The organism is Jiulongibacter sediminis, assembly GCF_001306455.1.
Lineage (GTDB): Bacteria > Bacteroidota > Bacteroidia > Cytophagales > Spirosomataceae > Jiulongibacter > Jiulongibacter sediminis.
Map to the genome: position 1 here is coordinate 230271 of NZ_LGTQ01000012.1, position 115343 is coordinate 345613.

The following is a 115343-nucleotide window of genomic DNA, read 5'->3' on the forward strand; positions in this document are numbered from 1 at the left end:
TGAATGCGTCAATTGCCTTCCCGTATGCCGCATATAAAACCACCATTGATAATGCTACCTGGAATATTAAAGACCGTAAAATCTCCATGAAAGGTGATGTGGAGACCTCTCTTTTCTCGTCCACCGCTGAATCTCAATACGGACTGGAATTTAACGGAGAGGAGGCTCTCTATGATATTGCCGCTAATACCCTGAACATCTCCGGAGTACCCGGAATCAAAACGGTGGATGCCATTATTATCCCTGAAAATGGAGAAGTAGCCGTACGAAGCGAGAAGCTTTTACCATTTACGAATGCTACCGTAATTGCAGACACCGTCAATAAATACCACACTTTGGCAAACGCCAACATTACAATAAATTCAAAGCTCAGCTATTCGGGGGATGCTTCTTATCAATTTGTCAATGTGAGCTCCGATACCTTCAATATCAAAATGCAGAGTTTCGAATTCGCTGAGATTACCCCGGAGGGGCAAATTTTGGGTTCTAAACGCTCGGGGCAGCTATCAACTATAGCCCGGGCGAAAGTTACAGAAGCCGATAGCATTTTCTTATCGCCAAAAATGCTCTACATAGGTGAGCTAACCATGCTGGCTCCTTTCCGAAATCTTAGTCTCAAAGGGCAGGTCACTCCTGTTTTAGACCAGTATCCTGTACTCGGCAAAAACTGGATCAATTATTCGGGAAATAAGTCTGAAGAAATTCAGATCAATGTGGATGAAACACTAAAAGATGGTGGAAAAAGACTTTATGCAGGCTTACACCTGAACCCGGCGGCTTCGAGTGAGAGCCTCTACCCAACGTTCTTGTCGGCAAAACGTCAGAATGACGACCGGGATGTATTTCTGGCCAGGGGAGTTTTCAAAAGAGACGAACCGAATAAAAGATTTGTCATTCTCGGTACAGAAGAAAACCCGAGAAATTCACCCGGAAATAGCTACGAGCTTTATGATGAGCTGGGCTTGATTAAACTTGACGGTGAGTTTAATCTACTAAACAGCAATTTGAGCCAATATATGCAGACAGTGGGTCAAGCTGAGCTGGAGCTGGATTCATTGACCTATACTTTTAATACCCTTGTAAAATATAACTTCCCTGTTCCGCCACCGATACTGGCTAAAATGGGAGACAATATTGTCAAAACGAACCTTGACGTAGGAAATTCCGATCCTGCCATTGCTTTTGAAAACCCTGAGTTCTTAGCTAAGCTTGCACAGTTTACCGGTCCTAAAGGAGCGGAAGATTATAAAGAAGAGTATTACAAAGGGCATGTTCCACTTTTTAAACATTCGCCTAAATTCTTTGCAACAGCTGTCTTTAGCGACCTTCATTTGAAATGGAATCCTGTTTTCAACAGTTACCATAATGCCGGTAGAATCGGAATTTCGAACATCGGAGAAACCGACATTAATGCCATGGTACCCGGTTATTTTGAGATTATCAAAAACCCGCACAAAGGCGATGAGATTACTTTCTTCCTTGAGGTTTCTCCTAGCGTATGGTATTATTTTGCCTTTAAAGAAGGTCAACTGGGCATTGCTTCTTCAGATTTTGAGTTTAATAAAATGCTGACTGAAAAAGACAAGGCCTCTGCAAAGGGGGTTGAACTCATCAATGCCGATATGGCCGAAGCAATGAATTTCAGAAAGCGATTCATGATTTCGTATCTGGGTGTTGACGCCGAAATCTTTGAAAAACCAGCCAGAACACCCGTCAGTGCTCCAGGTCAGGTAGCTCCGGTTGCAATTCCTCAAACTGAGAACTCAAAAACTGCCCCTCAACAGAAAGAGGAAGTAGAACAGGACGGATTTTAACGTTTATTTTACCGACCTTTGCCCCTCGAATTGCAAAGCATCAGAAAATGAAGACCAAAGGAAACAGAAAAACCCATGTGAATATTGTTACGTTGGGTTGCTCCAAAAATGTGGTGGACTCCGAGATTTTATTTACTCAATTAAAGGGCAATGGTGTTTCAGTAGAGCATGAATCTGAGAACGATGACTCTAATGTGGTAGTTATCAATACTTGTGGTTTCATTGATAATGCTAAGCAGGAGTCGATTGATACCATTCTCCGGTATGTAGATGCCAAGGAGGCAGGTATTGTCGAAAAAGTTTATGTTTCCGGTTGTCTTTCTCATCGTTTTAAGGACGAACTGGCTCCAGAAATCCCTCAGGTAGATGCCTGGTTTGGCACCAACGAGTTACCAAGGCTTCTCAAAACACTCAAAGCTGATTATAAAAAAGAATTAGTAGGCGAGCGTCTGCTGACCACTCCGGCTCATTACGCTTATCTGAAAATTGCTGAAGGCTGTGATCGCCCATGTTCATTCTGTGCAATTCCGCTGATGCGTGGAAAACATGTGTCTACCCCGATGGATCAACTGGTGACTCAAGCGTCAAACCTGGCTGCAAAAGACACTAAAGAGTTAATCCTTATCGCTCAGGACTTAACCTATTATGGTCTTGACATTTATAAAAAGAGAAACCTTGCTGAGCTTCTTGACAAACTGGCTGATGTTGAAGGTATTGATTGGATCAGGTTACAATACGCTTACCCGGCCGGTTTCCCGATGGATATTCTGGAGGTGATTAAAAACCGCCCGAATGTCTGCAATTATTTGGACATGCCGCTTCAGCATGGATCTTCGGAGATTCTTAAACTAATGAGGCGAGGAATCAATCGGGAGAAAACTGAAGAACTGGTAGACAGCATTCGTCAAAAAGTACCGGACATCGCCCTGAGAACCACGCTTATTGCGGGTCACCCGGGTGAAACTGAAGATCATTTTGAGGAGATGTACCGCTTTGTCGAGAAAATGCGTTTTGATCGCCTTGGTATTTTCCAGTATTCTCATGAAGAAGATACGCATTCTTATAGTATGCCTGACGATATTCCTTCTGAAATCAAAGAAGAAAGAACCGACCTGATCATGGAACTCCAACAAGGTATTTCTTCTGAGCTTAATCAAAAGAAAGTGGGCAATACGTTTAAGGTACTATTTGACCGCAAAGAAGGTGATTATTTCATTGGCCGTACGGAATATGATTCCCCGGAAGTAGACAATGAAGTCTTAGTTCCCGCGAGCCAATATGTTCGCCTCGGCGACTTTGCCAATGTTAGAATTAATCGTGCTGAAGAGTTTGACCTTTTCGGAGATGTGATTTCTTAATTATCAGAACTCTTCAAATACTTAGGGAAACGCATAAATCGTAACCCAACCGAAAAATCAAGGCGATCCATAACGATTGGGCTATTGAGGATGTTTGGCCCCGAGCCATCGCCAAAATCAAGCTCATTTAGACGACCGTAGTTATAGCCAGCTTCAAGGCTGAGAATAATATCTCTACCAATGATATCATTGCCCAAAAGGAAATCCAAACCTAATGTGGCCGCCGCTCCCCACTGTTTACCCCGATAGTCAAACATGGCTCCGTTATAATCTCCCTGATCTGAATAAAGGTACATTCCCGGACCTCCGCCCAGCACCACAAAAGTCTTGTAGTCAATACTCTTTCTAAGAAACAAAGCAGGACCGATAAACTTTCGTGAGATATTATTAGAGATACTCCCCGAAGCTTCTGCACCCGTCATTTGATTAATATAGTTGATGTTGCTGGCCGAATTTGAGGATTTAAAGTCAGTATAAACTACTCCAAAACCAAAGCCCTCCATAGGAAAAAAGGCTAAATCAGCTCCGAAAGTCCAACCTTTCATTAGTTTCTCCTGATACAGGCCGAACGTATTATTGGCGACGAAATTATTGTCTCTGATATTACCAATCCCTCCCTTGGCTCCTACCCTCCATTTGAGATAGTTTTTAAATTCATTGGTAGCAGGTTCGATAACAGCCTTCTCTTCCACTTCCGATTTCTCGGTTAAAGTTGTCGTTTGAGGTATGATCTCCAGAGGCTTTTCCGTCTCAATTTTTGCATCTACTTCTTCTTCCCGGGTTTTGATTGGTGCGTCACTTTGAGTCGATCTCCCAACAGTTACTTCTTCCGTCTTTTCACTCTTCTGCTTAATCTCTTCTTCTGCCGTAGGAGTTTGCTCAGCAACTTTGGCTACAGTCTTATCCTTTGATTTCTTACTTGACTCAGGCAGTATCTGTGCTGATTCCGACATCGGTTTATTATTCTCAGAAATACTTTCTTTGGCAACGGCCTCCTTCTCTGCGGGAACTGGTTTCTCGGCCACTTTGGCTACAGCTTCATCCTCCGGTTTTTCAACTGACTCCGGCAGTTGTTCTTCCGGTTCCGACACCGACTTCTTATTCTCGACAAGCATTTCTTTGGCAATCGCCTCTTTCTCCGCAGGAGGTGTTTTCTCGACCACTCGTGCTACAGCCTCACTCGTGGTCTTCTTTTCAGATTCTTGTAGCTTTTCTACAGTATCTGCCGTCGGTTTCTTGTTTGAAGAAATGCTTTCTTTTGTAATGGTCTCTTTAACCTCAAGTGGTGGGTCAGTCATAACCTGCCCGGATTTGGGCAGATCAGACTTCTCCTCATTTGTAGATTGATTCACTACCTCAGCAAGACTGGCCGGTGTAGATTCTTTTCTTGATTTAGACCTACCACTTTTTCGATCTTCAATAACCGCCAAATCAGAATCGTATTTATTGTACTTAAAATCCTTTACGAGATTCTTAAAAATCTCGTTTCTTAAAACTTTTCCTTTTTTACCAACGTAGGCGTAAATGAATCGTGTGGGAGTTTCATCCAATATTCGGCATCGAATCTCTTCATCAGCCTGTGTGATGATGACGTCACGCTGTGCTTCAGCGGACAAAACAGCCAAAAACACAAAAGCGAGGGCCCAAACGGGCCTAACTCTGGTGACAAAATGAATAAAAAATCTATACATAGGAAGCTTGCACATCTGTTATCATTTCAAATAATTCAAAAACTATACCGTAATTCAATACACGACATCTACCAAATAATTTGAGCTGATCAAAAAGTGTAACTTGAAGAGTTTAGACAAAGCAACTTCAAGAGATAATTTTCTGAAAAAAAATCAAATAGCGGACCAAATGGAACGAATTTTGTACCGATTCGTTTGAAAAAGCACAAGGCATTAACCTGCCGTTAACTAATATTTACCGGCAATATTTTGACAATGTTAAGATCATTGTCTTATATTTCGCCTTTCTAAAAAAGATTTATCAATTAAACCAACGGATCGCAATATGGCATAAACCTCTACGTTAACTAAACGACATGTAAGAATGGAAAAAGTTCGAGTTAACGAGAGTGAGCTTGTATCAGCGTACATCCGTGGAGATGAATCAGCCTTCTCTACGCTAGTTGAGCGTTACAAATCAAAAATTTATACCACCATTTATTTGGTTGTCAAAGATCAGGAGATCGCAGAAGACTTGATGCAGGATACCTTCATCAAAGCTATAAAGACACTCAGAAATGGCAAGTATAACGAAGAAGGAAAGTTTCTTCCCTGGATACTGAGAATTGCTCATAATCTCGCCATCGACCATTTCCGTAGAGCAAAACGCTACCCAAAGGTGGTTTTTGAGGACGGAAGCAGTGTGTTTAACACTTTAAATTTCTCAGAGAACTCAATAGAGACTCGTCAAATTAAGAAAGAGTCTCATGAGCATTTAAGAGGTTTAATTAAGCAACTGCCGGAACAGCAACGTGAGGTACTCATCATGCGTCATTATGAAGAGATGAGTTTCCAGGAAATCGCGGATGCTACAGGGGTGAGTATTAATACCGCGTTGGGTCGTATGCGTTACGCTCTCATTAATTTAAGAAAAATGATGAGTAAATCTGTATATGCGTATGACACAAACCTTTACAACCAAGTTCAATGAGGTAATCCGTTATGTTTATAACGAGACCAGCAGTACCGAAAACCTGCTGATTGAAGAATCACTGACCCAAGACGAAGAGCTTCTTGATTTTTATCTGGACTGCCTGAATCTGAAGTCTGAAATGGACAAAATCCAACTGATTCCGTCAGAAAAGTCGATTAGTAACGTACTAGCGTTTTCTAGAAATTATGAGCCTGTGATTTAATCACAGGCTTTTTTCTTTTCAGACATTAAGAAAGACTTCATAACACTGCCAGCTATGGTCAAAAGTGTTATTCCTACACTTCCTAATCTCGTTTTAATCTCAACACTATTTTTTAATAGCCTTTTAATCTGGCTCTTAACGAGTTCTAATATGCTGTTCATAACTTACTATAAAAAAGAAGCTTATGAGACAGTCAAGGAAAATTCTCGTACCTAACGATTTTAGTGTTAGGCCTCTGATTCTTTTGAAGAAGATTATGGAGCAAGACCCTAATCATAATTTTGAAATTATGCTTCTTAATGGTGTCTATCCACCAGACAATGTCAGCAGCCTTCTTTTTTATAATAAAACGCGTGTCGTTAAAGAGAATGAATCCTCTGGATTCATCAACGCCAGAGATTTGTTCAGACAAAAATTTCGCCCAAGAATTAAGGCTTTTTATTCAGAAGTGATTACTTCGAAAAGCAGGTTTGCTCTTAATGCATTTCTAAAAACAAATAACATTCAGGAAATCTACCTTCCTGAAGGAATGAGCTTTCAGTTCAATCAACGTGAGAGCTTTGATCCAATTCCATTATTAAAAAAAGCATCTCTACCTGTAAAGACCATTTCTTTTGAGAATGAGCATGAGGAAAAAACTTCCAGACTGCGTGATCTGACTACCAATTTCATCAATGACCTTAAAGAGGCTCTGCTAAGTCCTCCATACGAAGGAAGGTTGGCGGTATCCTGATGAATATTGAAGATATTAGCTTACATAATATTCTCTAATTAGCACTTTTTTAAGCTCTCTCTTCAAAATTACATGAGAGAGAATCCGGGGATGATTGTAATCGGGTAGTTCAAGACCTGCCAAAGCTATCTCTTTTTCTGACACATCAACACGGTAAAGTAGCGAAAATAGTTTTGGGCTACTCTTTTCAAACAAAGGGGTAATTAGCCTTTCCAAGTGCTCAAGTAAATCTTGGTAAGAATCTTTTATCTGCTCAGAAAAATCAAAGCCAGACATTTCCATATCCTTTGAAATTTGGGCGATTAGTTTCTTTCGTAAATCTTCTTTCTGAATAAAAGAATCTATCTTACCCTTAGTAAGCTCCGGCAGGTTCATCTTGGATTAAACTGGTACAAATCGAAGATATCAAAAATATGTCTTCATCCGTATTTTGAGAGTCAATTCAACCCACCTCACTCATTCCTAAGTGATTTAACCGGGTTTACAGTAGCCGATTTGTACGAGAAAAAGCCCACTGCACCACCAGCGATCAGTAGAACCGTCAGCAGAATAAAAGTCATGTAACCGTAATTCAGGCCGCCATTGAACTTAAAAAGTTGAACATTCATAAAAAGGCCAAAAAACACCCCAAAAGGTACTGCAATAGCTGAAGCAACTAAAAGAAGCTTCAAAAAAGACCAGGCGAACATTACAATTATTTGCCTAATTTCTGCACCCATCACCTTTCTGATTCCTATTTCTTTAACTCTTTTCTCCGTGGTATAAATCAACATGCCCAACATACCCATCAGAGCTATTACAAAAATTATCACACTGGTAATACCCATAATTTTCATGTCTTCCACAGGGTAATACCTTTCATAGAGGTCATCTGCAAGCCAGCTGCCATGTGCTTCATCATAAGGGTATTCTTTGTTCCAAACAGCGTCCAGCTTATCTTCAAAATTGGCCTGATCAACCATCTCGTTGGTTCTTATTGCAGCGACCCGGAAAGCTTGTGGATTATATTGAAAAACCACTGGCAAAATCTGGTATTGATAGTTAAAATGACAGAAGTTTTTGATCACTCCTGAAATAATCAGCGGTTGATCAGTCTCCAGATAAACCTGTTGACCAATAGCCTCTTCAGGACTACCTAAAAGTAAGGCATCTACGGCCTTCTCATTAATAACTACAAAACCTCCGCTACTATCTCTTTGTGAGCTTGGCAGATTTTCACCAGCCAGAAAGTTCAACTCCATATTATCGATAAAGGCGGCATCAGCGGCGTAATAGAAACTTTGCTTTTTTTCGGCATCTGGTTCTCTCCCAAGACCAACTCTGGCAGGCATATTTCCAAATACCTGCGAGACATAACCCAGCCTTTGAACTTCATTCATTGATAAAATTTCGGAATGAAAAAAGTCGTTAGTACCCTCTTTTAAACTCAAATTATAAATACCCTTTCGATTAAAGTTTTCGTTTTCGGTCGCCATATACTCAAATTGATTAATGAGATGGCCGATGACAAAAACGAAACCGAGGGTTACGGTAAATTGAATGACCATCAGTACTCTTCTGAAACCAATTTTCCCAAAACTAGCCGGAGATAGCTCTCCCTTCAGCACCTTAGCCGGTTGAAAACGAGAGAGAATAGCAGCAGGAGAAATTCCGGCCAAAAGGCCAAGAAAAAGGGTAAACATGGCAAAAGAAAGTATAATAGCCCAGGGATGATCTACCTCCCAGGTAATCCAGCCCACATGAAGGTTATTCTTGGCTACCCAAAGCAGAAAAAGCCCAATAAGTAACGAGAAAAAAGAAATGATAACCGCCTCGCTCAAAAACTGACCAATCAGTTGAGAACGCACAGCTCCCATAACTTTACGAACCCCAACTTCTTTTGACCTGCTCAATGATCTTGCTAGGGTAAGATTGACATAGTTAAAAGCTGCCAGAAGTAAAATCATTAACGGGATGCTGAAATTGAATAGAATATCCCGAAAATCTTCAACGTATGGATTATTCTCAAGAATGGTTCGGGCAGGAGAAATACTATCAAAAGGCTGAGCAAAAAGCTCAATTTGCTTATCAACTTTAAGCAGAAAAGATTTTGAGGCCTGATTAGCAATTTGCTCCAAACCAATATTTAACTTTTTTAGGTCTGTTCCTTCTACAGTTTTTAAAAAAGTATGAGAATCCAAAACTGACCACTTTTCTTCTTCAGACTGCTCAGCTTTGAATTTATCAAAGGTGCTCATTGAGACCATGACGTCTGACTTGAATTGAGTTTTAGTTTTGTACTCTTTAAGTACACCCGTAATTCTGAAGCTTCCAAGATCCTGATGTTCGAGCGATTTACCAACTGGATTGGCATCACCAAAAAAACGGTCAGCCATTTCATTGCTGAGCACTAAGGTATTGGGTTCTGATGGATATGCTCCTTGCTCCAGCGGGAAGTTGAACATATCAAAGAATTGAGGCTCAGTGTAAATAGTATTTACATTTTGTGTTTTCAGCCTGTTGCTAAGTACCCAGCCAAAGTCACGAACCACTTTAGTGGCATTTTCTACTCCTGACAATTCACTTTTAAGTTTATCAGACAAAGCATAAGGAGATGAAGCACAAGATGTTACGATTCCCTCTTTTGAGATATCATCCGTAATCACCCGAACCAGGCGGTCTGTATCCTGATGGAAATTGTCAAATTCATAAGAACTTTGCAGCTGAATTAAAGCCAGCAAAACAAAAGGAATGGCTATTCCCAGACCAACAATATTGATAAAAGAGAATAGCTTATGTTTTGATAAGTTCCTCCAGGCGATTTTGATATAATTCTTCAGCATAGTTTCTTTATTTCTTGATGTTGGGTGTCAGATGTTTGGTGTAGTTGAAAGATGGCCCAGGCCTTTTTCCAATTCTCCTTTACAATTCAACCGTCCTCCACTTTTCTCCCTCCGAATCTACTCTCCTCTGACAAACTCCATCTGTTTCTTCAGTTCGTCTCTTTTGACGAAGGTTATCGGAACAAACTCATCGTTAGGGGAGCCGATGAAATAGAGGGTCCAATCCTGATCATAATCTTTGAGCATGTGGCGGATACATTCGGCCCTGTCAACCGTTGGAACCTCGCATTCCTGCCAGTAAAACAACTCAACCCGATAATGCAATTGCTGCTTTTGCCCATTAATGGTAACCTCAATTTCGACGTCCTGTTTCCCTTTACCTTCAGGGAGTGGTATTGCGATATGTGCCATAATATGTTTGGTTAAAAGTTACAGGTTAAACAGGTGATACACTCGTATCATTTTACTTTCAACCTGTAAACATGGTTCTCTTATTCGCTTCTCAAGCTTTTCACAGGATTCACAATTGCAGCTTTTATAGCCTGATAACTCACTGTTAGTAATGCGATCAGAACTGCCGCAATGGCTGCCACCGCAAAAATCCACCAGGCGATATCAATTCTGTAGGTAAAATCATTCAACCACTGGTTCATCGCATACCAGCTAAGTGGTAAGGCGACTAAAATGGCTCCACCCACCAGTTTAAGGAAATCGGCAGAGAGTTTCATGGCGATCTGATTAACCGATGCCCCCATAACTTTGCGAACTCCAATTTCCTTTGTTCTTTTTTGAGCGTTAAAGGCTGCGAGGCCAAACAGACCAAGGCAGGCAATCAATAGAGACAACACTGTAAACGTCATAAAAATATTTCCCAGACGCCGCTCGGTCTGGTAGGTATTATTGAAAGAATCGTCCAGAAAATAGTGATTGAAAGGTTGACCGGGAGCCACATTGTTCCACTCGGCTTTAATCTGGCTTATAGTTGAAGAAAAGTCTCCAGCCTTCAGTTTTACGGTCATTTTATTTCGGTGACCCGGAGTAATATTCAAAGCCAGAGGGCCGATTTTATCTTTGAAAGACTCAAAATGAAAGTTCCTGACAACCCCTATAATGGTAAAATAGTCTCTCTCTATACCGGTCGCCGCTACATTTGTAACTCTTTTACCAATTGCTTCATCCGGCTGAATCCCAAGAATAGAAAGTGCCGACTCGTTGACTAAAATAGCTGATGAGTCCGTACTGAATTGACGATCAAAATCACGCCCCGCCACAATTTCAAGATCCAAAGTTTTCAAATAGTCATGATCTACACGCCAGTTCTGCATCTGAATAGTCTTATCTTCAGGCCCCTCCAGGTCAAAGCCGCTGTCAGACCTGTTTGATGGTGTAGGCAAAAAGCTACTGATTGTGGCAGAAGCCACCATTGGCAAATCAGCTACCTGATTTTTAAACGTTTCCACATGATTGCCAGCAGCGTACACATCATCTATGATCAAAAGTTGATCTTTTGAGTAGCCCAAATCTTTGTTTTGAATGTAATTCAGTTGATAGTACACAACCAGAGTACTCACCATCAGAAATACAGAAACAGCAAATTGGAACACCACCAAAGCATTTCTGACTTTTCCACCACCTCCGGTAGTTTTGCCGTCGCCCTTAAGCACTTGTACCGGAATAAAACGGGAAAGGAAGAAGGCCGGATAACTGCCGGAAACCATACCAAGCAATAGGGTAACCGATAAAATAACGAGCCAAAACAATGGGTTCAAAAAAGGAATAGAAATGTCTTTCCCGGTAAGCTCGTTGAAAAGGGGCATAAAAACTACCGCCACCAAAAGAGCAAGGAGCAGAGAAAGAAATGAGACCAGACCAGACTCGGTAAGAAATTGACTAACCAAACCGGTTTTGTTTGAACCCAGAGTCTTTCGGATACCAACTTCTTTGGCCCGTTTTAATGATTGAGCTGTGGATAGGTTCATGAAATTCACAATGGCAAGAACAATCAGAAACAGAGCAACAAATGAAAGAATGTAAATGGTTTGCAGTGTGCTATTGGGGTTCATTTCTGCCACTCGATTTCCCGATAAATGAAGCTCAGTCAAAGGAATAGTTGCGTAACGTATATAATTGCCTTCGGCTTCAAAACTCTCCCGGTTTATTCCCGGCATAAAGCTTTCGGCATACGGCACCATATATTTCTCAAACAGAATCTGGAGCGGCTGCTGAAGGTCTTCGGCCCGGGTATTTGGAATCAGTTTAAGAAACGTATTGAAATTATTACTCCCCCAGTCAGGATCTCTAGATTCAGCATGGCTTTCCATGCTCATAAAAACGCTGTAGCCATTGAGGAAGGAATTGGAAGGCACCCCATCCATAACACCGGTTACCGTAAAATTTTCATCGTTATTGATGACCACATTTTGACCCAGAGCTGAGCTTTCACCAAAGTATTTTTTAGCCGCCTCTTGGGTAAGTACTACCGTATTCGGATCTTTCAGAGCGGTTTTAGAATCACCTTCCAGAAGTCTTAACCCGAAAAAGTCGATGAAGTTAACATCAGCAAAAGTACTCTTCTCTTCTTTTTGATTCTCAATGGTTTCAGGTCTTCTTACCAGCATACTTCCCCATTGTCGCAGCCGGGTGGCATCTTCTACCACATCAAAATCTCTTTTAACGGTCTCGGCAAAAGGAGCCACTAATACAGCAAACTCCTGAGCCTGCCCACCAAATTTTATATCCACCTGAGCCCTGTGAATACGATCAAAATCTTTGAAAGACCGGTTATAACTCAGCTCGTCTATAATATAGAGCGTAATGAGGAGCCCTCCCGCCATTCCAATAGCCAGGCCGAAGGTATTGAGAAAAGTAAAGAAAGGTTGCTTTCTCAGGTTTCTCCAGGCGATTTTTAAATAATTTCTAAGCATAGTTTCTTTGTTTTTCAGGAACATGGAGAAAGGAACAAGTAACAGGTGCCTATGGCTCCAATTTCCTTCACCCTTAAACTTTTAACCTTTAACTTTCCATCATTCACTCCTTAGCGATTTTACGGGATTAACCATGGCTGCTTTAATAGCCTGATAACTAACGGTAATGAGGGCAATTGCTACTGCAACCAAAGCCGCTAACGCATATACCCACCAAGGAATCTCTATCCGGTATTGAAAATCCTCAAGCCACTTATTCATCGCATACCAGCCTAAAGGCAGTGACATCAAAATGGCGATGAAAACGAGCTTCAGAAAATCAGAGGATAGTCGGTAAACGATCTGGCCAACACTGGCTCCCATTACTTTCCTGACCCCTATTTCCTTGATTCTTTTTTCAGCATTAAAAGCTGCCAGCCCAAACAGACCTAAACAGGCAATGAGGATTGATAAAAAGGTAAAAATCATGAAAATTTGACCCAGTCGCTGCTCAGCTTCATATGTACTGTTGAAAGAGTCATCCATAAAATAATAATTGAAAGGCTGTCCAGGGGCTACAGATGCCCAGGTTTCCTCTATTTGACTTATCGTTCTCTCAAAATCACCAGCCCGAACCTTTACAATCATTTTATCTGAATAATTGCTCAAACGCATGCTAAGAGCACTGATATTTTGGCGAAGCGACTCAAAATGAAAATTCTCAACCACACCAATGACCGTATACGTTTGAGAATCACCTGTTGTACCAAATGGATCTACAATTCTCATCCCGATGGCATCTTCAGGGCTTCTCCCGAAAAGGCGGGCTGTAGTCTCATTGATTATCATGGCCGAAGAGTCAGTGGCCATATTTCGATCAAAATCTCTACCAGCAGCCAGCTTCATTCCCATCGTGGAAATGTACTCCTGCGATACCGTCCACTCCTGCATATTTACATTTTCTTCCTGCTCGGGATGGCCTTCTTCGTAAAAGGTGTTATCAGAACGATTTGATGGTGTAGGCAGGTAGCTACTTAGGGCTATTTGTTCTATTTGGGGCAGTTGTTCCACCCTTTCTTTAAAGGGCTGTATTTTCTGATAAGAACTCCCTAAATCATCAATAATCAAAATCTGACTTTTCTGAAAACCGACGTCCTTATTTTGGATAAAACTAAGTTGTCGAAATACTACGACAGTACTAAGAATCAAAAACACTGAGATGGTAAACTGAAACACCACCAGGGAGTTTCTGATATTGCCACCACCTTTTGAACTACTAAAAGTGCCTTTCAAAACCTTCACCGGCGAAAATCTTGAGAGAAAAAATGATGGGTAGCTGCCTGAAAGCAACCCTAATAATAAAGATGAAAACAACAAAACCAACCAGAAAACGGGGTTTGCGTACGGTATGGAAATGGACTTTGAAGCCAGATTATTAAAGAGCGGCAAAACCGCAATAGCTAGTATTAATCCAAAAAACAATGAAATCATGGCCACCATCACGGACTCAGTAAGAAACTGTCTGATCAAGCCGGATTTCTCTGAACCTAACGTCTTTCTTATCCCCACCTCTTTGGCCCGTTTAAGAGAGTGAGCAGTAGAAAGGTTCATGAAATTTACCGAAGCCAGTATTATCAAAAACAATCCAATGAAGAAAAGGATATAAACGTTCTGGCTATTGCTGTTTGGACTCATTTCGGCCACCTTGCTAGACTTAAGGTGGATATCTCTGAGTGGCATGAGCACATAATTCAGGTAATTACCGGTAGCCAGAAATTGCTCGTGCGTTATACCCGGGAAAATGGCCTGAGCCCAGTCCATCACATACGTTCTTACAATCTTTTGAATTTCAGACTCAAAAACTTCGGGCTTTACCTGATCGTGTAATTTGATGAATGTGGCGTAATTATGACTTCCCCATTGAGTATTTAGAGCATCGTCATTTCCCGCCATGGCCATAAAAACAGTGTGGTCTCTCAAAAAAGAATTCTTGGGCAAATTGTCTATAACTCCAGTAACCGTATATACAACTTCATTATCAACAGTTAACGATTTCCCAACAGCGTTCTCCTTACCAAAGTGCTTCTCTGCCGCCGTTTTGGTGAGCACCAATGTGTTTGGTCTCTTCAGGGCCGTTTCAGCGTCACCTTCCAATAATTGAATATCAAACAAATCAAAGAAAGTGGAATCAGTAAATGCGGAATTATCCTCCTTGATATTGATTGTATTTTCAGGGCTTCTTAACAAACGGCTACCAATATTTCGCAAACGAGTTACCTTCTCGACCTGTGAGTATTCATTAATCAATGTTGCAGCTAATGGAGCCGGAGCAACCGCCATACTTGAGGCCTTACCTCCAAAGTTTATATCGGCATCTACACGATAGATATGCTCCGAATCAGTAAACATTCGGTCAAAACTTAACTCATCATAAATATAAAGGCCAATTAAGAGGCCACCCGCCATACCAATAGCAAGACCAAACGTATTGAGAAAAGTAAAGAAGGGCTGCTTCCTCAGGTTTCTCCAGGCGATTTTAAGATAATTTTTAAGCATAACTCTTTCATTTAATGCATCCCGAGCGTCCGCAGGACTCTGCGGGTAGTCGAAGGGAAACATAGTTTTCAATTTTGGAAGAAAGGAGGAAGGAACACAGAAAACGGATTTTTCCTTTCGCCACTCTCCATGTTCCCTTCTCCTTCTAAAGCTTTTTCATAATTTATAGATTACTATTTCAACTTCATGCCAAAAAACATAAATATCTCATTAACAATTATTTACAAGTAAAACAGTATTGATAAAGTGTTCATTTACGAACAGTTACCCATATAAACGAACAAGATGGTTTTAGCAAAATGGAAAGGGATGAGAAAAAGGGATTTACGGTTCAATCTGTCTTGTTGAGAAAACCATTATTTTCGTAAAAAACAATGCTCTTGCCATGTCTTCATATCTCCATAAAGTATTCCTCTTATTTTTTCTAGTATTGAGAATTGGCTTTGCTCAAGGTGAAAGTAACAGGACAATTCGGGTTTTGACCTTCAATATTTTCCACGGAGCTACTATGAAGGGCGACTTTGACCTTGACCATATTGCTTCGGTAATTAATAGTGTGAAGCCAGACTTGGTGGCTCTTCAGGAGGTTGACCACCTGACTAACCGGTCTAAGAAGTATAATCTCATGAATGAGTTGGCCATCAGAACAAACTTTTCTCCTCTCTTTGCCCGGGCCATGGAATTTGACGGAGGAGAATATGGGGAAGGAATCTTATCAAAATTCACCTTTATCTCAAGCCGGAATGTGGCCTTGCCATACCCAAGTGATAAAGAGCCAAGGGCGGCCGTTGAAGTTGTGGTCAGAATCAATAAATCGGACACCATCGCTTTTGTCGGTACTCACCTTGATCATACTTCAGAAGAAGTCAGACTGTCCCAAGTTGAAGAGATTAATAAAGCCTTTTTGCCAAATAAATACCCAACTATTCTAGCAGGAGATTTAAATGCTGTACCGGGTAGTGAATCAATAAATACTTTGGAAAAACAATGGCAGACCTTTTACAATCCGGTAAGCTATGAAATCACATTTCCGAACCAGTCAAATCCTGACGAGGCTTTGAAACTTGATTACATTATGGCTAAGCCTAAACAGCGATGGAAGGAGCTTGAGAGGCAGGTGATCAAAGATGATATCGCCTCCGATCATTATGCCTTGCTATCCGTGCTTGAGCTGATTGACCCCTAATTATCGGGTGTAATGAATATCACTGCCTCCACTACTATGACAATCGCAGCTTCCTTCTACCCAAATGAAAGCATCACTTCCTCCAGAGGCATTGATCTTAGCATTCTGAATTCTTAGATCTTTTGCTTTAATATCTGACCCACCAGAAACAGTCCCTTCAAAATTTCGGGTTTCACCTGAAAGAAAGAGGTCTGAACCACCGGAGGCATTGGCCCTGATATTGTCGGCTTCTAATTCCATTTTTACATCGCTCCCCCCACTCACCGAAATACGTAGATCCTCAAAAGAAAGGGGTTCCTCTCCAAAGACATCAGAACCACCGCTCGCTCCCAGTGCTTCGAGCTCCCTGAAAGTAACAAAAGCCTTTATTCTACGATCGAAATTCCAGCCTTTCCAACCCATATTTCTCTCAAATCCAATACGAAGTTGACCATCGTGAACCTCGGTAATCACATCAGACAAGTCGCCATTTTCAACGGTAAGACGAACCGATTCAGAAGAACCTTCAGACAGATAGAGATCAATTCCAGAAGAAACCTCAATGGCATTAAAGCTCTCCACATCCCGGTTCTCTTCATCATTTGATTTAGACTGAACCTGACAAGCCTGAACAGCCAGAAGAAATAGTATTGCTAAGTATCTCATAATCATAAATTTAGTTTTTTTATCGGAACAAGGAGAACTCAACATGGAACTCGTAGTATGACTTTATTTTTCGTTCTCCTTTCTCATTTTAACCTTTGTCCTTCAACTTTTAACTACCCCTACTCGCTTCGTAATGATTTAACCGGATTCATTAATGCCGCTTTTATACTCCTGAAACTAATAGTCAATAAAGCCACAACTATAGTCGCTAAGCCAGCCACGGCATAGACCCACCATTCAATGTTCACGCGGTATTCGAAATCCTGCAGCCAAAGATTCATAAGATAATAACCTAGCGGAAATGCTACTAAAAATGAAATAGCAATGAGCTTTAGGAAGTCTTTGGAGAGTAATGCGACAATCTGAGGAACCGAAGAACCCAGTGTTTTCCGTATCCCAATTTCCTTAAAACGCTGCTCGGCAGTAAAGGTGACAAGGCCAAAAAGACCCAGACAGGCTACAAAAATGGTGAGCAAGGCAAAAGCACGAAGCAAAGTATTCATGTGCGTTTCCTTGATATAAGTCTCATTATAAAGCTCATCCAGAAATGCATATTCAAAGGTTTCGCCGGAATCAAAAGAATCCCATTGAGTTTTCATGCTGCTTATCAAGCCGGCCACGTCTTCGCTTTGTGTTTTAATAATCAAACCATAATATGGACTGTAACGCATAATCAATGGCTCAATAGGTTCCCTTAATGAGAGAGCGTGAAAATCCTTCACCACACCAATAATTTCGAGGTTTTCCCGATTACCATCGCCATCGGTAGAGGCCCTGAGTGTCTGGCCCACAGGATTATTATCTAAAGCAAATGCCTTAATTGCCGTTTCATTGACAATCACACTTTTTTCTTCAGAGCCATATTCCTGAGAGAAGTTTCTTCCCTGAACCATGGTCATTCCCAAAGTTGGAATATAGTCTTCATCAATATTATAGACCTTGGTACGTATCACCTGAATCGGCTCATGTTTCGTATCCACGGTTGTCCCGTTTTGATCGGTGGAGCCCGCCGGAACAAACGCCGATGTAGTCACACTAGCGACCCTCGAGTCAGACTTCAATTCGGTTTTGAAAGCATCCAGATTATTCCCAAGTCGGCCGGCGTCACGTAAAACAATAATTTGCTCCCTCTCGTATCCCACGTCTTTGTTTTGAATAAAATGCATCTGATAACCCACCACCAGAGTACCCATGATAAGTATCACTGAAACTGCAAACTGGAAAGTAACCAGCCCTCCCCTAACACCCTTACTGGCGGAAGAAGTAAACCTGTTTTTCAGGGCCAGCAATGGCTTAAAAGAAGACATAAAGAAGGCCGGATAGAGCCCTGCCAAGAGCCCAACCAGAAGTGCAAGAAAGAGCAATCCGGCACCAAACTTAATATTGAGTACCTGACTCACAGTAAATGACTTATCGGCTAATTGATTGAAAAAAGGCAATGCAATAACAAAAACAGCCAAACCCAAGAGTACCGCAATTGCAGAAGCAATAAAGGCTTCAGACAAAAACTGAAAAACCAGCTGCCTTTTCTCCGACCCCAATACCTTTCGCATACCTATTTCTTTAACGCGTTTAGAGGCACTGGCCGTCGATAAATTCATGAAGTTAATGCAGGCAATTAACAGCATAAAAAGAGCGATAGCCCCAAACATATACACCGTACTACGGTTACCGGTGCCACCTCCGCCTATTGATGCCGCCTTTGCTTCGGAAAAGTGAACATCACTCAGGGGCTCGGTGAAAAGGTTGACATAATTGCCCATTGCTTCAAACTCCTCATAAGACTGTCTCAGGGCCGTGGCCAGCTGCTCACCCATATATTTTTTTACGAAGGGAGCCAGTTTCGCCTGAAAGGCCTCTGTATTTGTCCCCTCTTTAAGCAGCACATAAGTGTGGTAACTCCCTCCTATATAAGATTGATTTACAGCATCTTTATTGCTACCCATTGAACCCAAATGATCAAAGTTGAAATGTGAATTGTCGGGAAAGTCAGCAATGACTCCTGTGACCGTGTAAAGGCCATCATTTTCGGCATACCCACCATTCCCATAAAAATTAACTCCTTCAATTTCTAGCGTTTTACCGAGTGGGTCTTCACTTCCAAAATATCCTTTGGCCTGACTTTCGGTAAGCACCAACTGATTAGGGCTGGTTAAAGCAGTGGTTTCATCACCCTGAATAAACTCCACCGTAAAGACCTGAAAGAAATTGGGGTCAATGAAAGCAAAAGCACCATTTCTTCTAGCTTCATTTTGATACGTTATTTTCGGTTCTCCCAGGGAAGTATAAGTTCGTGTGGCCGCTTCTACTTCCGGAAAATCTCTTTCAAGAGCTGCTGCAAAGGGTGCGGGTATTCCTCCTTCATTGATGATCTCTTCACCAATCTGTGCCTTCAACACAATACGCTCAATACGGTCTCTTTTTTCATGCTGGCTATCATAGGTCAATTCATCCACCACAAATAACATGATAATCAAACAAGTAGCCACTCCAATAGCCAACCCAACAACATTAATGGCAAAGGTGCTTTTGTTTTTGAGAAGGCTTCTCCAGGCGATTTTGAGGTAGTTTTGTATCATGTCATTTTCATTTTGCCGAAACATGAGAAAGGAAAATGGTTGTGCCCATCCTCCTTTCTCTTTAAAAGCTTTTTCATAATTCAAAGACTACGAATTTCAACATCGTGCCAAAATTTATAAAAATTTGATATTCATATAGTTACAATATCTCTTTCATGAAAAATCTGTCCGATATCGAACATATTAATCCATCATTGAACAGCATCAAAAGAGCTTTGGAATTAAATGCGTAGACTTACGGTCTCAAATCTTACCGAATGAAACTTCTCAAAGCATTTTCACTATTCTTCATTGGCATTGCAGTCGGCTGTACTAAGCAGACTTCCCAACCAGAGGTTCAGGGCACCTGGCAGCTACAAACAGGCACTTTAATTGAAAATGGTGACACCACCCTTACTGACTACACCAAAGGTCAATCGTTCATCAAAATTCTGAATGAAACGCATTTCGCCTTTCTATTGCATGATCTTCAACAGGGAAAAGATAGCACTTCCGCCACATATTCAGCGGGTGGAGGCACCTATGACCTCGATGGCAATAAGTACTCCGAACATCTTGAATATTACTCGGCACGTGAGTGGGAAGGCCACGATTTTAACTTTGAAATAGAAATAAATGGAGATACGCTGATTCAACAGGGTGTGGAAGAACTCCCTGATCAAAACATCAAACGCTATAACATAGAGAAATACCTGAGGGTCAAATAGCCTGCCCGAAGGTCAGCAGAGTACCGGCAGGGTCAATCAGCGAAAACTCTTTTTGATTCCAGGGCTTGGCCTCCAACGGGCCATTGGGGTGAATTTTAACCCCTTTTTCCTGAACATTCTGATAGAATTCCTCGATGCCCTCAGACACCCGCAGGTAAATCATAAAGTCAGATTTGCGGGGTTTCAGTTTAGGGAAATGAAAGAAGTGCAGCTCAGCTCCTTCTTTTTTCATGATGAGGTAATCCCCCCAATCAGATAACAACTCAAACCCCAGACCTTCGCTGTAGTAATTCAGGGTTTCTTCTTTCTCAATAAACGGAATTTTTGGAACGACGGAGCTGATCATAAAGCGAGAGATGGTATATTCGGAACTCAATTTATTCAACCGCTCAAACATTTCAAACAGCTATGTCATTTCAAGCCTACATTGACAATATCAAAGCCAAAACCGGCAAATCACCCGAAGACTTCAAAAAACTGGCCGAAGCCAAAGGTTTTATGGAAAATGGTGCCTTAGTAAAAACCGTTAAAGCCACCGAAGTCACTAACTGGCTCAAAGAAGAGTTTGAGCTTGGGCACGGGCATGCGATGGCGATTTATGCTACGTTTAAGGGAAAGAAGTCATGAGCTAATAACAAATTGAAAACCGAACAACAAAACTTTTTAAACCCTATGAAATACCTTAACCTCACTCTTTTTTTCATCTCTCTGAGCTTTTCATCCTTTGCTCAAAAACGCAGCAATCTCTCTTCTTCACTGAATTATGGCAGAAGCGTGGCAGTTTTTGGGGGCTCGGTTTCGGTGATTCCGCCCAGTGATAGTGCCAAAGTGCTGTGGGAGAAACATTTGGGTATGAACATAACCAATTACGGCGTACCTGGAGCTGGTTTTTCGTCTTTACAGGGCAAATCACTGCAAAAACAAGTGGACGAGGCCGGCGTTTATGACATTTATGTACTTTGGGCTTCTACCAACGATTACACTAACAAAAGAGCCATTGGAGAATATACTGATTACACGTCATTTGACGATTTTGATACGGAAAAACTGGTAACGCAGGCTGGTGGTATCAATTATTGCATCAAAAAGATTTACGAAATCAATCCCAAAGCTCTGATCTACTTTTTCACTTCCAGCAAGGCTTTTCATGAGCGGGGCGGCTTTGACCCTTTTACTAAAAACGGCATGGTAGCTTACGTGGACATGCAGAAAAAGATTTGCGAGCTACACGGAATCCCTTATCTGGATCAGTTTACGCAAGCGGGTTTTAGTGAGTATAATAAAGACCTTTACTACCGCGATCCTATCCATAATAATGTGGAAGGCTACAAAAAACTGGGAGAGGTTCAGGTTTCGTTTCTGGCGTTTCCTTAATGCTGAAAAACAATCCTCAAACGTCTTCAAAAGCATTTCACCAAAATTTACAATCTGCTTTACACTGTTTTACAGTCGAGTTGAGGAGGCTTAATTCTCAGCATTTAGTTTTGAGACAGTAAATATCAAAACACATGAAACGCATACATCTGCTCTTCCTTTTTACCACCTTATTTATTGGTTTTCTTGTAAGCTTTAGGAATCAAAAGACTGAGGAGCCTGTGAAAGTAACTTACCCTGAGAGACCAATACGAATGTTGGATTACCACCGTATTTTTTACCCGGATTTAGTGCAAGAAGATGGTTGTTAACAAATAAGCAATAATCTCGGCCCTGTCAGCTCCCGGGGAGCCCGATGAACACAGGGAAGCACTGGGCTCTCTGGATTATCCGTTGCCAACCTCCAGAGGTGCCCAATTCCCAATTGAAAAGGCTTTACTCCCGGAGTCTTCTCATAATGAAGATCAAAAAAGTTTTCTGCAACAAAGTCATTGAAACCCTCCTCCGGCCCATCATATAGCCTCTCGAGTTGATTTCTAATCTCGGGAATCAGAATTTTTTGAATTGTACTTTCATTCGAAATAATCTCACTGGAATCCCCGAAATAGGTGCACAAAAACGTATCCGTCGCAATGGGCGAACGGTCTACATGCCAGGAGTACACATCTGTCGGGAAAAAGAAGTCGTCTTCTTCATAGTGATTGATCAGGTTTAGCACCGGATCAGCACCATAATCAGTTAGAAGTTGAAGATCTTTAAGAATGATTTCCCGGGCCATTTTCCCCTCAGGGCTTAGTGAAAGACTTCCCAATTCCCTAGCAGAGACAACGGTAATGTTATCCGTTTGATTAATTTTTTGAGCTATTTCCTCAAAATCTCCTCGAAGTTCCCTTCTCCAGCCTATAGCATTTACGTTCCCTGAGAAGGGTGTATCGATAAGCTTTTGAAAACTATTAACCTCAAGAAAATGACTTCCCGAAACCATCAAAAATCAACCTTGAAAACTTCTCAAATCCCAGACTTCATAACTCTTAACTTTCAAACTTCACAACTCCCAGACTATTTTGACATCGGGCTATCATCACAATCGAGGTCGCCAGTCACGTATTGAATTCCGTCAAGGAAAAACTCCATCAACTCAGGCTGGTCAAGACTTTGAATATTATGCGACATAGAGGAGTAAAATACACGGCCCTTACCGTGGCGTTTAATCCAGGCCAGATAGACAATATCGTCATGAGCCTGATCACGCTTACTTTCTATTTCCTTACTCTCCATATACAGTAAAGGCTTAAAGTTCAATTCACTGTAAGCATTTTTGAAGAAATACGGCTCATCAATATGTGTAAAACCATCTCCATGGAAAGCAGCCACCAAGGGGTGATTTTTATCAACTTCTTTCAAATGAATTTCCTGCTGCTTCGGATGATAATCAAAGCTTCCGCCTGTCATGCGGCTAAACTCCATCGAGTTATTTTGAACCGTAATGGCACCATGCATGATGAACAAACCTCCACCTTTAGCGATGTAATCCATGAAATTTTGCTGATAGACTTTGGCTTTAGCTTCGATCTCGGCTTCCGCAAGACTGGATCGTTGGTCCATTAAATCATAGAACAAATCCCTTTTGGGACCGGAGGGATTGCAATTATTGAAAATAACCGCATCGTATTGTTTAAGGTTTTTCTTTTCAAAACTATCCAGATCATGAGAGATGAAAACATCAAAGGCACCAGACTTTTTGGCCATGATCTTGAGCACTTCATCATTATTTGGTATACACCAGTGGTAAAATCCGGTATGCTGTGAGAAGACCAGAATTTTTCGTTTTGGGGCATCTACTTTGGCTTTTGCGGGAGCCAGCGACTCGATTTTTGAAAGCCAGTCTTTGGTTATTTTAACGGGTTCCAGGCTTTGGGCCTTCGCCCCAAATACAAAAAGAACCGACAGGAGGATCAGGGTATTTTTCTTCATTTCAATAGGTTTTCAGTAGGTCTGTTTACAGACAAACGCGGTTTAATCTTTCGCTAAGATAAACGGAATATAGAAATATCTTAAAACCTATTTTTGCAGGTTTTGATACTAAAAAGAAGATTTATGTGTTGCAGAATTGTTTGAGATAATATTAATTGTATTTTTGACACTTATTAATTAAATCTTTGACTAACAGTCACATAAAACTATTGAAATAATGGATATACAATTTAAAGAAACCATAAGCACCGAGGAGCAGCTTCGTGAGGTTTTGGGTTACCCTACTGAATTAGTTACCCGTAAAACCATTGACCATATTGACAGTATTTGTCAGAGCTTTATTGAGGAATCACCCTTCATAACCATTGCCACGTCTAATGCGGTTGGCCAAATGGACGTTTCGCCCAAAGGCGACCCACCGGGTTTTGTGAAAATATTGAATAACAAAATGTTGGCTATACCTGACCGGCCCGGAAACCGAAAAGCGGATACTTTCACCAACATTATTCAAAATCCCAATATTGGGCTAATTTTTCTGATCCCGGGTATCAAAGAAACCTTACGAATAAACGGTACAGCTCAAATTATCAGAGACGAGTCTATCTTAAAAAAGCTGGAGTGCGAGGGCAAGCCACCCACGTTTGCCATCATTGTACATGTAAAAGAGGCCTTTATGCACTGTGCCAAGTGTATGATCAGATCAAAACTATGGAGTACTGATAGCGAACCACAAGAGCGAACCATACCTACTCTGGCCCAAACTCTGGTAGATCATAGCCAAATGGAAATGGATATTCAGGAGCTGGATGAGGCCATCAAAAATGATGAAGAGACTAATTTGTATTAGGCTTTTTCCGTTGGAATAAAGGCTTTGAAAAGTTAAAAAATGTAATGCCCCCGAAAGGGGGATTACTTGTTCTATACTTTTGCTCCCTTTTTCCCTCTACTTGTTCCCTGTCAGCCGACAGGCAGGCTTTCTCCTCCGCAATCACTCGCTCCTCAAAGAATTCACCCACAGGGTCATTCACTTCTTAGAGATTTGACCGGATTCACCGTTGCAGCTTTGACCACTTTAAAAATGACCGAAACCACTGCCACCAGACCGGTAAGCAGTATAGCTGCCGTAAATATCCAGACATTAAGATCCACCCTGAATTGGAAGTCCTGAAGCCATTGATCACTAAACCACCAGGCCAGCGGCGAGGCCACCACAAAAGCAATCACAATGAGCGTAGTAAACTCTTTCCCGAAAATCCATAGAATTTGTGCCACACTGCTACCCAAAACTTTGCGAACTCCGATCTCCTTGGTCTTCCGCTCAACCATGAACGACACAAGCCCAAATAAGCCCATAGCTCCGATGAAAATAGCGATTCCGGTAAACACTTTGAGTAATGAAAGAAGACGCTCCTCACTTTCATAAAACTCCCGGATGGCGTCATCTACAAAGCCATAATCAAACACTTGGTCCGGATTTAACTCTGCCCATGTTTTTTCTATCTGACTTAAGCCCGCCTTGATATTTTGCGGGTTGACTTTTACCGCATAATTGAAAAACACATTATCAAATGACCCAATAACCACCGGTGATATCTCTTCATGCATTGAAGAATTATGAAAATCTTTCACAACGCCCACAACAGGTACCGCTTCATTACCGCTTACGGAAAGGTATTTACCAAGAATTTCATCGGGTGATGTGTAGTTTAGTTTGCTGAGCATGGTCTCATTGACAATGATTTCATTGAGCGTATCAGAATGCCGGATGTTTCTGCCGGCCAATAAAGTCACGCCAAATGTTTCCAGATAATTTTCATCCCCGGCTTTTACACTCACATGAAAGGCCTCCGGTTCATCCCTTTCTACCATTCGGATACCCGTACCCCAGCCAAAGCCCGATGCAGGTGGAGAGAAACAAACACTCACATTTTCAATGTCGGCTTGATTCAGCAATTGCTGCCTGAAACTACTACGGTCTGCCACATCATTATTGGTTCCGATGGGTACAATAAGGACTGCCTCACGGTCAAAACCTAAATCTGCGGTTTGATTAAAACGCATTTGCTTCAAAATCACCAACATCCCGATGATCAGAACCTGCGAAATAACAAACTGGACTATAATCAAGCCTTTCCGAAGGTTTAATCCTCCCACAGTAAGACCAGCCAGTTTTCCTTTTAAAGCTTTTACCGGGGCAAATCGTGCCAAGAGTAAACCAGGGTAAGAGCCCGAGAAGAGAGTAACGAGCCCAAATACAATGATGCAGAAAATCAGGAGATTTAAATTCAGCAAAGCATCTGTTTGTAATTCAATTTCGGCTAGTGTGTTTAGATATGGCAAAAAGAGCAGAGCTGTTAAAAAAGAAAGAATAACCGCCGTAAAAGAAATCAGTGAAGTCTCGGTCAAAAACTGCCAGAAAAGCTGAGCACGCCTACTCCCCAGCGACTTCCTCACTCCCACTTCTTTCAATCGGTTAAACACCTGAGCAGTAGCCAAATTGACGAAATTCAGACAAGCAGAAATGATCAAAAACAAACCGATGATTCCGAGCGTCCAAAGCGTCCGCTCGGGCATTGGCCCGTAGTATCGGGGGTCAAAATGCATTTCCTTCAAAGGCTGCAAAAAATAGGTATGCTTGTTGGTGCTCCCCGGACGATATTTATCAGGAAAAGGTAGCATCGCCTTCTCAACGTCTGCGGGATCAACCCCGGGTTTGAGCTTTACAAAACAAATCACTTCAGAGGTTATTCCACCCCAGGCATCAGGGTCAACGTACCACTCGTTATAATCTTTGACCGTAGGGTATGAAAGAAACACCTGAGATTCCTGAAAGGTATTGGAAGGCAGGTCTTTCAAGACAGCTGAAATGGTTGCCAAAAAAGAGTTATCTACCTTAAATGTGTTCCCTATTACGTCTGTAGTCCCAAATAGAAGATTAGCCATTTCCTCCGTAACAGCGGCCTTCCCAGGTTCCTCAAAGGTACTTGCTACGTCTCCGCTTAGAACCGGAAAATTGAAGATTTCAAAAAAAGAAGGATTGACATAACTAATTCCTTCCTCAAGCACGAGCTTTTGATTGTCCCCGTATGAAATCTGGGCATTTTGTTCATTGACCTGACGGGTGATTTGCTCCTCAAAATCAAACTGCTGACCCAGAACCAAACCCAAAGCCGGAGGTGCAGAAAATGAATACGAAACAGATTCTCTTTTTTGCTGGGTAACTACCCGATAGATCTGATCATCTTCTTCATGAAAATCATCAAAACTCAGATGAAAACTAATGAAAGCAAAAATCAGGATTGCCGAAGCCGTACTCAGCACCAAACCAAGCACATTAATTGCACCATAAGTCTTATTTCTCTTGAGACTTCTCCATGCGATTTTGATGTAGTTACGTATCATAGCTTTTTAATTTTATGAAGTTGAAGTTTAATGGTTAAAAGCCGAAGGAAGTTTACAGATATCTGACACTTTCAACTATTTACATTCAACCTTTAACCTTATTCACTCCTCAAACTTTCCACCGGGTTTCTTACAGCCACCCGGTATGATTGTGAGAAGACCATAGACAGGCTTAATAGAGCCATGGATAAAACTCCGGCTAATAATATTCCCGGCCCGAGGGTGATTCGCTCTGCAAAATCCTGAAGCCAGAGATTATTGATAAAATAGGCCAACGGAAGTGCGATGACCGCAGCCACAGCCAGCAGCTTCAAAAATCCTTTCGAGAGAATAAAAATGATTTGTTTCACTGAGGAACCAAGAACTAGTCTGATACCCATTTCTTTAACCCGACTTTCAGCATTATAGGCAGCCATTCCGAGCAACCCAAGGCATGAAATCAGGATAGCGAGGAGCGAAATAAAACCGATGACTGAGGTAATGTCTCTTAACATGCGATGCATGAAAAGCAATTGGTCATCCATCCATTTATATTCAAACTTAGAGTCTGGGTTTACGGATTTCCAGTCGGCCTCAAGGCTGGCAATAGCTTCTGAATTGTCAATTCCTGACGTTCGGATGGTGACATACTCAAAAGTCGACTTTCTGTTTCTCAGCATCAGATTTTCAGTATGCTGATTTGGAAGCAAATAGTGGAAGTCTTTCACAACACCGACAATCTGGACATTATCATCGTCAGCAAAGTTGATTCCCTGACCAATGGCCTGAGCCGGGCTGCCATAACCAGCATTTTTCACAAATTCCTCATTCACTAAAATCGAATGATCTGAAGGATTAAGAGGCAAACCTTCTCCTGCGAGAAGCGGAATTTTCCAAACTTCAAGAACAGCCTTATCAATATCAAAATAGCTGGTTTGTAAACTATCTCCCCGGGAATCCAGCATTTTGACCTGCCGGGCCATATGCCTGCCTTCTGCCGGAATCACTGAAGCTGCCGAGAATGAAGAAACATATTTATTCGAGGCAAGCTTTTGAGCAAAGCGGTCGTAATTATCCTCTTTAAGAATTTTGACATTCACCACATTGTCTTTATCAAAACCGTAATTGAAATTGAAGACGTGCTTGCTTTGTGCAAACAGCACATACACTGAAATAATGAAGACTAACGATACCACAAACTGTACCACCATTAGCCCCTTTCTTACACTCATTCTCTTCAAAAAACGAACCTGTCCGAATCCTTTGAAAATATGAATCGGGTTTAGAGCAGAAACATAAATGGCTGGTAGCAATCCCGCTACTAAACCAACCAAAAGGCTAAATATCAGGAATAGTCCGACTGTCCATACGTTCTGTGAAAGACTGATTTTGAGGAAGTTTTGATTTAGCCATAAATCAGTAAAGCTATTTTGGAGCAGGCACAAAAGGCCATAGGCCATCACCAATGAAACCAGAGCAAAACCAATCGCTTCAACAATAAACTGACCGAAAATCTGACGACGATTTGCACCTGAAACTTTACGAACACCTACCTCTTTTGCACGGCTTAAGGCCCGGGCCACCGAGAGGTTCGTATAATTCAAACAGGCGGAGAACATCACCACCAGACACAAAGCCGTCAAAACCCACAAAACCGGCATCGGCAGGGTGAGGCTGGTCATATTGCCAATAAAACCGGCTGATGGGGTAAGCTCACTTAATTCGGCAGCCTTAAATTGAAATTGATCCGAATTAGGGTCCGTATAGGTTGAACCCGAAATTTGATCTAAAGCCGATTGAAGATTTTCTTTCGACTGATTGGGCTTCATCAACACATAAGTGTAATTGGTCCAGACATTATTCCAGTCGCTTTCTGAATAGTTGAGTATGGAATCAGCGGCCAGAGATCTCATGGTGCTTTGAGAAGCCAGAAGCTCAAATGGTAGGTGCGTTTTTCCTTTAGGCGTCGCAAGTACCCCTTTAATTGTGAAAAGGCCGTAGGGTGTTTCACGGTTCCCCTCTTCTAGGCCGTTGGCCTGAAGCCCCCTTTCATTAAACTGAACGACCTTACCGATCGGATCCTCCCGAGGAAACAGATTATCGGCTATTTTCTGACTAATAATTATAGAATAGGGTTCCTTTAAAGCGGTGGCTTCATCACCTTCGGCTAAAGGAAAATCAAGTACTTTAAAGAAATCTTCGCCAGCGAAATAGCCTCCTCCTGAGGCATACTTTTCATTATACACTAAATCTCCACCAAAGTCTTTACTCAGGCCCACTGCAGCTTCAATACCATCAAACTCTCTTTTCAATTCGTCAGCCAGTGGTAAAGCCGAGCTTGCCGAGAGAAAGCCATGTCCATTGGTGGTGTGGACCCGGTAAATTCTGTCACGATTCTCATGGAAATCATCGTAGGCAAACTGGTCCTGAATCACGAGAATGATAAGCAAGCAAACCGACATACTCGCTGCCAGCCCGAACACATTGATAAAGGAGAAAGACCGGTTCCTAGTCATGTTTCTCCAGGCGATTTTGATGTAATTCTTGATCATAGCTTTTTCTTATTAATCGGAACACGGAGGATGGAACAAGGAACACGGACTATTTTTCCAATTTCCCGATTCTCCTTTCTCCTTTCTCCTTTTAAAAACTAAACATGAAAATTCTCCGTAACAATCTTACCATCAAACAGATTGATGATTCGATGGGCGAAGCCGGCGTCGTAAGGTGAGTGAGTCACCATGGCGATGGTAGTGCCCTCATTATTCAGTTCTTGCAACAGCTTCATCACGTCTTCGCCGTTCGCTGAATCCAGGTTACCTGTTGGCTCATCAGCTAGAATAAGTTTAGGCTTGGCCACCACAGCACGAGCTATGGCCACACGCTGCTGCTGCCCGCCTGAAAGCTGCTGCGGAAAGTGATTTCTACGGTGCATCATGTTCATCCGTTCCAAAGCCGCTTCCACTTTTTCTTTACGCTCGGCAGCCGGGGTTTTCAGATAAAGCAGAGGTAATTCCACATTCTCGAAAACCGTCAACTCATCGATCAGGTTAAAACTTTGAAAAACGAAACCAATGTTTCCTTTTCGGTGCTGAGCTCGCTGACGCTCCGACATATTGGCGACCTCGGTTCCATAAAAATCATAGCTCCCTTCAGACGGATTATCCAGCAAACCGAGGATATTCAATAAGGTCGATTTACCGCAACCTGAAGGCCCCATAATGGCCACAAATTCGCCATCTTTAATAGCTAGATCAATACCATTTAAGGCCGTGGTTTCTACTTCATCGGTGGTGAAGACTTTTTGTAAATTGCTTACTTTAATCATTACTTATTTTGTTAAAGGTTACAGGTTAAAAGTAAAACGTGATCTTTATCTTTATTTCTGCAACCAACTTTAATACAACTTTCTATGTCTAAAATTTCTTCTTTCGAGGACTTACACATCTGGCAAGAATCTATGTCCATCGCAACTGAACTTTATACTGAATTCAAAGACTGTAAAGACTTTGCCTATCGCGACCAAATCTTAAGAGCCAGTTTATCAGTACCTCTCAATATTGCTGAAGGCTTTGAGAGAAATAATAACAAAGACTTCTACAATTTTCTGCGTTATGCTAAAGGCTCGGCAGGTGAGGTTCGAACTCAAATCATCTTCGCCAAAGGTGTTAAACTTATGAAAGAGCAAAAGGCTGATGGATACATATCACTTCTGAAAACTCTTTCGAAACAAATTCAGACCTTAATGAGCAGTATCAACGGTAGACTTGGTCGATAAGCCCCCCACCTTTAACCTTTGACTTTTAACCTTTAACTTTTGAGCCTTAACCCTACTTCAACTCCAATACCTCCTTATCCCCGAAATTTGAATATGAACTGGTAACGACTTTGTCGCCTGGCTGAAGGCCATCCAAGACCTCATAATACTGCGGGTTTCTTCTTCCCAGCGTTATGTTTCTCTTGGCAGCACGGCTACCTCCTTCTTCGACCACATATACCCAGTTGCCACCGGTGTCTGAGAAAAAGCCACCTACCGGAAGCAGAATAGCTTTCTCAGATTCACCGAGCTCTAATCTAATAGGGGAAGACTGTCCACGTCTGATACCATCAGGTGTTTGAGCATTGAAAACTAAATCCACCGCAAAACGTCCGTTAATCACCTCGGGGTACACTTTAATAATTTCCATCTCATAGGTTGTCCCACTAAAATCGAAAGTGGCTTTCAGACCAGGGAAAACCCTAGAGATATAATGCTCGTCAATATCAGCTCTGAGCTTAAAACCATCCATATCGTCAATCTGACCAATGTTTTGACCCTGATTGATATTTGAACCGATCTCTACATCAATTGACGAAAGAAGACCTGAAACCGGGGCTTTCACCACAAGGTTTTGAATGGTCTGACGCCACAGTTCAACATTCTGCTCAGTTCTAGCAAGTGTACCTTCCAGTTGTTTGATCTGTATTTCGGCATTTTCCTGCTGGTATTTTTGAGACTCAATCTCAATTTCACGCTGACGCATCAATCGCTCATATTCGCGTTTGGTGTTTTGATATTCCATATCAGAAACCACATTATCTTTTCTGAGTTTCTCGTTACGGTCAAATGCATCTTTCGCCTGAGCAATTTGAAAATCTAGGTCGCTCAATGTCTTCTGGAGATTGAAACGCTCCACTTTCAGTCGCTGGCGAGTGTTTTGAAGCTCATTTACCAATCGACTTGCTTCGGTTTCAGACTGTAAAAAATTCAATTTGAGCTGCTGGTTTTCGAGGCGAAGAATTATTTCTCCTTCATCTACCATGTTTCCACCCTCTACCAGTTTTTGAGTTACATAACCACCTACAATGGCATCCAGTTGTATCGTTTTTAAGGGTTGAACAACCCCTTGAACAATGATAAATTCGTCATAAACGCCCTCTTTCACTTCAGAGATTGTGATCTTATCTGTTTCCACATTCAGCTTTGACCGTTTGTCTGCAAAAGCCAGCTGATATATGACAAAAGTGGCCAGCAAGACGCCCAGGGCTATATAAGCTATGCGTTTGGTGTTCCAGTATTTCTTCTCAATTTTTCTGTCCATTCCTATTTTAATCGTTACGTTGGCCGCTGTGCCAAACTTCAAATCTGATTTTGCCAAGTCTGTGCCAAAATATATAAGCACCTCATTATCTGTAACTTATTATTTTTTAAGGAAATTATTTGTGTTCAATAACGGACACTCAGAGTTGCTTCCGAACAGTGCAAAAAAAAGCGGAAGAAAACATTCATTCTCTTCCGCCTCAAACAATTAAAAAAACTGAGATTATCTTTTTTTCAACTCTTCTATCACCTTATTCAAAACTCCTTCAATTTCTTCAAGTAACCCTTCCAGCTGTTCTGATTTACCATAATTAACCGCATTCTTCTCAACATCCCTAATAATATTGGTCAAAGAGTGAATGGCCATATTATCCAGTGAAGGTTTGATTTTATGAGCAAGTTTACCTAACCGAACAAAATCACCAACTCTATACGCCTCCTTCATCTCTTTCATGTTTTGCTGAGAAAGGTTGACAAACATATCGGCCATCCTTTTGACAAAAGCCTCATCTCCTATGGATTGAAGGTTTTCAAGACTAAAGAGTTGATCGGAAGCAATAGAGCGTCCATGGCTTTCTTCTGTAATTTCTTTAGAAGGTGATTCAATAAGGTCGCAAATGACTTCCAGAAGGCTTTCTTCCTGAAAAGGCTTCAAGACATAATCATTCATTCCAGCTTCTCTAAACTTCACCTCTTCGCCTTTCAAAGCAAGAGCCGTAAGGGCAATTACCGGAAGCGTTTTACTTATTTCAGAACGGATGAGGCGGGTAGCTTCCAAGCCATCCATGTTTGGCATTTGAACATCCATGAGCACAAGATCTGGCTGATGGGTTCTTATCATTTCAATACATTCCAACCCATCGTTAGCCTCAAGTACGTTAACGTTATAGTTCTTCAAAATCGTAGAAGCCACCAGGCGGTTCATCTCGTTATCATCGGTGACCAGGATGGTCTTATTGTCCAGTAAAGAAGAGTCAAAATCTTTCTTCTCTTTTCGGGGAAGATCACTCTCAGATCCTTTGGTCATCGGAATTCTGAAATAAACCATTGTCCCTTTCCCCTTTTCACTTTCAACTCCAATTTCTCCCCCCATCAGTTCTACTAACTCTTTGCAGATACTCATCCCAAGACCCGTTCCTCCGAATTTACGGGTCACGCTGTCATCTTCCTGCTTGAACTTCTGGAAGATCCGGTCTTTGAACGCCGGATCCATTCCGATTCCTGTATCTATCACCCGCCCTTCAACTATTTGGGTTGAGTCATTATCTTCAGTGACATGACATTGTACGTCTATTCCACCTTTATGAGTGAATTTGATCGCATTAGAAATCAGATTTAAAAAGATTTGGTTTATTCGGTAAGGATCACCAATCAGAATCGGAGCAAGCCTGAGATCACAGTAAGAGTTAATAAAATAAAGTCCTTTCTCTTCAGCCCGATACATCATAGACTGCATGACGCTTCCAATCACTTTTGATGGCTCAAAACCGATTTGCTCAATCGTAAGCTCACCGGCTTCAATTTTAGACAAATCCAGAATATCGTTGATAATAACCAAAAGGTTATCGGCAGAGGAACCGATGGTATTGGTGTAAAACTCCTGATTTTCATTCAAAGCCGTTTTCTTCAACTGGTTTGCCATACCTACGATCGCATTCATAGGCGTACGCATCTCATGACTCATGTTAGCCAGGAATATCTCTTTCGCTTTGGTACTTGATTCTGCTATCTCTTTGGCTTCAATAAGTTCACGTTCCAGTTTTTTCTGTTCGCTGATGTCAATATGTGTCCCAATGATCCTCAACGGTCTGTCATTTTCATCAAACTCAATGACAACTCCTCTGTCAATCACCCATTGTATACTCCCATCTTTCTGGATAATTCGATATTCGCAATTATGTCTTTTCCTTTTCTTGTTTTTATATTCATTGTCCAGGTTGTCCAGAATGGCCAGATCATCAGGATGCACCCTACTCCACCAAAAACTTGCTTTATCATCTCCTATTTCACCCGGTTCAAACCCAAGAAACTTATCTCCCGGACTCAGAAATACGGTTTCATCACTTACGAAATCATGCTCCCAATAATTATCACCTACGTTATTCAGGGCAATTTTTAGTTTTTCATCGTACTCTTTAAGGCGGGTTTGTGTCTCTTTCTCCTGAGTAATGTCTTCCAGCATGAAGAAATAATTTTCAGCACCGGCAAGATTCTGGCCCTTGGCCCGAACCCAGAAACTGCTCCCATCTTTGCGGTATAAAATTATTTCAGTACTTATACTGGCACCTTCATGAAAATACTTCAGAAGACTTAATAATTCTTCCTGATTAGTCTTAGGACCAATGAACATTTCGAGAGGAATTCCTTCAAGAATTTCGGTCTCGGAGTATCCTGTCATTCTTTTGAATCCTTCGTTACACCAAACGATTCGTTCATTATTGTTTACAAAGACCACCCCATTTTCATTGGCACTGGCTACAAGGCTAAGCCTTTCCTTTTCTTCCAGGATATGTTTTCGCTCGGTAATATCCCGAATGAACGAACAAAAGAACATGTCTTCACCCTGACCAATAGGTAGGATGTAAAGCTCTATTGAGATTTCATGACCATCTTTATGTAATGCCGGAAGCTCAATTTGCTTGTTCAACACAGGGCCATGACCTGAAGAAATAAAGTTCTCCATTCCTTTCCTGTGGCCTTCATGATGTACTCTAGGTATAATAAGCTGATGCAAAGGTTTTCCTACTGCTTCTTCAACAGACCACCCGAATATTTTCTCCGCCTGCGGATTCCAGAAATTAACCAGACTCTTCTTGTCTATGGTAATGATGGCATCCAAAGCCGCATTCATAATGAGCCTGTTTTTTCGCTCATTTTCGGCTATGGCAAGCTCCTTTTTTCGATTCTCTGTAATCTCGGTATAACTCCAGAGATGGCCATCGTAAATATTCTCTAAATAGACAGGGATATAATCAAGGAGAAAAGATCGGCCATCCGCCAGTTCAAAATTTTCAGCAAGAATAAGCTCCTTGCTTTCTACACATTTTTCTACGTGAGCCGCAAAAGACTCCGGATCTTTGAAAAAATGTTTGACATCCTGAGCAGTATTGCTACAGTCCTGCCCTTGAATCAAATCCGGAGAGGGGATTTTAAAAATGTCGCAGAAATTCTGATTTGAAAAACGAATTATCCGGTTTCTGTCTTCAAGCAGAATCCCGTTTTTAAGATTAGTGATTAGGGATGTTAAGACACTTTCAGCACTCTTTCTGTTCTTAATTTCTTCGTTTATCAGATTAGCAAGACCTACAATGTCTTGATCAATGACGTCAACTTTTACCTCACTTATTTCATTTACCGCATCTACTAAAGACTTGATAGAAAGTTCTTTTTTATCAAGCTCCCGGCTTAACCTGACATTGACCTCCTGATATTCATTTTCGCTAATTTCAAAGGCTCTGTCAGCCATATTCCTCGCTTTCTCCAGGGAGTCATAGGTATTACTGACATCCTGAAGGAACTTCGTTATGTCTTCCTGTGTAAGACTTTCAGGGCCATTGGGCCATAGTTTCTGGATTTGCCTTTGAAGCAGGCTATTGTAACTCATAGAATGTGGTGATTGTCATGGTCTGATTGTGAAGCTGACAGTCTCCTCCTTCATTAAACGGAGAAATTTCACCATACGCGTAAAAACCTAAAACAGGAACATTCGTACCTAAGGTCTGTCTTACAGCTTCAATCTCATCTTCTACACGAGGGCCCAGAACGAGCTTTCTACCTACACAGCTCACCAGCAAAGCAAACGAATCATCTGGCAGACCATCCTTAGCGGAAAGTACGGCTGCGTTAGAGGCCGCTATTCTCAAGCGATCAAAATTAGCCCGCATGAGCCGGACACTGGATCCTTCAGGTACATCTCCGGCAAAAACCATGCTCTTTTCTTCTTCATTGACAGAGAGTATAGTTCTTACCACAGGCTTGTCCAGACCCGGTATAATCACTGAAAGTGGATACAAAAGAGCGGCTCCGGGCAGCTCTTTTGCCTCATCGCCTAAATACTTTTTATAAAGGTCTAAGGCATTTTCACCATCTATCTCATACAAAACATTGGCTTCAGCTTTTGTAATTTTTCGTTCAAGTCCGAAGTTATCCCAACCTCCCTGTGAACCATGAGCCACCTTGAGCTTGTCTCCGTAGAAGCCCAAAACCAGAATTTTCCCTTCCTCAGGTGACGCATTCAGACCTACCAAAGTAGATTCAAAATCATAGCCATCTCCTGCCAAGCCTCCGGTTACAAGAACCTCAGCCGTTGAAAGCCCTTTTACCAATTCGCTTCCATTGACCTGAGAGCCATCAGAAAAAACCATAATGTATTGAAGACCGTCTGAAGGCAGCTCATTGGCAAGAAACTGTCCTGCAGAAAAACTGCTGTCATGATCCGCAATTGAAGTACTTACACTTCTTATTTCTGTCGAATCAAACTGAATAGCCGCAGCAACAAGAGAATTATCATAGACTGCCGATTGTAAAATTTCTCCCGACGTGCTACAAATACTTATTTCGGCCTTTGGGAATTTCTCACGGAGGGAGTCATAGACCTTGTTTTGAGCAATTTGTTCTTTACCACCAAAACAAAGGACGAGATCAGCTTCCTGACCATCCATATCTTTAGAACCCCGGGTTTGCCAGCTTCCGCCTGAATATTTATATTGAGTTGACTTCATTTAAGAATGAATATATTTTCACAATTGGTGCTAAAACCAAAACTATTCCAACAAAACCAACCAACTTAAAACAAATGAGTTACGCCGGACCCCACGAATCTCAAATTCCACAAAACGGAAAAACATTCCAAAAAATGGAATCACGAAATTTCCCCGTCTTTCATCATTTTGTAAATGGTACTCTTTCCAATATCAAGGTCAGCAGCCGTTTTTAAGACATCGCCCTCATTCTTTTCAAGGTAGTATTGGATGATATCACAGGTATGTTCACGCAAGGTTTTATTCCCCCTTACGAACAGCTTCTCCTTTTGAGAAGAGAGATAAGTAATATCTGACTCTTGAATAAGATGATCAGAGCAAATGACTGCCGCCAAGTCTACCGTAGCTTTAAGTTCTCTCACATTTCCGGGAAAGCTGTAATTCATCAGCTTTTTAGCCGCACCGTCAGAAATGCGTATTTGTTTGGTTTTATTTTCTTTGACAAATCCCTCCAGGAAGTGATTAGTCAGAATCAACACATCGCCGCCCCTTTCTCTCAAAGGAGGCAGGTTGATTGGCATACCAATTAAACGGAAATACAGATCCTCCCTGAAATTACCTTGTCGTACTTCTTCTTTAAGGTCTTTATGGGTTGCCGTAATTATTCGAATATCTAAAGGGACTACCTCACTACCTCCCACTCGCACAACCTCGCGTTCCTGCAAAACCCGAAGAAGTTTACTTTGAAGATTAAGATCCAGTTCAGCGATTTCATCCAAAAATATAGTTCCACCATTGGCTTCTTCAAACTTTCCGATTTTACGACCGACCGCCCCGGTAAAAGCTCCTTTTTCATGTCCGAAAAGCTCACTTTCAATCAGCTCCTTGGGAATTGCCCCCATGTTCACCGGAATAAACTTCTTACGCCTACGGCTGCCATTAAAGTGAATTGCTTTGGCCACCAACTCCTTTCCGGTACCGGTTTCACCAGTAATAGAGACATTTATGTTGGTCTCAATGGCCTTATTCATCAAAGCAAAAACTTTCTTTAACGCCGGGCTTTGACCAATAAGCGATTTTTCAAACGAATACTTTTGACCCAACTCTTCTCTCAGGGTCTCTACTTCTTCTTTCAGACTTAGATTCTCCCTGATTCTCAGGATACTATTCCAGAGAAAATCTTTGGTATTTTCATCCTTAACAAGATAGTCTGCAACACCCATCTTCATCATCCCTACGGCCACCTTAATATCTTCCTGTGAACTAATCACAATCATTGGCACCTTGGCATCAACCTTTCGGATAGCTTTGTACAGGTCATCTCCTGTCATGTCAGGAAGAGAAAAGTCAATGGTAATCAAATCAGGTCGTTGGTGCAAAGAAGAAAGGCACTCCTTACCAGTCTCAAAGATGATCACCTCATAATCGGGATTGAGACTTAAATGGTATGAAAGCACCTCCCGGTACCAGGGGTCATCTTCTACGACAAAAATTTTGAATGAATTCATTGGGCAGACTTTAGAATAGTTCATCAAATATACGAATTTCCAGATAATACACACTATCTCAATTATGGAATTTGTCCATTTTTTGGAATATATTTTATTGCCAAAAAATCATCAACCCCTTATTATAAGATACTTAACCCTGTGGCACATACTTTGAAATCCAATTGGCACAAGATAAAACGTAATTATAAATGAATACTAATAACACCGCCCTTGGGGGAAGCCCTGCCTATCATTACGCCATGGTTGTTCCTTGTTATAACGAGGAAACGCGGTTTCCGGCAACTGATTTCGGGAGATTTCTCGATGCAAACTCAAACACTCTTTTATGCCTCGTCAACGATGGCAGTAAGGATAAGACTCTCGAAGCCTTAAAGCACTTCCAGTCGCTTTACCCATCAAAGGTTGAAGTTCTTAATCTGCAAAAAAATAGTGGCAAATCGGAAGCCGTAAGAAGTGGAATCAATCACATCTTCAACAATTTCAGAAATATTGGCCTGATTGGTTTTTTGGATGCCGACCTGGCCACCAAACCAGAGGAGTGGGTTCTGATGGCCAACTATCTTGACGAACATAGCCGCTATGGAGCCATAGTAGGCAGCAGAATCCCAAGACTTGGAGCTGATATTGAAAGAAAAGATAACCGCTCTGTTCTCAGCAATATAGTTAAGACTTTTATCCGACTGATTCTCAGAACGAATTTTCAGGACACCCAGTGCGGAGCGAAAATTTTCCATCGTAGCCTTGTTCCTTCTCTGTTCGGGTCAAACTTTAATACCCCATGGCTTTTTGATGTTGAGATTTTTATGCGGCTAAAGAAAAAATTTGGCGGCAACAGCCTTAGAAAAGGAGTCCTCGAATATCCACTCCTCTACTGGTCAGAAATTGGCGATTCCAAATTGAAGCTAAAAGACTCTGTCAGAATCCCTTTGCAATTACTGATGATGTATTTCCAGTACAACTGGTCAGACAAATTCAAAACGAAATCAGGCTACAGCATTTTTGACAAAAAGCATGGTCTCATGCTTAAAAACTACAATTAAGAATTAACGATACTATCAAGATGAACAAGAATCACTACGTCGCTATAATGGCTGGTGGAGTTGGAAGCAGATTCTGGCCTGTCAGCAAAAGCACCTACCCTAAGCAGTTTCTGGATATTTTAAATACCGGAAGATCATTTCTTCAGGCTACTTATGACCGTTTTGCCAAATTCACACCAGTAGAAAACATCTACATTGTTACCTCTGAAGAATATGTCTCATTGGTAGAAAGTCAGTTACCACAACTGGCAAAAGGCAATATCCTGGGCGAGCCGGAGCGAAAAAATACGGCACCTTGCATTGCTTACGTGTCGCATAAAGTTCATGCTGAAAATCCGGAGGCCAATATGATCATTGCTCCCAGTGATCACTTGATCAAAAACGAGGAAGCTTTTGAAAAAAATTGTCTTCAGGCTCTGAGTTATACTGACCAAGGCGACTCGTTCGTCACTTTCGGGATCAAACCTTCTTATGCCAATACCGGCTACGGTTACATCGAAACTCGGGAAGCCAACGGAGAAAATATTTCAAAGGTTAATCGATTTACCGAAAAGCCTGATCTGGAAACGGCTATCTCCTTTGTAAAGAAGAACAACTACTTCTGGAACTCCGGCATATTCGTTTGGAAAACAGAAAGCATCATTTCTGCTTTTGCCGAGCATAACCCTTCCATAAATTCTCTATTTGAGAGCATTCAAGAGACATATAATACAGATCAGGAAAATACTGCTCTGAAAGAAATCTATTGCCAATGCGAATCCATCTCAATTGACTACGCCATTCTGGAGAAGGCAAATAACGTCTTTATGATTGAGGCCGAATTTGACTGGAGCGATTTGGGAACGTGGAATAGTGCCTGGGAAAACTTCACAAAGAATGAGCAAAAGAATGCGGTTAGCGGTAAAGAGACGGTTGTTCTGGACAGCCATAACTGCATTGTCCACTCTAATGACAAGAAGCTGGTACTTGTTGGCGGAGTTGATAACCTCATTGTGGTCAATACTCCTGAGGCTCTGCTGATCTGCAGCAAAGACAAAGAGCAGGACATCAAAAGCTATATCAATCAGATTAAGGGAACTGTATCAGAAACGTATTTCTAATCAGATGAATAAAGGCAAATACAATATCTGGGAAGACTACTACGGCAAGAAGCTCTTGCTGGTAGCCATGATTTTATCATTGCTCACTCATGGGGTAATCATGTATTACACGCTTCCTGGCACGTATGATGCCTTTGTTCATATGTTTTTCGCTGATCATTATGCAAGGTTCTGGTTTGAACCATGGGACTACCGCTGGTATACCGGTTTTCTGACGGTAAGTTACCCTCCTTTGGTTCATCAGCTTATTGGGCTATTGAGCAAAGCATTTCCGTTAAAAGTAGCCTTTGCCATTTTTGCCAATGGAATTATGCTAATTCTGATCGTCGGAGTTTACCGTTTCTCAAAAATTTTCTTTGATAAGATGACGGCCGGAATCGCCGCTATTCTGACTGTCGTGCTTTCCTCTATAGTAGAAACGCTACATGTTTACGGTCAAATGCCCACACTCACGGGACTTGCCTTCCTATTGAATGCTCTCCCTTTTTTGTATCAATACATCGTAAAAAGATCTCCCGTTTATCTGGTCATGGCGATGAGCTTTCTGGCAGTTACCATAAGCTCACACCACGTCACAGCCATTTTCGGGATGGTGTTCTTTATTGCACCCACTCTTTTTATGGCAGCTGCTGATGGGCCTTCAAAGGGCGATACTAAAAAGAGAATCGGACTATTTTTGTTGTCAGTAGTTAAATCAGCATGGGATAGAAAAAAAGAACTGATTTTATTCGGCACTATAATGATTGTCATGGCCGTAGGTCTGATTTTCCCATACTGGTACTGGAGCAAAACTGACCCTATCACTCAGGTTTCTATTCCTCACGGATCGCGGGATAACTTTTTTGAGAAAACCTCCTCAGGTCTAATCTTCTACATTATACCTCTAATGCTGGTTTTTGCTTTGCTACCGGCTATCAGTTATAACATCACCAGGCAAAAGCGTTACATCGGGTGGGCTGTTTCCTTTTATCTGTGCCTGCTTTTAGGCAGTGGTGGAACCACCCCAATTCCAAAAATGATGCTTGGAGAGAACGCTTTCAATATTCTCACGCTTGACCGTTTCGGTTTCTGGGCATCTATAATGGCCATCCCATTCATGGCTAAATTCATTTATTCGTTTCTGGCCGGACCCGTTCGCGATTTTTGGGTTGAAAACTTCGGCAGTAAAGTTCACTTTATCATCACAGGAGTATCGGGTTTCACGTATTTCATTTTCATTATTTTCATCTTTCATCTTGGAAGTTTCAGACCTCTTCAGCCCAAAGAAGTTGATATTGACCCCATCATCAATTTCCTCAATAGAGACGAACATATGCGTTGGCGTTTTCTGACGCTGGGTTTTGGTGACCAAATGGCCTGGCTGAGTTCAAATTCTTTGGCCGCCACGGTTGATGGTAATTATCATTCGGCAAGAAGACTCCCTGAATTAACTACAAGACCCGTAGAACGTCTTGAAAATGCGAAGTTTAACGGTGAAGCAGGATTGGCCTCCTTAAACGATTTTCTAACAAAAGCCGAAAAATACAGTCTGAAGTATGTTTTCAGTAACGACCGCTATTATGATCCGCTGCTTTATTACAGCGGCTGGGACCGTACCATACGACTGGAGAACGGCATCATGGTTTGGGAAAAGGGTAACATTTCCACCATCAAGCCGGTAACCCCAAAAGAAATACATCCGGTACTGAAAATCACCTGGGGTACCTTCCCGGTGATGAGCCTGATAGTCGCTATAGGTCTGACGATTTTTTACTTAAAAAAGTATAAAGACAAAGACTATTTCAGTTCTGTTCCGGAAACGAGTCATTATTATCCGATTGCCGCCGTATACGGATCATCGTTACTACCAGCGATCATCTTTTCGGGCCTTCTTCTGTACCAAATTAAAGAGCTTTTGTTTCTTGATGAGCAGAAAGACCCGGAAACCACCGTTCTGAACTTTTATAATCATCTTGATTTTCAACGCTTTGAAACGGCCTTCGGATTTTATAAACCCACCCCAACGTATACACTTGATCAGTATCTGCTGGAGAAGTCAGTTAATGACGGCGGCCTTCTGCCTTCGTATGCTAAACTTGACAGTATCTCAACGGTTAACCTTAACCTGGAAAGCGATAAAGCAGCAGTGCAGGTAAATACCTACTGGCGAACTTCAATGGGTATTCTGGCTGAAACGGATACTCTGAATCTGGAGAAAATCAAGAAAAGCTGGTATATCATCCCAGAGTCGGTTGTGCCTGAAATTCCACCCTATCAAATGAGAAGCTATACGTTCACTTTGTACAAAAAGCAGGGCAAACGCGTAATCAGTAGCTTCCCGACCGTAAAAGACGATTTGATCAAAAAAGCATTTGCAGGCTATCAAAAAGCCAACCTGATCCAGAACGAAGATCAACTCTACATTACCGGTCAATTTCTAAATGCGGATGATATCCCAATAAATGTCGCCTTAAAGGCTGAAGTTGAGGCAGACTCTGGAAAGATATACACCTACTATCCTGAAAAAGAATTTCAGTACAATTTATGGCCAAAGGCCTCGACCTATTTTCAGATCAATTTTACCGCATCTGACTCATTAACGCTTTCAAAAATCAAAAGCATAAAACTCTATGCCGATACTGACGTCAGCCAAAACGGATACATCCATGGTGGAACCATTGGGGTAAAACAAGAATCGGTAGCTGACAATAAAGCGATGCTACAGGTAAACATGTACAACGAACTGAGCACCGACATCAACATTCCCGGAGTTTTACTGGCTGAAGAAGATAAGGACGGGGTCATCAGAAAAGTACAGCTCACCACCCACAGGCGGGCGGTAAGAAGTGGTCTCCACATTGACTTCGATGCCGAATTCGAGAAAGTCGAGAACGTAACCACTGTGGTATCCAAAGTCCCGATTCAGCTGTTTGTTAACGGATCAGGAAGGAAAATGATCAAATCCGAGAAAAAAGCCGGTATCCATGCTCTTCCTCATTGTTTCATTTCACAGGAAATATATCTGCAGTAATGAGAAAGATTCTGCCACATATGGCCCTGTTGTTTCTACTTTTTAGCACCTCGTGCGAAAAAACGGTTTCCGTTCCGGTCTGGCTCAATCAAGCAAATACGCTATCCTTCCAGGATCTTCATCTATCAATTAAAGCTGAAGGCGAAATTAGCGAAGCCAGACTTTATACAGCGTCTAAAACCTTTTCACTCAAAATAAAAAAGGATGAAAATTTTGAACTCAGCATTCCTGAAGAAGTAGAGGGGATTATTGAAGGACCGGCCATTCTTCTGATTGACCTGGACGGTGAGCAGTTTGTTTATGAATTCTATCTGGTGAACCAAATAATATGTGGCTCCGAGAGAGTTGACTATCGCTCACCCAAAACAGTGAACCCGGATAGCGTTTTAGAACACCAGCAAATCATTCATTATATCGATGATTTCAGAAACATCATGCAACCTGAAAATAAACCACTCTTTGAGGAGCATATTTTGGGCCTAACCGGCAAAAGTGGCTTTTACGAAGCCATTGAAAATGAACCCATTACCAATTATTACGTGCAGCCAGGAACGGCCACTAAACTCCCAATAGCCATAAAGAAAGAAAAGAATGAACTGGGTGTAAGTATCGGACCCGTTACAGATGCAATAGGTAACCTGATAGCCGATGGAACGCTGATCTCAATTTACTACACCTCAAATGAAGTGGAGTATCAAATGCAGACGATTATAAGAAATGGATACGCCAGCATACCCTTGAATACATCTAAAGAAATTTCAAACATCTATGCCGTAACCAACGGCTTAAAGTCATCTGTCATCGAACCATGAAATACCTTTTTTACATACTGGGTTTGATTGTAGCACTTCTACTTTACCTGAGAACAGGAAAATATGAAAGAAGCAGCGAACTGCCTGTTTTCCTAAAGCCAGACCCCATTGCGGACGCTCACCAAACCGACATCACCGTAAAAGTGCACTCTCATTTTAAACCAGATTCTGTAAATCTGGAAGATCTGAAAGAAGACTATTCCGCCATCTGGGCCCATTTAAACCATTTGTACGAAACCAATGACGTAAATGCTGGTAAAGAGTATTATACCGAAGACTGGTTTAAACAAATATGTAAAGGAAATAACGAGCCTTTTGACGCAAGCCTGTACAGGAAAGACCTGAACCATAACCTACACATTATGAACTGGTCATCTGACAATCTCGTCTGTACCGCTATTGATAGCAATGCGGTTTTCAGTTATGACATTAATTCATCAAAAAATTTCGAAAGAACATTCCATATGGCCTTTGTTCTCCTCTATCAGGGTGATCACTGGAGAGTAGACGCCATGAAATATTTAAACAATTAAGAAAATGAAAATTGCATTTGTATCCCCGTTCCCGCCGAGTAAGGTTACCTTAAATGAGTACGGCTATCATTTAATCAAAAGCTTCAAAGGCAAACCTGAAGTTGATGAAATTGTGGTCTTGACCAACCACCTGGAAAACAATGAAGCATACGGCGAATATGCTATTGAAGGCATTGAGCTCATTCCTTGCTGGAGCTTTGACAGCTGGACTGCCTTTTTAAATATCCGGAAAGAGATCAAAAAGCAAAAACCGGATGTGGTCATCTTTAACCTTCAATTCATGACTTTTGGTGAAGGAAAAATACCCGCAGCACTGGGACTTCTGACCCCTTTGGCTGTAAAAACATTGGGCATTCCTTCGATCGTGCTACTTCACAATATCACAGAGACTGTTCAACTTGAAAATATTGGAATGGCCGATAGCAAGCTGAAAGCCAGGCTGTTTTTGTGGATCGGTGAGCAATTGACGAAACTTTTGCTTCAGGCTGATCTTCTTGGACTCACCATATCGAAATATGTGGATATCATTCGTGAGAAATATAAGGCGGAGAATGTCACCCTATTACCGCATGGCAATTTTGAATTACCTGAACGCTCTTTTTTACCGAATCCACTGGAAGAGATTAACCTGATGGCCTTCGGGAAGTTTGGTACTTATAAAAAAGTGGAAGTCATGCTGGATGCTGTTAAGATTCTGGAACAAAGATTTCCAAATCTTAAATTCAAAGCCACAGTTGCTGGTACTGACAACCCGAATGTCAAGGGCTACCTTAACGAAGTGGAAAAAAGATATGCTGACATGAAGCACGTTGAGTTCACCGGGTATGTCAGGGAAGAAGACGTAGAAGGCATTTTTAAAGCCAGTACCTTTATCATTTTCCCATACACCACTACTACAGGAAGCTCGGGTATTTTACACCAGGCGGGCAGTTATGCCAGAGCCTGCATCCTCCCCAAAATAGATGACCTCGAAAGAGTTGTAGAAGAAGAAGGTTACGGGGGAGCCTATTTCCAAACTGATAATGCCGAAAGCATGGCAAATGCTATCGCCCCACTCATAGAGAACCCCGCTGAACGCGAAAAACTGGAGGACATGAATTACGAGGCCGCTAAAGGTTTACAAATGACCGAACTGGCCGATATGTACCTCAGACACATTCAAAATTTGAGACAAAAGAAGATTTCTAAAAAAAGCAAAAATGAAAAATTTGATCAATCTTATTCTGGAACTTTTGTATCCACCGTTCAAACGGTTAATGAACTTTAGTGTCTTTGCTTATTTGAGTCTAGGAGCGGTAAATACTGTTCTGAATATTGCTCTGTTTGCATTGTTTTATCAGGTCATACTGATCAAAAGTGAATACCTGATTTTTGGCAGGCCGATAGAATCTTATACCATCAGTCTAGTATACGCCTTTTTGCTAACGATTCCATCAGGTTACTGGCTGGCAAAGCATTTCGCTTTTAAAGCAGAAAACAGTGCCTCCACAGCTTCGTCTTTTATAAAGTATTCGATGGTGGTTACGCAGGGGCTTATAAGCGATTTCCTGCTCATGAAGTTGATGATTGAAGTCATGGACATTCACCCTACCATTGCCAAAGTGAATTCAACAGTCATCGTACTCACCGCAAACTATATTTTGCAGAAGTACTTTACTTTCAAGTCTGCGACCAATTAGAATTTAACATATAATTACGGATAAATTTAATGAGCCTCCATTTTATGGGGGCTTCATTTTTTTACCCAACTCAATCATCTCATTGTATAAGGTTGGTTTTGTTTAGAAAGCCGGTTTCGCTTTGATCCATTTCTCCCAAGAAAAAACAATCAATTTATGTTCTAAAAGGTTAGAGTGAATTTAGAATCATCAAAGTCTAGAGACAAGCTCTTCCTGCAACGCTTTTTGAGTCTTAGACCATTGATTGGACTTTTGAATCCTCACAGCAAAGGCATCTCATTTGTCATGATAATCACGTTTCCCCCGTTTAAAACAGCAGTTGAGAAACCAAATAAGAAAGGGAACCTCCAACAGAGACTAAAGGAAACCCACAGCAAAAGCATTACATCAGGATTGAATATTCAGGGATAACCTCTAGAACAAAAAAACCTCCTGAATTCAATGAAATCAGGAGGAAAAGTAACTCATGAAAAAATATTTTTTACCAGCTGTAAGCAAGATTTAGTGTAAACCAGTTGAACTTGTATCCGCTACCGGTTCCGGCGGCCACATTGCTGGTCTGGTATTTTAAAGACGCCACCAGTGACTTAAAAGAAGTACTTAGCTCTGCCTGATATCTTGTGGCCGACTCAGGTTTATTCTCCTCGATTTGCTGAAAACCAAAACCGCCTTGAACAGCTAGTTTTAAGGGAAACTTTACGGGAAGATTACCAGATAAGTCAGCGAAAATCTCTGAGTTTGAATATCGGTCAGGCGAGAAATACAACTCTTTTTGTTGTGAAAAATGTAAGTACGAATAGTTGAGTCCGGTTTTAAAAACCGGAAACATACTGAACAAATGATAGAGCGAAGCGAATACTTCAACTTTCTTATTATCATCAGAATAACTACCCCGGCTGCCCTGACTGTAAATGCCGGTTTTTGCTCCGGTCATGATATGAGTGATATAGCCCAGATTTGCTGAAGTAATATTTTGTTCATAAAGAGAGGGCGTAAAATTTAAAACGTCTTTACTGTAAAAAAGACTAAGCATCCGTCTGTCATGACGTTGGTATTTAAAGCTTTGTCTGCCTGTCAACCCACCGTAAGATGCTCCTGTCCCCGGTTTGATTTGTAAAAAGTGAATATCTGTTTCTCCGGTAATACCTCTACCCCAGTTTTCTTTCAATTGACCATGCACAAAGTTCGTTTGCACATTTCCTCCATAAATAGAACTCAAATTTGACCTACCTGCGGAACCTCTGAGCTGATACGTTTTTGCTTCTGGTAACTGAAACCAAAACTCTCCGCTATGTCTTACATTACCTCCGATGTCATTGAACAGACTAAAGCGTGTGCCGGCGGAGACCTTTTCTCGATTTTTTATCTTTGAATTAAATGCATTCAATTCCTTTTCACTGAATAAGCCATTATTATTCTCAAAGACTAATATTGCTTTTTCTGCCTGCCCTTTTGCCAATAATACATCCGAGTATTCCTTGACATAATGTTTGTTAGGAAAGGAATGACACAGGCTGTCATAATAAACAAGACCTTCCATATAATTCCCGGATGTGCTTTCCAGCCTTGCCTTTAAAACCAGTACATCAGCAGAATCCAGAAGGTCTTTTTGACTTTCAAGAAATTCACCTGCTTCTCTGGTTTTTGTGTTCCAAAGGAGAGCGTTGAAATAATTAACCACTGCATTTTTAGCCGTTGGCTCGCCTTCCCACGCTCCTTTTGCCTCCACTAACGCAGGCCCCGGTTTATGATTCATGAACAAAGCATAAGACAGGTTGATCCTAACTGTTGTTGGTTCAAACCCAAGTGGAAGCAACTTTGAGTAGGTTTCTATCGCCTTCTGAAAGTTATTAGCCTGAAGCATTAGGTCACCCTTAAATAGTAATATCGGTGCATCTTCAGGATTTTTTACCAGAATGCTGTCAAGCATAGTTCCGGCCTCGGTATAGTTACCTGAAGCCCTTAATTCAGAGGCCTTTTGAATAAACCCTTCTCTTTTCTCATGAGACATGGCCTCTACAACATCCTGAGCAAGACCTTTCAAAGCGGACAAGAAAAAAATCAAAACAATAAGTATTCTTTCGACCTTCTTCATCTCTTTACATTTTCAAGTTGTGTGCTCTGCAAACGTGATTTTAATACGTCAATCAATGACACAATCATTAAGGCATAAACGGTGGTACCAAAAAAAGCCATCACCAGCCCCCAGAATGTGTTATAGATCGGAAAGTAAATGACCCGAACCGAATAAACAATAAACCATATAGCAAGGTAAGCAGACCAAAAAGAGGCAAATGTGGCTTTGGGAACGTCGTGATTCCTCTGCCTGGAAGTAAAAACAAACATCACCGCCATCATGCTACAAAAAAAGCTCAAGCCCAACTGTAACAGGTAAAAAACCGGGATATCTTTACCGGAGATAGAAACTTCATTTTGCAACGAAGGAATCCACTGAAGCCAAAAACCATCATGATGAGTGAAACCATCCAGAACGAGGTGACTAAGTATACCTATCATAGCTGAAATAATCATCATCACCGGCTTCTTCAGGAAAGACCTATTCCAATCAAAATCATAAGTATACCCCAGACGTTTTTGTACTCCTTCCGGAACATGTCGGAGAAGAGGCTTTTTGAGAAACCCGTGAAATAGAAAACAGAAGAGAAGGGTTGCAGGTAGGTCAAAAATTAAAACTCCCGCCCAGTGATGCCCCAGATTTTCCACCTCACGCATCTGAAGAAAAAACTCAAAATCAGGCATAACACTGCCTGCAATCAATGCTGTCTCAGAAAGCTTTAATGACCGTTTCATAAACGGCATAATCACAACCGGATGTGCCAGTGTAAAAGGCATAACTAAGCTTAGCAGGTAAGATGAATTTTTTCAAGCAACTCTGATACCTCCTTCTTATTCACATTTGTTTTGAGAAGGAAGTCATTTGAACCGCTTCGAAGGGCCTTGATGGCAACACTCAAATCTTCCAGAGAAGTACAGAAAACTACCTCAATGGCCGGATTACTATCTTTGATTTTATCCAGAACATCAAGACCATCCATATCCTGCATTTCTTTATCCAGAAAAATAACTTCAGGATTCAGATAAAGATTAGCCAAACAGTCTTCTCCTCCTTCGAATGTTAAAACATTTGTATACCCAATTTCAGCCAGAATCTGCTTGAGTACAGCCACCCAGAACGGGTCATCATCTACCAAAAAGATCTTTTTAGTGTACATTGCTTTTGATTTTTAATTACGGTCTTTACCACGAACAACTACTCTTTGGCATGATCTATACCAAAAACATAAACTACTGATTATATGATAATTACAAGATCAAACATCTCTCCATAATTCCAAATCATGAGCAAAATTCCAGAATATGGAAACCGGAAGAGTCAAATTGTCCAAAGCCGAACACCTCATTCCGAAAATGAACACTGTGAATTTCTTATCTATCTTTGAATGAATATCTTATTGAATTGTGAAAGACAAAAAGCTACTTATCATTGATGACGATGTGGACATTCTGAGTGCCGCAAGACTATTCCTCAAAAGGCATTTTGAAGAGGTGGTCATTGAAAAGAATCCCGAGAAGATTCCTTTCCTCCTGAACAATTATGAGTTCGACCTCATCTTGCTCGACATGAATTTCACTCAGGACGTCAATACCGGGCGGGAGGGCTTTCAATGGCTCGACAGAATTCTGGACCTGAAACCAAAAAGTAAAGTAGTATTATTTACTGCTTATGGTGATGTAGAAATGGCTGTAAAAGCCATAAAACTCGGGGCCAAAGATTTTGTGCTTAAGCCCTGGGACAATGACAAGCTACTCAATACACTAAAAGGTGCTCTCGGAGAAGAAACAGAAGAGAAGATAACAGGCCCAAACCTTCTCATCGGTGAATCAGATGCTATGAAGGCCGTCATGGAAACCATGCAACGGGTGGCACAAACCGACGCTAATATTCTGATCTTAGGCGAAAATGGTACTGGAAAAGACCTTATGGCTCAGGCTCTTCACCAAAATTCAGGTAGAAAAGAAGAGCCGTTTATCAGAGTAGACTTAGCGGCCATTCCGGACACCTTGGTGGAATCTGAGCTTTTCGGGCATATCAAAGGTTCATTCACCGATGCCCGGGAAGATCGGAAAGGAAAATTTGAGGAAGCTCACAAGGGCACTCTATTTCTCGATGAGATCGGCAACTTAAGTCTACCAATACAAAGTAAGCTTCTAACCGTTTTACAAAACCGGCAGGTAAGCCGTGTCGGTGAAAATAAAGAAAGGAAGGTTGATTTCAGGCTGATTTCAGCAACGAACTCCCCGATTTTCGAAGAAAGTACCAATGGAAAATTCAGGCAGGATTTACTATATAGGATTAATACCATCAGCTTGGAAATGCCACCACTGCGAGAGAGAGGAAACGATATTATTTTACTCGGGGAGCATTTCCTCGAGCTTTATGCGGCAAAATACAATCGCCCTCTCGATGGGTTAAGTCATGCACTAAAGAAGGAAATGCTGAGAAACCCGTGGCCGGGTAACGTCCGGGAATTGCAGCACGCGATTGAAAGAGCTGTCATTCTTTCCAGAAATAATAAACTGGAGGTAGAAGATGTTTTTGGCAATGTCAGCCGAATGAAGGCTTCAACAAATGCCGAGCTTAAAAGCTATGACCTGGAAGAAATGGAGAAAAAGTTGATTACAAAAGCTTTGAAACAATTCAATGGAAACATCAGTGACGCCGCCAAAGAACTTGGGCTCTCGCGTGCGGCACTTTACAGAAGGATTGAGAAGTATGAGATCTAGCTTCGATGGCTTCGACAGGCTCAGCCACCGAATATGTCGACATGCTCAGCCCGCGAATTAAATCATAAAATTTCTACACAATGAAAGGATATATGTACATTTTAAAGTGTTCAGATGGTAGTTATTATGTGGGTAGCACAAAGGATTTAGAATTGAGAGTTCTACAACATCAGAATGGAGAAGGAGCAAACCATACCAGAAAGTATTTGCCTGTAGAACTGGTCTATTTTGAGGAGTTTGACCGGATTGACGAAGCTTTCCTCAGAGAAAAACAAATTCAAAAATGGCGAAGAGAAAAGAAAGAAGCTCTGATAAATAAACAACCATCGAAACTACCCATACTTTCCAGGAATTATACCGAGCATCCCTATGACTCGTAAAATGAAAATTCTAAAAATTAAATTTGAATAAAAAATTTCGGCCAATCGACCCCTGAGCCTGTCGAAGAGATCGGTAGGCCACCAATAATGAAACGCTTCTCCCTAAATATTGCATTTCGTATCATCCTGCTGGCAGCTTTCATCTGCCCGGTGCCATTTCTATGGTTAAATGAGCAGCGAGCTGCTGCTATTGTTTTGTTCGTTTTTGCCCTTATTACCGGTGTATCATTTTACCAATACGCTACTTCCGTAAATAAAAAACTGACCCTTTTTTTCGAATCCATCCGTTACTCTGATTTCACTGTAAAATTCAGCTCAGATAATAAGCAAGGGAAAAGTTTTAGCGACCTGAATCAACAGATGAATGAAGTGGTGGATGCCTTTAAGGCCGCACGTGCGGAAAAAGAAGCGAATATCCAGTTTTTAAACACATTGGTACAACACGTGGACGTTGGTATCATTTGCTATGATGCGGGAGAAAATATTGAAATTCTGAACAATGCTGCCATTCGGCTTTTAGAAGTTTATCGCCTTCGTGAGCTGAAAGATCTATTGCCAACGGCCCATGTCAAACTATATACCATCCTTCGGGAATTAAACTCAGGAGAGCGTGTAATGTACGAAACCGAAAACGGAAGCCAACTGGCCATTAATGCTACAAAAGTGAATCTCAGAGGGCGGGCTGTTAAGATAATTTCTTTGCAGAACATCAGAACCGAACTCCAGCAAAAAGAGGTGAGTTCATGGCAAAACCTGACCAAGGTACTTCGGCATGAAATCATGAACAGTATCGCTCCTATTGTTTCTATGGTAGGCACTATGCGGAGTATTGTTAACGAAGACCTGAGTGATAAACCCGAAATTGAAGACTCGGTGGAAGACCTTGGAGAAGCTCTTAAAACCATTGAAAACCGGGGGAAAGGCATAATGAAATTTGTCAATGCCTACCGCGATTTTACCACACTACCGAAACCTTTATTCAGAGAAACCACAGTGGCCGCCGTCTTGGAGAGGGTGGAAACACTTATTAAAGCCGATGCTCAAACTAAAAATGTTAAACTCTCGATTGAGATTGAGCATCCCTACCGGCTTAATATTGACCTTGATCAAATTGAGATGGTGCTCATTAATCTGGTTAAAAACGCTACTGAAGCCATTGAAAATAAAGCTGAAGGAAAAATTGAAATCAGGGCCTACCAGCAAAAAGGGCAACGTTTTATTTTAGTCAAAGACAATGGCAATGGAATTGTGCCGGAAGCTTTGGAGAAAATCTTTATTCCTTTTTACACCACCAAAAAGACGGGGTCGGGTATCGGACTTAGTCTTTCAAAACAAATTTTACAATTGCACCACGGTGATCTCACTGTCAAGTCGGAGCTCGGGAAAGGTTCGGCATTCAGACTTGAATTTTAGGAATTGACAATGAACTTATACCCTTCTCCCCGAACGTTCTCAATCTCTACAGAAGGATCAGACGCCAGCTTCTTACGTAATCTAGAAATATACATATCCAGGCTTCTACTGACTATTACTCCTTCATCTTCCCATATGACTTTCTGAAGGTAGTCGCGTTTTACAATCTGGTTGGGTTGCTGAATCAGTAGTTCCAAAAGCCGGTATTCCTTGTATGTCAGTTTCACTTTGACATTACCAAGTCGAAGAATTTGATTCCTATGATCAAGTGAAATATTCCCTGGATTTTCCCCGGAGTTCTTTTCTGTCCGTTTTAAATATGAGAATGCCCCAAGAATCAGCACGGGAATAGCCAAAAGAAACCATAAGTATGACAAAGCAGGCTCACTAATAGCTATTTGAATCTCAATATAGTAACAACTCTGAGGCAGAACACGACCTTTGCACGGCACCAGATCCTTCTTTTCTCCCGGGGATATCAGGAAGGAATAAACTGTTTCTTTCCGGTAACAATCCTTCACTTCAAATACAGATTCACCGGAGGTATCAAAAGTCCCTGCTATTTGCTGAGCAATGGAAACAAGCGTATCAGGGTGGATAGACAAATCGGATTCAAACTGAATTCTATAGGTCAGTTCGTCGAGTTTCTTTACCGGCAAGACCAAAGAAACCGTGTCGCCCGAAGCCTTTAAGAGCTCATGAGCCACCATTCTCAATTTAACTTCAAGCTTCGACTGATCAAAACTTTGGGCAAGCGTTGGGCTCGTAAAGCTCAACAACAAAATTATCAACAACCACTTTTTCACACCTAAAAGTACCAAGAAGGAAACATTAGACTCATCCGCCTCCTGCCTTTTTACATTTTTTTAAACTCTTTTACATTGTTCTGACGCGGCATGCAAGAATTATTATTCTTCTACTCTTAACAGCGAACGGTCAGAAGTGCATGAGTTATTTCCTTTAAAAAAGAAATGAAAAAGCTGACCTTTAACAAGGTACTAATTTAATTCCCACTCTCCCGATTCATAGAATTTGAGAATTTTCTCCTGAAGCAAAAATTGATATTTCGCCTGAACAAGATTTGAATTTGCTCGATCCAGATTGGTTTTAGCCAGAATGTATTCCAACGTATTCACGGTTCCGGCCTCAATCTGAGCCTGAACAGCCTGCATATTCCGACTATTGATGGCTACCTGGTTTTGTGTATTTTGATATTGCTCCCCGGCTATCTCGTAGTTTTGTAAAGCACTTTCATAAACCCTGTTCACAGCGAGTTTTGCATTTCGTAATTGATTCTGTGCAATTCGTTTCTGCACCTGAGCGGCCTGCATTCGCGGTGAAGTCTGGAATTTTCCGAAGATTGGAATCTGAAGGCCAAGGGTAAACGAACCATTACGGGTAGCGTTAATCTGCTCAAAAAACTTCTGTTCGGGATTAGAGGATGCGTAAAAGGTATTCCAATCTGCATAGAAATTCAAAGATGGTAGATTTTCAGCTTTAATCGACTTGTATTGGCTGTCAAAACTTTTGATCAGGAACTCCGAGGATCTTATTTCAGGCAACCTTTCGTAAATCTCTTCTTTTGCCACTCCGTATTGAGCTACCACCAGCTCCGGAGCGTCAATCCGTTCGAAACTCGCCGTCTCGTCCACCGGCCTGTTTAATAGTTGGAAAAGATTTAACCGAGACTGCCTTTCAGATCCTTTGGCGTTCACAAGGGTGTACTCGTCATTAGCTCTTTGTGTTTGAATTTGCAGAAGCTCTTTTTGCCCCAAAGTACCGGCCTCCACCTGTAATTTGACTCTGTTTTCCTGCTCGCGTGAACTCGCCACTTGTGAGTTTGCGACTGCCACCAGCTCCTGAGATTGCAAAACCGTAAGGTAAGCCTGTATAATGCGAACCGTAAGATCATTTTGCATGGCTTTTGCCTGCTCCTCACTTGATTTTAGAGCCAATTGAGAAGCCTCAATCCCGTTTTTGATTCTAAACCCCTGAAAAATAGGCTGACTCAGACTGGCCTGAGTATACGTGCTATTATAAACCTCATTGATGTAGGAATTGGTAAAACGGTCAATACTTCGACCAGTGTTGGTACTTTGATACAACTCCAGACTCATGCGGGGCAATCTCCGACTTTTAGCCGCATCCAGATCGGTACCAGCCAACTCAGCATTCAGTACCGAACTTTGATAATCCGGGTGATTATTGACTGCAATCTCTACACATTCTTTGAGAGAAAGTTGCTGAGCAAAAACAGGTTGTAAACCCAAAGTCAAAAGGGCTAACTTAAGTATCTTTTTCATAATTAATCTTTCAAAATCAGGTAAGACAAAAGGTCGGAATTATACATCCAGCCATCCATCTTTCAATTTAATTATCCGCTCGCCATAGGCAGCATTTTTCTCGGAGTGCGTCACCTGAACGATAGTTACTCCGTCTTTTTCATTCAATTCTTTGAAAAGCTTCATAATATCATCGGCTTGTTCCGAGTGCAGGTTTCCGGTGGGTTCATCAGCGAAAATGACCTTTGGTTCGCTCACGATAGCCCGGGCCACTCCCACCAGCTGCTGCTGACCACCACTAAGCTGGCTTGGGAACAAATCCTTTTTCCCGACGATATTAAAGCGATCCAGAATATCCGCCACCTTACTTTTCCGCTCCGAGCTTTTCATTCCTTTATATAGCAAAGGGGTTTCAATGTTTTCATAAACCGTCAGCTCATCGATCAGGTGATAAGCCTGAAAAACAAAGCCAATAGCATTTCGGTGAAGCTCAGTTCGCTTTTTCTCATTGAGTTTTTGAACCGGTGAATCCATGAAAAGATACTCGCCTTCAGAGGCGGCCTCCAGCAAACCAAGAATATGTAGCAAAGTAGACTTACCAGAGCCAGATGGGCCCATGATACTCACAAATTCTCCCTCCCCGATCTCGAGACTAATATTGCGAAGCACATACGTTTTCCCGAAACCGGCCGGATAGTATTTTGAAATGTTATTAAGCTTTATCATTTGTTTTTAATTGTCTCAATTATTCGTTTCTAAGTGTAGTTCCGGGATTCATCAAAGCCCCCTTAAGCGTTTGAAAACTCACCGTAATAAAAGCAATCATTAAGGCCAGAATGGCAACCCCGGCCACCATCCATCCATTGATTTCAATGGCATACGGAAAATCGGATAGCCAATTACTCATCAAATAAATAGTAACAGGTGTGGCTAGCAGTAGAGCGATTACTACCAAAATCAGAAAGTCTTTACTCAACAAAGCAACAACCGAAGCTACGCTGGCACCCAGCACCTTTCTCACCCCTATTTCTTTGATTCGGGCTTCCACGGTATACATGGTCAAACCAAACAATCCCAAACAGGCAATCAGAATAGCCAGCACTGAAGCTGTGGTAAATACCAGACCGTATTGCTGTTCGGCTTGGAGGCTTTCTGCAAAATCTTCTTCAAGGAAGGAATAATCAAAAGGATTGCCCGGAAAATACTGTCTGTACAAATTTCCGAGAGAAGCCAACTGCTTTTTCCGGTCACCTTTTGCCAGTTTCACTGAAAAAAATTGTCCGTATTGCTGAGGATAAAAAATGATAGGATCGATCTCACTTTGCAAACCTAAATGGTGATAATCGGCAGAGACGCCAATAATATCAAGATGACGCTCGTCCCACTGAATTCCCTCCAACATAGCCTCCTGAGCTGATTCAAAACCCATATACTCCAAGGCCGTTTCATTGATCATCACCTTTGAATTGGAGTTCCAGTCAACCCTTACCTCTTCCGGAGTAAACGTTCTTCCCGCTTTTAGAGGAATACCGTAAGTATCAAAATACTCACCCTCAGTGCATACAAAGGCGTAAGAGTTATACTTGTCATCGGGTTTTGAGCCCGGGTGGGTAAAGCCGTTGGTTCTGAAATTATAGAACCGGGCCGGTACCGCTCCGGAAAGAGCATATTTTTCAACCATTGACTGAGAAGCCAATTCATTCAAAAAAGCATTTCTGCGACTGTCAAAATTATCTCCGTAAATGGCCGGGCCACGAATAACGAGCATCTGCTCGGCATCTACTCCTAAATCCTTATTTCTGAGGTAGTCAAGCTGGGAGTAAATTACAACCGTGGCGAAAATGAGAGCAACAGAAACGCCAAACTGCATGACCACCAAAGACTTGCGTAAGAAAGAACCCGACTTCCCTGATTTTGCCAAACCTTTGATGGTTTCTACTGTCTTAAATCGGGTACTGACCAAAGCCGCATAAACTCCCGAAATCAGGGTACCCAGAAGTAAAGCCAGTGCACCAATTAGCCAAACTGAAGGAGATAAATGAGCAAATAATGGAAGGTCCTTACCAATCATTTCGTTGAAAAGTGGCCGGCAAAGAATGATTATCACCAAAGCCACCAGAAATCCAATAAGGTTTACAAGGGCCGTTTGCATTAAAAACTGGCCAAGAAGACTCTTTTGATCAGCTCCGATAGCCTTTCTTACGCCCACCTCTACCGACCGCTTCAAAGAATTAGCAGTGGAAAGATTCACATAATTAAACCAGGCAATCAGAAGAATCATCAGCCCGATGGCTCCCAGAATATACACGTATTTAATATTTCCATAAGTAGGTAGGGGATCATTCAAAGAAGCACCCAAATGCATTTCTGTCAGAGGCTGAAGCTTAAAACTCACACCATCGTCTTCTCTGCTGACAGATTCGCGATAAGCCGTGAGTTTTGCTTCCAGCTGTTCAACGTTTGTGTTGGATTTGAGTAAGAGTATAGTTTGAGCAAATTGACTATCAAGATTATTGAGGTTAGCCCATCCATTTCCATTAAGATTGGCCTCATTCTTCAGCGTCTCCAAGGAAAAGGCCATATCCATATCAAAATCAGAGTTGTAGGACATGTCTTCATATACTCCTTTTACGGTATAGATCGTTTTACCGAACTGGTTATGAAGTATCAGATTTTGATTGATCGGATCGCTATCTCCAAAGTACTTAAGAGCTGAGCTTTTTGAGATAAATACGGTATTCGGCTCGTTTAAACCGGAAGCATTACCAGCGAGAATCGGGAAGCTGAAAACCTCAAAAAAGTTACCTTCCACGTAGTGAATATCCGCTTCACGGAAAGAAAGGTCGTTCTCTTCATTTTGAACCACCCCACTGGTGATGCCATTATCCTTTCTGCTTGCCGCCTCTATTTCAGGAAAATTCTCAACAAAACGGGCTGCAAACCCAGGCTCAAGCTCAGACCACGATTCACCATTTTTATCAACGTTGATGACACGGTAAATGCGGTCTGCATTTTCATGAAATTGATTAACCCCCGTTTCTATGCCGATGTATTGCAGAATGAATAAAAACGCGGCAATGCCCAGAGCAAGCCCACCAATATTAATAAAACTAAAGGTCTTATTCCTTTTGAGATTCCGATAAGCTGATAGTAGATGATGTCTGAGCATAACTGGTTTTTTAAGCTTCACTCAGAAAGATACCCAAACTATGCCAACAATATTAGAATACTGGAATTCAATTAGTTATGGAAAATAAAATTTCAATAGACTGTTCAGAAACGGACAAGTTTGTGCAACAGTGGACAGCCTCAGTCTACCGAATATTTAAAAGCATAAGCCGGCTGAGCAGGAATACCTTTGGGCAATGTAACGACTACCTTACCGTTTTCAACAGCCCATTTCAAAGGCTTGGTGTAACCGAGAAGTTGCATTTTTGAGTTTGTCGCAGGCAAATTGACTGACCAGCTGACTTTTCCATTTTTTGAATTCGTTGCGAGGGCATAAACCGAGGCATCTTTGCCTTTGGTAAAATAAACCTGACCGTCCTGAAAGTCCGGAAGTGCTCTGGTTTCATAGATAGCCTCTCCATTGATATTCATCCATTCGCCAATTTCTTCCAGTCTTTCAACCTGCTCTGGCAGAAAAACGCCATCGGCCGTTGGGCCAACACCGAGAAGTAAATTTCCGCCTTTGGCGACAATCTCAATTAGCAGATGAATGACTTTCTCCGCTGATTTGAATTTATCATTGGGCACATAACCCCATGCTCCACCAAGGGTGATGCAGCTTTCCCAAGGGTCTTCAGACATCGTGGACGGAATCCCTTGCTCAGGTGTTCGGTAGTTTTCAAAAGGTCCGTGAACCGTACGATCCACGATCAGTAAGCCTTCCTGATTTTTACGAGCCATTTCAGCCAGTTTGGGCATATTGATTTCCTGATCAAATTCCGGGATAGGAGCTCCCCAGGCAATCACCTCCTCTGTCACCGTATTTCTGGGCCGCACCCAGCCGCCATCTAACCAAAGGATATCGATATCGCCATAATTCGTAGTCAATTCATTGATTTGATTATGCGTGAAGTCCACATATCGTTGCCAACGTTCAGGGTGTTTCCGAATATCATAATTGACGTTTCGGTCGGGGGTTGCGTAATAATCCCACCAGAAATCCTGTGAGTGCCAGTCCGGCTTTGAATAATAGGCCCCTATCATCATATCCCGTTCTCTGAACGCATCAAAAACATGTTTGGCCACATCGGCTTTTGGGTGATTTTTGAAAGGCCCACCAGAGATTTTGTAGTCTGTATACTGCGTATCAAACATATTGAAACCATCATGATGTTTGGTCGTGAACACCACGTATTTTATTCCCGCCTTCTCTGCTGCCTCTGCCCATTGATCAGGGTCAAAGCCAGTCGGATTAAACTGATCTTTTAATCCCCAATACCATTGCTTATAATCATGATAGGCCACATTACTATCGCCACGTGTAATCCAGTCTTCATTGCATAAACTCCAGGATTCTATGATACCCGGCACCGCATAAATACCCCAGTGAATGAGCATACCGAATTTCTGATCCCGCCAGTGTTCAAGCTTTTCAGCTACTCTTGGGTCTTCAGGATATTGGTATTCCGTGGAAACCGGATGAATGGTATTTTGCCCTTTGGCAAAGCCCATCAAACTAAAGAAGAGTAAAGTCAGTACGGCGGTTTTCTGTTTCGGATGCATAGTTTCAAATCAATTGCTGAGCAAATGAATGAAGAATGATTAACAGAAACTTAAAATTTTGTGACCAGGGACTGATTAACTCAATTCTGATGCAATTTCTTACTCAAATCTTCCAGAGAAACACCTTTGGTTTCCGGCATCATAAAAGCCACAAAAAGAAGTTGTAGCACCATCATAAACGTAAACACACCGAACACCGGTGCCGCACCAATCGTTGAAAACAAAAACGGAATGGACGACGGAATAGCCGCCGCAAGTAACCAGTGCACCGAACTACCAAAAGCCTGCCCTGAGCCACGAAGATGATTTGGGAAAATCTCAGAGATAAAGACCCAAATGACGGTCCCTTGCCCCAAAGCATGAGCCATAATGAACAGGAACATAAAACCGGGCACGGCCATGCCCGTCCAGTCCGTTGCAAAAGCGTAGGCCACCATTCCCAGTGAAATAATGTAACCGAAAGAGCCGATATACATGAGTAGTTTACGCCCAACACGATCGATCAAATAAACGCCGATAGAGGTAAATATCAGGTTGACCACTCCTATTCCGATGCTGCTGAGCAGAGCAGTACTTTCACCAAGGCCTGCTTCCTCAAAAATTCGGGGAGCGTAATACAAAAAAGCATTGATGCCGGAGAACTGATTGAAAAAAGCGATCAAAAAGGCCAGTATTAAAGGAAAACGATGTTGCTTTTTGAAAATACTATCATTGGCATCTGATTCCGCATTTCCTTTTTCAATTTCCAAAATGAGTTCATCGGTATTCCTTTCGGGATTGATAATTTCCAGAATCCCACGAGCTTCATCTTTTCTTCCCTGATTAATCAGCCAACGCGGACTTTTCGGTACGCCAACTACAAAAAGGGTATACAAAATTGCCGGGAAAGCCTCTACACCGAGCATCCAACGCCAGTCGTTTTCGCTGATGCCATTCAACAGGTAGTTCGACAAATAGGCGATCATGATCCCGAAAACGATATTGAACTGATACAAGGCCACCAGTTTCCCACGGTCTTTTGCCGGAGAAATCTCAGCGATATACGACGGAGCCGCCACCGTGGAAGCTCCCACGCCAAGCCCGCCTAAAAAACGGAAGAAAGCGAAAATATAAGGGTCATTTGCAAAAGCAGAGCCTACGGCAGAAACCGTATAAAAAAGTCCGATCCAAATCAACGTGGTTTTCCGGCCCAATTTGTTGGTAGGGATACCCCCGAAAATAGCCCCGATCACCGTACCCCAAAGGGCCATAGACATGACAATAGCACCATGAAAAGCATCAGAGGAGTTCCACAAAGCCTGCAATTTCTGATCAGCACCGGAAATCACAACGGTATCAAAGCCAAACAAAAAACCGGCAAGAGCAGCCGTGATGGACCAAAGGAAGATTTTATTCTTTGTCAAGGGTTTAGGGTTTAGGGTTAAAGTTTTGTGAAGATCGGAGAAATCTTGAAGGTGGGCAAGAGGGAGGGAGAAATAGAAGATATCGTGGACAGGAAGGTCAGCCCTATGTCACTCGATAATGCCTTCGTCTCAATAGTTTTTAAGAAAAGATACTTTGACCTTAAGACTTGAACCACTGGGAAAGAAGTAAATCGATGCAGCTAAAAATACTTCTAATTTAAGTCGGTTTAAGATAGAACGGGTAAGGTGTATTACGTCACACTGATACGCACGCACCAACATAGAGTTATTAGCACCCAATCACATAAATTCGTTAACTAATTTTTCAATTTTACTAATGTGTACCCTGAAAAACTCCATTTCACTAGAATCGATATTCTTAGCATGAGCGTCGGTTCGGTACTTGTTTATCACTTCTAAACAAGCGATTGTTTCTGATTTATTAGTTCCAAAAATATTATTAAAGGAAGCTTCTTGGTAGTACTTATTAATGAGTTTAGACAGGTCTGAAAAATAGATTTCTGTTTTAATGGGATCAAACAATTCTGAGTATTCCTTTCCACGAGATTGTGACTTCCTAGGATCTCCAAAAACGTCAATTACTTTTTGAAATGCATCACTTTTCCCAAAATGAGACTGGAGTTGCATTCGTACAACTTGACGCAATTCTGACTCCAATTTGTTTCTTCGTTCAGAAATTTCTTTCCATCGTTTTTCGGGTGACTTAAGTTTAGCCTGGTATTGATTCTTTGAAATTAAATATTGCTTGATTGATTCAATTTTAAAAAAGAAGGAACCATCGTTCTCATCAATAACACCGTAGCCTTTTAGGTGGGCTATTAACTCTGTGGATAAATTCGCCAAATCCATAAAAGAATCAATATCATCAAGAGCAAGGTAAGTAAGCATATCATATTCCTCTGGATAAAATTCTATAAGTACCTGAAGAATCATGTCGAAGTAATGTCCGTATCGTTCACCAAAGAGTTTTTTAGCCTCTTGGTACTTAATTTTGTCAATTTTTACAGGCCGATTCGAGGTAGCTTTTTCATTGGCTATACTACAAACATGCCTGATAAGGTAAGGATGCCCCCCGAAATCTTCATTCAGTTTTGAATAAACAATTTCATCAAATTCAAGGCCCATGTATCCTCCTAGTTTTGAAACCATTTCCGTGGTTTGATCTAAGTTAAATCCCTGAATAAATTCAAAAGGAACTTTATTAAATATTGGATTATCTGTAGATTGAATTCTCGGAGTTTCTAATGCTTTGGGGTTAGTCCCTACTATTAGAAATGTAAATACTGAAGTTTTTTCTTCCCGGAGGAATTTTTGGAATTTTGATCTAATAGTTTGCCAAAATAGAACAAAATCTAACTCCGTTTTCCAAAAATGGTTCGGAGAAGTACCTGGGGAAATATTCTCTATCTCATCAAAAATGAAAAGGACTGGTTTCTGTCCCAATTTTTTATAAACTCTCTTGATATCTTTTTCAAAGCTTTCACTTGCTTGCTCCTCATTGTATTTTTCCTCTGGCTCTAACTGCGACTGAACATTATTCTGTTTTTTAATTTCCTTCATTAAAAACAAAAGTGCCTTAAACCATCTCTTCTGGTTGAAAGCCGTATCTTGACAGTCAATTACTACACTTGGAATACCTTCAACTTTTAGAGCTCTATGAACTCCGTTCACAACTGATGTTTTTCCGGTTTTTCTCAAACCAAATAGTCCAGAATTTTCCTTTGACTTATGCCGATTTATTAATTTCTGTATCAATTTCGACCTACCAAAAAAGAAAAAGTCTTTTGTGATCGGTGATTCAAAAGCGAATAAATCTCTTTCAAAAAAGAAATTTCTGAATCGATTTTTTACGAAATATGAATTAGAGGCATAGAAATAATCATCATATGAAAATGGAATTACTACTCGGGATTCAGGATCACCCTTAAGGAGGCTTGAAACTCTTTGCTGAATGTTTTTATCTCTGCTAATTAAGACACAACAAACCGTTTCAAGTCTTAAATCAGAAAATGCACTATATACATATTCGATTGCATCCAATGACCTTGGCTCAAAATCTGTATAAGGACTAAAAATTACTGCTATTTCTCTCTCAATGTTGAACATTTCCTTAAAATCCCTTGTAGGTTTCATTAGAAAATAACTATAACTGGATTTATGATTCAACTTGAAATTAGCCCCTCCATTAGTTATGTACCAATCTTTGGCGAGGAATTCAACAATTGTCTTTTCGTCAGAATCTAGATGAGAAAGTCTAACATTCGGATTCATTCCAGGGAAAAGTTCGCTCATAGTTTTTTTCTATTTTGTTTTCCAAGGAAGTCCTTTAATTGTTACTTTTTTGCTCAAATTTTGTGCCTTCAAATATCAAACTTCCATCATCGAAGTTAGTCTTAGAATTCTAAATTATAGCAAATTTCCCAACACTTTCTAAATCGTTTCGTCTTGAAGATGTTTAGGGTGAACGTAGTTTCCCGTATTCAGGAGGTCAGACCTTTACTAGGTCTGACCCATTACTTCCGACAGCCCTGTACAGTCTTTTGTTTTGGAAAAGTTTTCTTTGTCTGACATTTCTCAACCTTATTCAAATGCATTTCAAAAAACTGTTCTCCTTTTCTGCCTTTCTCTTTTTGATGGCTTGTTCTACTTCTAAACCAGCTGCAGAACTCTGGCCGGATGGTACGCCGATCTCCGACTGGTTCAGACAGACCGATAAATTGGCTATCGAGGACCTTGGTAAAGCCTATCCAATTACCGAATATGGCGTGGTAGCCGACAGTTCTTTGCTGCAAACAGAAGCCATTCAGGCCGTCATTGACTCGGCCGCGGCCAATGGTGGAGGCGTCATCGTTATTCCCGAGGGCGTTTTTCTCAGCGGAGCTTTATTCTTCAAACCCGGTACTCACTTGCACGTAGCGGAAGGCGGCAAATTGAAAGGCTCTGATGATATCAGCAATTACCCCATCATGCCCTCCCGAATGGAGGGGCAGTCGATTGACTATTTTCCGGCCTTGGTGAATGCTTATGGCGTAGATGGTTTTTCGATTACCGGAAATGGCGTCATTGACGGAAACGGACTGAACTATTGGAAAGCCTTCTGGCAACGCCGGGAAGAAAATCCACAATGCACGAACCTCGAAGTCTCTCGTCCTCGACTGGTCTTTATCCGGGACTCCAAAGATGTTCAGGTGCAGGATATCACGTTGCAAAACTCCGGTTTCTGGAGTTCGCATTATTATCAATGCGAGAATGTCAAAATTTTGGATGTCCGCATTACTTCGCCGCATGAGCCCATCAAAGCTCCCAGCACCGATGCCATTGACATTGATGTGTGTTCAAACGTACTCATCAAAGGCTGCTACATGGCGGTGAATGACGATGCCATTGCCCTCAAAGGAGGCAAAGGGCCTTTTGCCGATGAAGACCCGAATAATGGAGAAAACACGAATATCATTATTGAGGATTGTGAGTTCGGCTTTTGTCACTCGGCCCTGACCTGTGGCAGTGAATCTATTCATAATAAGAACATCCTTTTCCGGAATATCACCGTGAGAGATGCCGTCCGTATCCTTTGGCTAAAAATGCGACCTGATACCCCTCAGCATTATGAATACATCACTGTTGACAACGTCAACGGAAATTCCCGAAGCCTTTTGTATATCAAACCCTGGACGCAGTTTTTTGACCTGAAAGGTCGCCCGGATGTACCTATCTCCTACTCCGATCATATCACCTTAAAAAACATGAATGTTAACTGCGATATCTGGTATGATATGCGGATCACCGAGAACGACAGCCTCTCTGATTTCCGTTTTGAGAATCTGGTAATTACCTCAGAAAATGCTGACTTTGACCCGTCTATTATTGACGGCTTGAGTATGGAAAATGTGGTGGTGAATGGCAAAAAGTTGGATTAATTGCGTCAAAAAGTATTGACCGACTTTACAGAATTTTCTGCCATTCGTCACTGAGACATCACCGTACACTGATTTGCCGGAATTTTGAAAGAAAGGGAAACTACCTTTCGGAGAAATACAGACGGATATGACCGTTTGATTCTTCGATTAAACCTTTCTGTGATGAAATTTAATTTCCCGGCAACCTTCCTTTTTTTGATCACCGCTTTGGTGTCATTTGCTCAAGATAAAGAAGGCTCCAAAGATCATCCGCTTTTCCCGCGTTTTGGTAACAGTACCATCTATGACTACGAAGAAACCAGCTTTGACCGTTACTCCATGGCCACAGGCCAGACGACAGATTACTCCCAACTGACAAAAAAGAAGCAGATAGAGGGGAAAATCGTCCGTATTTTCTACACTATCAGCACGTCCGACGCTTCTTCGTATGAGATTTACAGCAATTATCTCAAAGCTCTGAAGGCCAAAGGGGCCGAGATCTTATTCAGTTGCTCAGACAATGATTGCGGAAAATACCTTTGGGATGCCCTCACCAAAGAAACGAGTTTTTTGATTCCGGCCTATTACGGCGAAAGCAAAGGCTATATCGCTTCAAAATTCAGTCATAACGGAAAAACCTTCTATGCCATTATTTATGCCGGGTACGGTTTGGGTGAACAGGGTTACGAAATCCATGTCATTGAAACTGAGGAAATGGATCAAAAAATAGATCTCGATGGTATTGAAGCGGCCATGAAAGAGAAGGGTAAGGTTTCGTTGTACGGAATCCTTTTTGAGACCGGATCAGCCAAACTAAAACCAGAATCAAAAGAAGAAATTGCTCTGGTTGCTCAATACCTGAAAGCTCACCCAGCGGAGAATGTCTATGTGGTAGGCCATACCGATAATACCGGACGTTTTGAGAATAATATGAGCCTTTCAGAACAAAGAGCTCAGGCCGTGAGTCTGTCGCTTCAAAAAGACTATGGAATAGCAGCAAACCGGCTCAAAGCCGCAGGCGTTGGTCCGGTAGCTCCTGTTTCTGATAACGTATCTGAAGAAGGCCGAAGCAAAAACAGACGGGTGGAATTGGTACGAAATGCTGTAAACTAATCAACTTTTGTCCTGTCGGTCGAACTGAATACTACACAAGTCTAAAATAGTTTACCGGGAAAGAAGTGTATTTTAGTTTTGCGGGCAAATCAAAAGATACGTTTCTTGAAACAACTGTTATTTTTCATTCTTGCTTTAACTACTTCCAGGACAATTTTGGCTCAGGAAGCTGTTCCAAAGTCTTCTTCTCACACTCCTCCTATCCCCGTTGAACTCTTTGTAGGAAACAGAGCCTTAAACATTTTGGCGGTAACGAGAAAACCATTCAAAGAAGGGGGAAAGCTCGGTTATTTCAATTTTACAAATTACACGGGCGACTTTAAAAACAGTGGAGATCATAACGAATTTGCTTCTCAGTCACTTCTTACATACAAAATCGCTAAAAACCTGAATGCTACGGCAGGCTTCCTGATAAATCATGTAACCGGATTCAGAAAGCAGGTTGGTCTGCAATACTCATATGCGAATCAGAAATGGTTAGTTGTGCTGGTTCCCGTGGTTGATCTGGCCGATGGACATAATTTGGAAATGATGGATCTCGTAGAGTTCAAACCGAAAATAAACGACAAACTCAAGCTTTACACTCGTCTTCAGGGACTTATCATATATGACCCAACAGAAAAGCATCATTCAAGGAGTTATATAACCGCAAGACTCGGGCTTTCAGTAAAAAACTATCAGTTTGGTCTGGGACATACCACTGACTGGTATGGAGAGAATAGGTTTGTCAAGCAAAATACGGGACTCTTTGCACGGGTTTTATTGGAACATTAGGGCAATATTTTAGAATTTGACAAGCCCTTTTGTCTACAAGGCAACTATACTTTTGGGTATTTAAAAGTCACTAGAAAAATAAGCTTATTGAAAGAGGTTTTTGATTCGGGCAGTTTATTGATAATTTCAATGCTCTTATCAAAGACCAATGCATTTACAGACTAAACTCAATCAGGAAAACACTTACGACGCCATTGTTATTGGCTCGGGAATCAGCGGCGGCATAGCTGCCAAAGAACTTTGTGAAAAAGGACTCAAAACCTTGGTTCTGGAAAGAGGTCGTGATGTCAAACACGTTCAGGATTACCCAACAGCTTTTTCAAATCCATGGGATTTTGACCACCGGGGAAGAATGCCGCGGGCAGATGAAAGTCAAAATCCGATTGTCAATAAATGTTATGCCTACGAAGAGGCCACGGAACATTTCTTTGTCAAAGATCAGGAGCATCCCTACATCCAGGAGAGGCCATTTGACTGGATTCGGGGCTATCAGGTTGGAGGAAAGTCACTGATTTGGGCCCGGCAAACACAACGCTGGAGTGACTTCGAATTTGAAGGCCCGGCCCGTGATGGTTTTGCTGTAGACTGGCCCATCCGCTATAAGGATTTGGCACCCTGGTATAGCCATGTGGAACGGTTCGCCGGTATCAGCGGCAATAAAGATGGCATTGACTCTTTACCAGACGGGGAGTTTCTCAAACCCTGGGAGCTCAATTGTTTGGAAAAACACATTCAGCAAAGAGTCAAAGAAAATTACGCTGACCGGAGAGTGATCATCGGTCGCTGTGCCCACCTTACAGATCCTCAGGAACATCATTTAGCCGCAGGCCGATCTGCCTGTCAGGCCCGGCATTTATGTTACCGCGGCTGCCCGTATGGAGCCTATTTTTCGTCCAACTCCGCCAGTTTACCCGCGGCAATGGCCACAGGCAATCTGACCATCAGACCCGACTCTGTGGTTACCGAAATCCTTTTTGATGAGCAAAAAAATAAAGCAACGGGTGTCAGAGTGATTGACCGTATCAGCAAAGAAGAATTTGTGTACAAAGCCCGAATCATTTTTGTCAATGCGGCCTGTCTGAATACCAATTTATTACTGATGAATTCAAAAAGCAGTCGTTTCCCGGAAGGCCTCGGCAACGAAAACGGCTTGCTTGGCAAATTCATAGCCTTTCATCAATACCGAGGTCAGGGTTCTGCTTCTTTTGAGGGTTTTGAGGACCAATATTATTTTGGCCGCAGGCCTACTTCAGCCTTTATGCCCTCTTTCCGAAACCTTCGGAAACAGGAGATGGATTTTCAACGGGGTTATATGGTCGCCTTCTCTGCTTCCCGGGCGAGAGGCGTGCAGTCTCCTGAAAGTTTCGGGGCTCCGCTCAAAGAAAGTCTTTCCGAAATCGGGCCATGGCAGATTTACATTCAAATGCAGGGGGAGACCATCCCGAAAGAGAGCAACCATGTGCGATTGAGCGAAACAGAAACTGATGACTGGGGAATGCCGCAACTCATTACCAGCATCAGCTATGATGACAATGATCACAAGATGATGAAGGACTTTCAGGAGCAGGCCAGCGAAATGCTGGAGAAAGCTGGTTGCCAAAAGATTTCTATGTTTGATTCTCAACAAAACCCCGGCCTTGACATTCATGAAATGGGTGGCGTTCGCATGGGCAAAGACCCGAAAGCTTCTTTACTCAATGAGTGGAATCAAATGCATGCCTGCCAAAACGTTTTTGTTACCGACGGAGCTTGTATGACTTCCGTGGGCAACCAAAATCCGTCGCTCACCTTTATGGCTTTAACAGCCCGGGCAGTGGACTATGCCTATAAAAGTCTGAACCGCCTTGATCTTTAGGAATTAGTTCACCTCAATCTCATCCACAAACAACCAAGCCGGCTTACCGGCCCCGGCATGGCCTTCAGGTAATGACCCATAGTTTTCGGCCTTGATTTTGAGATAGCGGGCCTTTACTCCATTGAGGTTCATCATGGATTGACCAGCAGCTGAGGCTCCCTCCGGTACGGTCAAATCGTAAACCGGATAATCTTTGAAATTCTCTCCGTCTTCAGAGGTACTGATTTGCAGACTTTTAGGGTACATTATCCAGCTGCCGGGAGCATGGAGAAAACCAATGATCACTTCATTAATCTCCGTAATTTCTCCGAGATCAAGGGTCAAATCTAAGTCATCACCATTGAGACCCACCCAAGTGTTATTATTATTCAGTATGCCTACCTTTCCGTCCGTTAAGGCGTAGGTAGATCCTCCGGTATACCGGGTAGGTTTTGAACGGAGTTCATACGTCTTACCCGTTGCTTTATTGACCTTCAAAGTCGTCGTAAAAACATTGCCATACGGCTTATTATCCTTATCAAAAAGAGCAGCTCTAATCATTGTTCCCTTTTCAATTTTGATCCCCGTTTCGAAATCATAAAGTGGGGAATTAGCATCCGGAAGCTCTTCTCCAAGGTTATAGCGAATCACAGGATTTTCTACCACCGTATTTAACCACAGTGTGAGCCCCTGCCCGGGATTTCCCGTAACTTCCGACTCCAGATTCCAAATGGAGCGGGAGAAGTTAACATTTCGCATAAGAAGTTTACCAAAATGGCCTTGTACTCGGGATACAAAATTTTCATAATCCTTTTCTCCCTGGGGCGACCAGCCCGTCTCTGCAACAGCCAATAAGCGAGGGAATAGCATATATTCCGCCTTTTCGGGCGTTGAGATGTACTCCGTCCATAAATTCCCCTGTACACCCAGAATATACTCTTTCTGTTCGTCGGTCAATTCATCGGTGAAAGGTTCATAAGAGTATACTTTCTCCAGAGGCAGATTTCCTCCAATAGCCAAAGGCTCGGTGGCCGGATCACCCTGATAGTAATCGAGATAATAGTAAGAGTTTGGTGACATAATCACATCATGATTTTGACGGGCAGCTTCAATGCCACCTTCGGTTCCCCTCCAGCTCATTACTGTCGCGTTGGGTGAAAGGCCACCTTCGAGAATCTCGTCCCAGCCGATTAATCTCCGACCCCTTGAAGTCAGAAAACTATCGATTCTGGAGATGAAATAGCTTTGCAAACCATGCTCATCTCCCAGCCCTTCGGTTTTGATCAGGTTCTGACAAAACTCTGAGTCTTCCCAGGTATCTTTCGGGCACTCATCACCTCCAATATGAATGTATTCGGAAGGAAATAGCTCCATAACCTCAGTAAGTACATCCTGCAAAAAAGTAAAAGTGGTTTCATAGGGGCAGTACACATTCTCCGATACACCCCAAAGCGTACGAACTTCATAGGGTCCGCCCGTACAACCGAGCTCTGGATAACTGGCCAAAGCTGCCTGAGCGTGTCCGGGCATCTCAATTTCAGGGATAACGTTGATATATTTTGAAGCCGCATAGGCAACAATTTCCTTCACCTCCTCCTGCGTATAAAAACCTCCATACTGTTTGCCGTCGAATTTCTGATCGCTGTAGTGGCCAACCATACTCTCTTTGCGGTAGGCTCCAACTTCTGTAAGTTTCGGGTACTTTTTGATTTCAATCCGCCATCCCTGATCTTCCGTAAGGTGCCAGTGAAACTGATTGAATTTATACATGGCCAGCAGGTCAATATATTTTTTGATGAAGCTAACCGGCATAATATGTCGACCAACATCCAACATGCTGCCACGGTAGCCAAAACGAGGTTGATCAAAGATGTCACAGGCAGGCAAGGTCAATCGAAAGCCATAAGACGCTTCCGAGTTATAAATCTGATCTTGAAAAAGCTGAAGTAACGTTTGATAAGCGTAAAATAAACCACGACCACTCCCGCCTTTCAGCTCGGCCTTTTCATTGTCAACATGAATAGTATAAGCGTCAGCCGCCAAATCGGTATTGATGGAAAAAGAAATAAAATTTCGTCGGGCTACTTTAACCAATTCAGGATTCAAATGAGTCGTAGATGCGATTCTAAGACGCAGGCTCTCCGCTATGGTCTTTACCTCCTCAGAGGCTGTTTCAGCCCAGACAACCGTGGAAGAATTTAAACGAAAAGCCCCCTCCCCTTTCTCAAACGAGACCGGTTTTGGAATTAAATTTTGTGCAAAAAGAACAAAGGGAGTAAGCAGAAAAAGGAGAACAACTCGGAGTCTCATGGGCATCTATTTCAAAAGGTTGATGCTCAAAAATATTGAATCTACTCCCATCAAACCATTAATTATTAAAATAATTTAAAAACTATTTTAATCTTCAATAAGGTCCTTCTCCTATTGATCAGAACTATTCGTACGAATACAGCTGAACTCTTTGGGTCTGAAAACTGCCGGTAGGTATACTTACATGTCTTCCCTGATGGGTTTGATCTCCATTTAAATGGCGAAGCACTGTCCAGTCTCCATTGTCATCAAAACTCCCCTGATCTACTTTTAAAAGACCTATATTAAGATCCTTGTTTTTCAGATGTTTAAAGGTGATGACAACACCCGTTCCACTCACAAAAAACTCATTTTCGCCAGTTTGAATAATGATCACAGAGCCTAATGGCCATTCATCAAGTCGGGCACCCGGCGTCCAGCTTAAAGTATAATCGTTTTTGCAAGTAAACTCATAATCACCCATTTGCAACTTAGTCTCAGGTTTTTCTTTGCTGAGCAAAACACCCTCAATTCTCCCCTGACCAACATTTGTTGAAATCAGCAATGTCAAGTTTTCAACCAAAGCATAGGCTTTCCCCAAATCTTCTTCTTCAGGGTTCTCTTTGGACTCAATAGAAAACGGCGAAAAACCCAGACCTTCATAATGACCAAAAATAAACAGGGCTTTGGCCGCCACTGTCTTATCAAAACCATGCTCGGGCACAAAAAGAGGATCACCCTGCCGGGTATAAAGGTCACACCAGTGCTCGAAATCCGGATTGTAGAAATCAGGAGAAAGAAAGTCAACGGCTGAGCCGGCAGCTTTCCAGACATCCATCACATGAGGGAGCGGGCCGGCACTAGGGTACTCTCCGGGTTTTCGCCCTGGTCTGTTCAAGGCGGCATTGACATTCATCGGAATATCATATACTTTCTTGCCAACAGCGGCCACTTCATTGGCAAATTTAGAGTAATACCAGGCCATAAAGATTTCATCAGTATGCAGACCTTCCCCGAATACCTTCTCCCAATCTCCCCGGCGTTTTGAACCGTTCTCCTTCCAAATCTTTCGAAACTCTGGCACCAACCTTTCTTCGTTTTCTTTCAAATAATCGGTAAGCTCATCAGGTACTTTATCATGGAAGGCCTTTTCAGCTAAGGTCTGATGGTCTCGGGCAGAAGGAAGCATCCCGATCTCATTTTCAACCTGAACTAGAATGACTGTATTTTCTTTTTCGTCAATGGATTTGATATAGGACATCAATGCCACAAAAGCTCTCTTATCAGCCTCAAGGACTTCTTTTGAGAAAGAGCTTAGGATTTCCTGGCTCTTCCCATTTTCATCTTTTACTCTCGGGAAACGCTTCTGGTCTAATTTGACCCATGACGGAGCATGGCTGCTCATGCTGTTTTTCCAGCTCCCAAACCATAACGGAATTAATTTAAGATCATGTTTCCGGGCTTCATGTATCAAGTCACCCACCAATTGAAAATCAAACTGACCTTCTTTCGGCTCAATCAATTCCCAGTAGACCGGTACCAAAACGGTATTGAGGTTCATGGCGGTCAGTTTATCCCAGACCGGTTCCATGTTTTTCATTGTAGTCGCGGTGGAGTTGCCAAGCTCGCCGCCTCTGATGAGAAAAGGTTTTCCGTCAACCATTAAACGGGTACTTGTTCCTGTTTTCACCAGCCTCGGAGTTTGAGCACCAGCAAGCAAAACGGAAAAAAGAAGAGCAATAGAAAGTAAATATGTTTTCATTTCAACACTAAAGAAAATCGAAAGATTAACGGAGCCTTTCTCCGGATTTAAGAGTGATTTGCTGTGTCAATATTAAACAAATTAGAAGGGAATATCAGTCTCCTCTCATTAATCTATTACCTGGAAAGGCATGAATAAGCGGAGTTTAAAATCATACGAAGCTTTTTGTAACTTCGTGTATCAACCCCGAACTTATGACCCGAATCTTTATTTTGTGTTTGTTGAGCTCAATGAGTATGGCTCAAACCTTCAATACCTTTCCGTTTAAGACTCAGAAACCACCACTACATGGCAAACATTGGATGGCTCTTACCGGCAAACCGCTGGCCGCCACCGCAGGGGCACTCACCTTTGGTAAAGGAGGAAATGCCGTGGACGCCGCCTGTGCTATGTTGGCAGCCACCTCCACCATGTGGGATGTATTGAGCTGGGGAGGAGAAACTCAGGCCTTGATTTACAATCCGAAAACAAAAAAAGTTATCGCCGTCAATGCCTTAGGTGTAGCACCCACCGGAGCTACTGCCGATTATTACAAAGCCAAAGGCTATGACTACCCACCGGAATACGGACCGCTTTCTGCAGTAACCCCTGGCACTCCCGGCGGCTTAATGGTCGTCCTGGCTGAATATGGCAAACTAAGCCTGGCTGAAGTTTTAGCTCCTGCCCTTCAAATGGCAAAAGATGGCTACCCTATTGAGGCCCAAACAGCCAATATGATAGAAAGTTATAAGGATGAAATTTTAAAATACCCATCCAGCACTAAGGTCTTTTTAACGCATCTTGGTGAAGACAGGGAAGCACCCGAAGCCGGAGAAATTTTTGTTCAGAAAGACCTCGCCAATACCTTACAAAAACTCATAGATACTGAACAGGCGGCTCTCAAATCAGGCAAGAGTCGGAAAGAAGCGATTTATGCCGCTTATGATCGTTTTTATAATGGAGATATCGCCGAAGAAATTGCCCGAAGCACTCAAGCCGCAGGTGGGCTGATCACCAAAAAAGATCTGGCCAATTGGGAAGTCAAGCTGGAAGAGCCTATGAGCACCACATACTGCGATTATGAGGTCTTTAAATTGCAACCCTGGACACAAGGGCCAGTTATGCTCCAGACGCTCAATATTCTGGAAAACTTCGATTTAAAAGCAATGGGCTATAACAGCACCAATTACATTCATGCCTTGTATCAAAGTATGAATCTGGCGTATGCGGACCGGGATTTTTATTACGGCGACCCTGCCTTCCCCCCGGCCGAACCAATGGAAGGTCTATTGTCTAAAGATTACGCCAAGAAACGTTTACAGGAAATCAACTTTGAGAAAAACGATCCGGCGATTGCCCCCGGGGATCCCTACCCTTTTGAAAACAAATCAAATCCATATCTGGATTTATTGGCTAAATGGCCTTCATTGGGAGCTAATTCAAAACAATCGTATGAAGAGTTTATGGAAGACTTTACTGCTGGCACTACTTCAGTTGTAACCGCCGATGAAGAGGGCTGGGTGGTCAGTATGACTCCAAGTGGCGGCTGGGTTCCGGCTTTCATTGCCGGCGAAACAGGAATAGGCCTCAGCCAACGTATGCAGTCCTTTGTGCTCAATGAAGTAGAGAATCCTTTTAATCTTCCTGAGGCGGGAAAAAGACCAAGGGTAACACTTACTCCGAGTATGGCTTTAAAGGATGGAAAACCGGTGCTGGCCTTCGCCAAACAAGCCGGTGATGAGCAGGATCAGCTATTGCTTCAATTCTTTTTAAATGTGGTTGAATTTGGAATGACCGTTCAGGAGGCTGTGGAAGCTCCGAGCTTCAAAACTTTGCAAATGTTCTCTTCTTTCGGAAAACATGAAAAGATACCGGGCGGAATGATTCTAAACTCCAGCACACCCGAGTGGACAGTTTCTGAACTTCGGGCGAAAGGCTATAAAATTAATTTTCAACCAAGAACCTCGGGGCCCATCAATTCCATTTTTATCGACTGGAAGCATGGCAGTTTCTGGGGAGGAAGTAGTAATCATGGGGAAGATTACGGACTGGGATGGTGACCGCATTAATTCACAGTACTCTGATTAGTCGATGGAGTATACTACATGAATAACGACCCGTACTTTTTTATAAATATCATTGGTTGAGGAGGCGTATCCACCTTCTCCCTGTGCAGATGCATCCCGATCAACGATACTGAAAAGCCCCTGGCTGGCACTTTTGAGTTTGCCGAGCGAAACATTGCCATCTTTGGTAAATTCTTCAGCTGCTTGCCGTGCATTGGCCGTAGCCTCAGAGAGCATAGCCGGCTTGATATCATTTAATCCGGTAAAGAGGTATTGCACGGAAGGAGAATAGGCATTACCTGAGGAAATATTGATTCCAATCTTCAGCAACTCATCCGTTCTTCTGCTCAATTCCTGAATTTTCTTAACCTCGGCAGACCTCACCTGAAGACTGTTCTGAACCAGATAACGGTAGTTTCCCACATAATTCCCGTAAGCCTGAGCCTCTTTGTCAGTCACGTTTAAATCCAGCTGAATGATCTCGTCCTTTTTAACTCCATTTTCCAACAGGAAGTCGGTAATCTGTTTTTTGGAAGCTTCGATTCTCCTGCTTCCTTCTTGCAAATCATTGACAGTAGCTTCGGTTTTAATCGTCCACACGGCCTGATCAGCCATCACTTCACGCTCTGCCAACCCTTTGACAGAAATGCTTCTGTCTTCTTTTCTGAATCGCTGAATGCCATAGGCAATGAATAATCCGTGTAGGACGAGGGCAAGTAATCCTCCTACGCCTATAGCTATTTTGTATCGTGTTTGCATGACTGAAATTTAGTGTTTTGAAGTTAACGTAAATTTCGATGATAACGTACAGATCAAAAAAATCCTGAATCGAGTTCTTCAACCAAATTCAGGATATCAAAAAAGAAAACAGTTTGCTTTTAAGTCACTTTCACACTTTTAAGCAAGTCCCTTTCGCAGTAAACCTTGCCATCCGTGATAACCGTTTTTGACCTTTTTATTATCCTTTTGAGGTTGAGCCTGAGTAGTTCGAGAAGCATTCAATTCTTTCAATTGATCAATGCTTTTATACACTCCACTTTTTAAGCCCGAAAGGTAGCCAGCTCCCAAAGCCGAAACATCTGGATTTGATTGTTGATTGAGAGGTACGCCCAGCAAATCTACCAGAAACTGCATGACGAATTTGTTTTTACTCAGACCGCCGTTGATGGAGATGCTTTTCAACTCAGTGCCCATGTCTTCTCGCATGGCTTCAATCACATCTTTGATCTGATAGGGAATACTCTCCAAAGCCGCCCGAACAATATGGTTTTTAGTAGTACCGAAGGTCATTCCTTCAATGGAGGCCCGGCGGTTCATCTGCCAGTGAGGTGCTCCCAAACCACTGAAAGCAGGAACCAGATAGACGCCGGCATTGTCTTCCACTGCCAGAGCCATGGTTTCGGTTTCCTGAACATCTTTGAAAAGACCTAATTCATTTTTTATCCATTCGATGGTAGATCCACAGGCCACAATGGCCCCTTCCAGAGCGTAATCCACCCGATCTTCTGTACTCCATGCTACTGTTGCTAATAGACCTTTTTCTGAATCAATGGGCTTTGAGCCGGTGTTCATCATGATGGAACTTCCCGTTCCCATCGTCACTTTTGCCGTACCGGCTTCAAAACACCCTTCCCCGAAAGTAGCAGCGTGGGAGTCGCCGATAAGAGCTGTTATTGGGATGGTAGATGATGGATGTTGGATGTCAGATGTTCCGGACATTCCAAAATCCAAAATCAACGATCCGAAATTGAAAGACGAAGGACATACTTCCGGTAAATTCAATTTTTCTAAACCCCACATTTTCAGAATTTCCATATCCCATTTCAGGGTGTGGATATTCAATAAAAGGGTGCGATGAGCATTGGTATAATCGGTTTTAAATTCTTTTCCACCTGTTAGTTTAAAAAGCAGCCAGCAATCTACGGTACCGAAATAAACTTCTCCGGCCTCTAATTTTCCTTTTAGAATCAAATCATTTTCAAGCAACCATAGCAATTTGGTCGCCGAAAAATAGGGATCAATGATGAGCCCTGTATTCCTTTTGATCAAATCATTTTGACCCTCGTCAATCAATCGTTGACAAATATCCAACGAACGTTTACAGGCCCAGACCACTGCCGGGGCCAAAGCATTTCCCTCCTGATCCCAGAGAACAAAAGTCTCTCTTTGATTACTAATCCCGACGGATGATATGTCACTAATTGTCAACCCTTCCTTACTGAATTTTGAAAGGCAATCTGCCATAGAATCCAGCACATTATGATAAATCCCTTCAGGGTTTTGCTCCACAAATCCGTTATCAAAATAATCGGTGTGCAAATCAGCATGACCTTTTGCCACGGCATTGCCCTGGTCATCAAAGATGACTGTTTTAGTACTGCTGGTACCCTGGTCTATGGCTAAAACGTATTTCATTACTTTGAACCCTTACTTTTCCTGTCAATTATCACTGCAAGTAGAATCACCCCTCCTTTGACCACCTGCTGCCAAAAGGGCGAAACATCAAGTAGGACCAGTCCGTTATTTAAAACCCCGATGATAGCAGCACCGATTACCGTACCGGTCACTGTCCCTACGCCACCGCTCAAAGAAGTTCCTCCTATAACTACCGCAGCAATAGAATCCAGCTCGTAACTCACACCGGCATTGGGCTGAGCAGAATTTAAACGCGATGTAACTAATACACCACCAATGGCGGCCATGGTTCCGGCAAGACCATACACCCAAAGCTTAACTCTGTTGACATTAATCCCTGATAAGAAAGCGGCTTTTTCGTTTCCGCCGATAGCGTATATATATCTCCCGAAAGTGGTCTTCTTGGTCACAAAAACCATCACCAAAACCACAATCAGAGAAATCCAAACCGGCAGGGGAATGCCGAGCAGCCAACCGGAACCAATAAATTCAAAACTAGATCCGAGGTTAGAAATGGGGATACCTTTAGTGTAAAGCATGGTCGCTCCCCGGGCTATGGTTAACATCGCCAGGGTAGCCACGAATGGGGGAATACTGAATTTGGTGATAACAAAGCCGTTGAAGAGCCCCATTAGAAGCCCGACCAGCAGGGCCACTAAAACACCTCCCAAAACGGTAAAACCCACAAAAAGGTCAAAGGACTGAAACTCAAGCCCGCTTTTCAATAAACCGGCACAAACCGCTGAACTGAAGGCCAGAACTGAGCCCACAGAAAGGTCTATCCCTGCCATGAGTACCACAAGGGTCATGCCCACCGAGATACAAACATTGACAGAAATTTGCCGGAGTACATTCCACAAATTTGTGGTGGTCATGAATTTGTCTGACAGCAATGTAATCACCAGACACAAAGCAAAAAGTGCCAGCAGTGATTGTGATTTTTTGAGTAATTCTTTGTTCACTTTTTTTAATGATTATCCCGATAGTTATCGGGAGAATGATGAATGATGAATTTCGGGCCGAGTCCATTCATAGTTCATCGTTTATCATTCATCGTTTCAAATCGCTTTCTTTAATAATATTTCCTCGGTCACCTCTCCGGCTTTAAACTCCGCTGTAATCTTCCCTTCTGCCATCACCAGGATGCGATCAGAGAGGGCAAGAATCTCCGGAATCTCGGAGGATACTAACAGAATACTTTTTCCACTTTCCGCCAGCTTCGCGATCAAGTCATAAATCTCACTTTTGGCATTAATATCAATTCCACGGGTCGGTTCATCCAGCATCAGAATCTCCGGAAATGTATCCAGCCATTTGGCCAAAACCACCTTCTGCTGGTTTCCTCCGCTCAAATTCACCGCCAATTGACTCTCTGAAGGTGTTTTAATGCTTAGTTCATTAATATATTTCTTCGCCGTTTCAGCCTCCTTCCCAGCTTGAAGCAAGGTTCCGTTTTTTAACGTTGTTAAACCAATATTGGCAGACAAATCCATCCCAAGGACTAAACCCTCACTTTTGCGGTCTTCCGTCAAAAAAGCCAGTCCATGATTTTTGGCCACCTGAGGTGATGAAATTTTGACCTGCTCTCCATTGATCAGGGTTTCACCCTGCAAATTCCGGCTATTCAAGCCAAAAATGCTTTCAAGAAGCTCCGTCCTCCCGGCTCCCATCAGGCCAAAAATTCCGAGAATTTCTCCTTTGCGAAGTTCCAGATTAATATCATCAAGAAGATTTCTGTTTTTGATGGTTGGATGAGGCAGGTTGAGATTTTCAACTTTTAAAGACACCTCACCAGCTGCCTTTCCCTGAGACTTAGGAGGAATTTGTACTTCCCTACCCACCATCAAACTTATAAGATTAGCCTCAGTGGTCTCACTCATTTCTCCGGCACCTACTGTTTGGCCATCACGCAGCACCGTATAAGTGTCGGCAATCCGGAAAAGCTCGTCCATCTTATGAGAAATATAAACAATGGCCTTGCCCTCGGCTTTGAGTTTTGCAATTATTCCATGCAGCCGGTCAATTTCCTTATCTGTCAGAGCCGAGGTGGGCTCGTCCATAAGCAAAACATGCGTTTCAATGAGTAGAGCTTTGGCGATTTCTACCAGTTGTTGCTCGCCTACTTTAAGGCTTTCAACCTTTGTATTGGGAGAAATGTTGAGGTTCACTTGTTGGAGCAATTCTGCCGAACGTGACTCCATTTCCATATCATTCAAAACTCCAAACGTGTTTTTGACCTCATTACCCAAAAAGATGTTCTCTGCAATGCTTAATGAAGGAATCAGATTTAACTCCTGATGAATGATACCCACTCCAGCCAACTGAGCCGCCTTTACAGACTCAAAAGTCACCTTTTCACCATCTAGTAAGATATCGCCCTCGTAATCCTGGTAGACCCCGGTCAATACTTTTAGCAGAGTAGACTTCCCGGCTCCATTTTCACCCAGAATGGCATTAACTTTACCTGCATAAAAGGTAAAATTCACATTCTGCAAAGCTTTTACTCCGGGAAAGGATTTTGATATGTTTTTTGCTTCCAGCATTTATAGGGTTGAAAGTATTGACGGCAATATTTTAGGGTTTATCAATTTGTACAGGAACTACTCTTATAGTCAAATCTTCATTTTTACTGAGTTTGATGGCACCATTGACTGTCACTTCATCGCCCTGCCTAAGCTCCTCTAAATCTTCTGGAATTGCCTCTTCCCGAATAATAGAATTTAAGGCCTCCGATAAAGCATTAAATTCAGCGTTTGTTTTAAAATCGGTGAGTTTTACAAGTCGCGAAGCATCACGAATGGCGTTGCCAAAAATGAATTCGGTATCTACGGGCCAAACAGTACCTGATTTGTCTCTTACTTTCAGAAGGCCATCTGTTTTTTCCGCAACCGTCCCTTCTACACTGACCATAAAATAAGCGGAGTTTCCAATGCCCAAACGGTTTCCGTAGGTTTCAAATGCCCGGTTTTGATCTGCCTTTACTTCTACCAAGAGCTGATCTATGGCGATAGGAGTTTCCGCCTTTAATAAGCCTTGGGTGTAAAGAGAGTCTGCATAGGTGGCAAAGTCGAAGCTTTCCGATGTCTTGCTATTTCGATCGCTCAGTTTTTCAAAGTAAACCGAGTTGTAACCGAGCAGAGCGATCAAAACTATTAGTATGGCGTATTTCATATTCAATGTTTATGGCACACAGATTTCATTTATGAGAAGAGATTAGCACTGATTTTTCCAATCCGTTTCATCCGTATTCCTACAATTAGGGTTTACTTTTTCAAAAATCGTTCGGCATTCTCCTTTACCACCAATTCAACCTCCACCGGTACGCGTTGGGGGAAATCTCTCTTACCTTTGAAATATTCATCCGCATAGCGGGCGGCGTATTCGGCCATTACCAAAGGGTGTTGCATTCCGGTAGCCACAATTTTGCCTTCATCAATTTTCTCCACCACTTCATCGGCTCCGTCAAAACCAAAAACCTTTACCCGATCAGCTTTCCCAGCAGCCTGCAGAGCCTGATACGCACCTAAGGCCATGGCATCGTTTCCACAAAAAACGGCTTCGATATCAGGATTAGCCTGCATGATAGTTTCCAGTACTTCCATGGCTTTGTTTCGGTCAAAGTCTCCACTTTGCTGTGCCACCATTTGAAGGTCTGGAAATTTGTCAACCACCGAGTGAAAGCCTCCGGAACGAGCCCAGGTATTATTATCACCAACCAGTCCAATGATTTCCACGTACTTGCCTTTTCCGCCCAGAGCTTTGACAAACTCAATCCCTATTTCTACGCAACCGCTGTAATTATCTGAAAGGATTTGTGCCGTGGCCGCATCATTGGAGTTTACCTCGCGGTCCATGCAAAAAACAGGAACTCCGGCTTCTTTGGCTTTCAGGATATTGGAGATAGAACCGTCTGCATCTGTTGGATTGAAAAGGATAGCATCATAGCCGGAAGAAATCAGATTTTCAAAGTTATCCGACTCCGTCGCCGGATTATTCTGACTATCGAAAATCTTGGTTTCATAGCCCAGCTTTTGAGCATTCTCGGCGGCTGCCTCTGCCAAAACAACGAACCAGGGATTATTCAGAGTAGAGATGACTACCGCTACTTTTGGTTTTTCATCATCCCCTTTTTTACCGCAGGACAGAGCCCCGAAGGCCAGAATGATGAATAGTAGAAATTTAATTTTCTTCATTTTCGTCGTTTGTAGAACACGGATTGAACAGATCACTCTATGAACACGGGTTTACACTGATTTTATCAATGTAAATCTGTTTTTATATTCCGTAATCTGTGTCCCATTATTTCAATAGTTCAATTGCCGTTTTGGTCAAACCTTCCTCTGAGATTCCATAATGATCAAAAATCTCAACTTGAGAGCCATGAACGGTATGGTCATCGGGCAGGCCAACAATTTTAAACTTATTCCTGAATCCATTTTGGAATAAATGGGAGGCCACCGCCTCACCCAATCCACCATTGACAGAATGCTCTTCTACCGTAAGAATCGGCTGACCATTTGATGCAAATTTTTCAATCAGACCCGTATCCAACGGCTTGATGGTATGAATACTAAGAACCGTGGCATGAATTCCTTCTTCCTCCAATTTTAAAGCAGCCTGATAAGCCGGCCAAACGCCTTCGCCAGTGGCCACAAAGGTCAGGTCAGAGCCCTCTTTCAATACGCGACCTTTTCCGAATTCAAAATCAATACTCCCCAAATTCTGAGGCATCGCTTTTTTCCCAAATCTGATGTAAACGGGAGTTTCCATTTCAGCCGCAGACCTGATGGCTGCTTCTGTTTCGAAATTATCAGCCGGTGCCACAATAGTGATGTTATTGATCGCTCTCAGCACAGCATAATCATGTAAACTGTGATGGGTGCTTCCCAAAGCTCCGTAACTCACCCCGGCAGAAATACCGATCAACTTCACCGGATTATCTGAATAGCAAACATCATTTTTAATTTGCTCTAAAGATCTCGCCGTAAGAAAACAAGCCGGAGAAACAGCAAAGGCCTTTTTGCCCATAGCTGCAAGTCCGGTAGCCACTCCAACAAGGTTTTGCTCCGCAATACCAACCTCCACTATTTGCTCAGGAAACTTCTGACCAAACGGTACCAGTTTACCCGAACCTCGCGAATCACTGGTGACTGCCATAATGCCTCTGTCTGTTTCAGCGAGTTTTTGCATCGTTGCAGAAAAGACTTCAAGGTTAGGTTTACCCAGTAACACTTCGTTTTTAATTTCTTTCGTCTCCATCTCTAATTGTTCCAGGCTATTCATCATTTTAAACTTCCTCTTTTATTAACAACTCCTCTCTGGCCATCTCCATTTGTTCTGCAGATGGCACTCCATGATGCCATTTGATATTATTTTCCATGAAACTTACCCCTTTTCCTTTCACCGTATGTGCAATCACAAAAGAAGGTTTCCCCTCTTCAAAAGGCAGGCTTTCAAACGTCTCAATCAGGGCATCATAATCATGACCGTCCACTTCTTTAACTGCCCAGCCGAAGGCTTCCAGTTTCTTCGCTACAGGCTCTAAACCCATCACTTCGGCATTGCTTCCTGTAATTTGCAATTTGTTATAATCCAGAATTGCACAAAGGTTATCGAGCTTATAGTGGGCCGCAAACATCATGGCTTCCCAGTTGGAACCTTCCGCCATTTCGCCATCGCCCAAAACCGTATATACTTTGACACCTGAATTATCTTTCTTAGCCGCCAAAGCATTTCCGCAACAAATCGGCAAACCGTGGCCTAAACCACCCGTATTCTGCTCCATACCATTTACTCCTTTGGTAGGGTGACCAATGTAGGGTGACTGATATTGACAAAGTGTCATTAGATCTTCCTCAGGGAAAAAACCCCTATCGGCTAAAACCGTGTATAGAGCCTCTACGCTATGGCCTTTACTCTGAATGTATCGGTCACGATTGGCATCGTTGAAATTCTCAGGAGAGACATTCATAATGCGATTATAAAGCACATTCAGAATATCCATGATGGACAAACTACCTCCTGTATGCCCTGCTTTCGCATTATAAATGATCTCCAACGTTTTCCGCCGGAGCTCTATCGATTTATCTTTTAATTCTTTTGCTGTCATCTTTCTTCTCAATTTTCAGTTTAGCCAAGATCTGATGTCAGTTCGAGCGGAGTCGAGAACCTCTATCCTGGCAAAAAGTTTACTGCTAAAGTGACTGTCCTCGACTACGCTTGGACTGACATGATCAGTGTTTATAAACCTCCCAGCCCATATAATTACTCAAAGCTTCTTCCAGAATGCCCGCAGTTTTTGAGGCATTCATAACTACGTGATGTTCAAATCCGTTTCTACAGATGTATTTCATCAGACCTTCAAGATCATTAATCTGTGCAACAGCCCGGTTTCCGAACGTAGTCAGTGGATCATCCGTCAATTCACCTTCACCGATATAAGCTTTGATAATTCCGTTTGGATCATCAGTACTGATACGACCATATGTTAAAGGCATTGCCGGCGTGCGACCATCCAGTGCTCCGTAGGTATTCTCCACACCCACAGAAGTTCCCAAAATCGGAGCATTACTTATCTCAATATCCGGCAGGAATGACTTCGCCCAGTTTCCACAATGGAAAAGCACACATTTCTCAGGATCATCCGCATAGTTATTATTCCAATCCACCAGTGCCGAAGGCGAGCCCGAAGCCAGCTGCATGGCATACATACTGAGCGTTCCTGTCACATCCACCTCACAGGCAGAAGGAAGCATGTTTTCAGACATGATACTCATACTGGTGCATACGTTGCAGCCGTAGTTTTGCTGAAGGGAAGTCCAACATTGGATGGCTGTGGCGTCCAATGCATATTCCTCCATGATTTCTTTCAATACTACGTCCAGTTTCGCAATTTGAAGCATCGCTTCGTTCGGCGTTTTTCCTTTTGGTGCATAAGCATTGATACTTTCGATATGCTGCTTGACTTTAGCATCATCTCCGTTAAGCTTATTAGCTCTACCAAGAATTTCTGAGAGGTCGAAAGTGGTAACCGTAACACCGTTTCTTTGAAGAATTTTCTCAGAATAACGAACTGTATTAAACGCTCCCGGTCTGGCACCTATCGCTCCGATTCTAACAGATTTCAACCCGTTGGTTACCCGACATACAGCTACGAAATCCTTTAAATCTCTTTGGAAAACCTCTGAAGAAGGCAGACTGACATGCTGGGAGGTCAACGAATATTTGATGCCATACTGGTACAGGTTATTACAAACTGAAATCTTGCCACACCAGCTGTCCCGGCGATTCACCACATTCATTTTGCTCAGTTCATCGGGATAGGCCTGAATGAGAACCGGCACGTCAAGACCAGCAAGTTTCAGTGTATCAGCCACACCTTTTTCATCACCGAAATTAGGCAACAGAACCAAAACACCTGAAATTTCTTCGCGATGTGCCTTGAACAGATTCGCACATTTCATGGCCTCCTGATAAGTTTCCACACCACCAAGTTTGGTTTCATTTGTACCCAACAAAACCGCTTTCAGGTTCAGTTTATCAAATACCTCAATAATTTCTGTTCTGGCTTTCTCTACCAAACTATCCGGAAAAAAGTCCCGGTTTCCGATGATTACTCCTAATGTCATTTTGTTATATCTCAATTTATTGGAACACTGATCAAATCCGTGAAAATCTACTAAATCTGCAGTATCCGTGCTCCCATTTTACGCTACAATTACTTCAATCTCATTATCTCCAAAAACCTCTTTATGCTTATCCTGTATCCCTGAATCCGTGATGATATAATCAATCATTCCTAAGGCTCCCAAGCTTGCCAAAGCACTTTTGCCAATCTTCGTACTGTCAGCCACCAAATATGCCACTTCAGCAGCATCGATCATGGCTTTTTTAACAACAATATCACTGATACTCGGATAAGTAAGGCCTGACTTCAAAGAGATACCAGCCGTTGCCAAAAAAAGCTTTTGAACATTCAGACCTTTAAAAAAATCAGCGGCTTTCTGCCCCGTAAGAGACAAAGTCGGTGGCTTGAACTCTCCACCAGTCATGATAACCTCGACATCTAAACCCGTACCCAACATCAGAGCAATGTTCAAAGCATTTGTGATCACTGTCAAATTCTTCAGCCCTGAGGACTTGATTTTCTTGGCGATCTCTGTTGTTGTACTTCCTGAATCCAGAATGATAGTATCCCCATCCTCAATGTACTCAAGACATTTCTGAGCAATCGCCTCTTTCTTGTCCAGGTTTTCCTGATGAACAAGTGAGAAACTCTTCACCTGATCTTCAACATTCTTTAATGTTGCTCCGCCATGCTCCTTAATGATAAGATCTTCTCCTTCCAACTTCTCCAAATCCTGACGGATAGTCACTTCAGTTACCTTAAAAAGGCGGGCCAGATCCACCACTTTGGCAGAACCATCCTCCTTTAGTAATTCGAGTATTTTATCCCTTCTCTGATTCGGCAACATAATATCAATCCTTAAAATGAAGCCCAAGATAACGCTTAAAACTTCATTTCGTCGACAAAATTAAAAAGAAAACAAACGAAACAAAACAAAAGTAAACGAAAATATTTGTTTGTTATATTTTTGCTTTTATTTTCGCATTCCAGAAATAGTCAAATTATTTCCTGAGAAAACACCCTGAATTATAAATAATCATGAAAAAACCATTTCGCTTTTTAAATATACTGATTACACTTTTTCTGGCGATCTCCATTTCCAGCACTCCGGGTTCAGCTCAACGCAGACCCAGCGGCATAGTATCGCCGGAAGTCCTGTCAGACAATTCTGTAATTTTCCGAATCTATGCTCCAAAAGCTGAAGATGTTCGTGTAGTAGGAACCTGGAACAGAAAGTTCGCTCCGGATATCATGAGTAAGAAAGATACTTTATGGGAGGTAAAAGTAGGCCCGATACCTTCTGATATGTATGAGTATGACATTGTGGTGGATGGCTTGCCTATGCTTGATCCATATAATAAAGCCGTAACACGGGATGGCGGTTACATTCAAAGCAGGCTAATGGTTCCTGGAGGATTGGGTGATCTTATTGATGCCAAACAAGTACCTCATGGAGACCTGAAAGCGGTATGGTATGATTCTCCGACGGTTGGACCTGAGCAACGTCGCATGTTCATCTATACCCCGCCGGGATATGACCAGAACCCGAAGAAGAAATACCCGGTGATGTATTTATTGCATGGAGCCGGAGGTGATGAAGAAGTTTGGGTGAATCGTGGTAGAGCCAATTACATCATTGACAACCTGATTGCCGCAGGCAAGGCCAAACCGATGATTGTGGTCATTACTAATGGGGACGTAAATAATACGGCTACTGTTCTTGACCGTGAGGCTTTTGCTACTGCAAAAACTACCCCTGGTGGAGTCGGTGCAATGGCCGCCGGCCTATTTGAAAGAAGTCTGGTTAATGATGTCATGCCATACGTCGAGAAGAACTACAGAACTATCAATGACGCAGACCACCGTGCACTAACTGGTTTTTCTATGGGCGGTTATCATACACAGAATATCAGCAATGCAAATCCTTCTTTATTCAAATACATCGGCGTGATGAGTATGGGTTTGTTCTCGACATTTCGTCCTGACGGATATGACAAAGAAAAACACGTGGCTCAATTAAAGGCTCTACAAAAAAATAACCCTAAGGTATACTGGATTGGCATGGGAACAGACGACTTCCTTTACAGAACCGGAGTGGAGTTGAGAAAACTTTACGACGAAGTCGGTTTCAAATACATTTACCGTGAAAACATCGGGAACCATGACTGGAATAGCTGGAGAATGTATTTGACGGAGTTTGCTCCTTTGTGTTTTAAATAATAATGAATGAAAGATTGAAGAGCAAGGTGTAAGTTCGAGCGGAGTCGAGAACAGTCCCTTATCAGAAAAAGCATCTTCGAGGTCAGGGCTTCGACTCCGCTCAGCCGGACAATTCAATTGTCAGTCCGAGCGTCCGCAGGACTCTGTGAGAAGCCGAGGACAGTCACAATCAAGTCTTTAACCATTTCCAAAATGAAAAAAATCAAACTAATCTTTTTAACACTTATCCTCGGCATTTTTGCTGTCATTCAAACGAATGCTCAAGAGGAAAAACCTCGCATCATCATCACTGCTGACCCTGAACTTGATGATAACAACTCCCTTATCAGGTTTATTCTATACAGCACAGACCTTGACATTGAGGGTCTGGTTTATGCCAGTTCTCAGTTTCACTGGACAGGTGATGGCAAGGGTACAAAATGGTACGTACCCGGGCGTGAATACGACCGTTTCAATATGGGTATCTGCCCCTGTGAAAGCTACCGATGGGCAGAAGATGAGCGGTTTATTCACGATATCGTAGAAGCTTACGAAAAGAGTTATCCAAATCTAAAAACGCATCATTCAGGATACCCAACACCCGAGTATCTTAAATCAAAAATCAGATTTGGAAACGTAGAGTTTGACGGAGATTTCTCAAAGGACAGCCCGGGTTCAGAACTGATCAGAGAAACCATTCTTGATAACGAACCCGGTAAACTTTTCATCACCTCATGGGGCGGAGCCAGCACAATAGCACGGGCCTTAAAAGTAATTCAGGATCAATACCAGTTTACCACCGAGTGGGATGCTATCAGAGAGAAAATCAACCGTAAAGTAGTATTACTACCTTCCGGCGATCAGGATGATACCTTTTATGGATATATCCGCCACAACTGGCCGGGTATAGAATATAGGGTATTCAGAGACAGTCCAAACTATGGTTATGGAGCACAATTAAGAGCCAATGAAACCAACAAGCCCCTGTTGACCCCAGCGTACATGACAGAGAATATTGTATCCAAAGGCCCTCTAGGAAGCCTTTACCGTGTATGGGGAGATGGAAAACAAATGGTGGAAGGCGACAAGGTTGACTACTTCGGGCTTTCCGGTTACACAGCCGATGAACTTAGAAAAATGGGCTATTTCGTTTGGATGCCACCTCAAGAGAAAGGCTCCTGGCTAGGCGAAGGGGATAATGCCACTTTCATGAATATGCTCGGAAATGGACTCAGAGCCTATGAAGACGGCACTTTCGGTGGCTGGGGTGGCCGTACTATTCCAACGGTGGTCGAAAGCAATTCGGCCTTTTCTTCATCTGCCGGATCAGCAGAGCAAATGGCCCAAAGATTAGCAGCAAGAAATAATGAGACAGAAGAAGTGGCCATCCCATTCCCTGACTTTTTCGCTGAAGCTCAGAAAAGTTTCGTAGCCCGAATGAAATGGGCGGTCACTCCAAAATATAGCGAGGCCAACCATGAGCCGATTATACACTTCCAAAGCCCCGAGAACTTACTGGTTAACCCTGGGCAGAAAGTCAAATTACACGCGGCTGTCAGCGATCCCGACGGCAATGAGGTGAAACTTCAATGGGTGCAAATGCCAGCTGGAACTTACACGCAGGCGGTAGAAATAAATAACGCTCAAACAGAAACGGCCGAAGTCCAAATCCCGGAAGATGCCAAGCCGGGTCAAACAATGCACTTCATTTTGAAAGCGACTGATAATGGAAGTCCGGCTTTAACCCGATATCAACGTGTAATCCTGGAGATTAGAAACCGATAAACCCATCAGGCCTCCGATGTACTCGATCAAAAGACTTTTTAGTTTAACCATTGGCTGTTACACCTGCCTGTCAGCGATTTCGCTGGCAGGCATGGGATATTGCTTTGGTCAATCAGGAAGTCAAAGTCAGGAAACAAAAATAGAAACACTAGCCGAGGGACTTGGCTTTCCTGAAGGCCCCATTGCTCTGGCTGATGGTAGTGTCTTGGTAGTAGAAATGCAGTTTGGAAACCTGACCAAAATTGGAAAAAATGGCAGTAAAACAGTCATTGCAAAATTAGGGGGCGGGCCAAATGGAGCGGCGATGGGACCAGACGGAGCCGTCTATGTTTGTAATAATGGAGGACTGCAATGGTCCGTTAGAAATGGAGTGACTTTTCCCGGAGAGGCTGCAAAAGACTATAAAGGCGGTTATATCCAAAGGGTTGACCTCCAAACAGGTAATATTACAACTTTGTATTCCGAATGCGAAGGCCGAAAACTAAGTGCTCCGAATGACATTGTTTTTGATGCCCAAGGCGGAATGTGGATTTCTGATCAGGGAAAATACTTCAGCACGCACAAAGAGCACGGTTCTATTTATTATGCTAAAACTGACGGAAGTTTTATTTGCAGACAAGCTGAAAAACTAGAGACACCAAATGGAATTAGACTTTCGGCGGATGGTAAAAGCCTCTACTATGCCGAAACTAATACAGGACGCCTTTTCTCTTATCAAATCAATACTCCGGGTGAAATTGACACTTCAACCAAGAAGTTGGTGATCGGCCTTCCAGGTCAACAAATGTTTGACTCTTTTGCTCTGGATGAGGAGGGCAATCTGTGTGTCGCCACGCTATTGAATGGCGGAATAAGCATTGTTTCAAAAGACGGGAAACTGCTTCGGCATATACCCACTCAAGATATCTTAACCACCAGTATTTGTTTTGGTGGAAACCAACAGAAAACCGCCTATATCACGCTGGGTGGTGCCGGAAAATTGATTTCCATTCCATGGAACAAAGCCGGACTAAAACTAAACTTCTTAACCTATTAAACAGATCAGAACAATGTTAATAATCAAAAAGACTTTACTCTTGGTATCATGTCTGCTCATTCTGGGGATTGGCCAGGTTAATGCTCAGCAAAACCTCTTCGGAGGACAAAACCTTGAATCTGCCGTTGTCAATTCCGACAACTCAGTGACTTTTCGTTTTGAAGCACCCGATGCGACCAAAGTAGAGGTGGCCGGCGATTTTGCTGAAAAGGCAGCAGATAATCCTATCGGAGGTGTGGTTGGTACAGGACTTATTGCAATGGTTAAAGGCGAAAACGGGGTATGGACCTTGACAACCAAACCCCTACCCTCTGAAATGTACATGTATCTTTTTGTAGTGGACGGAGTAGCCACAGCAGATCCGAATAACCCATACGTTTTCCGTGATTTTGCCACCATCAGTAATGTTTTCATCGTTGGCAATGGCATCGCAGACAACTACAAAGTCAATGATGTACCTCACGGCACCGTTTCACATCCTTGGTATCCTTCAGCAAAAGCCGGCAAGGACCGTCGAATTAGCATTTACACTCCCCCAGGTTATGAGAAAAACACAGATCAGAGTTACCCCGTCCTGTATCTTTTGCACGGTTACGGAGGGGATGAAGGTGAGTGGGGCTCCTTTGGACGGGCTACTCAAATATTAGACAACCTGATTGCACAAGGCAAAGCCAAACCAATGATTATGGTCATGCCAAACGGGCATATGGCCATGGAAGCTGCCCCAGGTGAAAATAGTATGGGCTTTTACAAGCCTAGTCGCGAAAAAGACAGAGCCGACGAACGTGGAGCTTTTGAAAGTGCTTTTGGTGAGATCATGAGTTTTGTTGAAAACAACTACAGAACCATTAATGACAAGCAGCATCGTGCCATCGCCGGGCTCTCCATGGGAGGTTTTCATACCATTCATATCTCAAGAATTTACGAGAATACTTTTGATTATATCGGGGTTTTCTCCTCTGCTAACCGGCTGATGAATGCCGAGGCCGAAGGTATTTATGCCAATTTCGACGAAGGCATTAAAAAGCAAAACGAAAACGGTTTTGAGCTTTACTGGATAGGCGTCGGGAAAGATGATTTCCTTTACAAGGCCAATCAGGAATTCAGGGATAAACTTGATGAACTCGGAGTGAAGTATACCTATCTGGAAACCGAGGGCGGGCACATCTGGAAAGTTTGGAGAATTTATCTCAATGAGTTTGCTCAGAAATTATTCTAAAGTGTGTTTTCACAATTCATAATCCACCCTAAACCATTTCTGTTTTGATGAATAAACTATTTCAAAAATGAAAAAAACGAATTTCTTGATTTCAACTTTTTTTGCTCTGTTGATTCTGGTTTCGGGTATGCAAAATCTGTATGCCTTTGCCCCGCGGACCGAAAAAGTTGATAAAAGCAAGCAGGCCCGCATCCTGATTACCACAGATCTGGAAGCGGATGACATGAACGGGGTCATTTTAAGCCTGATGTACGCAGATCAATATGATATCGCCGGGATTGTCTGGACGGCAGGCATGTATCATTTTCAAGGTGACGGCGGCCAGCATACGCTCGGTGAAATCACGCCAAATTTCAGATGCAATGCCCAGCACTGCGAACACCGTGTTGAAAAGCCTGCTGATCTGACAGAATATCGTCCTGTAGACCCTACGTGGTTAAATCGTATTGTAGATTATTACGAGGCAGACTATCAAATGATGAGTAAGAACAATCCGAATTTCCCGACACCTGAGCATATCAGGAGTGTCTCAAAGGTTGGAAATGTCGAGTTCGAGGGTGATTATCGTTTTGAGACCGAAGGATCAAAGCATATTGAGAAATGTATTATGGATAATGATATTCGTCCGTTGTACATTCAGCATTGGGGTGGCATCAACACCACCGTACGAGCTTTATACTCGATTTACGAGCAATACCATGGTACACCAGAATGGGATAAAGTTCTGGCTAAAGTCGTTTCAAAAGTGCGTATCGGAGGCAACGGAGAAGACAATTGCCGGGCAGACAGTAAAATTGATGAGATGTTTCCGGGTCTTCAGAGCGGAGGTTATAACAGAGGTTTTTTCAGTTACGGTTCTTTCTTTGCGGCCAGCTATAATTCAAGGAATCGCGTAGATGATGAGCTCCAGCCATACCTTCACGCCGATTTTATTCTTGATGCCTATAAAGAGGGTCATGGAAAACTGGCGGAAGAAATTTGGCTCATGGGCGAAGGCCGTGCACTTTACGGTGAGCCCATCATTTATAATTATGGGCTCATCACATATATGGACTGGGCAAAGTCAGCTGAGCTTGGCTGGGGGCCCGCAAGCCTTGCTGATTTCCCGAGGGCTGATTTTAAGCCGTTTGACTGGAGTATATGCCAGTTTGGTACAGCCTCTTTCATTGATATCGGCCTGCGTTCAGATGTTACTAACAGAGGCAATCAATTTCTTGGACCAACACCCGAAGGTTTCAAAAAAAGCAACCATTACACCATCGTGATGTGGGAAGAACTGGCCGCAAGGGCCGACTGGGCCATTGCAGAACCTGAAGATTGTAACCACGCACCAATTGTCACAGCCAAACAATTGGATTTCAATGCCAGGGCAGGAGAAAATATAGCTCTTTCAGGAGAAGCAACAGACCCTGACGGAGATAAACTGACTGCTAAATGGTGGATCCCGGCGTTCTCTTGCACATACACAGAAGGTAAAGCGGAGCATCTTCATGTTTCAACAGAAACTGGTTATAAAACGAATTTCACCGTACCGGCAGACGCCAAATCAGGCGATATATTCGTGGTCAATCTGGAAGTAAAAGATAATGCCGATCGCCCAATGACACGTTTTGCTCAGTATGTGATCAACGTGCTATAATTGTTAAGTGTTTTGACAGAAAACCAATAGAAAAGAGAATATTGCAACCAGATAAATTTAAACCTATGACCAAATTATTAAGCCTTTTCGGGCTCGGTCTACTCCTCGTGGCATGCTCGCCCACTAAAGAAAAAGAAGAAAATAACGCAGTAAAACCTCGAACCATCGTAACGACGGATGGCGAACTGGATGACGTTGATTCGTTTATCCGAATGCTTTTATATGCGAATGAATATCAGGTAGAAGGCCTGATTATCAGTAGCTCACAGTGGCATTACAAAGGTGACGGCAAAGGGACCGCATTCACCTCAGAGATGGAAACCACCAAGCGTATTTACGGAGAACGCACCGAGTTACGTTGGCCAGGCGAGCAGTGGATTTACGATTTGGTAGATGCTTATGGAGAGGTATATCCCAATCTGATAAAGCATTCAAAAGATTATCCGACTCATCAATACCTTCGAGACAGAATTCGAATTGGAAACATTGATTTTGAGGGTGAAATGGAAAAGGATACTCCAGGTTCTGATTTCATCAAAGAAAAATTACTGGATGATGATGATAGCCCATTATACCTTCAGGTTTGGGGCGGAACTAACACTATTGCCAGAGCATTAAAAAGCATTCAGGACCAATACCAGGATACACCGGAATGGAAGGAAGTGTATGATAAAGTTTGTCATAAGGCTATTATTTATGCCATTCTTGATCAGGATGCTACTTACAAGAAATACATTGAACCGAACTGGCCTGATATTAAAGTGTATTACAACTCCAATCAATTCTGGAGTTTTGCCTATTTCTGGAAAAGAGCTGTACCTAAAGAGCTTCATCCGTACATGGAAGGAGAGTTTATGGATGAGATTATCAACAATCACGGTCCTTTGCTGGCAAAATATTACAGCTATGGCGATGGAAACCCGCCTCAGGGTGAGATAGAAGACATTTACAGCTCAATGGAAAAGGCAAAAGACAATCAATGGGGAAGTTTTGGGCAGTATGATTTTATCTCTGAGGGTGATTCACCTGCCTTTCTTCATCTGGTAGATGTAGGCCTTCAAAATCTGGAGAACCCGGCTATTGGAGGTTGGGGAGGCAGACTGGTTCAATCTGCCACAAGGCCAAGCCGCTGGGAAGATGGAGACGCAGCAACAGATTTCAACCCTTACACAGACACGCTGGATAAAGCTTATGCTCAAACACGGTGGATTCCGGCCATACAAAATGATTTTGCCGCCCGGGCAGACTGGTGTATTTCAGATTTTGAAAACGCTAACCACTCACCCGTTGTAAAGGCCACAACACCGAATAATGTTTCCGCAAAGCCAGGTGAAACCGTAACTATGGAAATATCTGCTTCTGACCCGGATGGTGATCAGCTTAAAACGAGTTTCTGGATCTATAATGAAGTGGGGACGTACAGAGGTGAAGCCATGTTGATTTCAGAGGGCACGAAGGCTACGCTCACATTACCAGTAGATGAAACCGGAAGCTTACACATTATCGCCGAGGTAACAGATAATGGCATTCATCCGATGACCCGTTACCAAAGGTTCGTTATTGATGTAAAATAAACTTTTTGTCAAACCTAAATATAAAACCCGACAGCCGGCCTTTTTTAAGGGCCGGCTGTTTTCATAGAACACCTTTTTCTATTTTTCTGATGACAGACGTTTAATGAAGTCAAGAAGCCAAAAATGTCAGAGACACTAAAAATTGGCTTCAAATGGACATAATAAAAGCCCTGTTCTTGACAGAGCTTTTTTCTTAAACCCCTACTATTAAAGACTAATTGTCACTAAAAACACTTACTTTTTCAGTGGAGCCATCTTCAAAAACAGCCTCAATTCCTACGATACCAAAACGGTGATTAACGTAATAATTGATCTTTTGTAAGCCGGGAAGGCCAAGACCTCTTTCCTCAATACGGTACACTTTGATATCAAAGAAGCCGTAAGCGTAATCGTCTTCTGTTGACTTTGACATTACCTCTCTGACAACAGTTTTTCCATTGATTTTACCCTGATACTTGTCACCCACCTTTGCATCAAACTTAATCAAGGTGAAATTGTCACCCTTATGAACAGACTGAATACCTTCGGTAGTCACCCGGCCTGGCAAGGTTAATTCAGCAGAATTGCCATTGACATTATTGAGATATGGAAAACTATCCCGCCATTGCAACAGCTTTTCGTTGGTGACATTAATGTTCAACGTGGTAGTGGAGACACCATCGGCTGAGACATCTGCCACTTTCACATCAGAAATACCCACTCCCTCTAAAGCGGTGTATACCCTGAATGTATTACCTTCCTCTGCCAGAGCTAAAGGGTCGCCGCCCAAGGCTTTATCAGGATTTACATTAGACAAATTACAGGATGTCAGAGCCAAAAGGCCGAAGAATAGAATACTTTTCGTGGTTTTCATAGTGCTTATTGTTTATGGTATTAAGATGTCTCTTTCCATAACAATAAACCATGACCACTGGCAGTTCAGATGCTGATTTCAAATAGAAAACTCGTTTAAATGATATCCTTTTTGTAGATTCTGAACCGCTTATTGATAAAACCACCAAACTTTAACATTTTAGCATGTGTTTTCCGGTTTTCATCCAGAATAAGATGGCTTTTAACGGTATGAATTCCATCCTTTATGATGGTGTTGTAAATCTCAATACTGAGCCAATAATCCAGGCCAATATTTCGATACTCTTTTTTAATGCCGCCAATCATCAGCACCAACTCTTTGCTCCTCTTCATCGCTTTGAAGGCTTTGAGAAATCCAAAAGGGAAAAGCTTGCCTCTGCTCTCCTGAATACCTTTTGAGAAATCAGGCATACCAATAACGAAGGCTACCAGCTCCCCTTTTTCGTTGAGAACACCCTTCATATGTTTTGGCAAAAGCAACAAAGCAAAACGCCAAACCAAGGCATTCATGTCTTTTTTACTCAAAGGATTGTGGGCGTAAATCTCTACAAAAAGTTCATTGATCAGATTAACCGCAGGCCTGAGATATTTCCAAACCGTCCACCTTGTTTTGGGAGCCAGAATCTTCAGTCCGGAATGTTTTGGAAGGTATGTTTTATATTTCTCATAATACTCCGTGGGGTACTCTGCAGGCACGGGTATCCCGAAAGAAACCAAGTCTTTGTACCCCTCAAAACCATACTCCTCAAGAAAGGCCGTGATGTAAGGAAAATTGACATAAGTTATGATTAGAGGTGTATCATCATTTCTCTCAATTTCAATCCCTTGCGGCTCTTTGTCTGAAAAACCCAATGGCCCAACCAATTGAGTACATCCCCTATTTTTGCCCCACTCACTGACATAATTGAGAAGAGCCTCGGTAACCTCATAATCTTCAGTACTTTCGAGGTAATTAAACCTGACATCCTTTAATTGATGTCGTTTATTGTAAGAAAAGGGAATAATAGCCATCACTCTACCTACGGGCTCCCCATTTTTAAATGCAAGCAAGAGTAGTGACTCCGTATTCCTGAAAAGTTTGTTAGCCGCCTTGTTGAAGAAACCTTTTTCATCAGAGTAAATGGGTGGCAGCCAATAGGAATCCTTTTCATGAAGTACATAAGGTAAATCAAGAAACACTTTGAAAAGCTTTTGTCCATGAACTTCCCTGATAGCAACCATTTCTTCCTTTTTCCTCCAAGATGAATGAAAAGAGATGTACAAAATATGACCTTTAGCAGAGTTGCCAGATAGGCCTGATCACAATTAGCCTATTTCACCTTTATCGCGTTCAACTCCTCAAACCAGAAATCGTTATTAGGTACAGTAAACTCAATTCCCGTGACTTTTTGAGAAGCGTCACTGGTAAACTTTACTAAGGCCAGCGTAAACCAGGGGTGTTTTTTGACAAAATGCATTTGATAGGTATCATGGTGCCAGTGGGTCAAGTCTGCCTGAAGGGACGCAGTATGAGGAAAAATAATTTCAAGCTTATCGCCATTCATTTTCACCTCAATATCACCGTATAGATCAGAGTGATAGGTACCGATCAAATCTTCTGCTAGGATGATTGGAGAAGTGCCCTCCTGTCTGGCTTTTCTCAAGTCTTCAATCCGGGTATCGGAGGCGTAACTTTCATTATGCCTTTTCAGGTCAATTGTTGACCAATCAGTCTCTTCTCTACCCATAAAAGCATCAAAAACATAGGCCGGAATAGAGCCAATAGGAGCTTTGAGGCCGTTGGTCAATACTATAACACCTAGATTCTCCTCTGGAAGCATATTAATGGAAGAGATCATTCCATCGTAACCGCCGGTATGGTACACTCTCAATTTACCGTGATAATCCCGTAGAAACCAACCTAATCCGTAACCTGCAAAATGAGCACCGTAGGGGTTAGACTGAGTTCTGTCAATGGCAAACATATTATGCTGATTCCAAAGAGTATTTCTTGTTGACCTGGTGAATAAAGTATCATCGCCAACTACACCATTCTTCAGATTAAAAATCACCCACTTACTCAGATCATCCACATTAGAGAACAATCCACCAGTAGCAGCGATCTCCTCCCAGCTAGTATAAGGAATTGCTTGGTTTTCCGAATCATTAATAAGTGTGTGAGGCTTGGCAGAGTTGCCGGCAGCCACCATTTGTGGAACATTCACAAAGGTGCGGTCCATTTCCAGAGGGTCAAGAATCCGCTCTTTTACGTTGTCATACCAGCTTTTCCCTGTCACGGTTTTGATGATTTCACCAGCCGTTATAAACATCACATTTGAATACCCGAAACCATCTCTGAAACCATAGGCAGGTTTTAAATGGCGTATGTTGCTAATAATCTCCTCAGAAGTAAAGTCAGAGTTATACCACATGATATCACCACCAAAAGTAGTTAGACCAACACGGTGACTCAGAATATCTTCGATGGTGGTATTTTCGCTGACAAAATCATCATACAAAGCGAAATAGGGCAAATAGTCGCGTACCTTATCTGTCCATTTCAGTTTACCTTCCTGAACGAGCATGCCCATTATGGCAGAAGTAAAGGCTTTTGAGTTTGAAGCAATGGCAAAATTGGTTTCAGCATCGGGTTGCTCCTTTTTTCCATATTCCAGCGTACCATAACCTTTTGAAAACACTAGCTCCCCATCTTTCACAATACCGATACTTATTCCCGGAACGCCCCACTCTTTTTGTGATTTGCTGAAGTATTGATCCAGTTTTTCAAAATCAACCTTCCTCTGAGAAAAGCTAAGAATGGGAAGAAGAATGAAGCCTAGAACGAGGTATTTTTTAACGAGATGAAGTGTCATAAAGAAGTTTTTTTGAATCACAATATAGAAATGCCATCCATTACTTTATGAATGGCCAATGAACGGTTCTCTAAAATTCATATAAATCATCGATTTTTCTTTCTTAAATATCGAAAGAGCATAACGCCAACATCATAATTTGTTATGTTTAGCCAATCATTAACCTTATTGATATGAAGAAAATACAGCTTGCAGGCTTTTTCCTGCTCTCCCTTTTTTGTTTCCAGAATGCCTTAGCTCAAGGCAATTATACACTAGTCATCGAAGGTTTCGACTGGGGTCCACATGCGAGTAAAGCCATTTTAGAACTTGATAAAGAAATAGAGGCGACTTCGGCAGATGATTTTACCGTTTTGGTAAGTCGAACCACCGATCTGGGTGAAATACCAGCTGCTCAGGCCAGCGGTGAAAGAAACATCATGCAGGCTTTTGTGAGTGATGCCGAGGGGCAGCCACAAGCCAAAGGCTCTCACATTACTTTGACGCTTGCCGTAGCCCCTTTTGAACCTTTAGGCTCGGCTATTCAGTATTTCAGAGGCAAGGGAAATAACTGGGTCGATTACCGACTGACCATCATTCAAAAATCAACTCAAAGCGTATGGAACAAAGAAACCAACCGCGTCATTCCAATTCTTGACGAATTTGATTTAAGCGGCAAGTTTACACATGGCGATATTACCATGTCCTACGGTTCTTTTATACCTGAAAATATTGCTGGCAAAGCTCCACTCTTGATTTGGCTTCATGGTGGTGGTGAAGGTGGTACGGATCCGGCGATAGCGGCTATCGGCAACAAAGCTGTAAATTACGCTTCGCCTGAAATTCAAAGCATTTTCGAGGGTGCCTATGTTTTAGTACCCCAAGCCCCTACCTTTTGGATGAACAGCGTAAATGGTGGATACACCCGTGGCGATACCGAAGATATTTACAATAAAGCCTTGATGGAATTAATCAAAAGTTATGTCAAAGCCAACCCGGGCATAGATGCTAACCGGATTTATGTAGGCGGCTGCTCAAATGGAGGCTATATGAGTTTGAAACTTATCCTGAACCACCCTGATTATTTTGCGGCAGGTTATATCAGTGCCCTGGCCTATTCTTCAGAGTTTATCACTGATCAACAAATACAAAGCATTAAAAACGTACCTATTTGGTTTGTACAAGCAAAAGACGATCAGGTGACTGACCCACAAATCACGGTGGTACCTGTATATAATCGCCTTAAGGCCGCCGGAGCTCCAAATGTTCATTTTAGCTTTTATGATCACGTGATTGACATTACCAACCAATACGGCGGGCCCTCTTACCATTATAATGGCCACTGGTCATGGATATACCTCCACGCTAACGAAAGCCACCTTGACTATGACGGCAAACCCGTTAAAGTGAATGGGATACCAGTTACTGTAATGCAGTGGTTGTCTGCTCAGAAAAAGTAGAAAAACAAAAAGGCGGAGAGCTCCAAAAGGAGCCTCCGCCTGAACTATTTAAACTAAACCCAAAAAACTGTAATCTTTCGCTAGTCGTTATTCTCGAAATACAGGGGATCGTACTTAAAGCCGTACTTATCCAGAACGTCTTGCGGTACACCGTCCCACATATTCGGAACATTTCCTTTATACTCGACATCCTCAAACCCTATTTGAGTGGTGTAAAAGCCGGTTAATGTCAAATCTCTGACCATCGAGAAAAATGCCACGCCCTGACTAACTTCTGGAGCAGCTTCCTCCGGATAGGCAATGGTATCTACAATAACTATCTGATTGGCAGCACTGGTATCTTTGAAATTCTTTCCATTCAGTTTTCTACTGTAGTTATCAAGCCATTTGATACCTCCTCGTATTGGCAACTGATAATGCGGCATATCTTTAGCAATGAATTCAATAAAATCAGGCACCCCGGCATCAGTGGCACTACCTGACTTCTCATCTGCCGGCACTATGATATCACTCAAAACAGCAATAGTTGCCATTTCATGAGGAGTCATAAAATCCTGCTCATGGATTTTTTTGTCACGTTCTATCTCCGCATCTGTACGGCCAGGGCCCGGCGTAAACTTTCCTTTATCTACTTCAGGTGCAGCCACAGCAGCAGTGGCAGGCAAAACTGCCATACCTAATGAACCAAGGGAAAGGGCTTTTAGTGATTCTCTTCTCTTCATTTTTCCGTTGCTTTAAAGTTTATTGGTTTTCACCTGATCAATAATATAATCTGACGTTCTCCATGAAGATGCCAAAATGGTCCATGTCACGTTTTTATCTCCCTGAGATACAAAAGGTGCAGCATCTACCACAAAAAGGTTTTTGACATCATGAGCCTGTTGCCATTTATTCAGTGCTGATTTGCTTGGGTCGTTACCCATTCTGACCGTACCGATTTCATGGATAATCTGTCCGGGTTTTGCCAAACCATAGTTAGTGTCAGCTCCCGGCTTATCGCCAATGGCAATACCACCCATTTCATGGATAATCTCTTCGAAAGTATCCTGCATGTGTTTGGCTTGCTTCACCTCGTTTTCGCTCCATTTATAATGGAAACGCAGCGTAGGGATACCGTATTTATCCACTTTATCAGGGTCAATCTCGCAATAATTTGACTCCAGTGGAATTGGTTCGCCGCGGCCATCCATATGAACAAAGGCTCCATACATGCGGCGAACATCTTCCTTCAGGCCGGCTCCATAACCGCCTAATCTTTTATTTCCCGGAAAGTGCTGCTGCACGCCCTGCATACCCATTCCAAAGCCAAATCCCGGCATTCCCATACCACCACTATATTCGATATGGTAACCACGAGGAAAATCAAGCTTGCTATTGTCAAGCCACCACGGAGTGTAAACGTGCATACCACCCACCCCATCTTCATTATATCTTTTGCGATCCATCAGGGCCGGAACGAACGCTCCTCGACCGGCACCGGTTGAGTCATTCAGGTATTTACCAACAACTCCGCTGGAATTCGCCAATCCGTTTTGATGGCGGGATGATTTTGAATTTAGAAGAATTCGGGCCGACTCACAGGTACTCGCCGCTAACACCACAATTTTGGCGTTTATTTCATAATCTTTCAGGTCAATTTTATTGACATAGGAAACGCCGGTGGCTTTACCCGTAACAGGATCAGTATGCACTTCCTTCACCATCGCATTATTTATCAAAGTCACATTCCCCGTTTGTACTGCTGGAATACACAAAACAGATGATGATGAGAAATCAGCATAAGCCTGACATCCTCTGTTACACTGTCCGCAGTAAAAACAAGCTCCACGTGAGTCATTGATTGGTTTTGTAAGCATCGCCATCCGTGAAGGAATCACCGGAACGCCTACTTCCTTAGCCGCTTTTTTAATCATCAGCTCGTGCAGACGTGGTTTCGGCGGTGGAAGGTAAATTCCGTCAGGCTCATTTCTGATACCCTCTTTGGTACCGAAAAGGCCTACCAACCGATCTACTTTATCATAATAGGGAGCAATATCCTCATAACCGATAGGCCAGTCGTCGCCTATACCGGTCAATGACCCTCTTTTGAAATCATCAGGACCGAATCTCAAAGAAATACGTCCCCAATGGTTCGTACGCCCACCTAACATCCGAGATCTGAACCACCAGAAATCTGTACCTTCCATCGCTTTGTAAGGTTCATCTGGCAAACTCCAGCCACCCCAAGCGGCGTCAAAGTCTCCAAAAGATCGAAGCGGAGTACTTGCACCTCTTCGTGGCGACTCCCACGGATTTTTTAACTGAGTTATATATTTCGGGTCAGCAGGATCAAAATACCCTCCGGCCTCGAGGAGGCAAACTTTAGCTCCGGCCTTAGCCAATTGGTACGCGGCCATTCCGCCACCTGCTCCTGAGCCCACGATGACCACGTCAAAAGTGGTTTTCTCTTTTTTGATATTGAAAGAATCAAGCATATGTCTTGAAATGAAATGGGTTGAATAAAAGAAATGCCTTTTAAATAGCTTTAACGAATTACCTCATTTACATGAATGAAGTCTTAATTTTTTCTTAACGCCACAAAAAAATAAAGGCAGAGGGCTCTTTTCACAATGTAATAATTTATCAAATTGAAAAAAAACAACAAGGCGGTGTGGTGAAGAGCTCACCTCTCATTCATCGAAAATAAAGTATTACTTTTCTAAAAATCTGTATGGCCATTTAAAGTAAATGTGGCGGATCAGCATATAAATGATAATTTCACATCCTCCTTTCAAAACCATCTTTAATACTCTTTAGCTTAAGCGTAGAGTTTTATTAAATTTGACGTCATCAAACTGAAAACTAAAATTAGATTGAGCCGACATCTTAGTGATTTACAGAACACCGGGTTCATGAAAAAACGCTTTTTGATTAGCACGCTTCTCCTGATCATTGGTTTTCAAAATCTGGTGGGTCAACCTTATGGCCTAAATTTCAGTGGAAACGAGGTAATCAACGAAGAGAGAACATCTCTTATGCTGGGTACAAAAAATGGTATTTGTACCCCTAACAACTTCACTCTTGAGTTTGATTTCAAACTCAACTCTATCAGAGAGAATTATTTCGGATACATTTTCAGGCTCATCGATATTCACGATAGAAATTTCGATTTGGTTTACAATGGAAGTTTGAAATTTATTTATGGTGAAACATCCCTTCCGGTTACATTGCTGAATGATTCCACAGGGTTATTTAACCGAACTAACCACCTTCTGTTTGATTTTTCTTTAACAGACCAAAGCGTTTCTATTCAGCTTAATCAGCAGGAAAAAATTACAGTTAAGGTTGATCAATTAACACTTGATTGTTTTGAACTGCATTTTGGACAGTGTACTAAAAATGGTTTCAGAAACAAGGATGTAGTTTCCATGCGTCTTTCTGATGTCAAGATTAGTAGTCAGACAAATCTCCTGCATCATTGGAAACTTGACGAAACTGAGGGCAAAAAGGCCTTTGACCAAATTGGTTCTGAAAATGGTGTGGTGACAGAGCCCAACTGGACGATAAAGAACTACACGGAATGGAAAAACATTTCTGAAACATCCTGGCCTGGTATTATCAGTATCATAAAGAATAAAGCTGACCGGTCATTTACACTCTTTACGAATTCCGGAATTCAACAGTTTGAACCTCAATCAGACACAATCAATTTGAGGACAAAAGAAGGAAAGTTTACAATTGCTCATGGAGATGTTGCTATTCCTTTTCATAATCGCAATCTGAACGCCATACTCAGACTTAACAGCAAAAACGTCTTCCTTTTCACCAATGATTCTGCCAACCGGACAATCCCGAATACTGAAAATTTAACGGAATACTGGCATCATAACACCTATGTCTACCCTGAAGACACTGCTTTTGTGGGAATAGGTGGATACGGTATGTATACCTACAAGAACCTTTTCCAGAAATATAGCCTCAAAACCGGCGAATGGGAAAATCTACAATTGAAAGGAGAAGGTCAAACGCCCCGATATCTTGCTGGTTTTGGTACCGCCTCTGATGGCATTACGTCTTACCTGATTGGAGGTTATGGCTCAAACTCAGGTGACCAGTTGCTGAAACCCCAAAACTATTATGACCTGTTTAAGATTAACTGGCAGGAGAATACCATTGAGAAAGTATACGAAATTCCTGTAGAAGATTCAGAACCATTTGTCTTTGGCTCTGAAATTATCATTAACGAGAAAGAGGGTACCTTTTATGCAGTTGTCTTCAATCAGCTAAAGTTTAATGCGGAGCTTCAGTTAATAGAGGGGTCACTGACCAAACCTGAATTCACAAAACTGGGCAAACCTATTTCAATTGAATTTTCTGATGTGGCCACGCAGGTTTCTTTGCACCCGGGTAATGGGCTTATCTACTGTACGGTGATAAACCATGATGCGAGCATAAATGAGTCAACTCTTGACATCTATAGTATTCATACTCCTCCCGGGCTCGTACCGGTATCTAAAAATGACTTCTCTTCAGCATGGCTTTTGCTCCCTTTGCTGGCAATAGGCTTTACCATTCTATTGCTCAGAAGACGCAAAAAACAAATTTTACCCACTGTAAAAATAGACGAACCTGCTGCTGCAGTTCAAACCGAAGAACAAACCATTGTTGCCACAGTTAAAGCAGAGAAACCACGTGCCAAAATCAGGCTGTTCGGCAAGTTTCAGGTTTTGAAAAAAGACGGTACAGATTTCTCAAAATCTTTTTCCCCACTTCTTAAAGAAATTTTCCTCTATCTCCTTCTGAACACTCTCCGGTACAACAAAGGCCTCAGTTCGGGAAAGCTTGACGAAATCTTTTGGTTTGATAAATCAAAATCAAGTGCGAGAAATAACCGTTCGGTGAATATCATAAAGATCAAAGGATTGCTGAATGAAATTGGAGGGATAGAACTGAACAAGAAGACAGGGAATTGGGAAATTGATTTTGATTCTGAAAAAATCTGTATCGACTATGCTGATTTTCTTAAGATCACTTCCGGCAAAAATAAAATCTCAAAACCCGAGGCGGAATACCTGAAAACTCTGGTAGGCACCGGCACTTTTTTACCAAACCTTGAATACGACTGGCTGGACTCCTTCAAAAGCGAAATCTCAAATAAAGTCATTGACACCTTCCTAAAATACACGGAGGACTTGAAGGTAACTGAACACGCAGAGGAGATGATAGAAATAGCCGATGACATCTTCCTTTTCGACCCAATAGACGAGTCTGCGATGATTTTAAAATGTAAGGCTCTTCACTACCTTGGAAAGCACTCGCTGGCCAAGAATACCTACGAACTTTTCAGAAAAAAATACGAAGATCTTTTGTCTGAAAAGTATGCATATACTTTCTCGGAGATACTGGAATAGTCCTCAGAGCTTTTGATTAATTAGGCTTCCAAATTATTAATCGAAAGCTTAGAAAGGTTTTAAATAATTTTCCCTGTTAGCCCAAAAACGTTATATTCATAGCTCAAAAGTATTTTTTAAAATATTTTTAGAACCCAACTCCCTTTTGTTAATATTTTATTAATGCTTCATTAAGCGATCCTGCTTAATGTTGTTCGCGGGCTTCGAAGGCCTTTAATCAGAGCTGTAAGAAAGACCTGGACGTTTCGTTCGACCCTTAACCCTTTTCCTTTCTGGTTCTTTCGGATTTTTAAACTTTTCAAAAACTAACTTTATGAAAAAAAGACTACTCTTCAACGTACTGCTTCTGCTGGTGAGTACCACCATGGCATGGGCACAGAGCAAGACCATCCAGGGGACGGTCAAAGACGGCGGAGGCGAGTTACTTTACGGTGTTAACGTAACCGTAAAAGGCACTACTGCCGGTACAATTACTAACGCTCAAGGTGAGTACACCATCGCGGCAAGCGAAGGGCAAACATTAACCTTCAGCTACATCGGTTTCGCCAGTCAGGATATTTTAGTGGGTAATCAAACTACCATTAACGTAACACTGGCTGAAGATGCAAATGCACTGGGCGAGGTGGTTGTAACGGCATTCGGTATTGCTAAAGACAAAAAGAGTCTGGGCTACTCAGTAACTCAGGTAGATGGCGACAAATTTACTGAATCAAGAACAGCCAATCTTGGTAATGCACTAACTGGTAAAGTAGCCGGGGTGAACGTTTCTGCACCTACAACTGGTGCTGCGGGTAGTAGCCGCGTGGTAATTCGTGGTGGATCATCCCTTAGTGGAAATGACCAGCCTCTATATGTTATCAACGGTGTGCCTATGGATAACACAAACCAGGGAAGTGCCGGTTTATGGGGAGGTAATGATAACGGTGACGGTCTTGCCTCGATTAACCCGGACGATATTGAGAATATCTCGGTATTGAAAGGTAATTCAGCATCTGCACTTTATGGTTCAAGAGCCTCAAATGGTGTAATCCTTATAACCACTAAAAGTGGTAAAGGAACCAAAGGCTTGGGTATCAGCTTCAATTCAAACTACACCATGGACAAGGCAATTGACCTTACCGACCTTCAGACAGAGTACGGTTTAGGTGCTGATGGACTTGCTCCTACAACTCAAGTACAAGCTTTTGACAACGGCAACAGCTCTTGGGGTGCACCACTAAATGGTCAGAGCGTTGTTCAGTGGGACGGCGTAAGCAGACCTTACTCTGCAACTGGAGAAGGCCTGAATGATTTCTACAGAACGGGTAACTCGTGGACCAACACCATGGCCCTTGCTGGTGGAAATGAGATTGGCAACTTCCGTTTCTCTGGTTCAAATCTTCAGAACAACGATATTATGCCAAATTCGGGTTTTGACAGAACTACATTCAATGCAAACCTGAACGGTAAATTTGGCAAAGTTGATTTGGCGGTGAGTGGTCAATACTCAAAAGAAGACGCGAAAAACAGACCACGTCTGTCAGATTCACCAGGTAATGGTAATTACAGTATTATTACTAAGCCTTCCACACTATCGTTTGCTGACATGATGGGAGACCCTGATAAACTAGGTGCAGCTGAAGATGGAACAGAATTGCAGTATCAAAGCAACATCTATCAGCAGAACCCATACTGGGCTGCATATCAGTTCTTCAGACTAGATACGAAAAACAGATTCTTCGGAAATGCATCAGTGACTTACAATATTACTGACTGGCTATATGTGAGAGGACGTTTAGGTACAGATTACATTGCTGCACGTTTTGAAAGCTCTGAGCCTTACGGAACAGCTTACAAGACAACTGGTGACTACAACATTACCAACAGAAACATCAGAGAAGACAATGCTGACCTTTTCGTTGGTTTCAATAAAGACTTTGGAAAAATCAGTGTTGACGCCCTTGTTGGTGGTAACAGAATGAGAAGATCTAATGAGGGAGCCCGAGTTGGTGGTAATGGACTGAACGTTCCTTTCTTTGGTAGTGTGACCAATGTTTCCAACCAAACGTACTCTTACGACCTTTCGGAGTTTGGTATCAACTCTATCTTTGGTTCTGCTAACATTGGATACGACAATATCTTATTCCTGAACATCACAGGTCGTGAAGACAAATTCAGTACGCTTTCTCCAGACAATAACAGCGTATTTTATCCTTCGGTGGGCTTAAGCTTTGCATTCTCTGATGCCATTCCTAACAGACCTTCGTGGTTGACATTTGGAAAAGCCAGAGTTTCCTATGCTCAGGTTGGTGGAGGAGCTCCAAACCCTTACACAAATAACCTTACATATGCTCTTCAGGGATATGATCATAATGGAGCAGTTTTAGGTAATATTAATAATGGTTCTATTCCAAATGCTGCTTTAAGTCCTTTCCTGTCTACAGAACTTGAGATCGGATTAGATATGAGATTCTTCCAGAATCGTTTTGGAATTGACTTTGCGTACTATAACAGACGTACTGTTGACGATATCCTCAATACTTCCATCTCAGGTACATCCGGTTTCGGAAGCACCTCCATCAATATTGGTGAGTTGACTAACAACGGTGTTGAATTATTGATCAATGCTACCCCTGTAAAAACCACGGCTTTCACATGGGATATGTCTTTGAACTTTGCAAGAAACATCTCAGAGGTTATCAGCCTTGGCACAAATGCTCAGGGTGAGCCTATCGAGTTCCTAAACCTTGATGAAGCAAGATCTCGTCAGGAGAGAATTCGTCACTACGTAGGTCAGCAGTTAGGTGTAATTGCAGGTTACAGACACCAAACAATTAATGGTCAAAAGGTATATGACGTTAATGGATACCCTGTAAGAGGTGACTTTGAGATGCTGGCTTTGGGTCGTCACCCTATCAGTGCTGGTCTTTCGAATACCTTATCTTACAAAAATCTTACTTTGAGCTTCCTGGTCGATATGCGTCAGGGTGGTAGCATGATGTCAGGTACTAACCTTGGACTTTACGGATTAGGACTTCACAAAGGCACACTTGAAGGAAGAGACAATGGTCTTACCATTACAGGTGTTACTACAGACGGTGAGCCTAAGACATGGAACATCGCTCCTTCTGAGGTTGACAACTATTACAACCAGTACAATGACATCACGGAGTACATGGTTTATGATGCCTCTTTTGGTAAGTTGAGAGAACTTTCTATCGGATACCGTATTCCGGCAAAAATTCTTGAGAAAACTCCATTAAGCAGCCTTAAACTGTCAGCTGTAGGTAGAAACCTGGCCTTATTATGGTCTAATGTACCAAACATTGACCCGGAAAGCGGTTACACCATTAGCGGAGCAGCACAAGGTCTTGAATACTTCTCAATGCCAAGTACAAGAAACTTAGGTTTTAACTTATCTGCTTCATTCTAAGTGTCTCAATTACAAAAGAAATCAACGATGAAAAATACATTCAAAAAAATAACGCTTTCTGCTCTTGCGGTCTTTGCAATGGCCTCTTGTGATGAGCAGAAACTGACTGACCTCAATATTAACAAGAATGCTCCTACTGATGTAGACATGCGTTACTTGTTAGCCTACGGGCAGCTTCGTGTGGCTGGTAGCCGTTATGAAAGCTGGAGAACAAACCTGATCTACAGCTCAACGATGATACAGCATAACGCCTCTCTTCAGGGATACTGGAGTGGTGACAAGTATTATTACAATGCTCAGTATAGTGGAGCTTACTGGGAGAGCCATTATCCGAACCCGATTAAAAACCTGACTCACGTGGTTGACAAAACTGCTGGTGATCCTGAAATGGCGAATGTACATGCCGCGGCTCAAATCATGAGAGCTTTTGACCTGCATAGAATGACGGATATCTATGGTGATATCCCTTACACACAAGCTGGTCGAGGTTTAGATGGTGACGAAAACTGGTTCCCTGCTTATGATTCTCAAGAGAATATTTACCAGTTCCTTGTTGCTGATATCAAAGCAGCCAGAGATGAGTTCTCTACAAGTGCTCTGCCTTTAGGTGCACAGGATGTTCTTTTCCAGGGTGATATCACCAAGTGGAAGAAATTCGCGAACTCTTTGCTGATGAGAATTGCCATGCGTATGAGTAATGTGGATCCGGCTACTGCTGAAAGTGTTTTCACTGAGGCTTTGTCAAACGGAGCCATCGATTCAAACGACAGCAACGCCTTTATGACTCAGGTATTGGGTAATGGTGGTGATACTAATTATAATGGTACATCACTTGTTTTCTCTAATCAAGCCGGTGGCGGTGGAGACAATAATGGAAAAGTCTCTAAGACCTTTATGGACTGGATGAACGAGCACAATGACCCGAGAAAAATGATCATCTCAGGTGGTACTGGTAACCCTTATGACCCATCAACCTGGAATACAGACCCAGATGCTCAAAAAGGCTTACCAAACGGATACACAAGTGTAACTATTACAAGCGTGAATCCGGACTTTACGAGCGTTCATGAGTATAGCTTTGTGAATACTGAGATTCTTGATCTTGACGATCCTACACCATTTATCTCATATGCTGAAACTGAGCTGATGAAAGCTGAGGCTGCAGTAAAAGGATGGATTTCAGGAGATGCTGAGACTTACTTCAATAATGGTGTAAGAGCAGCTATGGCATCATGGGCAGCATTTGGTGTGACTCCACCTTCTGATGAAGAAGTAGACGCATATCTTGCTGGTCTTGATTTTGCTGGTGCCTCAAACAAACTTGAGATGATTGGCGAACAATACTGGGCTGCTACGTACCTGAATCATATTGAGGCATGGTGTAATTACCGTCGTACCGGTTTCCCGGCTTTGACACCTACATCTGACCCTAATAATATGACCAGTGGTACTATTCCGAAAAGACTGCGTTACTATGAAGATGAAGTAGGAAGTAACCCAGCCAGTTACAAAGCGGCCGTGGACAGACAAGGTCCTGATCTAATGACTACATCACTTTGGTGGGATGTGAATTAATAGAAAGTTAAAGCACTTTTATAAAGTGATTACTTATAAATGTTAAATGGTTTGACAGAATAACCCCCGGAATTCCGGGGGTTTATTTTTGGGTTCAATCCGATTTCAGCCAGACTTTTGGCTCAAACCCAAAACATCATTGACATTGTTATCAGCCACCACAAAACCTTCGTTAACTCTAGTCGTTTCAGCCTTGAAAGTGATTTATTAATGAGTTATTTAGGAAAACCTCATAAATGTCAAACGCCCCACTTTCGTGCGAGGCTAGCCCCCCGAGCACCTTGCCGCAGGGGAATCGAAGTCCTTCGCGACTCAGGCCGATTTCAGCCCTGAAAGGGCAGTAAATAATAGTATCAGGAGATATGTATTTGGAAGAACTCCTTAAATGTCAAAAGCCCCCCACTTTCGTGAGAGGCTTTGTGACCCGTACGGGAATCGAACCCGTGTTTCAGCCGTGAAAGGGCCGTGTCCTAACCGCTAGACGAACGGGCCGACTGGTCCCATAATTCGCTTCAGGAAGCGGCAAATCTTACCTGATTTTGACATTATGTCTCAACTCCTTTCAGAATTGAGTTGCAAAAGTAGCAGGTTCTTTGAAACCACACAACATCGGACCCGAAAAAACTTGAAATTTTTTAAATATTTTAATTTTCAACATCAAAATACAATCCACTAAAGGTTATATCCAATTGTTGTATTTTTGACACTCATGAAAGTACTGAAAACTCTTGTACTCCTTTTTATTTCTCTGGTTTCTTTCGCTCAGAAAGTGCTTTCGCCGGAAGACTATCTTGGTTTTAGCCTTAAAGAAAGGTTTGCATATCAACAAGACATTGAAAAGTACTGCGAATATATCGCAAACGTCGATCCAAACAGGTTTAGACGCATAAACTATGGTAAGACTCCGGAAGGCCGATCGCTCTTTATAGTTGCTGCGGCACAAAAAAATGATCTTCAAAATCTGGAAGCTATTCAAAAGGCCCATTTGACGTCTGTTGGCCTATCTCAACCAACTACTGGTTTTGAGAATAAACTTATTCTCTGGCTTAGCTTTAATATACACGGCGATGAAGCCTCAGGAAGTGAAGCCGCTTTGAGAGTTCTTCATTACCTTACGGAAAAGGGTATTCCTGATGATTTCATTATTCTGATTGACCCAAATCAAAACCCTGATGGACGTGAGCGTTACGTCCAATGGTTTCAGCAAGTACACAAACACGGGAAGAAATATGACCCAACTGATGTAGAATATAACCAACAGTGGCCGCATGGAAGGTTTAATCATTTTTTGAACGACCTCAACCGGGATTGGCTATGGCAAGTACAGCCCGAGAGTAAACAAAGAATGTCTCTTTATCATCAATGGATGCCACATGTCCATATTGATTTCCATGAAATGGAGCCAGAGAAGACATATTTTTTCCCTCCATCAGCAGATCCGGTACATGAGCTGGTGACAAGAGAGCAGGAAAACACTACTTATTACATCAATTCTTTCCTTCAGAAGCTTTTTACTTCTCAAAACTGGGATTCCTTCAGCAAAGAAGAGTTTGACCTTCTATACCCTTCTTATGCCGACTCCTACTCCATGTTTAATGGTGGCATTGGCCTAACCATGGAGCAAGGTGGTTCAAATGAAGCTGGCATGTTCTATATCACCGGCACAAAAGACACTATAACGTTAGAAAGCCGTGTGGAAAAACATCTTGCAGTAGCCAAAACGCTCATAGAAAAACTCCCGGAACTAAAAGATCAGATCATTGAGAACTTCAGGAGGTACTATCAGCCCGAGTTAGCTCAAACCAGGTTTGAACAGTTTGTGATCAAAAATACGAACGGATCCAAAATTGCCGGGCTAGTTAGGCTTCTGGATCAGCTGAACATAAAGTATCACAGAACGTCGACCATCACAGGGAGTTTTTCTGGCGTTAGCTCGGTTACTAATACTACTGAGACATTCCAAATTGATAAAGGAGATCTGGTGATATCCCTAAATCAACCAAAAAAACGCCTGATCCAAATACTTTTTGAGTCCGAAACCAAGATGGGTGACCATAAAACTTATGATATCAGTAGCTGGTCACTTCCCTTTCTTCATCATCTGGAGTCCTACGCTTTGACTGAAGAAATTCAAATTGAAAGCTCCGCTGTCGTTGAACCTACATTTTCTACAGAATCTGATTTGATAAGAATCAATTATAATTCTGCTTACGCAGTCGAACTACTCGCTCACGCCCTCAAAGCTCAGACTGAGGTTTATTTGAAAGGCACCTTAGGCGAGACTCAGACTTTCCTGAAAAAAGGAACATGTACCGATGAAGACTGGGCTATCCTTCTAGCAGATATTAACAGGCTGAAACTAGAAGCTTCAAATCTGAGCGAAAGAAACTGGAAAAAAGAACAAATAGAAGACGCTCATCGACTTTCTATACCAAGGATAGGGATAGCCTTCGGCGAAGCAACAAACGAAGCCTCAGTGGGCGATTTAATAACTCTATTAGAGGCTAAATGGCAGATTCCATACACCCGGGTTTTAACCGAACATTTTGAATTCCTTAAAATTGAAGATTATGATGTTTTGATTTTTGCAGATGGCAATTATCGGAACATCAGGCTTGACAACGATAAAGTAAAACGTTGGCTGGCCAATGGCGGAAAAATGATTCTTATGGAAGGCGGACTTGACATAAACCACGTCTTGGATATTGGGAAACCCAAACAAAAAAACCTTGATGAGATTTTGTACTCAAAAGAAAAGAATGAGCCCAAAAACCTAGTCCAGGGAGCGTTCTTCAAAGTTGATATGCACCCCGAAAGTATATTAAGTTCCGGATTTGATTCTTCTTCTTATCTGCTTATTGAGGAGCTTCCACGATTTGAGGTCAAAAACCCGGACAGAAATTTGGCCGGGATAATAAACTCTGAAAATCACCTTGGGGGTTATGTCGGCTCAAACACACGACGGTACTTGAATGAAAGCTACATTCTCGGCACCTATCATTTCGGCAATGGGGGGATTCATCAGTTTACCGTCAATCCTTTATTCAGAGGTATACTAATGGATGGTCAGCAGCTCTTTGCCAATGCCTTATTTCTGCCAATTAAATAGATGATCTAAAAACTCAAGGGATAAACAGCCCCTTATTAATTTGCAAAGAACATTCCCAGGTCAAACCTTTGAATGGAGCTTCCTTATCATTAATAATTCGCTCTAGCTCCTCTACTAATGTAATTTCAACCATAAATCTTAAGTTCATTCAGCCCGGGGATATTGGTTGAGCCTCAAGAATTTTAATTTCATCTTGTTTCGTTCAGCCCAAAACTTCATTACTCTAAACAGTTTTCACCTTAAGATTGGGATCTTTAGAACTCATCACCCATAATTCAGTCTAAAGTGTTATAAACTGAGATTCTTTAAATCTCTTCCATCTACTTCTAGACTAAAGTCAGCTGCATTTCGTGAGCGATGATCATCTTCTTCCAAGAATTCTATCTCACCACTCAGATCTCTCTATAAAAGAGACAGAAAGAATAATTTGAAACTTCGATAAAGCACTAAACTCTTTCAGAAGCTAAAAATTCCAATGTCCTTAAAACCTGGCTTAGGACTAAATCATTCTGAGCAAAGTATGCAAAAATGCCCGTCAACGCAAAGCACTGACGGGCACCGATTTATAAAGTTTCAATTATTAATCTATCTCTGTAGAGTAATATATCCAACCTTGGCTTTTGAGTCGTTCTTCAACTTAATGTTGTAGAAGTAAGTACCATCAGGCACAAACTCTTCTGAGCCGAATCTAATACCTTGATTAGACTTACCATCCCACTTCATCAGATCATGAGCCATTGATTCAGGTCTCCAAACCAGATGACCCCATCTGTTGTAAACTTCAAGAACCTCAACTGTTGCTCCCGCTGGAATCTCAATTTGCCAGTTATCGTTGACACCATCACCATTCGGAGAGAAACCTTCCGGAATAATCACTGTGGTACCTGAAGAGATTGGCAGCTCAATTACTGTAGGATCAGACAGGGCTACTTCTATAACTGCACCGTCATTTGACGTATCGGTCACGGTAACACCATTGCCAATACCTGTAGCGGTAACATTGTTATAGTAAGGACCTGCATTTCCTTCATGATAAAGTCTAACGGTGTAGAAGACCGTATCTGAGTGCCCAACAGGTAATACACAAGTCGAGTCACCCATCAGAAGGTCAATCTCCGTGATTCCGTCATAATTCATATTCACTTTCAGACCTCCGTCAGAATTGGATACCGGTGTACCTACAATTTCGAAGCTCAACGTATCACTGAACGTCAACTCAAGACTATCCAATAGCTGCACATTAGTAAGATCAACGTTACCAAGGTTACCAACAATTACTCTGTAGGTGATATCATAACTAACGTCGTCATTTTTCATAGTATCCACCACGCTCAGAGCTACACCAATCGCCGGATTAGACTCTAGTGAATCAATACCAAAGACTACCGGAGTAGGCACATCATTGTTTCTTGGGTCACCATCGTTATCCGGATCGGCATCAGTACCATCAGTTGAGGTATCAGAAACCTGATCATCTCCAAGACCTGCGAAGGCGGTAGCCGTATTCAGATATCTATCGGTGCTGGCACCTGAGATATCTACACGAACCGTAAAGCTGATAGCAAAACGCTCACCCACCTTCAGTGTACTCAATGAATCCACTAGAAGATTTTGACCATTACCTTTTCCGGTAAAGTTCGGATTCGGAGTCAGCGTACCTTCCGCAGTTACTTCCATGGTGTCGCTAACCACAATTGCACCATTAGTGAAGGTTCTGTCCAGATCATCCGTCACTTGTACATGATCAAGGTCGTTACCACCCATGTTAGAAACATAAATCGTGTAAGGAACCTCAAAGATGCTATCGCCCAGGGATACGAAATCACCAGCTACTTTTGAAATACCAATCAGACTACCATCCACCGGATCATTGATCATGAACTCATCCACATTGTTCGACATGGTTGTGTCAATCTGATCTACCGATTCAAGTTCAGCTTTATTGATAATCAAACCAGCAGCATTAACGATAGCCTCATACGTCATGGTAACACTTTCATTGGTTTCAAGTGTATCTGCCACAGTCCTGATGATTCCGTCAGTGAATGACGTATTATCAGAAGAGCTGACATATGTCAATCCATCCGGTAAAATATCTCTCACTGTTA

At 42.3% G+C, this 115343-nt stretch carries 84 protein-coding genes and 1 tRNA gene (2 of these 85 cut by a window edge); 38 read left to right on the forward strand and 47 right to left on the reverse strand.

The window, feature by feature from the left end:
* Positions 1-1814: the final stretch of a hypothetical protein gene (locus tag AFM12_RS15965; protein WP_055150141.1), read on the forward strand. The gene continues 2974 nt to the left of window position 1, outside the view; only the last 1814 of its 4788 coding nucleotides appear in the window; its start codon lies beyond the left edge, outside the window; it ends in the stop codon at positions 1812-1814.
* A gap of 47 nt (positions 1815-1861) precedes the next feature.
* Positions 1862-3172: a 30S ribosomal protein S12 methylthiotransferase RimO gene (gene rimO, locus AFM12_RS15970; RefSeq protein ID WP_055150144.1), complete on the forward strand. Its 1311-nt coding sequence runs from the start codon at positions 1862-1864 to the stop codon at positions 3170-3172.
* Here rimO and AFM12_RS15975 read toward each other — a convergent pair.
* Positions 3169-4863, reverse strand: coding sequence for a hypothetical protein (locus tag AFM12_RS15975; protein WP_055150145.1), 1695 nt, complete (start codon positions 4861-4863; stop codon positions 3169-3171). The genes rimO and AFM12_RS15975 overlap by 4 nt on opposite strands.
* Positions 4864-5227: 364 nt before the next feature.
* Between AFM12_RS15975 and AFM12_RS15980 the strand changes: the two genes are divergently transcribed.
* The 3 genes from AFM12_RS15980 to AFM12_RS15990 all read left to right on the forward strand — a co-directional run bounded on the left by AFM12_RS15980 (position 5228) and on the right by AFM12_RS15990 (position 6771).
* Positions 5228-5833, forward strand: a complete 606-nt coding sequence (locus tag AFM12_RS15980; RefSeq protein WP_055150148.1) for an RNA polymerase sigma factor — start codon at positions 5228-5230, stop codon at positions 5831-5833.
* Positions 5802-6038 carry a hypothetical protein gene (locus AFM12_RS15985; protein WP_055150150.1) on the forward strand — a complete coding sequence of 79 codons (237 nt, stop codon included), beginning with the start codon at positions 5802-5804 and terminating at the stop codon, positions 6036-6038. Before AFM12_RS15980 ends, AFM12_RS15985 begins: the two co-directional genes overlap by 32 nt.
* Before the next feature lie 184 nt (positions 6039-6222).
* On the forward strand, positions 6223-6771 hold the full coding sequence (locus AFM12_RS15990; protein WP_131458411.1) for a hypothetical protein: 549 nt from the start codon (positions 6223-6225) through the stop codon (positions 6769-6771).
* A gap of 15 nt (positions 6772-6786) precedes the next feature.
* Here the strand turns inward: AFM12_RS15990 and AFM12_RS15995 are convergent, their stop codons facing one another.
* The 5 genes from AFM12_RS15995 to AFM12_RS16015 form a co-directional block, all read right to left on the reverse strand.
* A complete protein-coding gene (locus AFM12_RS15995) occupies positions 6787-7146 on the reverse strand; it encodes a hypothetical protein (RefSeq protein WP_055150155.1) in 360 nt (119 codons plus the stop codon).
* Between the two features lie 77 nt (positions 7147-7223).
* The gene (locus AFM12_RS16000; protein ID WP_055150157.1) at positions 7224-9593 is read right to left on the reverse strand and encodes an ABC transporter permease; all 2370 of its coding nucleotides are present in this window, start codon (positions 9591-9593) and stop codon (positions 7224-7226) included.
* A 117-nt stretch (positions 9594-9710) separates the two neighbouring features.
* Entirely contained in the window at positions 9711-10004 is a 294-nt protein-coding gene (locus AFM12_RS16005) for a hypothetical protein (protein ID WP_055150159.1), read from the reverse strand.
* An 80-nt stretch (positions 10005-10084) separates the two neighbouring features.
* Positions 10085-12517 (reverse strand): ABC transporter permease, encoded by a 2433-nt coding sequence (locus AFM12_RS16010; protein WP_055150369.1) that lies wholly within the window; start codon positions 12515-12517, stop codon positions 10085-10087.
* A 99-nt stretch (positions 12518-12616) separates the two neighbouring features.
* Positions 12617-15052 (reverse strand): ABC transporter permease, encoded by a 2436-nt coding sequence (locus tag AFM12_RS16015; protein ID WP_055150372.1) that lies wholly within the window; start codon positions 15050-15052, stop codon positions 12617-12619.
* A 385-nt stretch (positions 15053-15437) separates the two neighbouring features.
* Here AFM12_RS16015 and AFM12_RS16020 point away from each other — a divergent pair, with 385 nt between their 5' ends.
* A complete protein-coding gene (locus AFM12_RS16020; RefSeq protein WP_082391380.1) occupies positions 15438-16238 on the forward strand; it encodes an endonuclease/exonuclease/phosphatase family protein in 801 nt (266 codons plus the stop codon).
* On the opposite strand, the gene AFM12_RS16025 is transcribed toward AFM12_RS16020, so the two are convergent.
* Complete coding sequence (locus tag AFM12_RS16025) at positions 16239-16883, reverse strand: head GIN domain-containing protein (protein ID WP_157687438.1); 645 nt, start codon at positions 16881-16883, stop codon at positions 16239-16241.
* A gap of 119 nt (positions 16884-17002) precedes the next feature.
* Positions 17003-19462, reverse strand: coding sequence for an ABC transporter permease (locus tag AFM12_RS16030; RefSeq protein ID WP_165492357.1), 2460 nt, complete (start codon positions 19460-19462; stop codon positions 17003-17005).
* A 257-nt stretch (positions 19463-19719) separates the two neighbouring features.
* On the opposite strand from AFM12_RS16030, the gene AFM12_RS16035 reads away from it, so the two are divergent.
* On the forward strand, positions 19720-20169 hold the full coding sequence (locus AFM12_RS16035) for a hypothetical protein (RefSeq protein ID WP_055150168.1): 450 nt from the start codon (positions 19720-19722) through the stop codon (positions 20167-20169).
* Here the strand turns inward: AFM12_RS16035 and AFM12_RS16040 are convergent.
* Entirely contained in the window at positions 20162-20515 is a 354-nt protein-coding gene (locus AFM12_RS16040; protein ID WP_055150378.1) for a bleomycin resistance protein, read from the reverse strand. The genes AFM12_RS16035 and AFM12_RS16040 overlap by 8 nt on opposite strands.
* Positions 20516-20577: 62 nt before the next feature.
* Between AFM12_RS16040 and AFM12_RS16045 the strand changes: the two genes are divergently transcribed.
* From AFM12_RS16045 to AFM12_RS19745, 3 genes are all read left to right on the forward strand, one after another.
* Complete coding sequence (locus tag AFM12_RS16045) at positions 20578-20796, forward strand: DUF4287 domain-containing protein (RefSeq protein ID WP_055150170.1); 219 nt, start codon at positions 20578-20580, stop codon at positions 20794-20796.
* 45 nt (positions 20797-20841) lie between these two features.
* Positions 20842-21543, forward strand: coding sequence for an SGNH/GDSL hydrolase family protein (locus AFM12_RS16050; protein ID WP_055150172.1), 702 nt, complete (start codon positions 20842-20844; stop codon positions 21541-21543).
* A gap of 134 nt (positions 21544-21677) precedes the next feature.
* Complete coding sequence (locus AFM12_RS19745; protein WP_157687441.1) at positions 21678-21854, forward strand: hypothetical protein; 177 nt, start codon at positions 21678-21680, stop codon at positions 21852-21854.
* Here AFM12_RS19745 and AFM12_RS16055 read toward each other — a convergent pair.
* Both AFM12_RS16055 and AFM12_RS16060 read right to left on the reverse strand, forming a co-directional pair.
* The gene (locus tag AFM12_RS16055) at positions 21851-22528 is read right to left on the reverse strand and encodes a hypothetical protein (RefSeq protein ID WP_055150175.1); all 678 of its coding nucleotides are present in this window, start codon (positions 22526-22528) and stop codon (positions 21851-21853) included. The genes AFM12_RS19745 and AFM12_RS16055 overlap by 4 nt on opposite strands.
* Positions 22529-22602: 74 nt before the next feature.
* Positions 22603-23517: a ThuA domain-containing protein gene (locus AFM12_RS16060; RefSeq protein ID WP_055150177.1), complete on the reverse strand. Its 915-nt coding sequence runs from the start codon at positions 23515-23517 to the stop codon at positions 22603-22605.
* Positions 23518-23734: 217 nt separating this feature from the next.
* Here AFM12_RS16060 and AFM12_RS16065 point away from each other — a divergent pair, with 217 nt between their 5' ends.
* Positions 23735-24364: a pyridoxamine 5'-phosphate oxidase family protein gene (locus tag AFM12_RS16065; protein ID WP_055150179.1), complete on the forward strand. Its 630-nt coding sequence runs from the start codon at positions 23735-23737 to the stop codon at positions 24362-24364.
* 173 nt (positions 24365-24537) lie between these two features.
* Here the strand turns inward: AFM12_RS16065 and AFM12_RS16075 are convergent, their stop codons facing one another.
* The 3 genes from AFM12_RS16075 to AFM12_RS16085 form a co-directional block, all read right to left on the reverse strand.
* Complete coding sequence (locus AFM12_RS16075; protein ID WP_055150183.1) at positions 24538-26919, reverse strand: ABC transporter permease; 2382 nt, start codon at positions 26917-26919, stop codon at positions 24538-24540.
* A gap of 98 nt (positions 26920-27017) precedes the next feature.
* Positions 27018-29450, reverse strand: a complete 2433-nt coding sequence (locus AFM12_RS16080) for an ABC transporter permease (RefSeq protein WP_055150186.1) — start codon at positions 29448-29450, stop codon at positions 27018-27020.
* 98 nt (positions 29451-29548) lie between these two features.
* Positions 29549-30226, reverse strand: coding sequence for an ABC transporter ATP-binding protein (locus tag AFM12_RS16085; protein ID WP_055150189.1), 678 nt, complete (start codon positions 30224-30226; stop codon positions 29549-29551).
* 84 nt (positions 30227-30310) lie between these two features.
* On the opposite strand from AFM12_RS16085, the gene AFM12_RS16090 reads away from it, so the two are divergent.
* Entirely contained in the window at positions 30311-30676 is a 366-nt protein-coding gene (locus AFM12_RS16090) for a four helix bundle protein (protein ID WP_082391382.1), read from the forward strand.
* A 52-nt stretch (positions 30677-30728) separates the two neighbouring features.
* Here AFM12_RS16090 and AFM12_RS16095 read toward each other — a convergent pair whose 3' ends face one another.
* The 4 genes from AFM12_RS16095 to AFM12_RS16110 form a co-directional block, all read right to left on the reverse strand.
* Positions 30729-31979: an efflux RND transporter periplasmic adaptor subunit gene (locus tag AFM12_RS16095; RefSeq protein ID WP_055150383.1), complete on the reverse strand. Its 1251-nt coding sequence runs from the start codon at positions 31977-31979 to the stop codon at positions 30729-30731.
* 222 nt (positions 31980-32201) lie between these two features.
* Positions 32202-35582, reverse strand: coding sequence for a PAS domain-containing hybrid sensor histidine kinase/response regulator (locus tag AFM12_RS16100; protein WP_055150192.1), 3381 nt, complete (start codon positions 35580-35582; stop codon positions 32202-32204).
* Positions 35569-36699: an FIST signal transduction protein gene (locus AFM12_RS16105; RefSeq protein ID WP_055150195.1), complete on the reverse strand. Its 1131-nt coding sequence runs from the start codon at positions 36697-36699 to the stop codon at positions 35569-35571. Before AFM12_RS16105 ends, AFM12_RS16100 begins: the two co-directional genes overlap by 14 nt.
* Positions 36700-36839: 140 nt before the next feature.
* Complete coding sequence (locus tag AFM12_RS16110) at positions 36840-38186, reverse strand: sigma-54-dependent transcriptional regulator (RefSeq protein WP_055150197.1); 1347 nt, start codon at positions 38184-38186, stop codon at positions 36840-36842.
* A 191-nt stretch (positions 38187-38377) separates the two neighbouring features.
* Between AFM12_RS16110 and AFM12_RS16115 the strand changes: the two genes are divergently transcribed.
* The 7 genes from AFM12_RS16115 to AFM12_RS16145 are packed head-to-tail and all read left to right on the forward strand — an operon-like array spanning position 38378 to position 46363.
* On the forward strand, positions 38378-39229 hold the full coding sequence (locus tag AFM12_RS16115) for a glycosyltransferase (RefSeq protein WP_055150199.1): 852 nt from the start codon (positions 38378-38380) through the stop codon (positions 39227-39229).
* A gap of 20 nt (positions 39230-39249) precedes the next feature.
* Complete coding sequence (locus AFM12_RS16120) at positions 39250-40329, forward strand: mannose-1-phosphate guanylyltransferase (protein WP_055150202.1); 1080 nt, start codon at positions 39250-39252, stop codon at positions 40327-40329.
* A gap of 4 nt (positions 40330-40333) precedes the next feature.
* Positions 40334-43339 carry a putative glycosyltransferase family protein gene (locus tag AFM12_RS16125; protein WP_055150205.1) on the forward strand — a complete coding sequence of 1002 codons (3006 nt, stop codon included), beginning with the start codon at positions 40334-40336 and terminating at the stop codon, positions 43337-43339.
* The gene (locus tag AFM12_RS16130) at positions 43339-44151 is read left to right on the forward strand and encodes a hypothetical protein (protein ID WP_055150208.1); all 813 of its coding nucleotides are present in this window, start codon (positions 43339-43341) and stop codon (positions 44149-44151) included. Before AFM12_RS16125 ends, AFM12_RS16130 begins: the two co-directional genes overlap by 1 nt.
* Positions 44148-44684, forward strand: coding sequence for a hypothetical protein (locus AFM12_RS16135; protein ID WP_055150211.1), 537 nt, complete (start codon positions 44148-44150; stop codon positions 44682-44684). Before AFM12_RS16130 ends, AFM12_RS16135 begins: the two co-directional genes overlap by 4 nt.
* Before the next feature lie 4 nt (positions 44685-44688).
* The gene (locus AFM12_RS16140) at positions 44689-45951 is read left to right on the forward strand and encodes a glycosyltransferase (RefSeq protein ID WP_082391383.1); all 1263 of its coding nucleotides are present in this window, start codon (positions 44689-44691) and stop codon (positions 45949-45951) included.
* Positions 45941-46363, forward strand: coding sequence for a GtrA family protein (locus tag AFM12_RS16145; RefSeq protein WP_229308521.1), 423 nt, complete (start codon positions 45941-45943; stop codon positions 46361-46363). Before AFM12_RS16140 ends, AFM12_RS16145 begins: the two co-directional genes overlap by 11 nt.
* Before the next feature lie 481 nt (positions 46364-46844).
* Here AFM12_RS16145 and AFM12_RS16150 read toward each other — a convergent pair whose 3' ends face one another.
* The 3 genes from AFM12_RS16150 to AFM12_RS16160 are packed head-to-tail and all read right to left on the reverse strand — an operon-like array spanning position 46845 to position 49596.
* Complete coding sequence (locus AFM12_RS16150) at positions 46845-48458, reverse strand: tetratricopeptide repeat protein (protein WP_055150217.1); 1614 nt, start codon at positions 48456-48458, stop codon at positions 46845-46847.
* A complete protein-coding gene (locus tag AFM12_RS16155; RefSeq protein ID WP_082391384.1) occupies positions 48455-49216 on the reverse strand; it encodes a DUF4184 family protein in 762 nt (253 codons plus the stop codon). Before AFM12_RS16155 ends, AFM12_RS16150 begins: the two co-directional genes overlap by 4 nt.
* A gap of 8 nt (positions 49217-49224) precedes the next feature.
* The gene (locus AFM12_RS16160) at positions 49225-49596 is read right to left on the reverse strand and encodes a response regulator (protein WP_055150223.1); all 372 of its coding nucleotides are present in this window, start codon (positions 49594-49596) and stop codon (positions 49225-49227) included.
* 247 nt (positions 49597-49843) lie between these two features.
* Between AFM12_RS16160 and AFM12_RS16165 the strand changes: the two genes are divergently transcribed.
* The 3 genes from AFM12_RS16165 (at position 49844) to AFM12_RS16175 (ending at position 52962) form a co-directional block, all read left to right on the forward strand.
* Positions 49844-51169 (forward strand): sigma-54-dependent transcriptional regulator, encoded by a 1326-nt coding sequence (locus AFM12_RS16165; RefSeq protein ID WP_055150226.1) that lies wholly within the window; start codon positions 49844-49846, stop codon positions 51167-51169.
* Between the two features lie 80 nt (positions 51170-51249).
* On the forward strand, positions 51250-51549 hold the full coding sequence (locus tag AFM12_RS16170; RefSeq protein ID WP_055150229.1) for a GIY-YIG nuclease family protein: 300 nt from the start codon (positions 51250-51252) through the stop codon (positions 51547-51549).
* A gap of 87 nt (positions 51550-51636) precedes the next feature.
* Positions 51637-52962 (forward strand): sensor histidine kinase, encoded by a 1326-nt coding sequence (locus tag AFM12_RS16175; RefSeq protein WP_055150232.1) that lies wholly within the window; start codon positions 51637-51639, stop codon positions 52960-52962.
* Here the strand turns inward: AFM12_RS16175 and AFM12_RS16180 are convergent.
* The 7 genes from AFM12_RS16180 to AFM12_RS16210 all read right to left on the reverse strand — a co-directional run bounded on the left by AFM12_RS16180 (position 52959) and on the right by AFM12_RS16210 (position 63691).
* Positions 52959-53738, reverse strand: a complete 780-nt coding sequence (locus AFM12_RS16180; RefSeq protein ID WP_157687444.1) for a winged helix-turn-helix domain-containing protein — start codon at positions 53736-53738, stop codon at positions 52959-52961. The two genes, AFM12_RS16175 and AFM12_RS16180, sit on opposite strands and share 4 nt — an antisense overlap.
* A gap of 222 nt (positions 53739-53960) precedes the next feature.
* A complete protein-coding gene (locus tag AFM12_RS16185) occupies positions 53961-55265 on the reverse strand; it encodes a TolC family protein (protein WP_055150238.1) in 1305 nt (434 codons plus the stop codon).
* Positions 55266-55304: 39 nt separating this feature from the next.
* Positions 55305-55970 (reverse strand): ABC transporter ATP-binding protein, encoded by a 666-nt coding sequence (locus tag AFM12_RS16190; protein ID WP_055150240.1) that lies wholly within the window; start codon positions 55968-55970, stop codon positions 55305-55307.
* Positions 55971-55989: 19 nt separating this feature from the next.
* Positions 55990-58413, reverse strand: a complete 2424-nt coding sequence (locus AFM12_RS16195; protein WP_055150242.1) for an ABC transporter permease — start codon at positions 58411-58413, stop codon at positions 55990-55992.
* A gap of 140 nt (positions 58414-58553) precedes the next feature.
* On the reverse strand, positions 58554-59975 hold the full coding sequence (locus tag AFM12_RS16200) for an alpha-L-fucosidase (RefSeq protein WP_055150244.1): 1422 nt from the start codon (positions 59973-59975) through the stop codon (positions 58554-58556).
* Between the two features lie 80 nt (positions 59976-60055).
* A complete protein-coding gene (locus tag AFM12_RS16205; RefSeq protein ID WP_082391385.1) occupies positions 60056-61459 on the reverse strand; it encodes a sugar porter family MFS transporter in 1404 nt (467 codons plus the stop codon).
* 219 nt (positions 61460-61678) lie between these two features.
* Positions 61679-63691 (reverse strand): P-loop NTPase family protein, encoded by a 2013-nt coding sequence (locus tag AFM12_RS16210; RefSeq protein WP_055150249.1) that lies wholly within the window; start codon positions 63689-63691, stop codon positions 61679-61681.
* Positions 63692-63987: 296 nt separating this feature from the next.
* Here AFM12_RS16210 and AFM12_RS16215 point away from each other — a divergent pair, with 296 nt between their 5' ends.
* From AFM12_RS16215 to AFM12_RS16230, 4 genes are all read left to right on the forward strand, one after another.
* Positions 63988-65316: a rhamnogalacturonidase gene (locus AFM12_RS16215; RefSeq protein ID WP_374754273.1), complete on the forward strand. Its 1329-nt coding sequence runs from the start codon at positions 63988-63990 to the stop codon at positions 65314-65316.
* A 162-nt stretch (positions 65317-65478) separates the two neighbouring features.
* Positions 65479-66408, forward strand: coding sequence for a DUF4892 domain-containing protein (locus tag AFM12_RS16220; RefSeq protein WP_131458419.1), 930 nt, complete (start codon positions 65479-65481; stop codon positions 66406-66408).
* A gap of 105 nt (positions 66409-66513) precedes the next feature.
* Positions 66514-67182: a hypothetical protein gene (locus AFM12_RS19615; protein ID WP_095533237.1), complete on the forward strand. Its 669-nt coding sequence runs from the start codon at positions 66514-66516 to the stop codon at positions 67180-67182.
* Between the two features lie 148 nt (positions 67183-67330).
* Entirely contained in the window at positions 67331-69037 is a 1707-nt protein-coding gene (locus tag AFM12_RS16230) for a GMC oxidoreductase (RefSeq protein ID WP_055150255.1), read from the forward strand.
* A 3-nt stretch (positions 69038-69040) separates the two neighbouring features.
* Here the strand turns inward: AFM12_RS16230 and AFM12_RS16235 are convergent, their stop codons facing one another.
* On the reverse strand, positions 69041-71326 hold the full coding sequence (locus tag AFM12_RS16235) for a glycoside hydrolase family 20 protein (RefSeq protein ID WP_055150388.1): 2286 nt from the start codon (positions 71324-71326) through the stop codon (positions 69041-69043).
* A gap of 124 nt (positions 71327-71450) precedes the next feature.
* Positions 71451-73067 (reverse strand): GH35 family beta-galactosidase, encoded by a 1617-nt coding sequence (locus AFM12_RS16240; RefSeq protein WP_055150257.1) that lies wholly within the window; start codon positions 73065-73067, stop codon positions 71451-71453.
* A 194-nt stretch (positions 73068-73261) separates the two neighbouring features.
* On the opposite strand from AFM12_RS16240, the gene AFM12_RS16245 reads away from it, so the two are divergent.
* Positions 73262-75106 (forward strand): gamma-glutamyltransferase family protein, encoded by a 1845-nt coding sequence (locus AFM12_RS16245; RefSeq protein WP_055150259.1) that lies wholly within the window; start codon positions 73262-73264, stop codon positions 75104-75106.
* 24 nt (positions 75107-75130) lie between these two features.
* Here the strand turns inward: AFM12_RS16245 and AFM12_RS16250 are convergent, their stop codons facing one another.
* From AFM12_RS16250 to AFM12_RS16295, 10 genes are all read right to left on the reverse strand, one after another.
* On the reverse strand, positions 75131-75871 hold the full coding sequence (locus tag AFM12_RS16250) for an SIMPL domain-containing protein (protein ID WP_055150262.1): 741 nt from the start codon (positions 75869-75871) through the stop codon (positions 75131-75133).
* A gap of 138 nt (positions 75872-76009) precedes the next feature.
* Positions 76010-77527: an FGGY family carbohydrate kinase gene (locus tag AFM12_RS16255; RefSeq protein ID WP_055150265.1), complete on the reverse strand. Its 1518-nt coding sequence runs from the start codon at positions 77525-77527 to the stop codon at positions 76010-76012.
* On the reverse strand, positions 77527-78489 hold the full coding sequence (locus AFM12_RS16260; RefSeq protein ID WP_055150268.1) for an ABC transporter permease: 963 nt from the start codon (positions 78487-78489) through the stop codon (positions 77527-77529). Before AFM12_RS16260 ends, AFM12_RS16255 begins: the two co-directional genes overlap by 1 nt.
* 96 nt (positions 78490-78585) lie before the next feature.
* The gene (locus tag AFM12_RS16265; RefSeq protein WP_055150271.1) at positions 78586-80070 is read right to left on the reverse strand and encodes a sugar ABC transporter ATP-binding protein; all 1485 of its coding nucleotides are present in this window, start codon (positions 80068-80070) and stop codon (positions 78586-78588) included.
* A gap of 31 nt (positions 80071-80101) precedes the next feature.
* Positions 80102-80698, reverse strand: coding sequence for a DUF2291 family protein (locus AFM12_RS16270; protein ID WP_055150275.1), 597 nt, complete (start codon positions 80696-80698; stop codon positions 80102-80104).
* Between the two features lie 92 nt (positions 80699-80790).
* Entirely contained in the window at positions 80791-81720 is a 930-nt protein-coding gene (locus tag AFM12_RS16275) for a D-ribose ABC transporter substrate-binding protein (protein WP_055150278.1), read from the reverse strand.
* Between the two features lie 106 nt (positions 81721-81826).
* Positions 81827-82810 (reverse strand): transketolase family protein, encoded by a 984-nt coding sequence (locus AFM12_RS16280; protein ID WP_374754274.1) that lies wholly within the window; start codon positions 82808-82810, stop codon positions 81827-81829.
* Between the two features lie 4 nt (positions 82811-82814).
* Entirely contained in the window at positions 82815-83636 is an 822-nt protein-coding gene (locus AFM12_RS16285) for a transketolase (RefSeq protein WP_055150281.1), read from the reverse strand.
* A gap of 124 nt (positions 83637-83760) precedes the next feature.
* Entirely contained in the window at positions 83761-85155 is a 1395-nt protein-coding gene (locus tag AFM12_RS16290; protein ID WP_055150284.1) for an L-fucose/L-arabinose isomerase family protein, read from the reverse strand.
* Positions 85156-85233: 78 nt separating this feature from the next.
* Positions 85234-86001, reverse strand: coding sequence for a DeoR/GlpR family DNA-binding transcription regulator (locus AFM12_RS16295; RefSeq protein WP_055150394.1), 768 nt, complete (start codon positions 85999-86001; stop codon positions 85234-85236).
* A 191-nt stretch (positions 86002-86192) separates the two neighbouring features.
* On the opposite strand from AFM12_RS16295, the gene AFM12_RS16300 reads away from it, so the two are divergent.
* The 6 genes from AFM12_RS16300 to AFM12_RS16325 all read left to right on the forward strand — a co-directional run bounded on the left by AFM12_RS16300 (position 86193) and on the right by AFM12_RS16325 (position 94606).
* Positions 86193-87374 (forward strand): esterase, encoded by a 1182-nt coding sequence (locus tag AFM12_RS16300; RefSeq protein WP_055150287.1) that lies wholly within the window; start codon positions 86193-86195, stop codon positions 87372-87374.
* A 192-nt stretch (positions 87375-87566) separates the two neighbouring features.
* On the forward strand, positions 87567-89138 hold the full coding sequence (locus tag AFM12_RS16305) for a DUF1593 domain-containing protein (protein ID WP_055150290.1): 1572 nt from the start codon (positions 87567-87569) through the stop codon (positions 89136-89138).
* 16 nt (positions 89139-89154) lie between these two features.
* Positions 89155-90174 (forward strand): SMP-30/gluconolactonase/LRE family protein, encoded by a 1020-nt coding sequence (locus AFM12_RS16310; RefSeq protein WP_216598521.1) that lies wholly within the window; start codon positions 89155-89157, stop codon positions 90172-90174.
* 13 nt (positions 90175-90187) lie between these two features.
* Positions 90188-91393, forward strand: a complete 1206-nt coding sequence (locus tag AFM12_RS16315; RefSeq protein WP_082391386.1) for an esterase — start codon at positions 90188-90190, stop codon at positions 91391-91393.
* A gap of 67 nt (positions 91394-91460) precedes the next feature.
* Positions 91461-93032 (forward strand): nucleoside hydrolase-like domain-containing protein, encoded by a 1572-nt coding sequence (locus tag AFM12_RS16320; RefSeq protein ID WP_055150293.1) that lies wholly within the window; start codon positions 91461-91463, stop codon positions 93030-93032.
* A gap of 65 nt (positions 93033-93097) precedes the next feature.
* Positions 93098-94606: a DUF1593 domain-containing protein gene (locus tag AFM12_RS16325; RefSeq protein ID WP_055150296.1), complete on the forward strand. Its 1509-nt coding sequence runs from the start codon at positions 93098-93100 to the stop codon at positions 94604-94606.
* Positions 94607-94820: 214 nt separating this feature from the next.
* On the opposite strand, the gene AFM12_RS16330 is transcribed toward AFM12_RS16325, so the two are convergent.
* The 3 genes from AFM12_RS16330 to AFM12_RS16340 all read right to left on the reverse strand — a co-directional run bounded on the left by AFM12_RS16330 (position 94821) and on the right by AFM12_RS16340 (position 98310).
* On the reverse strand, positions 94821-95459 hold the full coding sequence (locus AFM12_RS16330) for a hypothetical protein (RefSeq protein WP_055150299.1): 639 nt from the start codon (positions 95457-95459) through the stop codon (positions 94821-94823).
* Positions 95460-95554: 95 nt separating this feature from the next.
* Positions 95555-96679 (reverse strand): hypothetical protein, encoded by a 1125-nt coding sequence (locus AFM12_RS16335; protein WP_055150302.1) that lies wholly within the window; start codon positions 96677-96679, stop codon positions 95555-95557.
* An 89-nt stretch (positions 96680-96768) separates the two neighbouring features.
* Positions 96769-98310: a serine hydrolase gene (locus tag AFM12_RS16340; protein WP_082391387.1), complete on the reverse strand. Its 1542-nt coding sequence runs from the start codon at positions 98308-98310 to the stop codon at positions 96769-96771.
* Between the two features lie 173 nt (positions 98311-98483).
* Between AFM12_RS16340 and AFM12_RS16345 the strand changes: the two genes are divergently transcribed.
* On the forward strand, positions 98484-99749 hold the full coding sequence (locus tag AFM12_RS16345) for a prolyl oligopeptidase family serine peptidase (protein ID WP_055150305.1): 1266 nt from the start codon (positions 98484-98486) through the stop codon (positions 99747-99749).
* Positions 99750-99829: 80 nt separating this feature from the next.
* Here the strand turns inward: AFM12_RS16345 and AFM12_RS16350 are convergent, their stop codons facing one another.
* A complete protein-coding gene (locus tag AFM12_RS16350; RefSeq protein ID WP_055150308.1) occupies positions 99830-100471 on the reverse strand; it encodes a gluconate 2-dehydrogenase subunit 3 family protein in 642 nt (213 codons plus the stop codon).
* A gap of 12 nt (positions 100472-100483) precedes the next feature.
* Positions 100484-102223: a GMC oxidoreductase gene (locus AFM12_RS16355; RefSeq protein WP_055150311.1), complete on the reverse strand. Its 1740-nt coding sequence runs from the start codon at positions 102221-102223 to the stop codon at positions 100484-100486.
* Between the two features lie 417 nt (positions 102224-102640).
* Here AFM12_RS16355 and AFM12_RS16360 point away from each other — a divergent pair, with 417 nt between their 5' ends.
* The 3 genes from AFM12_RS16360 (at position 102641) to AFM12_RS16370 (ending at position 110126) form a co-directional block, all read left to right on the forward strand.
* Positions 102641-105139: a hypothetical protein gene (locus AFM12_RS16360; RefSeq protein WP_055150314.1), complete on the forward strand. Its 2499-nt coding sequence runs from the start codon at positions 102641-102643 to the stop codon at positions 105137-105139.
* Between the two features lie 313 nt (positions 105140-105452).
* Positions 105453-108551: a SusC/RagA family TonB-linked outer membrane protein gene (locus tag AFM12_RS16365; RefSeq protein WP_055150317.1), complete on the forward strand. Its 3099-nt coding sequence runs from the start codon at positions 105453-105455 to the stop codon at positions 108549-108551.
* A 27-nt stretch (positions 108552-108578) separates the two neighbouring features.
* A complete protein-coding gene (locus AFM12_RS16370; protein WP_082391388.1) occupies positions 108579-110126 on the forward strand; it encodes a SusD/RagB family nutrient-binding outer membrane lipoprotein in 1548 nt (515 codons plus the stop codon).
* Between the two features lie 420 nt (positions 110127-110546).
* Here the strand turns inward: AFM12_RS16370 and AFM12_RS16375 are convergent.
* Positions 110547-110618, reverse strand: a tRNA-Glu gene (locus tag AFM12_RS16375).
* Positions 110619-110835: 217 nt separating this feature from the next.
* Between AFM12_RS16375 and AFM12_RS16380 the strand changes: the two genes are divergently transcribed.
* Positions 110836-113235, forward strand: a complete 2400-nt coding sequence (locus AFM12_RS16380; protein ID WP_055150320.1) for a M14 metallopeptidase family protein — start codon at positions 110836-110838, stop codon at positions 113233-113235.
* A gap of 585 nt (positions 113236-113820) precedes the next feature.
* Here AFM12_RS16380 and AFM12_RS16385 read toward each other — a convergent pair.
* Positions 113821-115343 carry part of the coding region annotated (locus AFM12_RS16385; RefSeq protein ID WP_131458421.1) for a T9SS type B sorting domain-containing protein on the reverse strand (this coding region is incomplete at its 5' end). The annotated region continues 2239 nt past the right edge of the window, so 1523 of the 3762 annotated nt are shown.

What these genes read in the sequence shown, in the direction of transcription:
- AFM12_RS16090 (WP_082391382.1), top strand. Translation starts at nt 30,311, where the DNA reads ATGTCTAAAATTTCTTCTTTCGAGGACTTACACATCTGGCAAGAATCT.
- AFM12_RS16265 (WP_055150271.1), bottom strand. Translation starts at nt 80,070, where the DNA reads ATGCTGGAAGCAAAAAACATATCAAAATCCTTTCCCGGAGTAAAAGCT.
- AFM12_RS15995 (WP_055150155.1), bottom strand. Translation starts at nt 7,146, where the DNA reads ATGAACCTGCCGGAGCTTACTAAGGGTAAGATAGATTCTTTTATTCAG.
- AFM12_RS16120 (WP_055150202.1), top strand. Translation starts at nt 39,250, where the DNA reads ATGAACAAGAATCACTACGTCGCTATAATGGCTGGTGGAGTTGGAAGC.
- AFM12_RS16045 (WP_055150170.1), top strand. Translation starts at nt 20,578, where the DNA reads ATGTCATTTCAAGCCTACATTGACAATATCAAAGCCAAAACCGGCAAA.
- AFM12_RS16060 (WP_055150177.1), bottom strand. Translation starts at nt 23,517, where the DNA reads ATGAAGAAAAATACCCTGATCCTCCTGTCGGTTCTTTTTGTATTTGGG.
- AFM12_RS16055 (WP_055150175.1), bottom strand. Translation starts at nt 22,528, where the DNA reads ATGGTTTCGGGAAGTCATTTTCTTGAGGTTAATAGTTTTCAAAAGCTT.
- AFM12_RS16025 (WP_157687438.1), bottom strand. Translation starts at nt 16,883, where the DNA reads ATGAGATACTTAGCAATACTATTTCTTCTGGCTGTTCAGGCTTGTCAG.
- AFM12_RS16035 (WP_055150168.1), top strand. Translation starts at nt 19,720, where the DNA reads ATGAAACTTCTCAAAGCATTTTCACTATTCTTCATTGGCATTGCAGTC.
- AFM12_RS16275 (WP_055150278.1), bottom strand. Translation starts at nt 81,720, where the DNA reads ATGAAGAAAATTAAATTTCTACTATTCATCATTCTGGCCTTCGGGGCT.
- AFM12_RS15975 (WP_055150145.1), bottom strand. Translation starts at nt 4,863, where the DNA reads ATGTATAGATTTTTTATTCATTTTGTCACCAGAGTTAGGCCCGTTTGG.
- AFM12_RS16095 (WP_055150383.1), bottom strand. Translation starts at nt 31,979, where the DNA reads ATGGACAGAAAAATTGAGAAGAAATACTGGAACACCAAACGCATAGCT.
- AFM12_RS16365 (WP_055150317.1), top strand. Translation starts at nt 105,453, where the DNA reads ATGAAAAAAAGACTACTCTTCAACGTACTGCTTCTGCTGGTGAGTACC.
- AFM12_RS16005 (WP_055150159.1), bottom strand. Translation starts at nt 10,004, where the DNA reads ATGGCACATATCGCAATACCACTCCCTGAAGGTAAAGGGAAACAGGAC.
- AFM12_RS16240 (WP_055150257.1), bottom strand. Translation starts at nt 73,067, where the DNA reads ATGAAAACATATTTACTTTCTATTGCTCTTCTTTTTTCCGTTTTGCTT.
- AFM12_RS16160 (WP_055150223.1), bottom strand. Translation starts at nt 49,596, where the DNA reads ATGTACACTAAAAAGATCTTTTTGGTAGATGATGACCCGTTCTGGGTG.
- AFM12_RS16030 (WP_165492357.1), bottom strand. Translation starts at nt 19,462, where the DNA reads ATGATACAAAACTACCTCAAAATCGCCTGGAGAAGCCTTCTCAAAAAC.
- AFM12_RS16115 (WP_055150199.1), top strand. Translation starts at nt 38,378, where the DNA reads ATGAATACTAATAACACCGCCCTTGGGGGAAGCCCTGCCTATCATTAC.
- AFM12_RS16110 (WP_055150197.1), bottom strand. Translation starts at nt 38,186, where the DNA reads ATGAATTCATTCAAAATTTTTGTCGTAGAAGATGACCCCTGGTACCGG.
- AFM12_RS16080 (WP_055150186.1), bottom strand. Translation starts at nt 29,450, where the DNA reads ATGATCAAGAATTACATCAAAATCGCCTGGAGAAACATGACTAGGAAC.
- AFM12_RS16250 (WP_055150262.1), bottom strand. Translation starts at nt 75,871, where the DNA reads ATGCAAACACGATACAAAATAGCTATAGGCGTAGGAGGATTACTTGCC.
- AFM12_RS16300 (WP_055150287.1), top strand. Translation starts at nt 86,193, where the DNA reads ATGAAAAAACCATTTCGCTTTTTAAATATACTGATTACACTTTTTCTG.
- AFM12_RS16230 (WP_055150255.1), top strand. Translation starts at nt 67,331, where the DNA reads ATGCATTTACAGACTAAACTCAATCAGGAAAACACTTACGACGCCATT.
- AFM12_RS16190 (WP_055150240.1), bottom strand. Translation starts at nt 55,970, where the DNA reads ATGATAAAGCTTAATAACATTTCAAAATACTATCCGGCCGGTTTCGGG.
- AFM12_RS16215 (WP_374754273.1), top strand. Translation starts at nt 63,988, where the DNA reads ATGCATTTCAAAAAACTGTTCTCCTTTTCTGCCTTTCTCTTTTTGATG.
- AFM12_RS16235 (WP_055150388.1), bottom strand. Translation starts at nt 71,326, where the DNA reads ATGAGACTCCGAGTTGTTCTCCTTTTTCTGCTTACTCCCTTTGTTCTT.
- AFM12_RS16305 (WP_055150290.1), top strand. Translation starts at nt 87,567, where the DNA reads ATGAAAAAAATCAAACTAATCTTTTTAACACTTATCCTCGGCATTTTT.
- AFM12_RS16270 (WP_055150275.1), bottom strand. Translation starts at nt 80,698, where the DNA reads ATGAAATACGCCATACTAATAGTTTTGATCGCTCTGCTCGGTTACAAC.
- AFM12_RS16050 (WP_055150172.1), top strand. Translation starts at nt 20,842, where the DNA reads ATGAAATACCTTAACCTCACTCTTTTTTTCATCTCTCTGAGCTTTTCA.
- AFM12_RS16325 (WP_055150296.1), top strand. Translation starts at nt 93,098, where the DNA reads ATGACCAAATTATTAAGCCTTTTCGGGCTCGGTCTACTCCTCGTGGCA.
- AFM12_RS16140 (WP_082391383.1), top strand. Translation starts at nt 44,689, where the DNA reads ATGAAAATTGCATTTGTATCCCCGTTCCCGCCGAGTAAGGTTACCTTA.
- AFM12_RS19745 (WP_157687441.1), top strand. Translation starts at nt 21,678, where the DNA reads ATGAAACGCATACATCTGCTCTTCCTTTTTACCACCTTATTTATTGGT.
- AFM12_RS16015 (WP_055150372.1), bottom strand. Translation starts at nt 15,052, where the DNA reads ATGCTTAAAAATTATCTTAAAATCGCCTGGAGAAACCTGAGGAAGCAG.
- rimO (WP_055150144.1), top strand. Translation starts at nt 1,862, where the DNA reads ATGAAGACCAAAGGAAACAGAAAAACCCATGTGAATATTGTTACGTTG.
- AFM12_RS16295 (WP_055150394.1), bottom strand. Translation starts at nt 86,001, where the DNA reads ATGTTGCCGAATCAGAGAAGGGATAAAATACTCGAATTACTAAAGGAG.
- AFM12_RS16340 (WP_082391387.1), bottom strand. Translation starts at nt 98,310, where the DNA reads ATGACACTTCATCTCGTTAAAAAATACCTCGTTCTAGGCTTCATTCTT.
- AFM12_RS16320 (WP_055150293.1), top strand. Translation starts at nt 91,461, where the DNA reads ATGAAAAAAACGAATTTCTTGATTTCAACTTTTTTTGCTCTGTTGATT.
- AFM12_RS16085 (WP_055150189.1), bottom strand. Translation starts at nt 30,226, where the DNA reads ATGATTAAAGTAAGCAATTTACAAAAAGTCTTCACCACCGATGAAGTA.
- AFM12_RS16290 (WP_055150284.1), bottom strand. Translation starts at nt 85,155, where the DNA reads ATGACATTAGGAGTAATCATCGGAAACCGGGACTTTTTTCCGGATAGT.
- AFM12_RS16105 (WP_055150195.1), bottom strand. Translation starts at nt 36,699, where the DNA reads ATGAAGTCAACTCAATATAAATATTCAGGCGGAAGCTGGCAAACCCGG.
- AFM12_RS16065 (WP_055150179.1), top strand. Translation starts at nt 23,735, where the DNA reads ATGGATATACAATTTAAAGAAACCATAAGCACCGAGGAGCAGCTTCGT.
- AFM12_RS16125 (WP_055150205.1), top strand. Translation starts at nt 40,334, where the DNA reads ATGAATAAAGGCAAATACAATATCTGGGAAGACTACTACGGCAAGAAG.
- AFM12_RS16020 (WP_082391380.1), top strand. Translation starts at nt 15,438, where the DNA reads ATGTCTTCATATCTCCATAAAGTATTCCTCTTATTTTTTCTAGTATTG.
- AFM12_RS15980 (WP_055150148.1), top strand. Translation starts at nt 5,228, where the DNA reads ATGGAAAAAGTTCGAGTTAACGAGAGTGAGCTTGTATCAGCGTACATC.
- AFM12_RS16000 (WP_055150157.1), bottom strand. Translation starts at nt 9,593, where the DNA reads ATGCTGAAGAATTATATCAAAATCGCCTGGAGGAACTTATCAAAACAT.
- AFM12_RS16280 (WP_374754274.1), bottom strand. Translation starts at nt 82,810, where the DNA reads ATGAATAGCCTGGAACAATTAGAGATGGAGACGAAAGAAATTAAAAAC.
- AFM12_RS16220 (WP_131458419.1), top strand. Translation starts at nt 65,479, where the DNA reads ATGAAATTTAATTTCCCGGCAACCTTCCTTTTTTTGATCACCGCTTTG.
- AFM12_RS16145 (WP_229308521.1), top strand. Translation starts at nt 45,941, where the DNA reads ATGAACTTTAGTGTCTTTGCTTATTTGAGTCTAGGAGCGGTAAATACT.
- AFM12_RS16310 (WP_216598521.1), top strand. Translation starts at nt 89,155, where the DNA reads ATGTACTCGATCAAAAGACTTTTTAGTTTAACCATTGGCTGTTACACC.
- AFM12_RS16315 (WP_082391386.1), top strand. Translation starts at nt 90,188, where the DNA reads ATGTTAATAATCAAAAAGACTTTACTCTTGGTATCATGTCTGCTCATT.
- AFM12_RS16170 (WP_055150229.1), top strand. Translation starts at nt 51,250, where the DNA reads ATGAAAGGATATATGTACATTTTAAAGTGTTCAGATGGTAGTTATTAT.
- AFM12_RS16345 (WP_055150305.1), top strand. Translation starts at nt 98,484, where the DNA reads ATGAAGAAAATACAGCTTGCAGGCTTTTTCCTGCTCTCCCTTTTTTGT.
- AFM12_RS16335 (WP_055150302.1), bottom strand. Translation starts at nt 96,679, where the DNA reads ATGGTTGCTATCAGGGAAGTTCATGGACAAAAGCTTTTCAAAGTGTTT.
- AFM12_RS16010 (WP_055150369.1), bottom strand. Translation starts at nt 12,517, where the DNA reads ATGCTTAGAAATTATTTAAAAATCGCCTGGAGAAACCTGAGAAAGCAA.
- AFM12_RS16245 (WP_055150259.1), top strand. Translation starts at nt 73,262, where the DNA reads ATGACCCGAATCTTTATTTTGTGTTTGTTGAGCTCAATGAGTATGGCT.
- AFM12_RS16175 (WP_055150232.1), top strand. Translation starts at nt 51,637, where the DNA reads ATGAAACGCTTCTCCCTAAATATTGCATTTCGTATCATCCTGCTGGCA.
- AFM12_RS16255 (WP_055150265.1), bottom strand. Translation starts at nt 77,527, where the DNA reads ATGAAATACGTTTTAGCCATAGACCAGGGTACCAGCAGTACTAAAACA.
- AFM12_RS16200 (WP_055150244.1), bottom strand. Translation starts at nt 59,975, where the DNA reads ATGCATCCGAAACAGAAAACCGCCGTACTGACTTTACTCTTCTTTAGT.
- AFM12_RS16360 (WP_055150314.1), top strand. Translation starts at nt 102,641, where the DNA reads ATGAAAAAACGCTTTTTGATTAGCACGCTTCTCCTGATCATTGGTTTT.
- AFM12_RS15985 (WP_055150150.1), top strand. Translation starts at nt 5,802, where the DNA reads ATGACACAAACCTTTACAACCAAGTTCAATGAGGTAATCCGTTATGTT.
- AFM12_RS16285 (WP_055150281.1), bottom strand. Translation starts at nt 83,636, where the DNA reads ATGACAGCAAAAGAATTAAAAGATAAATCGATAGAGCTCCGGCGGAAA.
- AFM12_RS16185 (WP_055150238.1), bottom strand. Translation starts at nt 55,265, where the DNA reads ATGAAAAAGATACTTAAGTTAGCCCTTTTGACTTTGGGTTTACAACCT.
- AFM12_RS16075 (WP_055150183.1), bottom strand. Translation starts at nt 26,919, where the DNA reads ATGATACGTAACTACATCAAAATCGCATGGAGAAGTCTCAAGAGAAAT.
- AFM12_RS16330 (WP_055150299.1), bottom strand. Translation starts at nt 95,459, where the DNA reads ATGAAAACCACGAAAAGTATTCTATTCTTCGGCCTTTTGGCTCTGACA.
- AFM12_RS16195 (WP_055150242.1), bottom strand. Translation starts at nt 58,413, where the DNA reads ATGCTCAGACATCATCTACTATCAGCTTATCGGAATCTCAAAAGGAAT.
- AFM12_RS16040 (WP_055150378.1), bottom strand. Translation starts at nt 20,515, where the DNA reads ATGATCAGCTCCGTCGTTCCAAAAATTCCGTTTATTGAGAAAGAAGAA.
- AFM12_RS16355 (WP_055150311.1), bottom strand. Translation starts at nt 102,223, where the DNA reads ATGCTTGATTCTTTCAATATCAAAAAAGAGAAAACCACTTTTGACGTG.
- AFM12_RS16350 (WP_055150308.1), bottom strand. Translation starts at nt 100,471, where the DNA reads ATGAAGAGAAGAGAATCACTAAAAGCCCTTTCCCTTGGTTCATTAGGT.
- AFM12_RS15990 (WP_131458411.1), top strand. Translation starts at nt 6,223, where the DNA reads ATGAGACAGTCAAGGAAAATTCTCGTACCTAACGATTTTAGTGTTAGG.
- AFM12_RS16210 (WP_055150249.1), bottom strand. Translation starts at nt 63,691, where the DNA reads ATGAGCGAACTTTTCCCTGGAATGAATCCGAATGTTAGACTTTCTCAT.
- AFM12_RS16155 (WP_082391384.1), bottom strand. Translation starts at nt 49,216, where the DNA reads ATGCCTTTTACACTGGCACATCCGGTTGTGATTATGCCGTTTATGAAA.
- AFM12_RS16130 (WP_055150208.1), top strand. Translation starts at nt 43,339, where the DNA reads ATGAGAAAGATTCTGCCACATATGGCCCTGTTGTTTCTACTTTTTAGC.
- AFM12_RS16380 (WP_055150320.1), top strand. Translation starts at nt 110,836, where the DNA reads ATGAAAGTACTGAAAACTCTTGTACTCCTTTTTATTTCTCTGGTTTCT.
- AFM12_RS16150 (WP_055150217.1), bottom strand. Translation starts at nt 48,458, where the DNA reads ATGAAGAAGGTCGAAAGAATACTTATTGTTTTGATTTTTTTCTTGTCC.
- AFM12_RS16100 (WP_055150192.1), bottom strand. Translation starts at nt 35,582, where the DNA reads ATGAGTTACAATAGCCTGCTTCAAAGGCAAATCCAGAAACTATGGCCC.
- AFM12_RS16370 (WP_082391388.1), top strand. Translation starts at nt 108,579, where the DNA reads ATGAAAAATACATTCAAAAAAATAACGCTTTCTGCTCTTGCGGTCTTT.
- AFM12_RS16135 (WP_055150211.1), top strand. Translation starts at nt 44,148, where the DNA reads ATGAAATACCTTTTTTACATACTGGGTTTGATTGTAGCACTTCTACTT.